The organism is Acetobacter sp. P5B1 (genome assembly GCF_018811985.1).
Lineage (GTDB): Bacteria > Pseudomonadota > Alphaproteobacteria > Acetobacterales > Acetobacteraceae > Acetobacter > Acetobacter cerevisiae.
Genome location: NZ_JACRVS010000007.1, coordinates 171,230 through 267,478 on the forward strand (window position 1 = coordinate 171,230; position 96,249 = coordinate 267,478).

Annotated in this window: 100 protein-coding genes, 1 tRNA gene, 1 other RNA gene and 2 pseudogenes (1 of these 104 running past the window's edge); 58 read left to right on the plus strand and 46 right to left on the minus strand. The window is 58.6% G+C overall.

The features are described from left to right. The 8 genes from KP703_RS06665 to KP703_RS06700 form a co-directional block, all read right to left on the minus strand. On the minus strand, positions 1-1,412 hold the 5' portion of the coding sequence (locus KP703_RS06665) for a DEAD/DEAH box helicase (protein WP_215754224.1). It extends 220 nt beyond the left edge of the window; the window shows 1,412 of its 1,632 coding nt (coding positions 1-1,412); it begins with the start codon at positions 1,410-1,412; the stop codon falls past the left edge of the window. 83 nt (positions 1,413-1,495) lie between these two features. Further along, positions 1,496-2,071: a DUF669 domain-containing protein gene (locus tag KP703_RS06670; protein WP_215754225.1), complete on the minus strand. Its 576-nt coding sequence runs from the start codon at positions 2,069-2,071 to the stop codon at positions 1,496-1,498. 21 nt (positions 2,072-2,092) lie between these two features. Further along, positions 2,093-2,854 carry an ATP-binding protein gene (locus KP703_RS06675; protein ID WP_215754226.1) on the minus strand — a complete coding sequence of 254 codons (762 nt, stop codon included), beginning with the start codon at positions 2,852-2,854 and terminating at the stop codon, positions 2,093-2,095. Beyond that, positions 2,851-3,423: a hypothetical protein gene (locus tag KP703_RS06680; protein ID WP_215754227.1), complete on the minus strand. Its 573-nt coding sequence runs from the start codon at positions 3,421-3,423 to the stop codon at positions 2,851-2,853. Before KP703_RS06680 ends, KP703_RS06675 begins: the two co-directional genes overlap by 4 nt. Further along, positions 3,413-3,907 carry a RusA family crossover junction endodeoxyribonuclease gene (locus KP703_RS06685; RefSeq protein ID WP_215754228.1) on the minus strand — a complete coding sequence of 165 codons (495 nt, stop codon included), beginning with the start codon at positions 3,905-3,907 and terminating at the stop codon, positions 3,413-3,415. Before KP703_RS06685 ends, KP703_RS06680 begins: the two co-directional genes overlap by 11 nt. Beyond that, positions 3,900-4,322 carry a hypothetical protein gene (locus KP703_RS06690; protein WP_215754229.1) on the minus strand — a complete coding sequence of 141 codons (423 nt, stop codon included), beginning with the start codon at positions 4,320-4,322 and terminating at the stop codon, positions 3,900-3,902. Before KP703_RS06690 ends, KP703_RS06685 begins: the two co-directional genes overlap by 8 nt. A 207-nt stretch (positions 4,323-4,529) precedes the next feature. Then, positions 4,530-4,832, minus strand: coding sequence for a hypothetical protein (locus KP703_RS06695; RefSeq protein WP_215754230.1), 303 nt, complete (start codon positions 4,830-4,832; stop codon positions 4,530-4,532). Next, positions 4,832-5,047, minus strand: a complete 216-nt coding sequence (locus KP703_RS06700) for a hypothetical protein (RefSeq protein WP_215754231.1) — start codon at positions 5,045-5,047, stop codon at positions 4,832-4,834. The genes KP703_RS06695 and KP703_RS06700 overlap by 1 nt, the downstream gene beginning before the upstream one ends. Before the next feature lie 85 nt (positions 5,048-5,132). On the opposite strand from KP703_RS06700, the gene KP703_RS06705 reads away from it, so the two are divergent. The 15 genes from KP703_RS06705 (at position 5,133) to xerC (ending at position 12,256) form a co-directional block, all read left to right on the plus strand. After that, complete coding sequence (locus KP703_RS06705) at positions 5,133-5,864, plus strand: S24 family peptidase (RefSeq protein WP_215754232.1); 732 nt, start codon at positions 5,133-5,135, stop codon at positions 5,862-5,864. A 110-nt stretch (positions 5,865-5,974) separates the two neighbouring features. Beyond that, entirely contained in the window at positions 5,975-6,208 is a 234-nt protein-coding gene (locus KP703_RS06710; RefSeq protein ID WP_215754233.1) for a hypothetical protein, read from the plus strand. A 164-nt stretch (positions 6,209-6,372) separates the two neighbouring features. Then, on the plus strand, positions 6,373-6,693 hold the full coding sequence (locus KP703_RS06715; protein WP_215754234.1) for a hypothetical protein: 321 nt from the start codon (positions 6,373-6,375) through the stop codon (positions 6,691-6,693). Beyond that, positions 6,693-6,881 carry a hypothetical protein gene (locus KP703_RS06720; RefSeq protein ID WP_215754235.1) on the plus strand — a complete coding sequence of 63 codons (189 nt, stop codon included), beginning with the start codon at positions 6,693-6,695 and terminating at the stop codon, positions 6,879-6,881. The genes KP703_RS06715 and KP703_RS06720 overlap by 1 nt, the downstream gene beginning before the upstream one ends. Beyond that, positions 6,878-7,573 (plus strand): lambda exonuclease family protein, encoded by a 696-nt coding sequence (locus KP703_RS06725; RefSeq protein WP_215754236.1) that lies wholly within the window; start codon positions 6,878-6,880, stop codon positions 7,571-7,573. The genes KP703_RS06720 and KP703_RS06725 overlap by 4 nt, the downstream gene beginning before the upstream one ends. Then, positions 7,573-8,205 carry a hypothetical protein gene (locus KP703_RS06730; protein ID WP_215754237.1) on the plus strand — a complete coding sequence of 211 codons (633 nt, stop codon included), beginning with the start codon at positions 7,573-7,575 and terminating at the stop codon, positions 8,203-8,205. Before KP703_RS06725 ends, KP703_RS06730 begins: the two co-directional genes overlap by 1 nt. Further along, the gene (locus KP703_RS06735) at positions 8,202-8,582 is read left to right on the plus strand and encodes a hypothetical protein (RefSeq protein ID WP_215754238.1); all 381 of its coding nucleotides are present in this window, start codon (positions 8,202-8,204) and stop codon (positions 8,580-8,582) included. Before KP703_RS06730 ends, KP703_RS06735 begins: the two co-directional genes overlap by 4 nt. Next, the gene (locus KP703_RS06740) at positions 8,579-8,833 is read left to right on the plus strand and encodes a hypothetical protein (protein WP_215754239.1); all 255 of its coding nucleotides are present in this window, start codon (positions 8,579-8,581) and stop codon (positions 8,831-8,833) included. Before KP703_RS06735 ends, KP703_RS06740 begins: the two co-directional genes overlap by 4 nt. Further along, positions 8,830-9,318, plus strand: a complete 489-nt coding sequence (locus tag KP703_RS06745; RefSeq protein ID WP_215754240.1) for a hypothetical protein — start codon at positions 8,830-8,832, stop codon at positions 9,316-9,318. The genes KP703_RS06740 and KP703_RS06745 overlap by 4 nt, the downstream gene beginning before the upstream one ends. After that, positions 9,315-9,782: a hypothetical protein gene (locus tag KP703_RS06750; RefSeq protein ID WP_215754241.1), complete on the plus strand. Its 468-nt coding sequence runs from the start codon at positions 9,315-9,317 to the stop codon at positions 9,780-9,782. The genes KP703_RS06745 and KP703_RS06750 overlap by 4 nt, the downstream gene beginning before the upstream one ends. Further along, positions 9,782-9,994 carry a hypothetical protein gene (locus KP703_RS06755; protein WP_215754242.1) on the plus strand — a complete coding sequence of 71 codons (213 nt, stop codon included), beginning with the start codon at positions 9,782-9,784 and terminating at the stop codon, positions 9,992-9,994. Before KP703_RS06750 ends, KP703_RS06755 begins: the two co-directional genes overlap by 1 nt. After that, positions 9,991-10,350, plus strand: a complete 360-nt coding sequence (locus KP703_RS06760; protein WP_215754243.1) for a hypothetical protein — start codon at positions 9,991-9,993, stop codon at positions 10,348-10,350. The genes KP703_RS06755 and KP703_RS06760 overlap by 4 nt, the downstream gene beginning before the upstream one ends. Further along, on the plus strand, positions 10,347-10,529 hold the full coding sequence (locus KP703_RS06765; RefSeq protein ID WP_215754244.1) for a hypothetical protein: 183 nt from the start codon (positions 10,347-10,349) through the stop codon (positions 10,527-10,529). The genes KP703_RS06760 and KP703_RS06765 overlap by 4 nt, the downstream gene beginning before the upstream one ends. A gap of 2 nt (positions 10,530-10,531) precedes the next feature. Continuing rightward, complete coding sequence (locus tag KP703_RS15590; RefSeq protein ID WP_252353886.1) at positions 10,532-10,951, plus strand: DUF3310 domain-containing protein; 420 nt, start codon at positions 10,532-10,534, stop codon at positions 10,949-10,951. 186 nt (positions 10,952-11,137) lie between these two features. Next, positions 11,138-12,256: a tyrosine recombinase XerC gene (gene xerC, locus KP703_RS06775; RefSeq protein WP_215754245.1), complete on the plus strand. Its 1,119-nt coding sequence runs from the start codon at positions 11,138-11,140 to the stop codon at positions 12,254-12,256. Positions 12,257-12,374: 118 nt separating this feature from the next. Here the strand turns inward: xerC and KP703_RS06780 are convergent. Further along, positions 12,375-12,449: transfer RNA gene (locus tag KP703_RS06780), tRNA-Val, on the minus strand. 66 nt (positions 12,450-12,515) lie between these two features. On the opposite strand from KP703_RS06780, the gene KP703_RS06785 reads away from it, so the two are divergent. After that, on the plus strand, positions 12,516-13,439 hold the full coding sequence (locus KP703_RS06785; RefSeq protein WP_215754246.1) for an N-formylglutamate amidohydrolase: 924 nt from the start codon (positions 12,516-12,518) through the stop codon (positions 13,437-13,439). Between the two features lie 27 nt (positions 13,440-13,466). Here KP703_RS06785 and KP703_RS06790 read toward each other — a convergent pair whose 3' ends face one another. Continuing rightward, complete coding sequence (locus tag KP703_RS06790; RefSeq protein ID WP_215754247.1) at positions 13,467-14,348, minus strand: glycosyltransferase family 2 protein; 882 nt, start codon at positions 14,346-14,348, stop codon at positions 13,467-13,469. A gap of 111 nt (positions 14,349-14,459) precedes the next feature. Between KP703_RS06790 and KP703_RS15595 the strand changes: the two genes are divergently transcribed. Continuing rightward, positions 14,460-14,846, plus strand: coding sequence for a DUF333 domain-containing protein (locus tag KP703_RS15595; RefSeq protein WP_252353887.1), 387 nt, complete (start codon positions 14,460-14,462; stop codon positions 14,844-14,846). A 138-nt stretch (positions 14,847-14,984) separates the two neighbouring features. Then, a complete protein-coding gene (htpG, locus tag KP703_RS06800) occupies positions 14,985-16,880 on the plus strand; it encodes a molecular chaperone HtpG (protein ID WP_215754248.1) in 1,896 nt (631 codons plus the stop codon). Positions 16,881-16,962: 82 nt separating this feature from the next. On the opposite strand, the gene mazG is transcribed toward htpG, so the two are convergent. Further along, on the minus strand, positions 16,963-17,862 hold the full coding sequence (mazG, locus tag KP703_RS06805; RefSeq protein WP_215754249.1) for a nucleoside triphosphate pyrophosphohydrolase: 900 nt from the start codon (positions 17,860-17,862) through the stop codon (positions 16,963-16,965). Between the two features lie 242 nt (positions 17,863-18,104). On the opposite strand from mazG, the gene argC reads away from it, so the two are divergent. Both argC and KP703_RS06815 read left to right on the plus strand, forming a co-directional pair. After that, positions 18,105-19,025 (plus strand): N-acetyl-gamma-glutamyl-phosphate reductase, encoded by a 921-nt coding sequence (gene argC / locus KP703_RS06810; RefSeq protein WP_215754250.1) that lies wholly within the window; start codon positions 18,105-18,107, stop codon positions 19,023-19,025. A 39-nt stretch (positions 19,026-19,064) separates the two neighbouring features. Further along, positions 19,065-19,796, plus strand: a complete 732-nt coding sequence (locus tag KP703_RS06815; protein ID WP_215754251.1) for an SDR family NAD(P)-dependent oxidoreductase — start codon at positions 19,065-19,067, stop codon at positions 19,794-19,796. 114 nt (positions 19,797-19,910) lie between these two features. On the opposite strand, the gene KP703_RS06820 is transcribed toward KP703_RS06815, so the two are convergent. Then, on the minus strand, positions 19,911-20,903 hold the full coding sequence (locus KP703_RS06820; protein WP_215754252.1) for an MDR family oxidoreductase: 993 nt from the start codon (positions 20,901-20,903) through the stop codon (positions 19,911-19,913). Positions 20,904-21,105: 202 nt separating this feature from the next. Between KP703_RS06820 and KP703_RS06825 the strand changes: the two genes are divergently transcribed. The 5 genes from KP703_RS06825 (at position 21,106) to fdhD (ending at position 25,941) form a co-directional block, all read left to right on the plus strand. Continuing rightward, positions 21,106-22,422 (plus strand): hemolysin family protein, encoded by a 1,317-nt coding sequence (locus KP703_RS06825; protein WP_062142055.1) that lies wholly within the window; start codon positions 21,106-21,108, stop codon positions 22,420-22,422. Between the two features lie 84 nt (positions 22,423-22,506). Continuing rightward, positions 22,507-23,835, plus strand: coding sequence for a histidine-type phosphatase (locus KP703_RS06830; protein ID WP_215754253.1), 1,329 nt, complete (start codon positions 22,507-22,509; stop codon positions 23,833-23,835). A 137-nt stretch (positions 23,836-23,972) separates the two neighbouring features. Next, positions 23,973-24,389: a glycine zipper family protein gene (locus KP703_RS06835; RefSeq protein WP_215754254.1), complete on the plus strand. Its 417-nt coding sequence runs from the start codon at positions 23,973-23,975 to the stop codon at positions 24,387-24,389. Between the two features lie 144 nt (positions 24,390-24,533). Further along, a complete protein-coding gene (locus KP703_RS06840; protein ID WP_215754255.1) occupies positions 24,534-25,157 on the plus strand; it encodes a molybdenum cofactor guanylyltransferase in 624 nt (207 codons plus the stop codon). Continuing rightward, the gene (gene fdhD, locus KP703_RS06845; protein WP_252353888.1) at positions 25,150-25,941 is read left to right on the plus strand and encodes a formate dehydrogenase accessory sulfurtransferase FdhD; all 792 of its coding nucleotides are present in this window, start codon (positions 25,150-25,152) and stop codon (positions 25,939-25,941) included. The genes KP703_RS06840 and fdhD overlap by 8 nt, the downstream gene beginning before the upstream one ends. A 168-nt stretch (positions 25,942-26,109) precedes the next feature. Here fdhD and KP703_RS06850 read toward each other — a convergent pair whose 3' ends face one another. The 4 genes from KP703_RS06850 to phoB all read right to left on the minus strand — a co-directional run bounded on the left by KP703_RS06850 (position 26,110) and on the right by phoB (position 31,162). Further along, positions 26,110-27,831 (minus strand): OprO/OprP family phosphate-selective porin, encoded by a 1,722-nt coding sequence (locus KP703_RS06850; protein WP_062142052.1) that lies wholly within the window; start codon positions 27,829-27,831, stop codon positions 26,110-26,112. A gap of 196 nt (positions 27,832-28,027) precedes the next feature. Then, on the minus strand, positions 28,028-29,050 hold the full coding sequence (gene pstS, locus KP703_RS06855) for a phosphate ABC transporter substrate-binding protein PstS (protein WP_156474661.1): 1,023 nt from the start codon (positions 29,048-29,050) through the stop codon (positions 28,028-28,030). A gap of 105 nt (positions 29,051-29,155) precedes the next feature. Next, positions 29,156-30,442 carry a cell wall metabolism sensor histidine kinase WalK gene (locus KP703_RS06860; protein WP_215754256.1) on the minus strand — a complete coding sequence of 429 codons (1,287 nt, stop codon included), beginning with the start codon at positions 30,440-30,442 and terminating at the stop codon, positions 29,156-29,158. A gap of 27 nt (positions 30,443-30,469) precedes the next feature. After that, entirely contained in the window at positions 30,470-31,162 is a 693-nt protein-coding gene (gene phoB, locus KP703_RS06865) for a phosphate regulon transcriptional regulator PhoB (RefSeq protein WP_062142072.1), read from the minus strand. Positions 31,163-31,372: 210 nt separating this feature from the next. Here phoB and KP703_RS06870 point away from each other — a divergent pair, with 210 nt between their 5' ends. Continuing rightward, a complete protein-coding gene (locus KP703_RS06870) occupies positions 31,373-31,645 on the plus strand; it encodes a hypothetical protein (RefSeq protein ID WP_215754257.1) in 273 nt (90 codons plus the stop codon). A 219-nt stretch (positions 31,646-31,864) separates the two neighbouring features. On the opposite strand, the gene KP703_RS06875 is transcribed toward KP703_RS06870, so the two are convergent. The 6 genes from KP703_RS06875 to trpB form a co-directional block, all read right to left on the minus strand. Then, the gene (locus KP703_RS06875) at positions 31,865-33,154 is read right to left on the minus strand and encodes an adenylosuccinate synthase (protein ID WP_215754258.1); all 1,290 of its coding nucleotides are present in this window, start codon (positions 33,152-33,154) and stop codon (positions 31,865-31,867) included. A 72-nt stretch (positions 33,155-33,226) separates the two neighbouring features. After that, a complete protein-coding gene (locus tag KP703_RS06880; RefSeq protein ID WP_215754259.1) occupies positions 33,227-34,432 on the minus strand; it encodes an ATP phosphoribosyltransferase regulatory subunit in 1,206 nt (401 codons plus the stop codon). 30 nt (positions 34,433-34,462) lie between these two features. Next, positions 34,463-35,947: an ATP-binding protein gene (locus KP703_RS06885; RefSeq protein ID WP_052403863.1), complete on the minus strand. Its 1,485-nt coding sequence runs from the start codon at positions 35,945-35,947 to the stop codon at positions 34,463-34,465. After that, entirely contained in the window at positions 35,944-37,329 is a 1,386-nt protein-coding gene (locus KP703_RS06890; protein WP_215754260.1) for a TIGR03862 family flavoprotein, read from the minus strand. Before KP703_RS06890 ends, KP703_RS06885 begins: the two co-directional genes overlap by 4 nt. A 34-nt stretch (positions 37,330-37,363) precedes the next feature. Next, complete coding sequence (gene trpA / locus KP703_RS06895; RefSeq protein WP_215754261.1) at positions 37,364-38,197, minus strand: tryptophan synthase subunit alpha; 834 nt, start codon at positions 38,195-38,197, stop codon at positions 37,364-37,366. Further along, a complete protein-coding gene (trpB, locus tag KP703_RS06900) occupies positions 38,194-39,438 on the minus strand; it encodes a tryptophan synthase subunit beta (RefSeq protein ID WP_215754262.1) in 1,245 nt (414 codons plus the stop codon). Before trpB ends, trpA begins: the two co-directional genes overlap by 4 nt. A gap of 261 nt (positions 39,439-39,699) precedes the next feature. Here trpB and KP703_RS06905 point away from each other — a divergent pair, with 261 nt between their 5' ends. The 3 genes from KP703_RS06905 to rho all read left to right on the plus strand — a co-directional run bounded on the left by KP703_RS06905 (position 39,700) and on the right by rho (position 42,947). Then, positions 39,700-40,872 carry a magnesium transporter CorA family protein gene (locus tag KP703_RS06905; protein WP_062142043.1) on the plus strand — a complete coding sequence of 391 codons (1,173 nt, stop codon included), beginning with the start codon at positions 39,700-39,702 and terminating at the stop codon, positions 40,870-40,872. Next, positions 40,869-41,429: a hypothetical protein gene (locus KP703_RS06910; RefSeq protein WP_215754263.1), complete on the plus strand. Its 561-nt coding sequence runs from the start codon at positions 40,869-40,871 to the stop codon at positions 41,427-41,429. The genes KP703_RS06905 and KP703_RS06910 overlap by 4 nt, the downstream gene beginning before the upstream one ends. 222 nt (positions 41,430-41,651) lie before the next feature. Further along, positions 41,652-42,947, plus strand: coding sequence for a transcription termination factor Rho (rho, locus tag KP703_RS06915; protein ID WP_043551267.1), 1,296 nt, complete (start codon positions 41,652-41,654; stop codon positions 42,945-42,947). Between the two features lie 47 nt (positions 42,948-42,994). On the opposite strand, the gene KP703_RS06920 is transcribed toward rho, so the two are convergent. Beyond that, positions 42,995-43,291 carry a sulfurtransferase TusA family protein gene (locus KP703_RS06920; RefSeq protein ID WP_373687448.1) on the minus strand — a complete coding sequence of 99 codons (297 nt, stop codon included), beginning with the start codon at positions 43,289-43,291 and terminating at the stop codon, positions 42,995-42,997. A 216-nt stretch (positions 43,292-43,507) separates the two neighbouring features. Here KP703_RS06920 and KP703_RS06925 point away from each other — a divergent pair, with 216 nt between their 5' ends. From KP703_RS06925 to KP703_RS06940, 4 genes are all read left to right on the plus strand, one after another. Beyond that, the gene (locus KP703_RS06925) at positions 43,508-43,930 is read left to right on the plus strand and encodes a transcriptional repressor (RefSeq protein ID WP_252353895.1); all 423 of its coding nucleotides are present in this window, start codon (positions 43,508-43,510) and stop codon (positions 43,928-43,930) included. Next, positions 43,927-44,775 carry a GNAT family N-acetyltransferase gene (locus KP703_RS06930; protein WP_062142041.1) on the plus strand — a complete coding sequence of 283 codons (849 nt, stop codon included), beginning with the start codon at positions 43,927-43,929 and terminating at the stop codon, positions 44,773-44,775. The genes KP703_RS06925 and KP703_RS06930 overlap by 4 nt, the downstream gene beginning before the upstream one ends. Before the next feature lie 144 nt (positions 44,776-44,919). Beyond that, complete coding sequence (gene lnt / locus KP703_RS06935; protein WP_215754306.1) at positions 44,920-46,476, plus strand: apolipoprotein N-acyltransferase; 1,557 nt, start codon at positions 44,920-44,922, stop codon at positions 46,474-46,476. A gap of 374 nt (positions 46,477-46,850) precedes the next feature. Continuing rightward, positions 46,851-47,303 (plus strand): helix-turn-helix domain-containing protein, encoded by a 453-nt coding sequence (locus tag KP703_RS06940; protein ID WP_215754264.1) that lies wholly within the window; start codon positions 46,851-46,853, stop codon positions 47,301-47,303. Between the two features lie 56 nt (positions 47,304-47,359). Here the strand turns inward: KP703_RS06940 and KP703_RS06945 are convergent, their stop codons facing one another. Then, positions 47,360-48,142 carry a DUF2076 domain-containing protein gene (locus KP703_RS06945; RefSeq protein ID WP_062248102.1) on the minus strand — a complete coding sequence of 261 codons (783 nt, stop codon included), beginning with the start codon at positions 48,140-48,142 and terminating at the stop codon, positions 47,360-47,362. Positions 48,143-48,372: 230 nt separating this feature from the next. Between KP703_RS06945 and KP703_RS06950 the strand changes: the two genes are divergently transcribed. Together KP703_RS06950 and glyS are read left to right on the plus strand one after the other, a co-directional pair. Further along, the gene (locus KP703_RS06950) at positions 48,373-49,257 is read left to right on the plus strand and encodes a glycine--tRNA ligase subunit alpha (RefSeq protein ID WP_215754307.1); all 885 of its coding nucleotides are present in this window, start codon (positions 48,373-48,375) and stop codon (positions 49,255-49,257) included. 4 nt (positions 49,258-49,261) lie between these two features. Next, positions 49,262-51,322 (plus strand): glycine--tRNA ligase subunit beta, encoded by a 2,061-nt coding sequence (gene glyS, locus KP703_RS06955; RefSeq protein WP_215754265.1) that lies wholly within the window; start codon positions 49,262-49,264, stop codon positions 51,320-51,322. A gap of 166 nt (positions 51,323-51,488) precedes the next feature. Here the strand turns inward: glyS and KP703_RS06960 are convergent, their stop codons facing one another. The 10 genes from KP703_RS06960 to KP703_RS07005 form a co-directional block, all read right to left on the minus strand. After that, entirely contained in the window at positions 51,489-51,821 is a 333-nt protein-coding gene (locus tag KP703_RS06960; protein WP_062271623.1) for a tRNA-binding protein, read from the minus strand. Positions 51,822-51,968: 147 nt separating this feature from the next. Beyond that, positions 51,969-52,136 (minus strand): DUF1328 domain-containing protein, encoded by a 168-nt coding sequence (locus tag KP703_RS06965; protein WP_082779372.1) that lies wholly within the window; start codon positions 52,134-52,136, stop codon positions 51,969-51,971. Between the two features lie 188 nt (positions 52,137-52,324). Then, complete coding sequence (locus KP703_RS06970; protein ID WP_215754266.1) at positions 52,325-53,089, minus strand: hypothetical protein; 765 nt, start codon at positions 53,087-53,089, stop codon at positions 52,325-52,327. Between the two features lie 117 nt (positions 53,090-53,206). Next, on the minus strand, positions 53,207-54,784 hold the full coding sequence (gene purH, locus KP703_RS06975) for a bifunctional phosphoribosylaminoimidazolecarboxamide formyltransferase/IMP cyclohydrolase (RefSeq protein WP_215754267.1): 1,578 nt from the start codon (positions 54,782-54,784) through the stop codon (positions 53,207-53,209). A 93-nt stretch (positions 54,785-54,877) separates the two neighbouring features. Further along, positions 54,878-55,591 (minus strand): tRNA (guanosine(46)-N(7))-methyltransferase TrmB, encoded by a 714-nt coding sequence (locus KP703_RS06980; RefSeq protein ID WP_215754268.1) that lies wholly within the window; start codon positions 55,589-55,591, stop codon positions 54,878-54,880. A 14-nt stretch (positions 55,592-55,605) separates the two neighbouring features. Further along, positions 55,606-56,793, minus strand: coding sequence for a methionine adenosyltransferase (gene metK / locus KP703_RS06985; RefSeq protein WP_215754269.1), 1,188 nt, complete (start codon positions 56,791-56,793; stop codon positions 55,606-55,608). A gap of 288 nt (positions 56,794-57,081) precedes the next feature. Continuing rightward, entirely contained in the window at positions 57,082-57,876 is a 795-nt protein-coding gene (dapB, locus tag KP703_RS06990) for a 4-hydroxy-tetrahydrodipicolinate reductase (protein ID WP_215754270.1), read from the minus strand. A 6-nt stretch (positions 57,877-57,882) separates the two neighbouring features. Continuing rightward, positions 57,883-59,031, minus strand: coding sequence for a molecular chaperone DnaJ (dnaJ, locus tag KP703_RS06995; protein WP_215754271.1), 1,149 nt, complete (start codon positions 59,029-59,031; stop codon positions 57,883-57,885). Positions 59,032-59,184: 153 nt separating this feature from the next. Continuing rightward, entirely contained in the window at positions 59,185-61,098 is a 1,914-nt protein-coding gene (gene dnaK / locus KP703_RS07000) for a molecular chaperone DnaK (protein ID WP_061492219.1), read from the minus strand. Positions 61,099-61,299: 201 nt separating this feature from the next. Then, positions 61,300-61,899, minus strand: coding sequence for a nucleotide exchange factor GrpE (locus KP703_RS07005; protein ID WP_215754272.1), 600 nt, complete (start codon positions 61,897-61,899; stop codon positions 61,300-61,302). Positions 61,900-62,097: 198 nt separating this feature from the next. Here KP703_RS07005 and KP703_RS07010 point away from each other — a divergent pair, with 198 nt between their 5' ends. Beyond that, complete coding sequence (locus tag KP703_RS07010; protein WP_043551284.1) at positions 62,098-62,811, plus strand: response regulator transcription factor; 714 nt, start codon at positions 62,098-62,100, stop codon at positions 62,809-62,811. Positions 62,812-62,820: 9 nt separating this feature from the next. Next, entirely contained in the window at positions 62,821-64,599 is a 1,779-nt protein-coding gene (locus KP703_RS07015; RefSeq protein WP_373687449.1) for an ATP-binding protein, read from the plus strand. Positions 64,600-64,601: 2 nt separating this feature from the next. Here the strand turns inward: KP703_RS07015 and KP703_RS07020 are convergent, their stop codons facing one another. Continuing rightward, positions 64,602-64,973, minus strand: coding sequence for a Rid family hydrolase (locus tag KP703_RS07020; RefSeq protein ID WP_215754274.1), 372 nt, complete (start codon positions 64,971-64,973; stop codon positions 64,602-64,604). Positions 64,974-65,219: 246 nt separating this feature from the next. On the opposite strand from KP703_RS07020, the gene rapZ reads away from it, so the two are divergent. Both rapZ and KP703_RS07030 read left to right on the plus strand, forming a co-directional pair. After that, positions 65,220-66,203, plus strand: a complete 984-nt coding sequence (gene rapZ, locus KP703_RS07025; protein WP_062273492.1) for an RNase adapter RapZ — start codon at positions 65,220-65,222, stop codon at positions 66,201-66,203. Positions 66,204-66,360: 157 nt separating this feature from the next. Then, positions 66,361-67,668 (plus strand): mechanosensitive ion channel domain-containing protein, encoded by a 1,308-nt coding sequence (locus KP703_RS07030; RefSeq protein WP_215754275.1) that lies wholly within the window; start codon positions 66,361-66,363, stop codon positions 67,666-67,668. A gap of 24 nt (positions 67,669-67,692) precedes the next feature. On the opposite strand, the gene KP703_RS07035 is transcribed toward KP703_RS07030, so the two are convergent. Continuing rightward, positions 67,693-68,733: a sulfate ABC transporter substrate-binding protein gene (locus tag KP703_RS07035; protein ID WP_062142410.1), complete on the minus strand. Its 1,041-nt coding sequence runs from the start codon at positions 68,731-68,733 to the stop codon at positions 67,693-67,695. A 633-nt stretch (positions 68,734-69,366) separates the two neighbouring features. Here KP703_RS07035 and KP703_RS07040 point away from each other — a divergent pair. Beyond that, positions 69,367-70,887, plus strand: coding sequence for an alginate export family protein (locus tag KP703_RS07040; protein WP_215754308.1), 1,521 nt, complete (start codon positions 69,367-69,369; stop codon positions 70,885-70,887). Positions 70,888-70,896: 9 nt separating this feature from the next. Here KP703_RS07040 and KP703_RS07045 read toward each other — a convergent pair whose 3' ends face one another. Beyond that, complete coding sequence (locus tag KP703_RS07045) at positions 70,897-71,502, minus strand: YqgE/AlgH family protein (protein ID WP_062248535.1); 606 nt, start codon at positions 71,500-71,502, stop codon at positions 70,897-70,899. Between the two features lie 153 nt (positions 71,503-71,655). On the opposite strand from KP703_RS07045, the gene KP703_RS07050 reads away from it, so the two are divergent. After that, on the plus strand, positions 71,656-72,552 hold the full coding sequence (locus KP703_RS07050) for a polyphosphate kinase 2 family protein (protein ID WP_215754276.1): 897 nt from the start codon (positions 71,656-71,658) through the stop codon (positions 72,550-72,552). An 18-nt stretch (positions 72,553-72,570) separates the two neighbouring features. Beyond that, positions 72,571-73,068, plus strand: coding sequence for a DUF3465 domain-containing protein (locus KP703_RS07055; RefSeq protein WP_082779734.1), 498 nt, complete (start codon positions 72,571-72,573; stop codon positions 73,066-73,068). Positions 73,069-73,156: 88 nt separating this feature from the next. On the opposite strand, the gene clpA is transcribed toward KP703_RS07055, so the two are convergent. Continuing rightward, positions 73,157-75,502, minus strand: coding sequence for an ATP-dependent Clp protease ATP-binding subunit ClpA (gene clpA / locus KP703_RS07060; protein ID WP_215754277.1), 2,346 nt, complete (start codon positions 75,500-75,502; stop codon positions 73,157-73,159). A gap of 152 nt (positions 75,503-75,654) precedes the next feature. Then, positions 75,655-76,035 carry an ATP-dependent Clp protease adapter ClpS gene (clpS, locus tag KP703_RS07065; protein ID WP_043551295.1) on the minus strand — a complete coding sequence of 127 codons (381 nt, stop codon included), beginning with the start codon at positions 76,033-76,035 and terminating at the stop codon, positions 75,655-75,657. A 377-nt stretch (positions 76,036-76,412) separates the two neighbouring features. Here clpS and KP703_RS07070 point away from each other — a divergent pair, with 377 nt between their 5' ends. The 4 genes from KP703_RS07070 to KP703_RS07085 all read left to right on the plus strand — a co-directional run bounded on the left by KP703_RS07070 (position 76,413) and on the right by KP703_RS07085 (position 81,742). After that, positions 76,413-77,492, plus strand: coding sequence for a D-alanyl-D-alanine carboxypeptidase family protein (locus KP703_RS07070; protein ID WP_082779554.1), 1,080 nt, complete (start codon positions 76,413-76,415; stop codon positions 77,490-77,492). 113 nt (positions 77,493-77,605) lie between these two features. Next, complete coding sequence (map, locus tag KP703_RS07075) at positions 77,606-78,406, plus strand: type I methionyl aminopeptidase (RefSeq protein ID WP_061502163.1); 801 nt, start codon at positions 77,606-77,608, stop codon at positions 78,404-78,406. Between the two features lie 5 nt (positions 78,407-78,411). Further along, positions 78,412-80,223 carry a gamma-glutamyltransferase gene (gene ggt / locus KP703_RS07080; protein ID WP_215754278.1) on the plus strand — a complete coding sequence of 604 codons (1,812 nt, stop codon included), beginning with the start codon at positions 78,412-78,414 and terminating at the stop codon, positions 80,221-80,223. A 64-nt stretch (positions 80,224-80,287) separates the two neighbouring features. Further along, positions 80,288-81,742 carry an MFS transporter gene (locus KP703_RS07085; RefSeq protein ID WP_215754279.1) on the plus strand — a complete coding sequence of 485 codons (1,455 nt, stop codon included), beginning with the start codon at positions 80,288-80,290 and terminating at the stop codon, positions 81,740-81,742. Between the two features lie 16 nt (positions 81,743-81,758). Here the strand turns inward: KP703_RS07085 and KP703_RS07090 are convergent, their stop codons facing one another. Beyond that, positions 81,759-82,808 (minus strand): lysine-2,3-aminomutase-like protein, encoded by a 1,050-nt coding sequence (locus KP703_RS07090; RefSeq protein WP_215754280.1) that lies wholly within the window; start codon positions 82,806-82,808, stop codon positions 81,759-81,761. A 20-nt stretch (positions 82,809-82,828) separates the two neighbouring features. On the opposite strand from KP703_RS07090, the gene epmA reads away from it, so the two are divergent. From epmA to KP703_RS07105, 3 genes are all read left to right on the plus strand, one after another. After that, a complete protein-coding gene (gene epmA, locus KP703_RS07095; RefSeq protein WP_215754281.1) occupies positions 82,829-83,866 on the plus strand; it encodes an EF-P lysine aminoacylase EpmA in 1,038 nt (345 codons plus the stop codon). 96 nt (positions 83,867-83,962) lie between these two features. Beyond that, positions 83,963-84,289, plus strand: coding sequence for a hypothetical protein (locus tag KP703_RS07100; protein ID WP_062273602.1), 327 nt, complete (start codon positions 83,963-83,965; stop codon positions 84,287-84,289). A 49-nt stretch (positions 84,290-84,338) separates the two neighbouring features. After that, complete coding sequence (locus KP703_RS07105) at positions 84,339-85,265, plus strand: fasciclin domain-containing protein (RefSeq protein WP_215754282.1); 927 nt, start codon at positions 84,339-84,341, stop codon at positions 85,263-85,265. Between the two features lie 63 nt (positions 85,266-85,328). On the opposite strand, the gene KP703_RS07110 is transcribed toward KP703_RS07105, so the two are convergent. From KP703_RS07110 to KP703_RS07125, 4 genes are all read right to left on the minus strand, one after another. Further along, a complete protein-coding gene (locus KP703_RS07110) occupies positions 85,329-85,772 on the minus strand; it encodes a DUF2501 domain-containing protein (RefSeq protein WP_062247707.1) in 444 nt (147 codons plus the stop codon). Between the two features lie 121 nt (positions 85,773-85,893). After that, on the minus strand, positions 85,894-86,496 hold the full coding sequence (locus KP703_RS07115) for a thiamine phosphate synthase (protein ID WP_215754283.1): 603 nt from the start codon (positions 86,494-86,496) through the stop codon (positions 85,894-85,896). A gap of 35 nt (positions 86,497-86,531) precedes the next feature. After that, positions 86,532-87,446, minus strand: a complete 915-nt coding sequence (locus tag KP703_RS07120; protein WP_215754284.1) for a class I fructose-bisphosphate aldolase — start codon at positions 87,444-87,446, stop codon at positions 86,532-86,534. Positions 87,447-87,498: 52 nt separating this feature from the next. Further along, positions 87,499-87,969, minus strand: coding sequence for a hypothetical protein (locus tag KP703_RS07125; RefSeq protein ID WP_215754285.1), 471 nt, complete (start codon positions 87,967-87,969; stop codon positions 87,499-87,501). An 87-nt stretch (positions 87,970-88,056) separates the two neighbouring features. Between KP703_RS07125 and KP703_RS07130 the strand changes: the two genes are divergently transcribed. The 5 genes and pseudogenes from KP703_RS07130 (at position 88,057) to KP703_RS07150 (ending at position 90,215) form a co-directional block, all read left to right on the plus strand. After that, a complete protein-coding gene (locus tag KP703_RS07130) occupies positions 88,057-88,296 on the plus strand; it encodes a hypothetical protein (RefSeq protein WP_156470048.1) in 240 nt (79 codons plus the stop codon). Positions 88,297-88,298: 2 nt separating this feature from the next. Continuing rightward, a pseudogene (locus KP703_RS15600) lies at positions 88,299-88,490 on the plus strand (cell division protein ZapA); the annotation flags it as partial. Between the two features lie 156 nt (positions 88,491-88,646). After that, a non-coding RNA gene (ssrS, locus tag KP703_RS07140) (6S RNA) lies at positions 88,647-88,801 on the plus strand. After that, complete coding sequence (locus KP703_RS07145; RefSeq protein ID WP_215754286.1) at positions 88,788-89,375, plus strand: 5-formyltetrahydrofolate cyclo-ligase; 588 nt, start codon at positions 88,788-88,790, stop codon at positions 89,373-89,375. Before ssrS ends, KP703_RS07145 begins: the two co-directional genes overlap by 14 nt. 24 nt (positions 89,376-89,399) lie before the next feature. Beyond that, positions 89,400-90,215: a TIGR00282 family metallophosphoesterase gene (locus KP703_RS07150; protein WP_215754287.1), complete on the plus strand. Its 816-nt coding sequence runs from the start codon at positions 89,400-89,402 to the stop codon at positions 90,213-90,215. 63 nt (positions 90,216-90,278) lie between these two features. Here the strand turns inward: KP703_RS07150 and KP703_RS07155 are convergent, their stop codons facing one another. Further along, positions 90,279-91,151 carry a TIGR01459 family HAD-type hydrolase gene (locus KP703_RS07155; protein WP_215754288.1) on the minus strand — a complete coding sequence of 291 codons (873 nt, stop codon included), beginning with the start codon at positions 91,149-91,151 and terminating at the stop codon, positions 90,279-90,281. Between the two features lies 1 nt (position 91,152). Further along, positions 91,153-92,226 carry a quinone-dependent dihydroorotate dehydrogenase gene (locus tag KP703_RS07160; RefSeq protein ID WP_062144205.1) on the minus strand — a complete coding sequence of 358 codons (1,074 nt, stop codon included), beginning with the start codon at positions 92,224-92,226 and terminating at the stop codon, positions 91,153-91,155. A gap of 170 nt (positions 92,227-92,396) precedes the next feature. On the opposite strand from KP703_RS07160, the gene KP703_RS07165 reads away from it, so the two are divergent. The 4 genes and pseudogenes from KP703_RS07165 to KP703_RS07180 all read left to right on the plus strand — a co-directional run. Then, positions 92,397-93,038, plus strand: coding sequence for a hypothetical protein (locus KP703_RS07165; protein WP_062144181.1), 642 nt, complete (start codon positions 92,397-92,399; stop codon positions 93,036-93,038). Between the two features lie 211 nt (positions 93,039-93,249). Next, positions 93,250-94,335 carry a DNA polymerase IV gene (gene dinB, locus KP703_RS07170; RefSeq protein ID WP_215754289.1) on the plus strand — a complete coding sequence of 362 codons (1,086 nt, stop codon included), beginning with the start codon at positions 93,250-93,252 and terminating at the stop codon, positions 94,333-94,335. 258 nt (positions 94,336-94,593) lie between these two features. Continuing rightward, positions 94,594-96,069: an amino acid permease gene (locus KP703_RS07175; protein WP_215754290.1), complete on the plus strand. Its 1,476-nt coding sequence runs from the start codon at positions 94,594-94,596 to the stop codon at positions 96,067-96,069. 16 nt (positions 96,070-96,085) lie between these two features. Then, positions 96,086-96,249 (plus strand): annotated as a pseudogene (locus KP703_RS07180) (IS5/IS1182 family transposase); the annotation flags it as partial.

Genomic DNA, 96,249 nt, shown 5'->3' on the forward strand with positions numbered 1-96,249 from the left:
ACCCATTTTTTAAAGACGGACACGCCGCAGATATAATCGACTCTCAGGCTGTCAGGTTTGCCGTCCTTTCCGGGGTGGCGCTTGTAGCGCACGTCAGTCACGCGCACGCGCTCAGGGGCAATCTGCGTGGATAGGGCAGGCAGATCAGACGCCCGCAACCCTTCGGCCTCCTTTTCAGGGGGTAGAAACACATACCCACATGTGGGGCAGTCCATCACATGGATGGGCAGACTGGTTTCGCATTCAGGGCATGCCTTCTTCGGCGCCACCCCTTCCCCTTTGCGTCGAGGAGGCTCGATCAGGTCAATCGGACCGTGCTGCTGGAGCCACCCGGCATAGTCTACCAGCAGGCAGTCTGTCTTTCCGGTATCGGGCGACAGTCGCATGCCCCGTCCCACCATCTGGATGACAAGGGACGATGACATGGTAGGCCGAAGACCCACCACCATATCCACCGGCGGCACGTCAATGCCGGTGGTAAGAGTGCCTACACTGACGGCGGACCGTATGCGCCCGTCCCGCATCGCACTCAGGATGCGTTCGCGCTCATGGGAGTCCGTGTCTGCCGTGACAATCGCGCATGTGATGCCCCGCGCCTGCACGGCGGCCTGGATGTGTCCCGCGCTCTCTACAGACGGGGCGAAAATCATCCACGTGCGCCGATCCCGGCCTCGTTGGATGAGGTCATCAACTGCCTGCTCGGTTAGGTCATCTACGGCTTGGGTCAACTGCCCGATATTGTAGTCACCTGCCGTTTTCCGCACGCCCGTTACATCCACGCGCAATCCGGTCGGACGCGACACGACCGGACACAGAAACCCGCGCCGGATCAGATCGATCATGGCTATCCGGTAGCTGATCCCATGGAATAGCCGGTCATCACCATCAATCAGAGAGCCAGTATCCAACCGCCATGGGGTGCCTGTCAGGCCGATCATGCGATGATCAGCATTGACAATGCGGGTGTCGGTCAGGAACCGGCCCCACATGCTTTTTTCTTTTCTGCCAATCGTATGAGCCTCATCCACCAGAATGAGATGTACACGGCCAATCTTGTAGGCCAGCTTGTAAACGCTCTGAATGGTGCAAAACAGGATCTGAGCATTAATCTGCTTGAGGCCGAGTGCTGCCGAATAGATGCCAGCCGGCGCAGATGGCCAGAGTGCCAACAGCTTGTCATGGTTCTGGCGGACCAGCTCAGAACTGTTCGTCACCATCAGGATGCGCGTATCCGGGTAGTCCTCGCAGGCCTGTCGCATGATCTCGGCCATGATAATAGATTTCCCGGCCCCGACAGGTGCTTCAATGACAGGCGCTCCTGCATTGTAATTGAGCCATTCCCATGTTTCGGACACGGCCTCGTCCTGATAGTCACGCAGGCGCAACTTGCCATCCGTTGCATGTACTGCCACGGTTGCCTCCTTCTCTGATTTCCATTGGAGAGGGTTGGCCGGGAGCGGAAGTTTCCTAGGCCTCTACGCTCCCGGCGGCTGCCTTAGAACGGAATTTCGTCTTTAAGGACTTCTTCACTGGTCCGATTGTCAGCAGGTTTTCGGTCACGCATCCACCGACCACCGCCTTCAGCAGGAGGTTGAGCAGCAGGGCAGGTTGCTGCAGGACGGCTTGCCGGTGCTGTAACTGCTGCGGCGGCAGACCGTGCAACCTGACGTGGTGCTGTCGTGCCCTTAGCCGGGTCCATATAGTATTTCACCGTATTGCGCGGGCCATACTGCCCATCGCCAGGCTGAACACCGACATTCACGCGCACCCGGCACATCAACAGATCATCTGTGTCCTGAATAACCTTGGCATTTGTCTGCCCGATCTTCTTCAGACTAGCCTGTGCGATTTCAGAGGCTTTCTGACTGGCGCATTGGATGTTCAGATTATCGAAAACAGAGCGGTTGTTATCCAGCTTGATCGTCAACGCGATCATATAGCCGCCTGAGCGCGTTTCCTTCAACTCAGCCTTGGTGATATCGCCCAGATATTCGCCGGGCGGCAGCAGTTCAAATTCCGGAGCGTCCGGGGCCTGATCCTGATTGAAGATTCCTGAAAGATTGCCAGCCATGTTCGTTAATCCTGATCTTGATTATGCGTTGTAGAAGGGGATGTGTTGCGCGACGGTCTGCCACATGTCCTGTGGCGCACCGGGAAGTTCTATCTTGTAGGGCATGGCATAGCGGTTCTTCGCCAGTGCTGCCGGGCGTTCCTCGGAATAGAGAACACGCGCACCGTTCCCCATACCTTTGGTGATCTTGCGTCCAAAGCCCTCTTTGGCTTCGTTCGTCACGACCTTCCACGCCATGAACAGTACGGCATCTGCCGCTTCCTGCAATTTGGGAGAGGCCAGCTTATGCAAAGCAGGCTGGTACCGGTCATACCCGTCTGTGGTCGGGTCATCAAAATGCTTGACCTCAGCATGGGCCAGCATGATGACGGCAATCCTACGCCCCCGGATGGTGTTAATCAGATTGATAACCTGATGCCAGGCGTTCAGCGCCTCAACATAGCCCTTACCGAACCCCGGCTGCTCAATGCTGCCCCAATTGTTCTGACGGCAGGTATAATCCCACACAAGACGTTCGGCCCAATCCAGACTATCAAGAATGACCGTCTGGAATTCGTGTTCTTCAAACGCGAGGTCTGCCAGCGCATCCATCATCATTTCGAAGGTTGTGCAAAGCGGAAACCGGGCCACGCCTATTTCATCAGCTCCGTCCTCAGTCGGAACCAGCACCGCATTAGGTGCGCCAGCAGCCAGAGACGTTTTGCCAATACCATGTGTGCCATACACGATGATGCGCGGAGCCTTGTGGACAACGCCTGTCTGGATCTTGGAGAGCATGCTCATGCTGCAAACTCCACAGACCATTTCGGAGAGCCTGCTTTTTCCGTGCGTGCCGGTTCAAAAATTTCCTTCACGCGCTTCGGCCACACCGCGAATTTGCGTTCCGGTACCTTGATGGTGGTTTCCACGTAATCGCTTACGTCCTCACCTTCACGCTTAAGCTGCGCAACAATGGCAGCCAGCTTTTTCTGGTCCCACGTCACTTTTTTATCCACATCACAGATGGCTTCATACTCACCATCCCGGACGCGGACGCGACCTGTTTCCTTGGTCCGCTCACCTTCAACAGTATCGGCATAGCGCAGTTCAAATGCACGGTTTACACGTCCAACCAGCAATTCTGTTTCAACCTTCCGGTTTTTTAGATCATCCTGAAGAAGGCGCAGAATGTCTGGAGACAATGCCCTCAGGGCACTCTCAGGCATATTTTGTAAATCACTCAGATGGATACGATTGCTGCCCATCGGTGTTCTCCATTCCCGGTCTGGGCTACCGGGCAAAGCCTTGATGCACGTCGCATCACCAGAGCCAGTGCTGCGCACTGGTTCCAGAAAAGCGGCGTCAGATTTCACGGGTCGTCAGAACTGTCTGAGGAATTTCGGCGTACAACCGCACTACCCGCAGGTCGCAGACCTGTGCGTCGTCCTTCCAGACAATCCCGTTCAGCGCATCGAGGAAGGCCTTGCTGACATTATCTACATCAGGGCGTCCGGTGGCCCGCAAGCTGCCGGAAAGAGCGGCTTCACGCTTCTTCTTTGCCCAACTGGCCGGCACTGCCACATAGATTTCCATCTGCACAGCCAGCGCCCCTTCAAGGCACGGGCTTCCAACTTGAGAGACGGCGCAATGCCGTATCCAGGCTTCTGCATTTTCCGTTTTCTTGTCGGTATAGGTCCGGCCATTGCCGAAGCGCGGGCGGCCTTTTCCGACCGCCTTGCCCGGTACGCAGATGGTCAGTATCCGCGGATGATCCTGATCCATCCCCGGCACTGGTCCGCGCGACGGATGCTGAACTGGGCCAGCCAGATCCACGCCATTTCCACAAATATCAAGCATGTGAGCATTCCCTGTTTTCCATTTTGGCTTTCAGAATTGCCAGTTGGTGGTCCATTTTTCTGACCTGTTGACTCTGCCAGTCCTCGTGCCAGGCGCGCAGTTGATCTGCCTCCCATGCAAGGACGGTCTTGTATTCGCCGTACCAAATGCGTTTGCACTTCCCGACGGGGATCCCTAGGCGACGGGCAGCACGATCGATCTGCCGGCCAACCGTATCGCCCGCCTCAAACGGAGAGGCTGCGTCACGAATGATTGCCTGCATCTCCAAAGCGACTGTTTCCGCGCCAGACATTCTATTTTCTTTCCTCATGCTCAATTTTTCCGCCACGGCGGAAAGCCCCTCTGCCATTGTCAGTGCAGGGGATGGAGGAACCTGATTTGTTCGTTGATGATCTTGAAAAACTGATTGTGTCACTGACTGTTCTGAGAGCGCGGCTGCTACCGCGCATCTCATACCCACGCGCAGAGGCCATGAGTGCGGCAACACGCATGCCTCTAATGAGCGTCTTGTACGAGGACCCGTCCCCGGCCATCATCACGCCCGTGCTTGTGGAAGCTGCGGCGTTACTGGCCAGAGAAGCGAAGTCATGCCTGCGCCCAGCTATTATTAACGGATAGGAATTCATGCGAAATTCCGCCACCGCTCCAAGCCCTTCCACATGGCATTGATGGCTATGGTATTCATATGCGGAAGAGGCTCTGAGGATCGGCCAGTAATAATATGTGGCGCAGGATTTTCTGCGGCCTGAGATACAGGAAAAGCTAGTTTTCGGGCTGGCGACATCCAATTAGAAAGGCTGGATACTTTAACATTAAGGTATTTTGCCATTTGTTCTTTGGTTGCGCCCTGTTTTAGCATAGATGCAATAAGTCTGATGCTTTCTTGTTGAGTGCGCTTACGGGGAGTCGTGGATTTTCCGCTCATTACCGCGCCTCCTGTGTGGCGGGCGCCATTTTCGGGCTGGATAAAAACGCAAACACTCGGTCACGTGTGCGCTTGCGCAGTTCACGGCCTTTGCGCAGACCGTGAACAAGCCCGGGATCATTGATGGCGCTCTTACCGAACGACGTCGGTGAAATGCCTTCGCGGGCAATAAACGCCTCCACGGCAGGCAGGATTGGATCTGCTTCTCTAACCATGAATAGGAAACTAGTAGGATGTTTCCTACATTGCAATAGGAAACTTACTATTGGAAATATCCTATTTTATGGACGATGATAGGGCATGATTGTATTAAACAAAGCCAGAGTCGCTCTGATCGAGCTGATGAATAGGAATCCGGACTGCACACTCAAAAGTCTCTCGGAGGCTATTGGGAAGAACGGCACTTATTTGCAGCAATATATAAAACGAGGCTCTCCGCAGTCTTTGCAGGAAGATGTGAGGAGAAGTCTGGGTCAGGCGTTAGGCGTGCCCGCTGATGTGTTTCGTGACGATGAAGACCCGCGGCGTGTGGAATTACTTCCCGCTGATATGAAGCAGGATACATCATCCTCGTGGACCAACCCCAACCATGAAGATGGACGCCTTGTTATCCCTGAATTTGATGTTCAGGCCGGAGCTGGCCCGGGCGCGTTGCTCGACCATATCGCGACAGAAAACGGCAATATCCCGGTAGATCAATGGCAGATACCGGCTCGCTTCCTTGAGGCGTTTACAGACAATACGCAGTGCCTGGCTATTATCCAGGTACGCGGCGATAGCATGGAGCCAGACTATCATTCTGGAGAGCGTGTCTTAATAGACCTGTCGCATAAGATCCCTTCTCCTCCCGGCATCTACGTAGTGTGGGACGGCCTTGGGATAGTCATGAAGCGCTTAGAGGTTGTGTTCGGGTCTTCTGATCCTGTGCGGGTCAAAATATCATCTATAAATCCTGCATATGACTCTTACGAAAGGCCTCTTGAAGATCTTTCAATAAGCGGCCGAGTGGTCGCAAAATGGATGTGGAAATAGGAATTTCCTACTTCGGTAGGATTTTTCCTTTCTAAATGTATTTTTCCTATTGCATGATAGGAAGAATCCTATCATAGTCAACCCATCACAACGCAACAGGCGGATGGGCAATGACACAGACGGTTGAGCGGAATGCTCCCTCTCTCAACAAAACACTCCAAACCAACGCAGGCTACATCGCTGGTCTGATCGTCGAGAACCCCTTTGTGCAGGCGTTTCTGGGGCTGCTGGTCTATGGCGGCATCGCGTTTGTGCTGATGTTTACTGATGCCGGCCAGCGCATCACGGGCGACCTGCTCGATCTGCTGCTGGGGGTTTGTCAGCTGGTTGGGGAGTTGGTGTGATGGATAGCGACAGCAAGCTCATGATCGCTAGCGCCGTCCTGACATTAGCCAATGCGGTGATGCTTATTCTCATGATTTTTTCCTGACACCCCCGCGTCACCCGGTTTGCGGACCGGGCTTCGTGGCCGTGTTGGCGGCAGATGATTTCCTTAGGGAGAATTGAAATGTCTCAGTCTATGGGTGGATACCCGGACAATATGCGTGGCGGTATTGGGAGCCCCTACCCCGCTGCTCGTAAATACCAAAGCATGTCCAGCAATATGCTGGCGGCAGAAACAGCGAACCTCAAGAAAATTGCGGCCATTATCCGCAAGGCGAGTGAGGATATTGCACCTCTGGTTGGTCAACTTCATTACGCAACGATTGCGATTGAGGGCCGCACGGGCATGACCGCGTTAGATGCAGCAATTGAATTGCCCGCCATTGCCGATGAGATCGAACGTGATGACGTGGATCATGCTGAAAAAGCTGCGGAGTACGTGTGATGCTCAGCAACAGCGAACGCAATGAACTGACAAGCATGGTCAAGGCTGCACAAGCTTGTCTCGCGAATGACCGGCTTACGCCAGCTGAGGCACATGCTTTCCGTGAACACGGCGAAACGCTTGTGGAACTGGAACGCATGCGGCGGTTCCCGGCCTATGCGCCTGCTTTGATTGGATGCGGGGTATGACCCTAAAAATCTACTCCGACCTTGATCAAGGAACGGATGAATGGTTCGCCGCCCGCTGCGGTATCCTGACCGCCAGCACCGTTGGCAACCTGCTGACGCCGACATGCGCGGGTATTGCAAAAAGCAAAGCGTCTGATCGCCTCGTGAACGAAATCGCCGCCCAGCGCATCAACAAGATTTGTGACCCGAACGTGCAGGCATATGCATTCCAGCGTGGGCACGAAGATGAAATGGAGGCCAAGATCCTCTACGCACAAAAGGTCGCGCCCGTATCAGAGATTGGCTTCATGGCCGATGACCGCTGGGGATTTACGCTGGGATATTCACCGGATGGTCTGGTTGGGGAGGACGGTCTGATCGAGTGCAAATCGCGCCTGTCTGGCTTCCAGATGGACACGATCTGCTCTCAGGCGGTCCCGATTGAATACATGCCGCAGATCCAGACCGGACTGCTGGTGTCTGGCCGCAAATGGCTCGATTTCATCAGCTTCCCGGCTATGGGCGGCGGCAAGATGCTCGTCAAGCGTACATACCCTGATGCCGCGATGCAGGATCTCATTATCCGCGCCGCAACTGATTTTGAGAAAAAAGTCCGGCAGCGCATTGAAGAATACAAAGAAGCCGAGAAAAACCCAGACTTGCGCCTGATTGAGACAGTCCGGCGCGCAGATCCAGAGGAGATCATGCTGTAATGGTTGATCTGTCAAAGACCATCATCGCCAAGTCCGACCAGCTAAATGCTGACGATCTTCTTGGCGGCCCGATCACGGTAACGATTGAGGACGTCAAGCAGGGCAACGCTGACCAGCCAATCGCGGTGTTTTACAAAGGGTGCAATGGCAAGCCTTGGTATCCGTGCAAGTCCATGCGCCGCGTTCTGGTAGCTGTATGGGGGAATGATGGCAAAGGATATGCGGGCAAGTCCTGTACACTCCACCGCGACCCGGAAGTAAAATTCGGCGGCATTAAAGTGGGTGGAATCCGCATCACTCACATGACCGGACTGGATAAGGATATGGCACTCGGCTTGCAGGTCACACGGGGCAGCAAAAAACTTTATACCGTTCGACCCTTGCGGCTGGAGCAGGCGCGTAAAGAAGAGAAAGCCCAGCAAGCGCCTGATGATTTACAGGGCCGCTCTGAGCGCGCGATGCAGGCCATCAATGCTGCGACTGACGTTTCCGCACTCCAAAAGATCACTGGCTCCAACAATTACCGCCTGCTGCTGTCTCAGCTTGAGAAGCACGACGCCGCGCGGATGGAGCTTGTCAAACAGGCCGCCACCGAACGGGCTGCTGAGTTGAATGAAGGGGAATTCGCATGACCCAAAAAACCAAACTAGAAATCATCGGCGAATACCGCAAAGACCATCCGGGTCCGTTTTGCACGCGGGATGGGCGGCCCGTTGATCTTAAAGTGAAAGACGGAAGGGGTTTGTATCCTCTGGCGGGATATATTGGGGATTACGAGAGTTTAGATGGATGGACAAAAACTGGGAATATTGAAGACTCTCAAAAAGAGGAAAACGCTCTTGATCTCATGTGTGCCAGAGAAGCCCCTGTGCAGAGAGAGTTTTGGGTGAATGAATACCACGGCGGGAATCGTGTAGTTTATGACAGCCCAGAGAAGGCGCAGGAATTTCAGGTTTGCCTTAAGCGCACCATCCACATGATCGAAGTCCTGCCGGGAGAAGGCGCATGAGCGCACAGACAGCAGAGTGCCGTTGGTGTGGAATGCGCTTACAAGGCAAGCCCTACTTTATGGGCGGGAATGCTTATCATCCACGCACTGGTGAACGTGCAAAAATCAATCATTACGGCGGATTTGTTTGTTCTAAAGCTTGCGACCGTCGCTCTAGTCTTGATTTGGAACGCTCTATGCCTGGGCATGGGGCTAATCAGCAAAAACTTAGTTGCTATGCAGAAGCTGCTTTGAAAAGGAATTGGGCATGACCGCCAAACCCACAGCCGTATTCGTTCGGTTGCCGCTGAGTGAAGATGATTGCGGATTGCTTATTGATGCTTCCTCATTCGGCGCGCCTGATGACAGCCATGACAAAGCCCTCATCGCCATCGGCACGCCTGTTGCGGGTGGGGAGTTGGAGGTGGTTGGGATGCGCACGCGAGATATTAGGTCTATATTTACGTCAATTTGGCATTACTCCGGGGATATTGAGAGTTCCGGAAATTATGAGACTGAATTGCTCGTCCGCCAATCCGATGCCCAAGCCGCCCTTGCCGCTGCGCATGTGGATATTGCTCGGAAAGATGATGAGATTGATCGGTTGTGGGCAGCTTTGGAAAACATCGAAGTATCCATCGACGCGCTTCCTGACGACATGGAGGACTATTCCAAAATGAATGCTCGTGAAATGCGAAGGCAGGCTCTTGAGGTTGTTAAGGACGAGGTGAAAACCCTGAAAGGCCAGGAAGCATGAGCGAGGGACTGAAAAACTGCATAAATATGCGCCCAGAAAATCCGCAACCTAGGAGACGCGCCATGAGGACGAGAGAGGAGCAGATTGAATCAGCTTGCCAGCAGATCGAACAGGCTTGTCGTTTAAGTAATGTTTATAATTGGCTATCAGGGCAAATCCTCGAAGCAGAACGCCGTGCAGAACAGAGCGTGCGGGCGGAGATTGAAGCCAGCTTGAAAGATCCAACCACCGTGCACGTAAATATGCTGCGGGGATCAATCGCTACTCCGGGATGGGAACAGTTTTTGCATCTATTTCCGAAAGAGCGGGCGGAGATTGGGCGCGATAGCGAGCGGTTGGGTTGGTTGGCGGCGCAAATTCTCCGTGTACGGAAGCACGCTCCTTATCAGCCAATCATTATTAACGGTACCTATGATCCCGGTGAATTACGGGATGCCATCGACGCAGAGCGGGAGAAGAAGTGATGAGCAAACATCTGCATATCGCCATTGCACGCTGCCCAAAATGCCCCGCCTGCCAACAAGAATATGTTGATGACTGGCATCACTCAATCCGCAGAACCGTAGGCTTTGTTGCGGAAGGTTCAGACAAATGTGCGAACTGTGGAAAATTCTATGCTTTTGATGTCTATCCCGGCGGAGAAGTCCATTCGACAATGTGGAGGAAAAGCGCATGACTGACCCGAGGATTGAGGCGGCTGCAAAAGAACTGAAGCGCCTGTTTTCTGAGAGTGATGCTGCCACGGAAAGCATGTGGGTCGCCTGCGCTGAGACCGTCCTCGCAGCAGCAGACGCGGCGGCTTGGAGGCCGATCTCTGAATATGATGGCCTGAAACCTGTCTTGGTTCTGCAGGGCAAAAGTCGGCTTGTGGCGCGGCCCGTCAGAGACCTGGCCTTATCAGAGGACGTCGTCTGGGTGACGGAAGAGGGGAAAACGAATGAAGAAAGCGGGGCCTATCTCGTCTTCCTCGATCCCCCTCCCACCCACTGGCAACCTCTACCCAACCCGCCGGGTGAGGAGGCTGGAGCATGATCTGCGGACGCTACGAAATCACGCTGCCACTTACCATCAGAGATGCAATGGCGCTTCTGACCCGAATTGATGAGGCTCCAGATATCGCTGAGGCAACAGTTCAGCTTAACGAAAATATCAGCCGGGTTGGGACTCTTATTGAATGCCACCCCGAGCCCGAAGACAGCGAGGGTTACTGACCATGAACACAATAGCCCCCAATCACTATAAAACTGAAAGCGGTCTGCAAGTCTGGGACGTGACACGGTACATGTCCGGAAACATGGCGCAGGCATTTCAGTATGTTTACCGGGCCGGTCGCAAGGGCAACGAGGTCGAGGATCTGCGCAAGGCTGTGGCGTTTTTGGAGGATTGGTATTCTCACCAAGACGTTCCGGCCATGGGCAATCTCTCGCCGGGCGACATGCTGGAGAAGGAAGGGCCATTGCGCACCCTTCTGTTTGCTTCAGAGCCATGGAAGCGCGTGATCCTGAATCAGATCTGGCACATGGATTTTATGGGCGATGCAGTCGATGGACTTGAGGCGCGCGTACATGGATATCACGGCGCAATGCTGCATTTGCAACATCGTATTGCTGAGTTGGGAGGGGTTGATGGGTGAGACGCTGCCTGACCTGATGACGCTGCCGGATGTGTTGGAGAGGTTACGGGGTGTGATTGGCCGCACTCGCCTGCTGGAGCATTTGCGCGCGCACCCGACGCATAATGGAGGGCCAACCCACCGTAAATGGGGGAAGAAATTTGTCTTCTCCTCACATGATTACATACGCCTTATCGAGAGTATGGAATGTCCCTCAAGCTCGTCACATTCGCCCACGCCAAAAACATCTTTATCAGGGGTACGGTCGGGGGTAAGCGGATACTGGAAAGCACGGGCACAGCAAACCGGAAATTCGCGGAAGAATACAGGCGCAAAAGAGAAGCGGAGCTTTGGCAAGAGCAGCTCTATGGAATCCGCTCTGTCATAACGTTTGCCGATGCGGCAACCGCATACATCAAGGATGCCCCGCGCTCCCCGGCAACTTCCCGTTACGTGGATAGGCTGGTTGAGCATTTTGGAGACACAAGGCTCACCAGCATCAATAATGCGTCTCTGCGCGCGGCCTATGCCTCCATTCTCAGGGATGGAGAGCGCGCCTCGCCCGCAACCAAAAAGAGGTCAGTCAGAACGCCCCTGCAAGCCATCTTGGAATTTGGTGCGGTGCAGGGATGGTGCGACCGGCCTGCCTTTTCCGCTCTTTCCGTGGGGCAGTCCGTTACAAGATTTCTCCTGCCAGAGCAGGCGACCGATTTAGTTGCCTGCGCAGCCCCTCACCTGCGGCCCCTGTTTGTTTTTTTGCTCGGAACAGGTTGCCGCCTATCGGAAGCCCTCGATCTGGAATGGGCGGATGTGAACTTATACGCGGCTCGGGCAGTTGTCTGGCAGAAACAAGGGCGACAGCGACACCTCGATTTAAGTCCTGGCGTCATGAAGTGGCTGCAAACAATCGAGCCAAAAGAAGGTCACGTATTCCGGCCCATGATAAAGACGCGCGGGACTACACTCATCGGAGAAAGATACCACGACGCCGGTAGGCAGTATGGCGGGCAGATTAAGAACGGGTGGGCTGGGGCGTGCCGCCGGGCCGGACTGCCGGGCCGGGTGCATGAGTGGGTGCCCACTGGCTCCACCAAAACCAAACAGCGGTTCATCCCGGAGTTTACACCCCATGACCTACGCCACACATGGGCCTCGTGGCACTATTGCGTTCACAAAGATCTTCTACGGCTAAAAGCAGACGGTGATTGGAGCAACATCAACACCGTGACGGTGTATGCAAAGCTGATGCCGCCGGTGTATCGAGAGGAGATTATTAAATGGTGGGGCGTTGGTCCGGGCACCCTCCCAGAAGGGAAAAATCAGTAACCAATTCCTAACCACCAACCGCGCAAACAAGCAGACAATGGCGGTTGATCGTGTACCGTTTTTAAAACGAGACACAAACAAAGATTGGCTATTTTCTGAGGGAATCACCGGTCAAAGATGGTGGGCGCAACAGGGATTGAACCTGTGACCCCTACCATGTCAAGGTAGTGCTCTACCGCTGAGCTATGCGCCCATCTTTGACCGTGGGCCGCGTTCTATCGCGCTTGCGTTCAAAGTGCAAGCCCTCAATGATGGTCAGATGAAAAATATTACGCATAGCCTGATTCACCGGGGTCTGGCCCGTGTTTTGCCGGGCATGCCAGCCAGCGTTCCAGAGGGAGCAGACCGCGTGCAGGCCCCCTCTCCTGTGCTGGTATCCGGCCAGCCTGCAACGCCCGTGGTGCTGGCCTCCCCGCATTCCGGGCGCTTTTACCCGGAAGCCTTTGTGCAGGTGAGCCGCCAGTCACTGGCCATTCTGCGCAGTGGGGAAGACAGCTATGTGGAAGAACTGGCCACCGATGCGCACACCCTGGGGCCAATGCTTGTCCACGCGACCTTCCCGCGCGTTTTCTGTGACGTAAATCGGGCAGCGTGGGATCTGGACCCGCGCATGTTCAACACACCGATTCCAGCTTTTGTGCGCGCCACGCATCGCGGGCTTGCCGGACTGGGGTCTGTGCCACGCATTGTTGCGGATAACCGGCAGATTTATCGGACACGCATGCCCTTTATGGAAGCCGCACTCCGAATCCGGGATTACTGGATGCCGTATCACGCTGCTCTGGCGACCGCCCTCCGCCAAACACACGCGCAGCACGGAACGGCCCTGCTACTGGACCTGCATTCCATGCCAGACGCGCCGGAGGCCGGAAATCCGGATTTTGTTCTGGGTGACGTCCACGGTGCCAGCTGCGCTTCCGCTCTGGCCGACAAAGCGGAAGAGATCCTGCAGGATCTGGGTTTTAAAACATCCCGCAACACGCCCTATGCTGGCGGTTACATCACGCAGCATTATGGCCGCCCGCGTGAAGGGCTCCATGCCCTGCAGATCGAAATGCGTCGCAGCCTGTATATGGATGAAAAAACACGCGAGAAAAACCGTGATTTTTCCATTCTCAAACACGCCATTTCTCAGCTTACAGAGGGCATGATTACCACCCTGCGCACACTGGAGAGCCCGTAACCCCTACCCTTTCCAGAAAGACGTTTTTTAAAACGCTTTCAGAAAACGATCCGGGATTCTGTGCAGATTGCTTTCCCCTCCAGATTCCACAAGACTGGCCAGATCAAGATCCGCCAGAGAGATTTCTGAGCGTGTTGCCTGAAATTTTCTCAGGAAATTGACCATGCTCCGGTCCGGCACCCGATGAGAAACACCGTGATTCAAACTGCGGGCACGGGCACTCCATTGCAAATTACGGGTCACACCAAGGCGCTGGAGAAGGTGAGTCTGATCAGCATATTTCAGGTGGAACATCCATAAGGCCGTGTCCAGCGTGGCGGGTTCTTCGCACTCATGGAACCCCGCCGTCCACGTGAGCGGCACAGAGGCAAGCAATGTCTTACACGACCAGCTCCGCACCGCACCGTAAGGCCGCTGAGCCAGTACCGGCTTGTCCCATTGCACAGGAGGCAGGTCCGGCGCGTAGTCGATCACATCCACCCCCACGCAGCGGATAGCTGTATGCTGAGCGTGCGCAACATAGGCGCGCAGCGACGGATAGCGCGCAGGGTCAGCAACCAGAAACTCATCACAATCCGTGAAAAGAACGTAGTGATACGATTCAAGCAGTTTCTTCTGGAACGCTTCAATCTGCGCACAGCGGTCAACTTCGTCCAGTTCATCCCGACGGATCGGAACAATCTGACATCCGGGCAGGTCAGGCAGGCTGTCACTCCCGTGGTCCAGCACAAAAAGATTCCCGGCTCCGGCCTGCCTGCGATAATAATTCGCCCACACAGGCAACATGCGATGTTCATTATAGACCATCGTAAACACTGCCAGGGGTTGCCGGGTATCACGCGGCTTAAGGCCGAACAGCCGCCGGAAGAGGCGTTCCCCGGTGGCCCGTAATCGTGTCCATCCCGTCATCAGCCTGTCCTTCCCTTCTGGGTTTGGCGGGCAATGTATCATATTGCCTCACTTGTAGCTTTGCCCAATGATAGCTTGATCCAACACTCTCTTGCAGGAGACGACAGGCTTATGCGCGGACCATTTTTCACAGCTCACATGCCTTTTCATGAGAAAACCGCTGGCGTGGCAGCACTGGGCCTTGCTCTGCTGGGTCTGGCCGCATGTCAGCCTGCCCCGACCGGCACGGCGCGTCCCCACGGCCTTACCCCGCAAAACAGCACGCCAGCAGGCACCACAGAAACCCCTTCTGCGACCTCCCCACAGCGGAGCAAGCTGATTGGCATGGCCAACCCGGCCTCCGTCCATTGCGTGGATGCGGGTGGCAAGCTGGAAATCCGCACCGGGTCTTCCGGCAGCCAGTATGGCGTCTGTCACATGCCGGACGGCAGCAGTTGTGAGGAATGGTCCTTCTTCCGCACAGGGCAGTGCAAGGCTGAAACGCTGCAAAACCGATAACGTTCTGCTCCGGGAGATATTGAAAAATTCTCCCGTTCATCTCATTTCTTAAGGGATGCAGGAGGTGGCGGCATTTGGCCTGAGGGCAAACGCTGCTGCGCTCATGATGCAATGTCACGCATGAATGCGGGGAAAGAGATGACTGAATCAGCCACGGGCACCACGCCCACACAGGGCAGCGAAACACGGGAATTCAGCGCAGAAGTCGGGCGGCTGCTCGATCTTGTTGTGCATTCGCTCTACTCCGAGCGGGAAATTTTTCTGCGCGAGCTGGTGGCCAACGCAGCCGACGCCACGGACCGCCGTCGCTTTGAGGCGCTGACCGATGGCGCACGCGCCCTGCCGGAAGATGCCAAAATCCGCATCAACCCGGAAAAAGATGCCCGTCTGCTGACCATCAGCGACGATGGCGCGGGCATGAGCAAGGAAGAACTGGTCTCCAATCTGGGCACCATTGCCAAATCCGGCACCCGTGCCTTTGGCCAGAAGCTTGAAGATGCAAAACCGGAAGACCGCCCGAACCTGATCGGCCAGTTTGGCGTGGGCTTTTATGCCGCGTTCATGGTGGCGGATAAGGTTGATGTCGTCTCCCGTCGCGCAGGCTCGGATGACGCATGGCGCTGGACGTCTGACGGCAAAGGCTCCTACACGCTGGAACCCGCCACGCGTGAAAAAGCCGGGACGGACATCACGCTGCACATCAAGGAAGACGCAGACGAGTTCCTTGATAGCTGGCGTCTGGAAGCCATTATCCGCAAATGGTCCGACCATATTGCCTGGCCCGTCACCATCATCAAAGATGGCAAGGAAGAAGCCGCTAACGAGGGCACAGCCCTATGGCGCAAGCCGCGCAGCGAAATTACCGAAGATCAGCTGAACGAGTTTTATCGTCACCTCACCCACAATTTTGATACGCCGTGGGACACGCTGCACTGGCGCGCAGAAGGCACGATTGAATTCTCTGCCCTGCTGTTCATTCCCGGCAGCCGTCCGTTTGAGTTTGCCGAGCAGACGCGGGAAAGCCGGGTGCGCCTGCATGTCCGCCGCATGTTCATCACGGATGAAGCTGATATTCTGCCGACATGGCTGCGCTTTGTGCAGGGTGTTGTGGATACGGAAGATCTGCCGCTCAACGTCTCGCGTGAAATGCTTCAGGCTACTCCGGTTCTGGCCCGTATCCGCAAGGCCGTGACCGGCAAGGTAATGGGTGAACTGAAAACCCGTGCCAAGGATGAAGGAGCCTACGCAACCTTCTGGGAAAACTTCGGCCCCGTGCTGAAGGAAGGCATGTGGGATGATCCGGCACACCGCACGGAAGTGGCGGCACTCAGCCGGTTCCGCTCCAGCGCTGTAGACGGCCTGACGTCTCTGGACGCTTACATCAGCCGCATGAAGCCCGAACAGGACGCCATTTACTACCTGACGGGCGACAACGCAGAAACACTGGCAGCTTCCCCGCAGATTGAGGGCTTCAAGGCTCGTGGTGTGGAAGTGCTGCTACTGTCTGACGCGGTGGATTCCTTCTGGCCGGAACGTCTGGGCACGTATGAAGGCAAAGCACTGCGCAATGTCGCTCAGGGCCAGACGGACCTTGAAAAATTCGGTGCTCCGGCAGAAAGCGATGCTGAAAAAGCCGATATGGACACGCTGGTGCCCGCGCTGAAAACCGCACTGGGTGACACAGTCTCCGATATCCGCGCCACAGACCGTCTGGTCAACAGCGCCATGGTACTGACCGCGCCGGAAGGTGGCCCGGATCTGCAACTGCAGAAACTGATGCAGCGGAGCGGTCAGAGCCTGCCGTCTGTGACACCGGTGCTGGAACTCAACCCGGCCCATCCGATTGTCCACCATCTGGCGGCCCTCGTGAAAGCAGGGAAGCCGGTCGATGCGCTGGCTCACATTCTGCTGGACGTCGCCAGCATCCAGAATGGTGAAGCACCCAAGGATGTTAACGCCTTTTCCCGCAGGCTGATGGACTATCTGGCTGGCGGTGTTGAAACCGACAGCACGGCAGAACCTGCCAAAGACTGATCAGATTTTCTGACTTAGTCGATCAGGAAACCGGTTCCTTCAACAGAGGGGGCCGGTTTTTTGTGTTTTTTAGGGACTGCGGTTAGCCATCACGCTTTTTCACGCGGTTCCAGACCTCATCCAGATATGCAACGGGCTCATCCTGCATGGAGCGGCCCTCTTCCGCCAGACAGGCCTCGACCGCCTGAAAACGCCGCGTGAACTTGTCACACGCCTGCCGCAGACAGGCTTCCGGGTCCAGATCCAGCCGCCGGGCCAGACTGGCGAGCGAGAAAAACACGTCTCCCAGTTCATCCTGCATTTTGGCACGGTCATTTGCCTGCATTTCCACGGCAAATTCTTCCATTTCCTCATGCACTTTGGCCACAACGCCCTGCACATCCGGCCAGTCGAACCCTACACGGGCCGCACGAGACGCAATTTTTGAGGCCCGAAGCAGCGCCGGCAAGGCAGGCGGAATACCAGCCAGCGCACTGGACTTCTGGCCCGGTGCGCTCAGCTTCTGCCGCTCTTTCTCTTTCAACTGCTCCCACTGCCCCGGCATAGCGGCGGAGGTCGTCTGCCCGGAAGGGGGTGCAACATCCTCCGCCTGTGTGCCCAGCACCTCCGGCCCGAACGTGACATGCGGATGGCGGCGGATCATTTTTTCCGTAATCAGGCGAGCGACGGTTGCAAAATCGAAATGCCCTTCCTCTTCCGCCAGACGGGCCTGATACACAACCTGCAACAGCAAATCGCCCAGTTCATCGGGGAAGGCCTGCCAGTCCTGCTTCTGGATGGCGTCCAGAACCTCATAGGCTTCTTCAATGGCGTAAGGCGCAATGGTCTCGTGCGTCTGCTCCCTGTCCCACGGGCAGCCATGCTCGGGGTCACGCAGGCGGGCCATCAGCGCCACAAGGCGCGTCAGTTCACGGGCTGCATCCGTCTGGTTGCCCGTTTCGGGCTGTGTGGGTGCCGAAGAGGCTGTATTTTTTGCAACCATAAGATCCCGTGTTCCCTTTCAATCCTTTGTGTTTTCCATCCGTCGGGCCACAGAGCTATGCTCTGTGCAGCTTCCCCGCATGTCAGCCCTGCACCAGCACGGTGTTTTTCACGCATCCCCCTTCCGCCACAAGGGACTTACCCCGTATATGCGGAAGCAGAGAGACCGAACAGCCCACGCACACAGAACCGGGTGCCGGGCGAAGACAGGGAGCCTCCCGTTATCGGGTGGAGTATGAAGGCATGACACAGCAGCCCGTTATTTTCATCGATGGGGAAGCCGGAACCACCGGTCTGGGTATTCGGGACCGCCTGTCTGCCCTGCCCGTGCGTATTCATTCGGTTGACCCGGCCCGCCGCAAGGACCCGGCGGCCCGTAAGGACGCTATGGCAGAGGCGGATCTGGTTGTGCTGTGCCTGCCGGATGATGCCGCGCGCGAGGCTGTCACCATAGCGGAAACGCTCGGCCAGAACGCCCCGCGCATTCTGGATGCCAGCACGGCGTTCCGCACAGCACCCGGCTGGGTCTATGGTTTTCCGGAACTCTCTCCGGCCCAGAGCGAGGCCATTCAGGGTGCGCCCCGCGTTTCAAACCCCGGCTGCTACCCCACAGGGGCCATTGCCCTGCTGCGTCCGCTGATTGATGCGGGTATTATGGAGCCGCATTATCCTGTCTGTATCAATGCTGTCAGCGGGTATTCCGGCGGGGGCCGCGCCATGATTGAAGCCCATACGCGCGATGGCGGTCCGGCCTTTGAACTGTATGGGCTTGGGCTTGAGCATAAGCATGTGCCGGAAATCCACCTGCATGCCGGCCTGACACGCCGCCCGGTTTTTGTGCCCTCCGTCGGGCACTTCGCACAGGGTATGATTGTCTCCATCCCGCTGCATCTGGATGATCTGAATGGCGGCGTGACGGGGGATGACCTGCATACCGCACTGGCTGGCCGCTATGCCGGGCAGGACCATGTGCATGTGCTGTCTGCAGAACCCAAACTAGCTGCGGAAGCGCTGGCTGGCCGTGACACCATGGAACTGCGCGTGCATGACAACCCGCATTCCCGACAGGCTGTGCTGACAGCACGGCTGGATAACCTCGGCAAAGGCGCATCCGGGGCCGCCTTGCAGAATATTGCCCTGATGCTCGGGCTGCCACAGGCCTGAGTCTTTCCTTATCGTTTTTTCAAACAGGATTTTCTGAGCATGACACAACGCGTAGCACTGGTAACTGGCGGCAGCCGCGGCATTGGTGCCGCCATTGCGGAAACACTGGCCAAAGACGGCTTTGATATTGCTCTGACTTACGCCCGCAACGCAGACGCAGCAGAAGCCGCTGCCGCCAAAGTGCGGGCACTGGGCCGCAAAGCCCTGAGCATTCAGGCTGATGGCACGACGGTTGAAGGCAATCAGGCTGGCATTGCCGCAACGGTTAAAGAATTTGGTCGCATTGATACACTGGTCTGCAACGCTGGCACCTATCCCTACGGGCCCATTAGCGAAATGAGCGTTGCCCAGATTGAACATGTGCTGAACCTGAATGTGCGCGCCGTGATGGTGGAAACCATGGAAGCCGTAAAGCACATGAAGGAAGGCGGCCGCCTGATTTTCATCGGCTCCGCATTTGGTGCCCGTGCGCCTTTCCCCGGCATTTCACTCTATGCCGCCACCAAGGCTGCTCTGCGTGGTTTTGCACAAGGGGTTGCCCGGGACCTCGGCCCCAAAGGCATTACCGTCAATGTGGTGGAACCCGGCCCCATTGATACAGACATGAACCCCGCTACCGGGGATGTTGCCAAACTGATCAGCAGCTATGTGGCAACGGGCAAATACGGCACGGTGCACGACATTGCCAACATGGTGTCCTTCCTCGCCAGCCCGAAGGCCGGTTACATCACCGGTGCCGCGCTGCCTGTGGATGGTGGTCTGGAAGCCTGATTTCCTAATCTGACACCACTTTAGAAAACCGGAAAAACATCGCTTTTTCCGGTTTTTTTAGACTCTTTCGTCAGTTCGTCGCGGGCGTTAACTGACGCGACGCCTCAGGCGGCATTACCGGGAGCCTGCCAGCCGGACCAGAATACGGCCCCGGATTTCTCCATCCAGAAGATCAGAGGCTGCCTTTTTGACATCGGAAAGCGAAATTTCCGTAATAATACCATTCAGTTTTTCCGGCTCAATTAACTGCGCAAGTTGCTGCCATGCCGCAAGGCGCTCCTCTTTCGGGCAATGGACGCTATCAATCCCGACCAGCGTGACGCCCCGCAGAATGAACGGCGCAACGGTTGCCGGGAAGTCCATCCCCGCGGCAAGACCGCAGGCCGTCACCACCCCATGATACTGCATGGATGCACACAGGGCCGCCAGCACGGCACCCCCGGCAACATCCACAGCACCGGCCCATTGCGCTTTTTCCAGAGGACGGGTCAGGCGCAGTAAAGCCTGTCGCGGCAGAATGTCCGTGGCCCCCAGTTCCCGCAAAGCGGGCTCTTCTTCCGGGTGGCCGGTAATCGCCGTCACCTGATAGCCGAGGCGGCTCAGCAGCATCAGCGCAACACTTCCCACGCCGCCGGAAGCACCCGTCACGACTATCGGCCCGCTTTTTGGTGTCACACCCTCACGGATCAGAGCACGCACGCACAGCATGGCGGTATACCCTGCCGTCCCCAACGCCATGGCCTGACGCGCACTGAACGCAGACGGCAGAGGGATCAGCCAGTCACCCGGCACACGCGCCCGCTCAGCCAGACCGCCCCAATGGCTTTCCCCCGCGCCCCAGCCATTCAGCACCACATGCTGGCCAACAAACAGACCGGGGTGAGAAGATGCTTCAATCGTTCCGGCAAAATCAATACCCGGCACCATCGGGTAGGAGCGGACAATCGGCCCCTTGCCGGTTATCGCCAGCGCATCCTTGTAATTCAGGCTGGACCACTCGACCCGTACCGTCACATCGCCTTCCGGCAGCTGGTCTTCCGCCAGAGAATGCTCGTGGACAACCTGGTCTCCATCGGCATTTTTTTCGATCAGCAAAGCTCGGAACATGGCCAGTCTCCTTCACACCTCTCAACGCCCCTCTTGCGCCGGAGATCATCCCACTACGCCATTTTTGAGAAATCGCTGTTCACAAAGCCGCGGGCAGGTTCGGGCTGCTCGGCCAAGTTTGGGAAAATAAATTAGGATTTTAAAAAGGCAGCAGATATAACCTTGTCCAATAAGCTATTTCTTATTGAACTCCGAGCGTGTCTTGATTCTTTTCCTTACCGGTTTTCTCGCCCTCTTTCTGCTGATTGCTGTCAGCATCCTGATTTCTCTCTCCGAGATTTCCTTTGCCGCCGCCCGTGATGTGCGGCTGCGTTCCCGGGCAGAAGCGGGTGATAAACGCGCACAGGCCTTTCTGGCCCTGCGGCGCAATAGCGGTCAGGTTATTACTGTTCTCCAGATCTGCCTGAACGGGGTGGGGATTCTGGGCGGTATTGTCAGCTCGGAAATGCTCTCCCCTCCCTGCGGTGACCTGCTGCGCTACTGGGGTCTGCCCGACGGACTGGCGGAAAAGACCGGCTCGGCCATCAGCTTCATCATGGTCACGGGCCTGTTCGTGCTGTTTGCCGACCTGCTGCCCAAACGGGTGGCCATGAACGCGCCGGATAAAGTCGCGCTCTCCATTGGCTGGTTCCCCAAACTGGCCCTGCGGGTGCTGTATCCGTTTGTGTGGATTTTCTCCAAGGTGTCTGATGCCGTGCTGCGCGCCATGAAAATCCCGGCAGCCTCCGCCGTGGAACCGGTGACGCCGGAAGACCTGCGCGCCATTCTGGCCGCCGGCACCGCCTCTGGCGTGCTGCTGGAGCAGGAACACCAGATGATCCAGAACGTGCTGGGTCTGCAGGACCGCTCGGTCACCTCCGCCATGACCCCGCGTGATGAGATTGTCTATCTGGACGTGCAGGACAACGCGGAAAACAACCACGAGAAGGTCCGGGCCAAACCCTATTCCCGTTACCCGTTGTGTGATGGCGGGCTGGACAAGGTCATTGGCTCCATCCGTGCAGAAGACGTTCTGGCCTCGGTTGTGGACCCTGCCAGTATCCCGGAAGGCCCTGCTCTGCGCGGCAACCCGATTTTCCGCATGCGGCGGGATGTGCTCTCCGTGCCGGAAACGCTCAACCTGTGGGACACGCTGGCACAGTTTGATACCCACGGCGTGGGCTTTGCCCTGATTGTGAATGAATACGGGCTGGTCGTCGGGCTGATTACCTTCAAGGACATCATGGGTGCGCTCATGGACGGTCTGGCCAACCCATTTGAAGAACAGGCCATTGTCCGGCGTGATGAAAATTCCTGGCTGATCGACGGCGCGGCCCCAATTGGCGACGTGATGCGTGAACTACACATCATCGAACTGCCCGACAGCGCTCAGTTTGACACCATTGGCGGCTTTGTCATGCACCGCCTGCGCCGCATGGCCCGCAAGGCCGACCGCGTGGATGCCGGGGGCTTCCGGTTTGAAGTGGTGGACGTGGAAGGCTTCCGCATCAACCAGCTGCTGGTTACCCGCCTGACCTGACCTATCCCGCAGGCTTGTGCCCCCGCAAGAGCCGGGGCCATGCCTGCATTCTCCCGAAGCAGACCGCCTGTGTTATGCAGACGCATGTTTCGTATCCGCTTTCTCCCCTGTCTGTTTTTCTCCAGCTGCTTTGCGGGTCTCGCCGCACCTTTAGGTGTTCGTGCTGAGACGGCCCGACCAGTTTCGGCCCCGGCTCCCTCCGGCGCTGTTCTGGAAAAAGTCCTGCTGATCTCCCGGCATGGTATTCGCAGCCCGACCAAACCACTCGCCGCGCTGGAAAAAAAGACTGGCCGCGCATGGTCTGGCTGGCCCGTGCCTCCGGGAGAACTGACGGACCATGGCCGGGCTAATCTGGCCCTCATGGGGCAGTTTCTCCAAAGCTGGTATGCGCCCCTTCTCCCGCAGACTTCCGCCCCCTGCGCCTCAGCCAAAGCCGTTTTTGTCTGGGCTGATTCTGCGGATACCCGCACGCGCCAAAGTGGTGACATTCTGAGCCACGCCTTAACGCAGGGCTGCACCAGCACAGCGCATAGTCTACCTGCTGGCCAGCATGATCCGTTGTTCAATGCGCTGGCCGCCGGACAGGCTCATCTTGACCCACAGCGCGTCATGCCGCCCCTCACCCGCGCGTTCCAACAGGACATCCCCCCGGACAGCCCCGAGGCGCAGGCGGCTTCTGCCTTGCAGGCCGTGTTTGGGCCCAACGGATGCCAAAAGCGGAAAGGACCATGCTTTTCTGCTCCCACTGTCCTTTCCTGGAAGAAAGGCCTGCCTCATGCGACAGGCGGCCTTAACCTGAGCGCCTCCACGGCGGAAAACCTCCTACTGGAATACGAGCAAGGCCTGCCTTCCACGGTTTTTGCCAGCTCACAGATAGCGACGGACAACGATGCCGCCAGAACCCGCCAGCTTCTGGCCGCTGTGCTGCCCGCCCATGCCCTGCAAAGTGACAGGCTAAGACGCCTTCCGGCACTGGCCGTGCCTCGCGGGCATATTCTTGCTGAAACGCTCCTTACCGCTCTGGCAGAGCAACCCGTTTCACTCCCTGACAGCTCTGCGCTTCCGGCGTCGGCGCGGCTGATCCTGTTTGCCGGACATGACACAACGCTGGACATGCTGGCCACGCTCTTCGGGCTGGACTGGTCCTTCCCTGACCAGCCTGACCGCACCGCACCAGATACCACGCTGGCCTTTGAACTCTGGCGGTTACCGGATGGGCAAAAAGACGTGCGTTTCCGTGTGTTCCACCAGTCTCTGGAGCAGTTACGGCAGGCGCAGCCCATGAGCAGTCAGACCGGGCAAGGCGCGCCCCTGCTGCTCCACAGCCGGTTTTGCCCGAACACCGCGCAGGCGGCCTGCACGCTGGATGACCTGACCCTTAGTGTGAATAAGCTCAAAGAACAGGATTTATGATTTCTTAAAGAAGAAGCCATAAAAGCTGCCGAAGGCCTGCGCCATGCGGCCTGTTAATTAAAAGATTTTCGTCCGTTCCAAAAAATGCCAGAATTGGGCGCTTAACACGTGTCCAATTTCTAACAAGAGTGTTTGTCATGAGCTTCAAAAAAGCGTCTCTCATCCTTCTCCCGGCGCTTCTGCTGGCAGCCTGCGCAGAAACACCGATGGGCCCGACCGCCATGGTTCTTCCCGGCCCCGGCAAGGACTACGCCACCTTCCAGCAGGAACAGAATTTCTGCCGGTCTCAGGCCACTGCCGCTGTGCAGGGGCAGGCGGGCAGCCAGAACCGTAAGGCTCTTTATGGCGGTCTGGCTGCAACCGCTCTGGGCGCTGGTCTGGGTGCTGCGGCTGGCGGTGGTGCAGGGGCTGGCATTGGTGCCGGGGCTGGTGCTCTGGGTGGCGCGCTGGGTGGGGGTGCCTATTCCAACAGCCAGAACGGCGGCATTCAGACCCAGTACAACAATGCCTATGTTCAGTGCATGGTCGCTTACAAGAACGTCCTGCCCCGCTAAAAACGGCAGACGTTCGCTTTACGCTGTGCATTCAGGTGGCTCGCTTCGGCGGGCCACTTTTTTATGAAAAACCCACATTTTCCCGTGCGCCCCGCAGTGCAAAAACTCTTGCCACACCTGAGCCAGAGGTTGATGCTCCGCTGCATGAGCGCCTTTCCTTCTCCCCCCCGTATTGCCGCCCTTGTTCTGGCGGGCGGTACCGGCTCCCGCATGGGCGGGTGTGACAAACCCCTTCTTCCCCTGTCCAAAACACAGACAGTGCTGGATTACGTGCTGGCGGCACTCCGTCCCCATTGCGCTGCTCTTGCCCTCAGCGCCAATGGTGACGCCTCCCGCTTTGCGGCATGGAACCTGCCGGTTCTGCCCGATACGCAGGCGGACATGGGGCCTCTGGCTGGCATTCTGGAAGGTTTGCGCTGGGCGGAAAGCCAGAACTGCTCTGTTCTGATAACCGTGCCCGGCGATACCCCTTTTATCCCGGCGGACCTGCCACAACTCCTGCTCCCGGCTCCCGCTGTCGCGGTGTCGGACAATCGGCAGCATCATCTGGTCGCCAGCTGGCCCACTGCGTGCCGCCCTGCGTTGGAAGACTGGCTGAAGCAGCCCGACCATAAAGACAAACTGCGCATCCGCTGTTTTGCTGCGACCTTAGGCGTGCGGGATGTTGTCTTCCCTGCGCACACGCCCGACCTGTTTTTCAACATCAACACACCCGATGAGTATGTCTATGCCCGCAAACTGGTCCATGAAGGCCTGAGCCATGTCTGATTTTGTCATGACCCGCTGGCCTGTCGAGCGTTTTACGGAAGAGGGTACCGAAGCCACTACTCTGGCCATTGCTGAGGAAACCCCGATCGGCTTTGTTTATAACAGCGTGCCTTATGCTGTGATGATGGGAACACTTCAGGATCTTGAAGATTACGCCTACGGGTTTTCCATTACGGAACGCCTTGTATCCAACGCAGCCTCCATCCGCGCCGTGCGGACGGAGATTGGGGAAGATGGCGTCACGCTCTCACTTGATATTGCCGGAGAAGACTTTCGCCGCCTCCTTCAGTCCCGCCGCGCCATGACGGGCCGGACAGGCTGTGGCGTGTGTGGCAGTGAAGACCTGAAAAGCCTCCATACCGCCCTTCCCGCAGTGCCTGTCATGCCACCGGTGCCGCTATCCGCCATCCGGCAGGCCCTAAAGACTCTGGCCGACCATCAAACGCTGAATGCGCAGGTGCATATGGTGCATGGTGCGGCGTGGTGTGGGCCAGATGGTAGTATTCACATGATACGCGAAGATGTGGGCCGCCATAACGCGCTGGATAAATTGATTGGTGCCGGGCTTCGTCAAAATGTCTGCTTTGCAGAAGGATTTTGCCTGATTACCAGCCGATGCTCGTTCGAGATGGTGCAAAAAGCCATTCTGGCAGGCTTTTCCACACTGGTCGCCATTTCCGCCCCCACCACGCGCGCCTTGCGTCTGGCACAAGAAGCGGGCCTGACCATTGTGGCGCTGGCGCGGCGATCTTCTCAACATCTGTTTACAGGGGCTGTTGGCTAAAACGTCTTAATTAGACAGCCTATTTTAACCTGCTCCACTCCGGAACACAGCACCATGTAAAAACCCCTTTCAGGCAAACCTGGAAGGGGTTTTTTATTATCGAATCAAGAAAACCATCCCGAAAAGAGACCCGGTCAGGCTTCCCTCAGCACGGTATCAGACCTCAGCTTAGAAGCCTGCCTGAATACGGGCAGCAACGGAGTTACCCGTGCGACCGTAAATGTTGGTTGCCTGCTCGCTACGAGACACAATGAAGTGGCTGTAATCGAGCATGAGGCGGAAGTGACGGTTCGGATACCAGTTCAGCCCCCCCGTCCAGACCGTCTGCTGACCACCACGGATCACGTTCTTGGCGTTTGCATCGTTCAGGCGGCTATTGAGGTCGATCACACTGTAATGGCCGACAACTTCCAGCGCACCCCAATGGTTGCGAGCGGGATCAAATTCCTCAGCTTCCGGAACACCCGGCGCACCGAAGGCCCCTTCTTTTTCGTTATACAGACGCGGGTTGCCGAACAACGTATAGGCGGCAGACCCATACCAGCCCTGGAAGCCAGCAGACTTCAGGCCCGGCGCATCACGCTGAACACCAACGTGATAGTATTCGCCTTTCACAATCAGGCGCTTCCAGCGGACACCCAGTTCCGGACCAGCCGCCCAGACCTGTGCGGCGTTGCTAATCCCACCTGTTGCGGCAAGGTTGGCTTCCCCAATGTCGAACTCAGGACGTTGACCGAAAGAGGTGGAGCGAGAGCAGGACGTCGCTGACGTAGAGTTACACGCCAGACGGAATGCAGAAATACCGGATGCCCCCATGTGGACATCCCAGTCTTTTGTGGCAACCGGACGGCCTGCAACACGCAGCGTCGCACCTGTCTGGCTATCCATGGTGGTGCCGCTGCCGCCACCGTAATAGGTGCTGCTCATATCAGAGGCGTTACGGTGACCCCATTCCTGACCAGTGAAATACCCTGCAATCCACCAGCGTTTTTCATAATGAAGACCACCAACACTGAAGCGGGCATCACCTGCGGCGATGTTACGCACCATGTCGGTGATGCTCGGACGTTCGAGCGTGAAGAAGTCGTTCGAGCTTTCGGAATCTTCTTCCGTCACACGCGGCTGGAAGTAACCGACCGTCAGGATGGTGTTGTGCAGACCGGTGTAGTTCAGGTTGCCTTCATACAGGCCAACATACCCGTCGTTATGGTTGGCACCGAAGTCCGGCGTAACAGCAGCAACCCAGTTTTTATAGCGGAAGGTAAACGGAATACGCAGACGGCGCATGTTGGTGGTAAAGCTGTTGAACGCCCCACGCCCTTCACCCGCACGCGGCCCGGAATTGAAGAACCCACCGAAATCTTCATGAAAGGCCAGACCGATAGAGAGGCCGTAAGCCCCATCTTCAGACGCTACCGTAAAGCGGCCTTTCGGGAAACCGACGATCATGCCGCCGACATGCACGTTCTCATCACTCTTCGTGGCAGCACGGAAAGATTTCCAGGACATAACGTCGCCGCGGTCAGACGTCGGCGTGCCAGAGTTAGCCAGATGGATGCGGGTAGAGGATGCTGCCGGTTCGTTAAACTGCACGCTCGGATCAACCGGACCCGATGCGATCTCATGATGGCTGGTGGCGCGACCGCCATGAGCTGATGCGGTGCTCACCCGGTCCTGTCTGCGGGAAATATTTTCGGTCTTGGCCAGCCGACTTTTCAGCGTGGTGATCTGCCCCATCATCTCTTTGCGCATCTGCGCCATTTCAAGGCGGAGAGCCCGGATCTGTGCGTCGTCAGAAGATGATGCCATTGCAACAGGGGCCGCGCCACCCATCAGAAAAGACGCAAAAGCCAGAGATGAAATAACCGGTTTACAGCGCATCATTGCCATTCCAGAGGAGAGAAGATGAACGCTGAATATCCCGCCGAACGTCTTTTGTGCGTGATGGTTTCGTGATGCTTTCGTTACAGTTCTATGACAAAAAAGGCGGGCTGAATGATTCAGCCCGCCTCTTCTATAAAAAGCCTTTTTCAAGAAAAAATTCTCAAAAAGACTTCTGAAAAGTTTTTATATAATATCAGGATTCTTATTTTGCGCTCTTCCATGCAGACAGAATGCTGGTCTTCACAGACTGCGGCAGAGCCACATAGTCCAGCTTCTGCGCCGTGGCATCACCCTTTTCAAACGCCCAGCTGAAGAACGTGCGAACGGCTTCCCCACGCGCAGCATTTTTCGGGGCAACCGGGGTCAGCACGTATGTCGCAGAAACGATCGGCCATGCGCCCTTACCCTGCGTGTCCAGCAGATTGACCGCGAAGTGAGAGGCATGCTGCCAGTCGGCGGCTTCTGCGGCGTGCGCAAAGCTCGTCTGGTTTGCAGCAACATCTTCACCCGCACGGTTGTGCAGTTTGACAGTCGTCAGGTGGTTACGGCTGGCATAGGCATATTCAACGTAGCCAATAGCGCCTTCCGTGTTCTGCACGGTTGCTGCCACGCCATCGTTCCCACGAGCACCCAGACCACCGGGCCAGGAGATGGACGTGCTGGCCCCCAGAGAATCGTGCCAGGATGAGGAAGAACCAGCCAGATAGGAGGTAAATACGAATGTAGTGCCCGAACCGTCTGCACGATGCACCGGGGCCACCGGCATGTCCGGCAGGGTCACACCCGGGTTCAGGGCAGCGATTTTCGGGTCATTCCATTCCGTGATCTCACCGGAATAAATACCAGCCAGCACAGCACCGCTCAGGCGCAGCGTGTCAGCTTTCATACCCGGAATATTAATAACGGGCACAATGCCGCCCATCACGGTCGGAAACTGAAAAAGACCGGCAGATTCAATTTTTTTTGCATCCATCGGCGCATCGGATGCCCCGAAATCAACCGTTCCTGCCAGAACCTGATTCTGCCCGGCGCTGGAGCCAACGCTCTGATAGTTTACCGTAACACCTGCGGCGGTTTTWGCTGTCTCACCCCAGGCTTCGTAAATCGGGGCGGCAAAGCTGGAACCTGCGCCCGTGACGCTTTCAGCCCGGGAGACGCTCGGCAGTGCCGCGGTTAGGCACGTTGCAGCAAGCAGACACAGAGCAGGCCTGAAGGAAAGACGCATTTCGGTTTTATCCCTGGACATCATAAATAACGACGCAACTCGCCACGTCGGGGACAACCCTTAACGGGTTTACTGCCTTCGGGGGATGACATGTTGAAGACTGTTTTATGAAGATTTTATGACACCCGCAGAGGTAACACATGGTAGCCAGATTTTGCAGGTTGTGCCCTTCCCCACAGTACTTTCCACCACAAAACGCCCCCCATGCCGGGTGACGACATGCTGGACAATGGCCAGCCCCAGCCCGCTCCCCTGCACCGTGGCCGCCGTTTTGGGCACACGGTAGAAATGCTCTGTCAGCCGGGGCAGATGGCGCGCTGCAATCCCCGGCCCGTTGTCTGCCACGCTTAACACCACGCCCGGTACGGCAGGCCAGCGCGGGTCAGGCGGCGCAAGCGCGCAGGACACCGTTACCTGCAAGGCAGACGGAGCACCTGCTGCATCCGGCAGGGTGCCGTATTTGAAAGCATTTTCAATCAGATTAATCAGAACCTGCACAAGCTGACTGGTATCTGCCGCAACGCATAAGGCAGGATCAGACACTGGCTGGATCGTCAGTTTTGCCTTTTTCAGGCGGAACAGCGCCTGAGACTCGGCCTTCAGACGGACAAACAAATCCTTCAGCGCCACCGAGCCACGCGGGCGCTGATGTTCCACACGCTGCACACGGGACAGATAGAGCAGATCATCCAGCAAATGCTGCATCCGCTTGCCCTGTGCGGCCATGATGCCAAGAAACTCCTGCTGGGCTTCCGGGTCATCCGCCGCCGGGCCTTGCAGCGTTTCCACAAACCCCATCAGCGCGGCAAGCGGCGTGCGCAGTTCGTGGCTGGCATAGGCCACAAAGTCCGTATGCTGGCGCTCGGTATTGTCTGCTTCCGTTTCATCACACAGCGCGACAAAAACCAGCGCATGCTGCGAGCGATCCGACGAGACACTCCCGCCTCGCGCTCCTGCAAATAGCGAGGCAGGAAGAACATGCTGCTGAAAACGGGCCTGAATCACCCGGTGATGCGGAACATCCAGCACAATGCGGGCTGTTTCTGAACAAACAGCTGTGTCCAGACTTTTTTCAACCAGCCGGTCCAGCGCTGTCTGAAAAGCCGGATGGCGCTTGATACTCCCCAGATTGTCTTCAAAAATCCGATACGCTTCCGGCGAGGCGTAATGCAGCCGCCGTTCCTCATCCAGCACCATTGTAGCGGCAGGCAGACAGGCCATGACCTGTTCAACCCCTTCCGGCACAGCTGTTCTGGAAGAAGCGGGACTTTCTTCCTGATGGTAGCTCGGAATCTCTACTTTTTCGGGGCGCAGGCGGGCCGCCAGCAAGCTGGCTGTCAGCCCGCTGCCGACCAGTATGCCCGCAACAGCAACGAGTGCCTCATGCATCATCAGGCACTCCGTTGCGCCAGAACGGCCTCAGTCCTGTGGCATATCAAGCGCATATCCCCGGGCACGGACGGTTCTGATCAGGTCTTTCTCATCCCCTGCGTTCAGCGTTTGCCGCAGCCGTCTGATATGCACATCCACTGTGCGGAGTTCTACACAGGAGCTGCGCTCCCATGCCTGTTCCAGCAGTTCCTCGCGCGAGAAAACCTGACCGGGATGCGTCATCAGGAATTCCAGAAGCCGGTATTCCGTCGGCCCCAGCGGCAGAAGCCGCCCGTTGCGTTCCACCTTATGGGCCACACGGTCCAGCACGAGGGAGTCAAACTTCAGCACGTTGCCTGAGGGCGGCAGCCGACGCAGCATGGCCTTGACCCGCGCAAAGAGCGTTTCCATGCCGAAGGGCTTGATCAGATAATCATCCGCACCAATTTCCAGCCCCCGCACGCTATCAGTCTCCTGCCCGCGCGCGCTGAGCATAATGATGGGTATGGACTTGGTTTTTGGCTGTTCTCTTAACTGCCGGCAGACTTCCAGCCCGGAAATACCGGGGAGCATCCAGTCCAGCAGGACCAGATCAGGCGTACGGCGGCTAATCTGGTCAAGGGCCGTATGGCCATCTCCGGCCAGGCGCACATCGTAGCCCTGTTTTTCCAGATTATAGCAGATCAACCGGGAGAGTGCCGGGTCATCCTCAACAACGAGAACGCTTGCATTGTGTGTCATGAGCATCCCATAGCGGTTCGCGGCGCAGGATAAGCTGGAGGCCATAGAAAAAACAACCAGTGTCATAAAAGTTACACACTTTACGACCCTTGTTCGGGAAGCTCTTCTGGCTTGCAAAATCCTTCTATGCAAAGGGCAGAATTCTGGATTATGGAGCGCTCAGGAGCTGGACCGGCAATTGTGCCGGATGCACCTCCAGGAAACGCTCGCATGAGTATTTTTCGCACTCTTCTGCCGCAAACCTGCAGAAGCTTTCACCTGTCCCTGAGCACGCGCCTTCAGACCCTCCAGAGCCAGATCTCCCGCTCCTTCTCGGAACGCGGGCTGCTTGAACTGGGTATGCTGGAAGGCATCTGCACGACGCTGGAAAACAAGGCGCAGAAGGAGCGTATTCGTGCGCTTTATCCTGCCGCCAGTGTTTTTGGCGTGTTTGCCGAGGGCGACACGGCCACGGCCATGCAGCAGAATCCGCTGAGCCGCTAATCCCGCCGCTCAGCGCAGCAGCACAAAAAATCTCATCTGTGTTCCTCTTGGGATCGTGACCATTTTTGCCAGATGGTCACGCAGGAGGAGACATGTTTGTCGCGCAAGCATGCAGGCCAACCAACAGGCTACTGAATGAAGAAACAAAAAGACCCGCCTTATGGTCCTTTAAAAAGGCCCCAAGGCGGGTCTGAACAGCGTCCAAAGACGGATGTTTAATCAGTCTTCAAACGGGTCGCGCATCAGGATGGTGTCATCACGGTCCGGGCTGGTGGACAGCAGGGTGACGGGTGCGCCAACCAACTCTTCAATCCGCCGCACATATTTGATCGCCTGTGCCGGAAGATCCGCCCAGCGGCGTGCGCCGTGCGTGGTTTCTTTCCAGCCTTCCATGGTTTCAAAAATCGGCTTGATGCGCGCCTGTGCCGCTGGAGAGGACGGGAACCGGTCGGTCTTTTCGCCGTCCAGCTCATAGCCTACGCAGACGCAGATTTCATCCAGACCATCCAGCACGTCCAGCTTGGTGAGAGCCAGACCATTGACGCCACCCACACGCACAGCGTGACGCACCAGAATGGCATCAAACCAGCCACAGCGGCGCGGGCGACCGGTTACGGTGCCAAATTCATGCCCGCGTTCACCAATCTTGCGGCCAATATCGTCAAACAGTTCGGTCGGGAACGGTCCCTCACCCACGCGGGTGCAATAGGCTTTGGCAATGCCCAGCACGAACCCGGCAGCGTTCGGCCCCATGCCAGCACCCGTGCCAGCATTAGCGGCAACCGTGTTGGAGCTGGTGACGAACGGATACGTCCCGTGGTCCACATCCAGCATGACGGCCTGAGCGCCTTCAAACAGGATACGGCGGCCACCGCGACGGGCATCGTCCAGAATGTCCCATGTGGGGGCCATGAACGGCAGAACCTTGGGGGCAATGTCCGTCAGGAAGGCCATCAGGTCTTCCTTCTTGAACGTGTCTGCACCCAGACCGGCCAGCAGCGTGTTGTGGTGCAGCAGCAGCTCGTCCAGCTTCCAGTCCAGCGTTTCCTGCTCGGCCAGATCACACAGACGGATAGCGCGGCGGGCCACCTTGTCTTCATACGCCGGGCCAATGCCACGGCCTGTGGTACCAATTTTACGGTCGCCACGGGCAGCTTCACGCGCGCGGTCCAGCGCACCATGCACCGGCAGGATCAGGGGGGCGTTTTCTGCAATCTTCAGGGTGTCCGGGGTCACTTTCAGGCCCTGTTCCTGAATACGGCCAATTTCCGCCAGCAAAGCCTGCGGGTCGACCACCACGCCGTTGCCGATAATGCCCAGCTTGCCGCTCACCACGCCAGAGGGCAGCAGAGAAAGCTTGTAAACCTGATTGCCAACAACCAGCGTGTGCCCGGCATTGTGGCCGCCCTGAAAGCGCACAACAATGTCTGCCCGGCTGGCCAGCCAGTCTACAATTTTACCTTTGCCTTCATCGCCCCACTGGGCGCCGATCACCGTGACGTTGGACATAAACGGTCTGCTCCTGGAAAATCTGCCTGAAAACCCTGCCGAGAGGCCAACCCGCCCCTCTGCCGCACGTGGTCAGTCAAGCTTTGTGCACGTTGCACCAGAAAGAATGTGGCTGCACCCCAAACGCAGCGCCTCGGCCCGGTCATGCTCCGGGCCTGTGAGGTGGGGGGTGCCGGATGGCAGGGCGGCCAGCGTGGCATGCCCTTCGGCCCGCAGACGGGCCGCAACCTGTGCGTCCGCATCGGGGGCAAGATAAATGCGCTGGCGGGCCTGCGCTGGCGGAATGGTGCGGAACAGCACATCCGGCCGGAAGGTCAGGCCACAGGCTGGTTCATTATCACTGGAGAGATAACGGCCACCGCGCCCGAGTTCTTCCGCACGGCCCACGGCAAACACCGTCACGCACACGCCGGTATGATATTTCCAGCCCCGGAATTCGACCGGATCAACCGTCAACCGCAGGCCGGGGTTGGCTTTACGCAGGGCTGCAACTGTTGCAGCAAGGCGCTCACTAAAGGCGCGGGCCCGTGGCGGCAGGCTGATATGGGCGAGCTGCTCCAGCGCCTGTTCAGCAGGGCCAGCGGCGCGCAGCAGAGCAATCAGCGTGTCAGACAGCGCCCCACCCAGTTCCGCGACAGCCGCCGCATCCTTGCGGTCCAGCGCGCGCATCAGAACAGGGCGGACACTGGCGGAAATATTGGCTTCTTCCAGCAGAGCAGGAACCAGCGGCGGCATGGTAAGGTCAAACGAGACCTCCGGCACACCCAGCTGGGCCAGCGCTTCTGCCCCGACGGACATCACTTCCGCATCCGCCTGCGGGCTATCCGGGCCGATCAGCTCGATCCCGGCCTGCATGATCTGCCGGCCGCTTTCTTCCGCCGCCGCAGGCATCACCACCACGCAGGCCCCGGCATAGGACACGCGCAGGGGCCGCGCCGCAGCGCCCAGCCGAGTCGCCGCCATACGGGCAATCTGGGGGGTGATATCAGGCCGCAGGACCATCATCTTGCGGGTATCCGGGTCCATCACGCGGAAGCTCTGGTCTGCCAGAGTCGCGCCGGACCCTGCCAGCAATGTGTCTTCAAACTCCATGAGCGGCGGCCGCACACGGTCGTACCCGTGCGAGGCGAATACGCCCATAAGTGTCGCAACCCCTTCTGCCTCGGTCCGGGCATCGGGGGTCAGGAGGTCTACAAAGCCAGCCGGGAGCAAAGCCGGGCTAAAGGGCGGGTCATCCGTCATGCTTCGGCCTATAGCACTGCACGCCGCGCCCGTCATGCCCGCAAACCTGCACTTTTTTAACGGTTCTCACCCCTGCGGGACGCCGGGCAGCGTCTCCCACCCCGGCCCGATGACCGTAATGACCCTTCTGCCCATGCCATCGGCCCGGAGAACGATGATGTTCTGGTCTTCCAGCCATTCCACCAGTCGGCGGGCGCGGCCTTGCGAGACGGTGCCGTACACACGCGCAATTTCCGCGTCCGACGGGCACGGCAGGCGGCCAATGGCGGCCCGCGCCAGAAACAGGAAAACGGATTGCAGATCTTCCGGCAGGGCATTGGCCAGCCCCTCCGCCTGCTGCCAGTCCGGCGAGGCCGACATATCCTCACTTACGCCACTCCGCGCCGTAGCCAGAGCGCGATTAAAGGCCTTGAGGTCCAGCGCATTGCGCCCCAGCCCAGCGATACGGCAGCGCACCAGAAAATCCTGATACAGCACGGCGGAAGCCCGGAAGGAGGTTTCATCATCCGTCAGCATATCGCGCAGGATGGCGTTCATGCGGGCTTCACGCTCGGCCTGATCTTCCGGCGGTTCTTCCTGCTGCTGTTCTTCCTGCGAAGCAGCGGCCTGCGCCTCGCCGTGGGCGGCAAGCTGGGTCAGCAGATCAGGCTGCGGCGTAGCAGGCGCTTTTCTGGGGCGGGCCACAAAGTCTGAAACCGGTACCGGGGCCAGAATCAGATCGTGCACCGGGGCAGACGGCGGCTCGAACGGCGTCAGCACCGGCCCGGCAGAGCGGCTTTCTGTCTCCACCGTGCCAATCCGCACAGGCGTCGGCCTGCGGCACATGGCCGGGCCAAGAGCGACAAAGGTGCCGCGCGCCAGATCCCGAAAGGCTTCGGCCTGCCGGCGTTCCATGCCCAGCAGGTCCGCTGCGCGGGCCATGTCGATATCCAGAAAGGTCCGGCCCATCAGAAAGTTGGAGGCTTCCGCCGCCACGTTCTTGGCCAGTTTGGCCAGACGCTGCGTGGCAATAATGCCCGCCAGACCACGTTTACGGCCACGGCACATCAGGTTTGTCATGGCCCCTAGCGAAGCGCGACGCGCTTCATCCGAGACCTCACCCGCAGCAGCAGGTGCAAACAGCTGGGCCTCATCCACCACAACCAGCACGGGATACCAATATTCTCTCGGGGCCTCGAACATACCGCCCAGAAAGGCTGCGGCCCATTTCATCTGCTGGTCCGCATCCAGACCTTCCAGATTGAGCACTACAGAGGCGCGGTGCATGCGCATCCGCTCCCCGGCGGCATGAAGCGCCATGTCTGAACATTCCGCGCCATCAATTACCAGATGACCGAATTTTTCCGCCAGACTGACAAAGTCACCTTCCGGGTCGATAATCGCCTGCTGCACCATGCGAGCGGACTGCTCCAGCAGACGCCGCAGCAGGTGCGATTTCCCGGACCCGGAATTGCCCTGCACCAGAAGCCGGGTGGCCAGAAGTTCGGCAAGGTCCATGCGTGCCGGGCCACCCCCCGGCACATCACCCATCACGATCATGTTGCTGCTCATAGGGGCATCCGATACCGCTCCGGATGGGTGTCCCGCAACCATGCAAGCGCCCCTTCTGCCGCACCGCGTCCGGTTGCAAGGCATGCGTGCAGCAAATAGCCCCCGGTTGGGGCCTCCCAGTTCAGCATTTCTCCCGCCACAAAAACGCCGGGCAGCGCGCGCAGCATCAGCCTTTCGTCACAGGCGCTTTGCTCAACGCCACCGGCTGTAGAAATAGCGCGGGCCAGTGGCTCCGGCGCTGTCAGCCGCACCGGCAGCGCCTTTAATCGAGCCGCCAGAGCAGCGGTGGAGGTCGGCACAGGACCAGCCTCCCGCAGCAAGGCCACAGCAACAGGCGGCAGACGGAGGGCTTTACGCAGTTTGTTGGACAGGCTTTCACGCGGACGCACAGCAGCCAGCCGCTTTGTCAGGTCTTCTACAAAGAGATCGGGCCGCAGGTCACACAAAAGGTCCGCCGTGCCATGCTGAGCCAGGTGCTCCCGCAATGGCGCAGACAGAGCGTAAAGTGCGCCGCCTTCCAACCCGGAAGCCGTCACCACAAGTTCCCCTCGCACGGTGCGGCCCTCAAAAGTCAGAGCCACCGGCTTGAGCGGGGTTCCGGCAAACCGTTCCCTCACAGCCGCTGACCATGCCACCTGAAACCCGCAGTTGGCTGGGCGCAGAACTGAGACGGCAACGCCGCGCTGTTCCAGCAGAGCGGCCCAACCGCCATCACTCCCCAGACGCGGCCAGCTTGCCCCGCCGAGCGCCAGAATGACGGCATCGGGTTGAGAAAACAGTGGGACATCAGGTTGTTGTAGGGGACCAACCTGAGGCGATGTCCCCGACTTTTCCGTGCGGCCCAGAGTGGCAGACGTGGCCATGCCCTGCGGCGTCTGCGGCCCCGGCCCCGGCCCCGGCTCTGCCGTCCCGGACTGCGGCTGAACATTGGCATGAGGCTGCGAAAACGTCAGATGCCCCGCAGCATCCCAGCCCGTCCAACGAACACGGGTGTGCAGGGTGACGCCCTGCTCACGCAGCCGGGCCAGCCAGGCGCGCAGCAGGGGAGACGCCTTCATCGCGCGGGGGAAAATGCGGCCAGACGAGCCGACAAAGCTCTCCTGCCCCAGCCCGTCCATCCACTGCCGGATCTGCTCCGTAGTCCACGCCTGCAGAAAAGGCGCAAGCCAGGGCGCGGCCTCGGCATAACGGGGCAGAAATTTTTCCGGGGGTTCAGAATGGGTGATGTTCAGGCCGCCGCGCCCGGCCATCAGAAATTTGCGGCCAAGGCTGGGCATAGCCTCCACAACCTGCACAACGCAGCCTGCGGCAGAAAGAACCTCGGCGGCGGCCAGTCCAGCTGGACCGCCGCCGATAACAACAACACGAAACGGGTTGGTCATGCCTGTGGGACAGAACGCAGAGCAGGATGACGCATCATCCCGCGTTTTTCTCCCCGGCCCGCACAGCTGCGGCGAGGTCCTTAATCTGGTTCAGCACCCGCGGCAGGGTCTGGTCAGTCGCCTTGCCATCCGCATCCAGCGTGTCAGCCAGTGTGGAGAGCAGCGCGGAGGCCACCACGGCCCCATCTGCAATCCCTGCCGCCGTCGCGGCCTGTTCCGGCGTACGGATGCCAAAGCCAATGGCCACCGGCAGGTCCGTCGCGGCGCGGAGGCGCGGAAGGGCCTCCTTCAAAGCTTCGGCACTGGCGGTGCGCGTGCCGGTAATGCCGGTAATGCTCACGTAATAGACAAAGCCGGAGGCGTGCGAGAGCACATAACGCAGACGCTCGTCCGACGTCGTGGGGGCCACCAGACGGATGATATCCAGACCAGCATCCTGCGCGGGCTGTTCCAGAATATCGGCTTCTTCCGGCGGCAGATCGACCAGAATCAGACCGTCCACCCCGGCTTTGGCGGCATCTGTGCAGAAGCGGGCGTGGCCGTACGCTTCCACAGGGTTGAGATAGCCCATCAGAATAATGGGCGTTTCCTGATCCTGCTCACGGAAGGCGGCAATCATTTTCAGCACACCGGGCAGCGAGGCCCCGGCCTTCAGCCCACGGCGGGCGGCCAGCTGAATGACCGGGCCATCGGCGGAGGGATCAGAAAACGGCATACCGACTTCAATCAGATCCGCCCCGGCGGCGGGCATGGCCTTCAGCAACGCCAGAGAGGTTTCCAGATCAGGGTCGAACGCTTCCAGATACGGGATGAGTGCACCGCGACCCTGTGTGGCCAGTGTTTTGAAACGGGCGGCAATACGGCTCACAGCTTCACTCCCAGATGCTCGGCAACGGTGAAAATATCTTTGTCCCCCCGGCCAGAAATATTGACGACCAGCAGCGTCTCTTTCGGCAAGGTGGGGGCAATTTTGGCAGCGTAGGCAATGGCGTGCGCGGATTCCAGCGCGGGAATAATCCCCTCCGTGCGGGTGCAGAGCTGGAAGGCTTTCAGCGCTTCATCATCCGTGGCTCCCACATATTCCGCGCGGCCAATATCGCTCAGCCAGGAATGTTCTGGCCCCACGCCCGGATAGTCCAGACCGGCACTAATGGAATGCGCCTCGTCAATCTGGCCATCGGCATTCTGCAACAGATAGGTGCGGTTGCCATGCAGCACACCGGGGCGACCGCGTTCGATGGACGCTGCCGTCTTGCCGCTATCCAGACCATGACCAGCCGCTTCCACGCCAATCAGCCGCACAGAAGCATCATCCAGAAACGGATGGAAAATCCCCATGGCGTTGGAGCCGCCACCAATGGCCGCAACAATCACATCCGGCAGGCGGCCTTCCTGCGCCTGCATCTGCTCTTTGGTTTCCTCACCAATCACGCTCTGGAAATCACGCACCATGGCCGGATACGGATGCGGGCCAGCCACGGTGCCCACCAGAAAATAGGTATCCGCAATATTGGCAACCCAGTCGCGCATGGCTTCATTCATGGCGTCTTTCAGGGTGCCCGCCCCGGCAGTCACGGGCACAACCTCAGCGCCCAGCAGACGCATGCGGAAGACGTTGGGCTTCTGCCGCTCAACGTCTGTAGCGCCCATGTAAATTACGCATTGCATCCCGAACAGCGCACAGACCGTGGCCGTCGCCACACCATGCTGCCCGGCCCCGGTTTCGGCCACAATACGGGTACGCCCCATACGGCGGGCCAGCAGGATCTGCCCCATGACGTTATTGAGCTTATGGGAGCCGGTATGGTTCAGCTCTTCGCGCTTCATGTAAATTTTCGCACCGCCAAGCTCTTCCGTCATGCGGCGGGCAAACCAGAGCGGGCTGGGGCGACCAACATAATCACGCAGATAGAAGTCCAGCTCTTTCTGAAAAGCCGGGTCCGCCTTGGCGCCGTCATACGCCGCGTTCAGTTCCAGCAGCAACGGCATGAGGGTTTCCGCCACAAACCGGCCACCGTAACGGCCGCCAAAGTGGCCACGCTCATCCGGTCCGTGCCGAAGAGAATTGGGCTGTGCTGCTGTGCTGTGCTGTTCTGCCGGGTCCGCCATGGGTGGTTCTGCCGCTCCTGATTTTTGCGTGATGTGCCGGATCGCCCTGCCCTAAAAAGCAGGCATCCGGCTTACCAGAAGCCGAACGCACTTGCACAGAGGGCACAGAGTCTAAATTTCACCCGGTTGGGAGGGTGCAGCGAGGCTTTTCCGCTATTCAGGACTGTCACTTGTCACTGTCCGCCGGTCTGGTCATATTTCCTGCGCCCGTGTGTCAGCGGTTCGCAAGAGTGACAAAACGATACGCCCGAGGAGAATTTCATGTTTCTGGCCCACAAGCCCGGTGCCCCCGCACGGGCGATTGAGAGTGAGGCCGACGCCCACGGCGTAGCATGGATTGACCTGCTGAACCCTACTCAGGAAGAACAGGAACTCGCCGCCAAAATCTGCGGCCAGCCCCTCCCCACACTGGATGACCTGAACGAGATTGAAAGTTCCTCACGCATCAGCGTGCGCAATGGAGCAGCATTCCTCTCCACCCCCCTGCTCAAAAAAACAGGGCTGGAATTTGAGGCCTTCCCCGTTGGGTTTGTGCTCACGGCGGAACGGCTCGTTACCATTCGCTATCAGCCCTACCCCTCCTTTGAGAATGTGGCCCAGCTTGTCGCCGAGCACACTCTACCCCCTGCGCCAGCCACCACGCCCGCCCCCAGCATGGTGCTCACCCCAGAGCAGAGAGAAAGCGATGCGGCAGACGCCAGCGGACAGGCCCGGCCACTGGAGCCAGCCCCTATTGGCCCCGGCGAGGTGCTGGTGGCGCTGATTGAAACCATTGTGGACCGGCTGGCAGATATTCTGGAAAGTGTCGGCATGTTGCTGGACAAGCTTTCCAAGGACATTTTCAAACGGCGGCAGAACATGCCTAAGGTGCGCAGCGTCGCGGCATGGCAACGCGAATTGCTGGAGCGTGTTGGCAGTTCGGGCGATCTCTGCTCCCGCGTGCGGGACTCCCTGCTGGGGCTGGAACGCATCACTATCTTTCTGAGTGAAAGCAAAAAGGACGGTATGGCCCCGGCCTCTGGCCTGCCCATCACGTCCCGCCGTTTTGAGGCAGGTGTCACCACCATCCCAACCGAAAATGCGCCGTATGCGCTGTCCGGCGCGCTGCGGTCCCGCATGGCGACGGCCAACCGCGATTTATCCTCGCTGAGCGATTACGTCTCTCAGGCGGCCAGCAAGGTGGAATTTCTGCTGGATGCCACGTTAGGCTTTATCAGTATTGAACAGAATGGCGTGATGAAGGTGCTGACCGTTGTCAGCTTTATCGGCGTTGCTCCAACCCTGATTGCCGGGGTCTATGGCATGAACTTCAAGGATATTCCGGAACTTAACTGGTCCTTTGGCTATTGGTATTCACTGGGGCTTATGGCGGCCTCCGTCGGCTTGCCGCTGCTGTGGTTCTGGCGCAAAGGTTGGCTTGGAGGCATCAAATGACACATCGCACCCTGTTTTCCCGCCTGCGTGGTTTAGTGCCTGCGGGCGCAGCCTGCCTGCTCAGCCTTGCCGCCAGCCAGACGGGGCACGCTGCCGAGATCAAGACAAACCCTGCTATTACTCAGGCGGGCTATCAGGCGATGTTCAATCAGCTGAGCGCAGAACCGATGCGCTATGGCGGACTGTCTTCCATACACACCCGCCGTATTCTGGTCGGCCTGCATCAGACAGGTCCGGGCACCGTAGCGGGTGAAATGATGCGGCTGGATTCCGCCATGCGTCCTGTGGATGCCGGGCCGGTAAGCGGCACTCTTACGCCCGCCACCTCCGCGCAGCTGAGCCACTGCCACCTGAAAGTCACCTTGTCTGACCGGGATATCCTGCTGGATGGCCCCTGCTCCGCCACGCTGCTCTCCGGTGCGCTGACCTCCCACCCCAGACCGAGCCAGCTCTGGTCTCAGGTGACAAACTTCATCTCGTCCGACACCTCGGTCTCGCAATACTGGCTCAGCCGGGACACATGGCAGGCGGCCATCACACCTGCGCCAGCGCCCTAAGCGCCTGTAAAGTCTGGTTGACGAACCAGACTTGCGGATTTATTCTCCGCCCCCAGAACTGGCTGACTTCACCTGTCCAGTGCTTTCCCTCATGTCAGGATCATCCTGCTATCCGGGCCGCCGTGGCGCACCTCTGCTGTGACACGCCGTGTTTCCGGGCTTTGCGCAAGACTGATCCGGACCTCCCCATTTCTGAACTACTGCCAGTCAGGGCATTCCTAAATGCATCTTGCGGAACTCAAGGCCAAATCTCCGGCCGATCTTCTGGCCTGTGCCGAAGACCTGAATATTGAAAACGCATCATCCCTGCGCAAGCAGGACATGATGTTCGCCATTCTGAAGGCGCTGGCCGATAACGACCAGGCGATCTACGGTGATGGCACACTCGAGATCCTGCATGACGGGTTCGGTTACCTCCGCTCTCCCGAATCAAACTACCTCCCCGGTCCGGATGATATTTATATCTCCCCCGCTCAGGTGCGCCGCTTTGCTCTGCGCACGGGTGATACGGTTGAAGGGCAGATCCGCGCCCCGCGGGATGGCGAACGCTATTTCTCGCTGCTGAAAATCAACAGCATCAATTTTGAAGCGCCTGAAGCCGTCCGGCACCGCATCAATTTTGATAACCTTACCCCGCTCTACCCTGAGCGCCGCCTGCAGATGGAAGTGGAAAGCGCTGCCCCGCCGGTGAGCGAAACCAAGGGCAAGAAGGGCAAAAGCACGCAGGATTTCACACCCCGCGTGATTGATCTGGTCGCCCCCATCGGTATGGGCCAGCGTGCACTGATTGTCGCACCGCCGCGCACCGGTAAGACGGTCATGCTCCAGAGCATTGCCTCCTCCATTTCCGCCAACCACCCGGAATGCTTCCTCATCGTGCTGCTCATTGACGAGCGCCCGGAAGAAGTGACCGACATGGCCCGCTCCGTGCGGGGTGAAGTGATTTCCTCCACCTTTGATGAACCGGCCCACCGCCACGTGCAGGTGACGGAAATGGTGCTGGAAAAAGCCAAGCGTCTGGTGGAACACAAGCGCGATGTGGTCATCCTGCTGGACTCCATCACCCGTCTGGCCCGCGCCTACAACACCGTTGTGCCGTCATCCGGCAAGGTGCTGACCGGTGGTGTGGACGCCAACGCGCTGCAGCGGCCCAAGCGCTTCTTCGGTGCGGCCCGTAACATTGAAGAAGGTGGCTCTCTGACCATTATCGCCACGGCGCTGATTGATACCGGCAGCCGCATGGATGAAGTGATCTTTGAAGAGTTCAAGGGTACGGGTAACTCCGAGCTGATCCTTGACCGTAAACTGGCTGACAAGCGCACCTTCCCCGCGATTGACATCACCAAGAGCGGCACGCGTAAGGAAGAAATGCTGGTGGACCGCGCCACCCTGTCCAAAATGTGGGTGCTGCGCCGTATTCTGGCCCCCATGGGCACGATGGATGCCATGGACTTCCTGCTGGACAAGCTCAAATACAGCAAATCCAACAACGACTTCTTCGAGGCCATGAACAACTAAGTCTCAGGCCCGGGGACCGTTATCAGACCCCGCATTGGCGGCTGCGTTCAGCCTGCCGGTGCGGGGTCTTTTTTCAGGATCGTCAGCACCACGCTGCCATCCTCTTCCGCCTGCTCGGACAGCACGGTATGGCCCAACGCCAGCACGGAGCGGCGGACATTTTTATGGGGTTCCTCGCCCTTCAGCCGCACAGCAAGCAGGCCACCCTGTGCCAGGCCATCCAGCGCCAGACGGGTGCGCACAAACGTCATCGGGCATTTTTCATGCGTGATATCCAGCATGAGCGTCTCAGGATGAGACGAATCCGCAGGCAGGATCTCTGACGGCTCTCTCGTGTTTTTCATGACGCATTCTCCTCAGGGCCACAGCACTGGTGGCAGAAACCATTTGAAATCAGAGCTTAAAAAACCTGTGCGTGTGTGTAAAATTGGACAACCTCTCCCCTTTTCGGCTACCTGATGTTTCATGAATGCAGGTGGTAACAAGCAGGATTTGCGCCCTTGAAATCACAGTCGACAGAATCGCGGATTGCGCAGCTGTGCATCGAACATGGCCTGAAGATGACAGGGCAGCGCCGTGTCATTGCACGCGTTCTGTCGGACGCTGATGACCATCCCGATGTAGAAGAACTCTACCGCCGAGCCTCAGCGCTGGATTCCCGTATTTCCGTGGCCACGGTGTATCGCACCGTTCGGCTTCTGGAAGAAAAGGGGATTCTGGAACGCCGTGACTTTGGTGGCGGACGCGCCCGCTATGAAGCCACCGAACATGGCCGCCATCATTACCATCTGATTGATGTGGATAATGGCAAGGTGATTGAGTTTGAAGACCCGGAGCATGAAGAGCTGATGCGGCGCGTTGCAGAACGGCTGGGGTTTGACTTTGTGTCCATGCGTCTTGAACTGTTTGGCAAAAAGCGCCCGCAGACCCCGCAGGCAGGCAAAACGGCGCAGGCCGCAAAACGCAAAGGAGCAGCCTCATGAGCGCGGATCAACTGCCGGCAGGCTCTCTCTCCACTCTGGATCTGGAACGCAAGGGCTTTCCTGAACTGCGGGGCGGCAACCTGAGTGTGCGCATTGCCACCACCGATGATGAACGCGATGCCGCCCAGGCCCTGCGTTACCGCGTATTCTATGAGGAAATGGGCGCGCACCCGGACGCAGAAACCCTGCGCCTGAAGCGCGATATTGATGAGTTTGATGCCGTAGCCGACCACCTGCTGGTGATTGACCACGCCATTGCCTCCGATGCGCGCGGCGTGGTGGGCACCTACCGCCTCGTGCAGGGTGATGCCGCTGCAAAAATTGGCCGTTTCTACTCCGCCAGCGAATACGATATTTCCCCTCTGACGGAATTTCCGGGGCGTTTGCTGGAAGTCGGCCGCTCCTGCGTGGACAAGAACTATCGGGGCCGGGCCGCCATGCAGCTGTTGTGGCGCGGCATTGCGTCCTACATTTTCCTGCATCGCATTGACGTCCTGTTCGGCTGCGCCAGCCTGCCGGGCACCAACCCGGATGCCATTGCGAACGAGCTGACCTATCTCTATCACAACCATCTGGCCCCCCCGGCCCTGCGAGTGAAGGCCCTGCCGGAACGGCGCGTGGACATGCTGCGGGTGGACCCACATTCCATCGACTTCCGCAAAAGTCTGGCGCGCCTGCCGCCGCTCATCAAAGGCTATCTGCGCCTTGGCGGTTATGTGGGTGATGGCGCAGTGATTGATCCCCAGTTCAACACGACAGACGTTGCGGTGCTGGTGAAAAGTGAACTGCTGGCAGACAAATATTATCGCCACTATGAACGCCGCCTGCGCGATGCGCTCGACTGAGCGGCACTGTCAGGCTGACCCGGCGTTTCCCGCACCGTGCTGAGCCGTCTGGCGTTCTGGCGCAGGCCTCCATCACCTGCGTGTGACGAAGCACGGGCAGAGCGCCGAAAAAACCGGGCAGCAGGATGGCGTCAGGCTCGCCTGATGCTGGGTATGGGTGTGCTCTCAGCACTTGCCCTGCCACCTGTTCATTTTCTACCCATTCTGCTCATCACCTTTCCCGCTCTTGGCCGGGTGCTGAATCGGGCTCCGAGTTGGAAAAATGCTGCCTGGGCCGGTGCGCTGTTCGGGTTTGGCTTCTATGCCGCCAACCTGTATTGGCTGGTTAATGCTGTGATGATCCGGGCAGAAGAGTTCTGGTGGTTTGTGCCATTCCCCTCTCTGGGCTGCGCGCTGATTCTGGCCCCAATGGTCGCTGCTCCGGCGGCGCTATGCCGGCTAGCCCCGGCTGGCCCCCGTCGCATTCTGGCCTTCGCGGCCAGCTGGACCCTGTTTGATATGGGGCGCGTCTTCCTGTTCAGCGGGTTTACGTGGAATCCGCTCGGCAGCAGTCTGGCAATCCCCGGCGTGGTGGGCGATGTGCTGATTCAGCCCGCCGCGTGGATTGGCGTGGATGGCCTGACCTTTTTTGTGGTTCTGGGCGCATTGTTTGGCGGCGAAGCGTTGCAGGATGCCTTCCGGGCTCGCGCCGATCGCCCCTGCCAGCTTTTCCCACGCCACGCCGACCGTATCCGGGTCGCAGCGAGCGCAGTCCTTGTCATCAGCATCAGCGTGACAGCCAGTATGGTGCGGCTCAAAACAGTGCATCCGACGGGAGAGCAAGGCCCGATTGCTGTGCTGGTACAGGGCAATGTGCCTGAGACGGAAAAAGTCGGTCATCTTAACCCGCGCGATATTTTCATGCGCTACCTGCATCTGACGGCAGATGGCATACTTCAAGCCCGCGACCAGCGCCCCCATCCTGCTTTCCCGGACACCATTACCCGTCCGATCGTCTTTTTGTGGCCGGAAACCTCCTTCCCCGGTTCCATGTTGTTGCAGGACAGCCCGCGCGCCCGCCAGATTATTATGGAATGGGCACCGGGCGCGGATGCCGGATTAATTGGCGCTCTGCGCGTGGATGAAAATGGCCGTTACCGGAACTCAGTTCTGGCACTCGCGCCGAACGGCGATATTGCTGCCGTTTATGACAAAGCCCGACTGGTACCATTTGGCGAATACCAGCCCCCCTTCATCCCACTGCAAATTGTCCCCCAAGGTGGCATGGCGGCCGGTCCGGGCGCTCAGACCTGGCATCTGCCGGGCATTCCGCCTGTGGGACCGCTGGTCTGTTATGAGGTAATTTTCTCAGGCCTGACGGTAGACGAACATGACCGCCCCCGCTGGCTGGCCAATGTAACAAATGATGGCTGGTTTGGAGACAGCGCAGGTCCTCGCCAGCATCTTTCATCCGTCAGGCTGCGCGCTGTGGAAGAAGGGCTTCCCATCGCCCGCGCCGCCAATACCGGTATTTCCATTGCCTATGATGGTTTTGGGCATGAACTCACGCGCCTTGGCTGGGGAAAAACCGGCACCCTGGTTGTGCCCCTTCCTGCGGCGCTGCCTGCGCCCCTGTTCGCCCAGTATGGGCGCAGCCTTCCTGCCCTCCTGAGCCTCGCTGTTTTTCTGCTTGCAGTGGTTCGTCCAGGACGGAAGCGATGAATATAATTGAGATAAAATAAATATTTCTTTGCCGTTAAGATAATTTTTAGACAAAATTTCTTTTGCAGTATGCCTTAATCAGCTAATTAGGCGCGGAAACCCTTTTAATAACAATAAATTAATGATTGATATTTTCAAACATATAGGTAGTTATTACTGTTCTAATATTTTGTATTATTCAGTATGGGCAAGATATTTTTCAAACCTGACAATAGTCATGTGAGCAGCCCTGCAAACTTTAATAAATGGTTTATAAACAGTTACCATCTGGTTTATAAATTACTCTCCTTTCTTCGGTGAGAAATTGCGTGACAGAAACAACCTCTCCTTTCCCTGCCCCAAAGGCCTCTATCCCCCGGGCAGGTTTGGTTGACATGCATGTCGGGCGTCGTATCCGCCTGCGACGCACGCTGTTGGGAATGTCTCAGGAAAAACTGGGGGAGGCTCTCGGCATTACGTTCCAGCAGGTGCAGAAATATGAACGTGGTGCCAATCGTGTCGGGGCATCGCGTCTTTACGATCTGGCCTCCGCGCTGGACGTGCCGATCAGCTTTTTCTTTGATGATATGCCTGCGTCTGGTCAGACCTCGGGTCCTCAGCCCCCACCCACTTTCCACGGCGGCCTGTCACAAAACCGGAAGCCTTTTGAAACCCCGTTTCAGACCGGGACTGCGTCTGTTTTTTCGGATCAGGAAGCCTCTCTGTTTTCCCGCAAGGAAACCATTGAACTGATCCGCGCCTATTACCGCATCCCCGACGCCGTCGTCCGTAAACGCGTGCTGGAACTGGTGCGCTCCATGGCGCCTGCAACCGAGCCAACGTCCTAAATAAAAAAAAGGGCGACCGAAGCCGCCCCCTTTTTGGTCTTTTTGTTGGGTTTGCCTCAGAAATCCTGATCGCCGCCCCAATCACCACCGCCCGCGTCGCCACCAGCATCACCGCCCCAGTCATTGCTTCCGGCATCAAAGCCCTGATCAGCAGACGTTCCGGCTCCGGCAAACGGGTCTGCGCCCGCACCATCCCCATAATTGTTGTTGATAACGGTCTCGCTCGGCTGACCTGCGCCCCATCCGCCATCAGCCCCGGCACCATGATGGCCACTGAACAGATCTGTCAGCGCGTTGGCTGCCAGCATGCCCCCGGCAACACCCGTCGCGGTTGAAAGAGCGGACCCCAGAAAGCCCGAGCCACTGCGGAACATGCCCGGCTGCGCCCCATAAGGCAGCGGCTGCGGCTGGTACTGCGGCGGCATGGCAGCAGGGCGACCGCCCCAGCCCGGAGGTGCAGACTGTTGCGGCTGAGCCTGCGGCCCACGCTGACCGCCGCCAAACAGGCCGCCCAGAAAACCACCGCCGCCAGCCGGTTTCTGCTGGGCCTGAGACTGAGCCTGCTGCAACGCCTGCTGAGCTTGCTGCAACTGGAACTGAAGCTGCTGAATACGGTTCTGCGCTTCAACCAGCGCCATTTCCTGCACCACAGCCATCTGCGTAATACGATAGCGGGCTTCCGGATATTGCTGAAATTCCTGCGCCAGGAATTTATCCGCATCCGGGTCTATCGGCGGCAGATTGGGCTTCGTGCTGGGCACGCTTCCAAAACCGGACTGGGACGCACCGCCCACTCTGGCTACAAATTTCGCAATGAGGTCGCGTTCCTCGTTGGTCATCGTCTCTTTTCCCTGCCTGCGGCATGTGCTGCCAGCCTGATGCACTGGTTTGCATAAGATAGCACTAGTCTGGCTAAGATGTGGCGAGGCGGCAAGAGCGTTGCAAGAGGAGAGCTGCAGGGAGTTGCATGCCTTCTCTTCCTGAATGCGCAGCGCCCCTGTATGGTGTGCCCCGCCGTGCGCGCTCTGCGCACACCCTGATTGTCATACTGCGGAGTTTCACCCTGACCATGGACCCGGCGTCTCCCCGCCCTACCGAGCGGCCTCTTTCTTTTCAGGACCTGATCCTGACCCTTCACCAGTTCTGGTCAAAGCAGGGGTGCGCCATTCTCCAGCCCTATGACCAGGAAATTGGCGCGGGCACGCTTTCCCCCCACACCACCCTTCGGGCTCTGGGCAGCACACCGTGGAAGGCTGCCTATGTGCAGCCTTGCCGCCGCCCATCCGATGGTCGCTACGGGGAAAACCCCAATCGGCTCCAGCATTATTACCAGTATCAGGTGCTGCTGAAGCCCACGCCGGAAGAAAGCCAGAAACTCCTGCTGGACAGCTACCGCGCCATCGGGATTGACCCGGACCGGCACGACATCCGCTTTGTGGAAGATGACTGGGAAAACCCGACCATCGGCGCATGGGGGCTAGGCTGGGAAGTGTGGTGTGACGGGATGGAAGTCACCCAGTTTACCTACTTCCAGCAGGTAGGCGGTATTCCGGTGGTACTGCCTTCCACGGAACTGACCTACGGGCTGGAACGTCTGGCCATGTATGTGCAGGGCGTCGAGAACGTCTATGACCTCGATTACAACGGGACCGGCCTGTCCTACGGCGATGTCTTCCTGCGTGCCGAGCAGGACTATTCCCGCCATAACTTTGAGCTGGCGGATACGGAACTGCTGTTCCGCCATTTTGCCGATGCAGAAAAAGAAAGTGCGGCCCTGGCGGAAGCCGGTGTAGCGCAGCCGGCCTATGACCAGTGCCTGAAGGCCAGCCATCTGTTCAACCTGCTGGATGCGCGCGGCGTGATCAGCGTGAGCGAGCGCGCCGCCTATATTGGCCGTGTGCGGACACTGGCAAAACTGTGCTGTGAGACCTGGCTGGCTGGCGAGGACAAATAAGATCATGCCCGAACTGCTGATAGAACTTTTTTCAGAAGAAATTCCCGCCCGCATGCAGCAACAGGCGGGGGAGCATCTGCTGCGCCTGCTGTCTGAAGCATTGGCCCCGCTGAACCCGAAAGACGCTGTGGCCTATACCGGCCCGCGCCGTATTGCGGCCTCCTGCACGCTGGACGCCAACGTGCCCGGCCGCACAGTGTCTGAACGCGGACCGCGTGAAAGTGCGCCGGAAAAGGCCCTGCAAGGCTTCACCCGCAAACACGGGGTGACGCAGGATGTCCTGACCCTGCAAAACGGCTTCTGGGTGCTGGAGCGGGAAGAACCCGCCATCAGCGCCAAAGAGCATATTGCTGCCATCATGCCGGATCTGCTGCGCCGCTTCCCATGGCCGAAATCCATGCGCTGGGGCCAGGGCAGCGCCTTTACATGGGTGCGCCCACTGCGTCGCATTCTGTGCATTCTGGATGGTGAGACTGTGCCGTTCTCTCTCGCGCAGGGTGACGATAACGGCCACAACCTCCAGTCTGGCAACCAGACGGAAGGCCATCGCTTCCTCTCCCCCGGTGCTGTGACTGTCAGCAGCGCTGCGGAATGGCAGGACACACTCAAGGCCCGCCATGTGCAGGTGCATGCAGCAGACCGTCGGGAAACCATCGTTACAGGCCTGACGGCCCTTGCCTCATCAGAAGGTCTGGCCCTTGTGCCGGATTCCGGGCTGGTGGATGAAGTCGCCGGTCTGGTGGAATGGCCAGTGCCGTTCCTTGGCCGGATTGATGAGAAATACATGGATCTGCCTGCCGAGGTGATGCAGGTCTCCATGCGCGTCAACCAGCGCTATTTTGCCCTGCGCAATGGTGATGGGTCCGCCGCCCCGCGCTTTGCCTTTGTGGCCAATATTGTCCCCGCAGATGACGGCACGCTGATTGTGACCGGCAATGAGCGCGTGCTGCATGCCCGTTTTGCGGATGCGCGCCACTTCTGGGATCTGGACCGCAAGCAGACCCTCGCCTCTCGCCTGAGCGCGCTGGACGCCATCACCTTCCACGCCAAACTTGGCAGTCAGGGTGACCGCACGCGCCGTATGGTGCGTCTGGCCGGGCTGATTGCCCCGATGGTTGGAGCCTCCAAAGCGGACTGTGAACGCGCCGCCGAACTCAGCAAAACGGACCTGACCACCGGCATGGTCGGGGAATTCCCGGAACTGCAGGGTGTGATGGGTGGCTACTACGCGCAGCATGACGGCGAAACACCTGCTGTCTGTCAGGCCATTAGCGAGCAGTATATGCCGCGCGGCCCCGGCGATACGGTGCCGACTGCTCCGGTTTCTGTCGTGCTGGGTCTGGCAGACCGGTTTGACATGCTGGCCGCGTTCTTTGCCGCGGGTGAAAAACCGTCCGGCTCGGGCGACCCCTTCGGTCTGCGCCGTGCAGCTCTGGGCATTATCCGCCTGATCCGTGAAAACGGTCTGCGTCTGGATCTGGTCAAGCTGTTCCTGCTGGCTGCGGAAGCACTGCCGGAATCCCTGCGCGATGCGCCGGATCTGGCTCTGCTGCCGCAGTTTATGGCTGAGCGCTTGCGTGTTCAGCTCCGCTCGGAAGGCGCACGGTATGACTGCCTTGCCGCTATTTCCACCGGCAATACCGATACGGACATCACCCGCCTTCTGGCCCGCGCACAGGCGCTGGAAACCATGCTGGAAACGGAAGACGGCAAGAACCTGCTGGCCGCCACCCGTCGCGCTGCCAATATCCTGCGGATTGAAGACCGCAAGGATGGTCCGCATGAAGGCGCGCCGGACCCGGCCCTGTTTGCCCAGCCGGAAGAACAGGCACTGGCCGCCACGCTGGACCGGGTTGAACCGGCTGTGGAAAAGGCGTTTGCAGAAGAACGCTTTACCGACGCCATGCGGGAAGCAGCCAGCCTCCGCGCACCGCTCGACAAATTCTTTGAAGACGTCACCGTTAACGCGCCGGACGCTCCGCTGCGCCTCAACCGCCTGCGGTTGCTCTCACGTCTGGTGCGGATGATGCGTCTGATTGCGGATTTCAGCCAGATTGAAGGCTAAGCGACCTTCCTTTTGAAGGAACGCTGAACAGAGAAAGAGAGACGTGACGGTTTGCCGCGTCTCTCTTTTTTTATGAGCTATCGGGACTTTTTCTCTCCCTAGCTTCATGCACCATCGAGATTTTATCGCTCGAATGGCTGCGCCCAGGAAACTTTTTAGCGCAGCCTCAACTCAGCCGGGTGCCATTGGGCACAGGCCTTTCCAGACCCGCCAGCACGACGCCCTCTTCCGTTTCAAACCCTGACAGCAGGAACTGGGAACGAAACGGGCCGATCTGCTTTTCCGGAAAATTGATAATCCCGATAATTTGCCGTCCGATAAGCATTTCGGGCGTGTAGAGGCGTGTCACCTGTGCGCTGGTTTTACGCTCCCCATAGGGCCCAAAATCTACCCAGATTTTATAGGCAGGCTTCCGCGCTTCCGGAAACGGCTCTGCACGGAGGATCGTCCCCGCCACAATCATCACCTTTTCAAAATCTGACCAGCCAATCTGTTCCATAAGGTCCTCTTTTGCGCCTGAACGCCTGAGCTTTTTTAACGGTCCCATTAAAGGCAGGCCCATAAAAAAAGCGTGTAGCCTGAAGAGACCACACGCTTTCCTATTTTTAATCAGCCTCGAAGGCCCTTGGGGACAAACCCCTCATCACTATGTGGGTGTGCGACCAAAGAAGAAGCTGACCACCAGCAGCACCACAAAAATAAACAGCAGAATTTTAGCAACACCAGCAAAGCTGGAGGCGGCGCCACCAAACCCGAACAGGGAGGCAATCAACGCCAATATCAGAAAGGTCAGAACCCACCGTAAAATAGCCATCTCGTCTCTCCTTAAGAACTCCGCAGTTGCTCCGGAAGAGCACTCCGGCTTTGCGCTTCCCCCAATCCAACGCAGGGATGCTCAAAAAGTTCTCTCGGTTCAGAAACGAGACGAAGCAGACATAAACCTGATGCTATCCGACAACCCGGAGCACAGCATCAGGCTTGAGGCGCATTCAAACGGACCTGTTAGTGGCCTTCAGACCCCGGAATAATATCATACCCGGCACTGCCCGGAGCAGGACCCGGCGGGGGCGCATTCCCTACCGCAACCCCAACCATCTGGTTGGAAGCCGGACCGATTTCCCGTGCGTCGATGGCCACACCCAGTTCCCCGCTGCTACCCGTGCCCACGGCATAAAGCGTCTGACCCGGTTTGAGCCATGCAGCCAGACGCGTGGCCTCACGCGGGGGGAGATAAATCACGGAATGATCTTTCAGCACCGCGCCGTTCAGCTGGCCATCCAGATCATAGAGTGGCATCCAGACCTCGCCATGCAGCACCAGATCGGGGCCTGCAATCATCTCGGTAGACTGGCGAGGCATGGCAATAAAGGTGTCCTGCATGCCCCGGCCACGCGGGCTGGTGAGGCCAAAAGCGCGGATAATAGGCAACGTGCGGCCCTTCAGGCCACGGATATCGACGGTATCACCGGGTTTGATCAGACCGGCCAGCGTATGACCCTGATCCGGAGAGATGAACACCTGCGTGCCATCATGCAGAATGAACCCGACCACACTCCCGTGGGAGGACGGCAGAAACTGCGACACCTGCCCACTAAAATGCGGCAGGCCTGAGAGGTCATAAACCCCGTCAGCTTCTTTTTCCGTCGCCGTCTGGTGAGAAGCGAAGTTTGCCGCATTCTGCTGCCCGGCGGGTGCCTTATGGGCAGGAGCCGCAACGGCTACAGAAGAAGCCAGAAGGAAAGCTGGAAGGGAGAACAGATGGCGCATGGATCAACCGACTAGAGAAGTCTGGCCTGAGGCTTTACGGACCTCAGGCCAGAATAAGGAAGACTGTGCGCCATTGTTCGTCAGGAACGCGCGTCCGGCAAGAGCCGGAAAAGCGTGTCAGTGGCGGAAATGACGCATACCAGTAAAGACCATGGCAATACCCGCAGCATCCGCCGCAGCAATCACCTCATCATCCCGGATGGAACCACCCGGCTGAATCACAGCGGTCGCCCCTGCGGCCACAATGGTTTCCAGCCCGTCTGCAAACGGGAAGAACGCGTCAGACGCGGCCACAGAACCCTGCGTGAGCGGTGCATCCAGCCCGGCAGCCTTGGCGGCTTCCCCGCTTTTGCTGGCGGCGATACGTGCGGAATCAACCCGGCTCATCTGGCCGGCGCCAATCCCCACCGTGGCATCGTTTTTAGCATAGACAATGGCGTTGGACTTCACGTGCTTGGCCACACGGAAGGCAAAGATCAGGTCTTCCATTTCCTGCGCGGACGGAGCGCGTTTGGTCACCACACGCAGGGACTCGGGTTTGATCTGCCCGTTATCACGCGTCTGCGCCAGAAAACCACCGGCCACAGACCGCACAACCACACCAGAGGCTGCGGCATCCGGCAGACCGCCCGTCAGCAACAGGCGCAGGTTTTTCTTGCGGGCCAGAATGGTTTTGGCCTCTTCATCCGCATCCGGAGCGACGATGACTTCGGTGAAAATACCAGCGATTTTGGTCGCCGTTTCCGCGTCCAGCGTGCGATTAAGGGCCACAATACCACCAAAGGCCGACACAGGGTCACAGCGCAGCGCATTGTCCCAGCAGGCAGACAGCGTGTCACCCACAGCTACACCGCACGGGTTGGCGTGTTTGACAATGACCACAGCCGGACGGTCAAACTCGGCCACAGCTTCAAACGCCGCATCGGTATCGTTGATATTGTTGTAGGACAAAGCCTTGCCCTGCACCTGAACAGCCGTCGCGACACCGGGGCGGGTGCTGCCATCTTTGTAGAAAGCAGCCTGCTGATGCGGATTTTCACCATAACGCAACACTTCCGCCCGCTGGCCAGCCAGCACAAAGCGTTCCGGCAGCGTGTCCTGCGCCTGTGCGGCAAACCATGCTGCAATGGCGGCATCATAAGCGGCGGTACGGGCATAAGCGGCGCCTGCATAGGCACGGCGCTGTTCAAGCGTGCTGCCACCCTGCCCCAAAGCCTCAATCAGCCCGGCATACTGCGCGGTGTCAGTCAGCACCACCACGTGACCGTGGTTCTTGGCTGCGGCGCGAATCAGCGCGGGGCCGCCAATATCGATATTTTCAATGCAGTCTTCAGCGCCAGCGCCGGAGGCAACCGTTTTTTCAAACGGGTAGAGATTGACCGCGACCAGATCGATCGGAGCAATCTTGTGCTCTTCCATCTGAGCGACATGAGCTGGCAGATCGCGCCGCCCAAGAATACCGCCGTGGATCTGCGGCACGAGCGTTTTCACGCGGCCATCCAGAATTTCCGGGAACCCGGTGTGATCAGACACCTCGGTGACGGGAAGACCAGCTTCACGCAGAGCGCGGGCAGAGCCACCTGTGGAAAGGATTTCCGCACCGTGCGCAACCAGCGCGCGACCGAGGTCAAGAAGCCCCGTTTTGTCGGAAACAGAAATTAACGCGCGGCGCACGGGTTGCGTCGTCTGGCTCATGGTCGGACCTTTCGCACGGCTAAACCTGATTTCAAAGCGGCTCATTAGCTAACAAGCCGCCCAAGAGCAACCTTATGCGCCCCGGAAAAGGTCTTAACGGCGCGTAAAGGTCCAGTAGAGCGGCTGACGACCTGCTGCGATGGCTTTCGCTTCGTAACGGGTGGGGAACCAGCCTTCCGGCCGCTCAGAAACGGGCGGCGGGGCTTCAAAAAACGGTTGTGCCGCCATGACTTCTTCAACCCATGCCTGATAGGTCGGATCATCACTCGCTACGCGCCACACAGCACCGGGCTTGAGCACACGGGCCACAAGGCTTACATTTTCCGGATGCATGAAGCGCCGCTTGGCATGACGGGCCTTGGGCCATGGGTCCGGAAACATCAGGAACAGCCGATCCACGGAGGCATCCGGCAGCGCACGCAACAGCACGCGGGCATCATCATCCCACAGACGCAGCATGTCTGGGATGGTGGACGTTGCCTCCTCTCCAACCGGCACAAAGCGGGTCAGCAGGGAGCACAGGCCGTTATCAAAAACTTCAGAGGCAATATAGCCAACATCGGGGTGGGCATTATGCTGCCCGACCACATGTTCCCCGCCACCAAATCCGACTTCAAACCAGATTTGCTGAGGCGGACGGCCAAAGGCTGTGGCCGGGTCCGCTGCGCGATCCAGCGGAAAGCGCAGGCGGGGCAGCGCCTCATCTAGAAGACGTTGCTGACGGGGACGCAGCGAATGGCCGCGCGGTCGCCCATAAAGTCGTTCGGGCGACGGCTTAACGTCCGGTGCGCGTACTTCCTCCGTCATCGCGTCGTCAGACCTTAGCGGTTGAAGGCGCCACGCAGGGCATCCACCAGATCGGTGCGCTCCCACGTAAAGTCATCACGCGCATCATCCGGCGTACGGCCGAAGTGACCATAAGCAGATGTCTGGGCGTAAATCGGGCGGTTCAGACGCAGGTGCTTACGGATACCACGCGGGGAGAGATCCATGACCTCACGCAGCACGGAACCCAGACGGGCTTCGTCCACATCCTTGCCGGTGCCATCCAGATCCACATACACGGACAGCGGATGAGACACGCCAATGGCGTAAGAAACCTGAAGCGTGCAACGCTCTGCCAGACCAGCAGCCACAACATTCTTGGCCAGATAGCGGCAGGCATAGGCTGCGGAGCGGTCAACCTTTGTGGGGTCCTTACCGGAGAATGCACCGCCGCCATGAGGCGCTGCACCACCGTAGGTGTCCACAATGATCTTACGACCCGTCAGACCGCAGTCACCATCCGGACCGCCGATGACGAAGATACCGGTCGGGTTGACGTAGAACTCGTCTTCCGGCGGCATCCAGCCTTCTGGCAGCACGTTGCGCACAATATCACCCAGTTCTTCACGCAGCTTCTGCTGGCTTACGCCTTCATCATGCTGGGTGGAGATCACCACGGACGTGGCGCCAACGGGGCGACCTTTGGAATAGCGCAGTGTGACCTGGCTTTTGGCATCCGGCTGCAGGCCGGCTGCACGCGGGTCACCCGCACGGCGCAGATCACGAATTTCGTGCAGAATGCGGTGTGCATAATAAATGGTGGCCGGCATCAGAGTGTCGGTCTCGGTGGACGCATGGCCGAACATGATGCCCTGGTCGCCAGCGCCTTCATCTTTCTCGCCAGCGCTGTCCACGCCCACTGCAATATCAGCAGACTGAGCGTGCAGGTAGTTCGCCGCGTCCGCTGTACGCCAGGAGAACCCTTCCTGATCGTAACCAATGTCCTTCACCGCATCGCGCGCTGCCTGAATCAGGCTGTCGGATGTGATGGAAGAAGGGCCGCGAACCTCGCCAGCCAGGATGATCCGGTTTGTGGTCACCATGGTTTCACAGGCCACGCGGGCTTCCGGGTCCGCTGCAAGATAAGCATCCAGAACAGTATCGCTGATCCGGTCCGCAACCTTGTCGGGATGACCTTCGGAAACAGATTCCGAAGTGAACAGGAAATCGCCGTCTTTACGCATGATGGTGCCGTCTGCCCCACGCACTAGTGAATTAGGAATTGTGACCGCCACCTTTAAGAAAAGGCGACGGGATCGTGTGGCGGAATAGTGGCCAATGGTCAAGTGTATTGCGGCTATGCAGCCATCAGGACCATATTCCTGCTGGCTTGCAGCGGGCATTTTTCCAGTATCTGCCAGCCCTTATTCTGCGGCGCAGACCGCAGAATTCAGCCCTTTAGAAGCGGATAAAAGAAAATATCACGATAGGAAATGTGAATAAAGTCAGGTCTTAAAAAAAGTGCAATGCCTTTAGCAAGGCGGCAGACCGAGCACCTCTTCCATCCCATAATATCCAGCCGGACGGTCCTGCACCCAGAGAGCTGCCCGCACCGCACCGGTGGCAAACACCCGCCGATCAAACGCCCGATGGGTCAGGGTAATCTGCTCATCCGCAGAGGTAAACAGAACCTCATGCTCTCCCACAATCTGCCCGCCGCGAAGCGCTGCAAACCCAATGGCGCCCGGCTTGCGCGGGCCGGTATGGCCGTCACGCCCGCTCTCCTTCACATCGGTCAGCGCCACGCCACGGCCTTTTGCCACGGCCTCACCAATGGCCAGCGCGGTGCCGGACGGCGCATCGACTTTCTGCCGGTGATGCATTTCCACAATCTCGGCATCATAAGACTCGGCAGGGAGCGCCTGCCCCATCATCTGCGCCAGACGACGCACCAGCGTGACGCCAGCAGAGAAATTGGCTGCATGCACAACCCCGATGGTCTCCGCTGCCTTCAGGACAGCCGCCTGTTGCGCCTCGGAAAGCCCGGTCGTGCCCAGCACCCACGCCGTATCGTGGTCCGCCAGAGCCTGCGCATGCGGGATAGCGGTGTCTGCATGGGTGAAGTCAATCACCACATCACTCACTGCTGCCAAACCGGCCATGTCCGTAAACAGAGCAAGCCCGCCCGGCAGGCCGGTCGCTTTCGCTTTATCGCGCACAGTGCCGCCTGCCAGCACAGCACCCGCAGCCTGTACCTCTTCCACCAGCAAACGACCTACGCGCCCGGTAATGCCAGCAATGCCGATACGCAGCCCTTGATCTGTCATGCCGGATCAGCCCTTATTTTCGAAAAAATCCCGAACGCGTGCAAAGAAGCCCGTATGTTCGGGGCTACCCTTCACGTTCTCACCGGCTTCTTTTTCAAACTCTTCCAGCAGCTCTTTCTGGCGTTTGTTCAGATGCTGCGGCGTTTCCACCGTCACCTGAATATACATATCGCCACGCGCGCTGGAGCGCAGAACGGAGAAGCCTTTGCCGCGCAGGCGGAAATGCGCGCCGGTCTGCGTGCCTGCCGGGATTTTCACCTTAGCGCGGTTGCCATCAATCACCGGCACTTCAATTTCTGTGCCCAGAGCAGCCTGCCCCATACGGAGCGGCACGCGGCAATAAACGTTGGCACCGTCACGCTGGAAAATCCCATGTTCTGAAACAGAAACATGCACATACAGATCACCCGCAGGCACACCCTGCCCACCAGACTCGCCCTCACCCGTAATGCGGATACGCGTGCCGTCTTCCACACCGGCAGGGATCTGCACAGCAAGGGTCCGTTCTTTTTCGACCGTCCCTTCCCCATGGCAGACCTTACAGGGGTCTTTCACAACGCGTCCGGCCCCGTGGCAGGTCGGGCAAGGCCGTTCCACCATAAAGAAGCCCTGCTGCGCCCGCACCTTGCCCGCGCCATGGCAGCTCGGGCAGGTTTCCACACCCGCTTCCCCGGCGTTGGACCCGGTGCCATGGCAGGACTCACACGCCACGCGTGTGATGATTTTTACGTCTTTTTTCACGCCGGAGAAGGCTTCTTCCAGCGTGATTTCAACATGAGTCTGGATGTCATTACCCGTACGGGCACGACCACCGCCACGGCGGCCACCCATCATGTCGCCAAACATCTGCTCGAAGATGTCGCCCAGACCACCACCGCCACCAAAGCCGTTGAAGTCAAAGCCGCCGGGGCCACCGCCACCGCCGTTTTCAAAGGCTGCATGACCAAAACGGTCATAAGCTGCGCGCTTCTGCTCATCTTTCAGGACGTCATACGCCTGATTGATTTCCTTGAACTTTGCTTCGGCAGCTTCATCCCCGGGGTTGCGGTCGGGGTGATATTTCATGGCCAGTTTACGATAAGCCTTCTTGAGTTCATCGGATGAAACCGTCCGGCTAACTTCAAGAATTTCGTAATAATCAATCTTGGTGGCCATGGAAGTCCTCTTGCAGGAAACTGCCTTTTACAAAAGCGCAGCAGATGTCTGAAAATGACAAACGGCGTCCGCCTTCCAGGAAGCGCGGACGCCGGAGAAAAAAGCCGTTACCACCCTGCATTAAGCAAGGTGGCAGCGGGTTAAAGCGTCCGATCAGGACTTTTTGTCGTTCACGTCTTCAAAGTCCGCATCGACGATTTTTTCGTCGTTCGGCTTGGCACCAGCAGCACCGGCTTCACCTTCCGGAGCGCCTTCACCAGCCTGACCAGCCTTATAGACGGCTTCGCCCACCTTCATGGCAGCCTGCGTCAGACGGTCGCTAGCCGTCTTGATGGCTTCGGCATCGGTGCCTTCCAGGGCGGTTTTGACAGCGGCAATCGCGCTTTCAGCTTCCGTCTTGTCAGCAGCCGGAACCTTGTCGCCAGCTTCAGTCAGAGACTTTTCAACCTGATGCACGAGGCTTTCTGCGTTATTCCGCACTTCAACCTGTTCGCGCTTGGCTTTATCGGCTTCAGCATTCGCTTCAGCGTCTTTCACCATCTTGTCGATGTCGCTGTCGGACAGACCACCAGAGGCCTGGATCTTGATCTGCTGTTCCTTACCGGTCGCCTTATCCTTAGCGGACACGGACACAATGCCGTTGGCGTCGATATCGAACGTCACTTCAATCTGCGGCACACCACGCGGAGCCGGGGCAATACCCGTCAGGTCGAAGTTCCCCAGCAGCTTGTTATCAGCTGCCATTTCACGTTCGCCCTGATAGACCTTAATGGTCACAGCGTTCTGGTTGTCTTCCGCCGTGGAGAAGGTCTGGCTCTTCTTGGTCGGGATCGTCGTGTTCCGGTCGATCAGACGGGTGAAGACACCACCCAGCGTTTCGATACCCAGAGACAGCGGCGTTACGTCCAGAAGCAGAACGTCTTTCACGTCACCCTTCAGAACGGCACCCTGAATAGCAGCACCAATGGCGACCACTTCATCCGGGTTCACGTTACGGGCCGGGTCTTTACCGAAGAACTGCTTAACAGCTTCGATCACCTTCGGCATACGGGTCATACCACCAACGAGGATAACTTCATCCACTTCGGAAGCAGACACGCCAGCGTCTTTCAGAGCGGCCTTACAGGGTTCCAGCGTGCGCTGGATCAGGTCATCAACAAGGCTTTCCAGCTTAGCGCGGGTCAGCTTCAGCACCAGATGCTTCGGACCGGAAGCGTCTGCGGTGATGAACGGCAGGTTGATTTCCGTTTCCTTGGAGGAAGACAGCTCGATCTTCGCTTTTTCAGCAGCTTCCTTCAGGCGCTGCAGAGCCAGCTTATCAGACCGCAGGTCGATGCCCTGCTCACGTTTGAACTCGTCAGCCAAGTAGCCGATGATGCGGTTATCGAAGTCTTCACCACCAAGGAACGTATCACCGTTCGTGGATTTCACTTCGATCACGCCGTCAGAAATTTCCAGAACGGAAACGTCGAACGTGCCGCCACCAAGGTCATACACAGCCACCGTGCCGCCGCTTTTCTTTTCCATGCCATAGGCAAGGGCAGCAGCCGTCGGTTCGTTGATGATACGCAGGACTTCAAGACCAGCGATACGACCGGCGTCTTTGGTAGCCTGACGCTGGGCATCGTTAAAGTAAGCCGGAACCGTAATAACGGCCTGCGTCACTTTTTCCCCGAGGTAAGCCTCAGCGGTTTCTTTCATCTTGCCGAGCACGAAAGCGGAAATCTGGGAGGGGGCATATCCTTTGCCGCGCGCCTCGACCCACGCATCGCCGTTGTCACCTTTGACAATGGCGTAGGGGACCATTTCCTTGTCTTTCTGCACGGTCGGATCATCATACCGGCGACCGATCAGACGCTTGACCGCGTAGAGTGTGTTCGTCGGGTTGGTAACAGCCTGACGTTTAGCCGCCTGCCCGACCAGCATTTCACCGCCTTCGGTGAAAGCGACCATGGACGGGGTGGTGCGAGCGCCTTCGCTGTTTTCAATAACGCGGTTTTCATTGCCTTCACGCACTGCAACGCAGGAGTTGGTCGTGCCGAGGTCAATACCAATAACTTTACTCATGTCTGCTCCTTTAAGCGACCCGGTCTGGCCCGAAGCACCGGACGGGGTCCTATCTCTTCCGGCCTGCTTTCACGCTGAAAACCGGCCATGAATGTTAAGTCTGATGTATGGTGCCCCAAAACCTCTTTCAAGGTCCAGACACCGGGCGGGAAACAATTTTTTCCATCTCCTGCCCGGTATGCGGGGCACTCTCGGCCGGATTTATTCTCCGGCCTTAGCCACCACCACCATAGCCGGCTTCAGCAGGCGGCCATGCAGCGTCCATGTCGGGGTCCAGGCCTGCATGACCGTTCCCGGTGCATGCTCAGCGCTAGGCTGTTCCGCCATAGCCTGATGCAGGTTGGCGTCAAACGCCTTGCCGGACGGGTCATCACACTTGATGCCATGCCGTTCCAGAATGGAGATAAAGGACCGTTCGGTGCTTTCAATCCCCTCACGCATTTTGGTGATGACCGTATCTTCACCTTCCTGCGCAGGCGGCAGGCTGGACAGCGCGCGACGCATGTTTTCAGCCGCTTCCACCACATCCCGTGCAAATTTCTGCACAGCATACTGGCGGGCATCGTCCACATCGCGCTTGGCGCGGGCGCGCAGGTTCTGGTTTTCAGCCTCAGAACGCAGCCACTTTTCCTTCATCTCGGCAGCTTCCTGCTCGAGCTCGGCAATACGCTGCTCGACGGGAGACTGCTCGGTTGCCTGTTCTGCCCCGGCTTCGGCGGCGTCCTGAGGCGGGGCGACGTGGTCGGACGCAGCCGGTGCGGCCTGCGTCTCAACCTGTGTGGGATCTGTATCTTGGGTCATGCTTCAAGAAGTAAGCAACGTGATGGGACGCGACAAGACCCGCAACGCCTGCCATGCTGATTTTGCAACCAATTTTACAAGCGCGCCGCAACGTGCTCAAAAATTGGACAAACTGGAAACCGTTGCCCATAGCGCACGGGCGAGGATGCGCGTATGCTGACTGGCTTGCGCTGACCGCGAGGAAGGAAAACGCATACCATGGCAGACCGCACCAAGCAGACGATTGCTCTGGTTGATGACGACCGTAATATCCTGACGTCGGTCCAGATGACTCTGGAGGCGGAGGGCTTTCACGTCCGCACCTATACCGATGGCGAATCGGCCTTACAGGGCCTGACAGCCTACCCGGTTGATCTGGCCGTGCTGGACATCAAGATGCCCCGCATGGACGGCATGGAACTGTTGCAGCGCCTGCGGGCCCGCTCCCATCTGCCGGTGATCTTCCTCTCCTCGAAAGATGAGGAAGTGGACCAGCTGATGGGCCTCCGCCTTGGCGCGGATGACTATATTACCAAGCCCTTCTCCCAACGCCTGCTGCTGGAACGCATCCGCGCCCTGCTGCGCCGGAACGAGGCCAGCCGTGCGGAAGCCAGCGGCGCACCTGCTGGGGGCGCTCTGGTGCGCGGCGCGCTTTCTCTGGATGAGTTGCGCCATAAATGTACGTGGAACGGGGAAGATGTACCGCTGACGGTCACGGAATTCCTGCTGGTCAAGACGCTCGCCATGCGTCCCGGCCTCGTCAAATCACGCGATCAGCTAATTGATGCCGCCTATGGTGACACCGTGTATGTGGATGACCGCACCATCGACAGCCACATCAAACGGGTACGGAAAAAATTCCGGCAGGTGGATGACAATTTCAATCAGATTGAAACGCTGTACGGCATTGGCTACCGCTATAAAGAAGACTGAGACCGGTGCATGACCAGCCGGAAACGCATGTCTGTCTCTTCCACTCTGTCCTCCGGGCTGCGGCGCATCCGCATTCCTGGTCAGGCGCCCCGCAAAGGCGGAGTGGAAGCCACAGCCGCCTATGAGGCCTCCCGCACCCGGCTGATCTCCCCGCTCATGCGGCGCATCATGCTGGTCAATGTGCTGCCGCTGGTGCTGCTGGCTATCACCATGCTGTTCCTCAACCAGTTTCGGAACAGTCTGCTAGCAACGGAAGTCACCGGCCTGCGGGAACAGGCCCGCATTTATGCCGGCGCGCTGGGGCAGATTGCCGTGCGCAGCAATCATACCCACGGTGCCGGACCGGATGGTTTCACCCTTGAATCCGCTCTGGCCCGCCCCCTGCTGCTCCGGCTGACCGAACCCAGCCCGAACGCCCACGCCCGCCTGTTTGGCCCGGATGGCCAGTTACTGGCTGATAATCTTGCCGACCAGCTAACAGCCCCCCAGCGCGCCACCCCCCCTGCCCGTTCCGATGAACATCAGCCGCCGCCTTTTCATCGCCTGCACCCACCGCCGGGTTTGTATGAACGGCTTCTGACCTGGCTCTGGAGCAGCCACAGTTCCAGCATTGTTACGCTGGACACCAATGAGGCGGACATTCCGGCAGACCCGGCCCGCCCCACGGATGCCAACGGCACATTCTCCCGCCCTCCGCCGGAAGCACCACCCTATATCCGACGCACGGCGAATAATCGGCTGATTATCACGGTCGCTGAACCGGTGATTCATGAAGGCCGGACGGTTGGCATCATTCAGCTCACCCGCGCTGCCTCTCAGGTGGACCGGGCGCTGTTTGCCATCCGCTCTTCCATTCTCTCGTTGTTCCTGATGGTGCTGGTCATTACCGTTCTGCTCTCATGGTATCTGTCGCTCACCATCGCCCGCCCGCTGCTGCGGCTGGCGGCGTCGGCACAGATCATGCGCGAGTCTTCAGGCCGCACCGGCACCGTGCCGGCCCGCCTGCTGGCACGACGGGATGAGATTGGGGATCTGGCCCGTGCGCTTCAGGCCAGCGCGCAGGCGTTGTGGAAGCGGATGGACGCCATTGAGCGTTTTGCAGCGGATGTCAGCCACGAGATCAAAAACCCGCTCTCCTCCATCCGCTCGGCCATTGAGACCCTGCTGCGGATTGAAGACCTCAACCAGAAACGTCGTCTGCTGACCATTATCAATGATGACGTGCTGCGTCTGGACCGCCTGATTACCGATATTTCCGACGCCAGCCGACTGGATGCCGAAATGTCCCGCGCGCAGACGGAGGCCATCTCAGTTGTGCCGCTCCTGTCTGTTCTGGCAGAAATCCATCAGGCCACTCGCAAGGAGGGTGAGCCGATTATTCTGACGCACAGTGAAGGCGATTCACCAGAGCATCCGCTCAGGGTCCTGGCGGTGGAAGATCGTCTGGTGCAGGTGCTACGCAATCTGATTGGGAACGCTATTTCCTTCTCTCCACCCAATGGCCGCATTCTGCTGGAGGCCGTGCCGGTGGGAAATATGGTGGCGCTGTCCGTCTCGGATGAAGGGCCGGGTATCCCTCAGGCCAAGCTCGATTCCATTTTTGACCGTTTTTATTCTGAACGTCCGAAGGAAGAGCATTTTGGCCAGCATTCCGGTCTGGGCCTGTCTATCAGCCGCCAGATTGTGGATGCCCTGCATGGCACAATTTCTGTGGAAAACCGGCATGATGCACAAGGCCACATTGCCGGTGCACGCTTTACAGTCCGCCTGCCCCGCGTGATGGCCTGAACTCAGACCAGACCCGGTTCAACGCCCAGTTCAAACTCGATCTTGACGTGGGGATTGGCAAATTTCTTCACCCACATCAGCGTCACAGATGGGGAAATGGCGGAAAAAACATGCCGCAAGGTGGGGAAACAGGACGGAAAATCCCGCGTATCTGAGACCAGATAGGTCACCCGCGTCACATCCTGCATGGAATAGCCATAATCGGCCAGTAAAGTCGCTCCAGCATCCAGAGCAGTGCGACATTGCCCCGCAATGCTCTCGCCTTCCGGATGCGGCGCACAAAGACCGGAGATTTTGAGCCCCCCGGAAATGCGCTCTACTCTGGCGTGCGACCCAGAGAGGTGATGTGCACTGTTTTGAACGGTGTTCCCCATGGCCTCACAGCATACTGCGGCGCCCCGACGGACGGCAAATTTCTCTTTCGTAACAAACAAATAACTTAAAATCTGGTATAGTCCAGCCGTTTTGCTCTGCAACACCTGCCAGCATCCATGCGCTGTTGTGTGTTGCGCAGTCAGGACTGACCGGAGCATAATACGGCCTCGGAAGTCAGGGAAAGGCTTTATTCACGCCGCTGACGGGTCCGAAGGCGTCACGACACTGAAGGGGAAACAGCTGTAATGCGCACGGTGGATGATACCCTTGTCCCACGCCGCATCCTGCTGGTCTCTGGCCTGTCTGGTGCCGGAAAGTCCTCCATTCTCCGCATTCTGGAAGACCTTGATCACGAGGTGATCGACAACCCTCCGCTTGGTATGCTGGACGATATTGTCGCCCGCGCCGAACGCCCCGTTGCTATTGGTGTGGATTCCCGCACCCGTGGGTTTGATGCCTCCGCCGTTCTGGAAGCGCTTGCCCGCCTGCGTATGAACCCCAATCTGCGGGTGGAACTGATTTACGCCACGGCGGAAGAAAGCGTTCTGCTCCGCCGTTACACCGCCACCCGCCGCCGCCATCCGCTAGCCCTGCATGGCAGCATTAAAGAAGGCATCGAGGAAGAAACCGCCCTGACCGCCCCGCTGCGTGCGGCGGCTGATCTGGTGATTGATACCTCCGACATGCCCCCGCCTGAACTGCGCCAGTTTGTGGAAAGCCGCTTCAGCCCGTGGGAAGGCGCTGCGGGTGAAGGGCTGACGGTGGCCCTGATGTCCTTCGCCTACCCGGCCGGCCTGCCGCGTGAGGCGGATATTGTGCTTGATGCGCGCTTTTTAAGAAATCCGCATTACGACCCGGCTCTGGCCCCCAAAACCGGGCTGGATGCGGATGTGGCTGCCTACGTGGCCGAAGACAGCGATTATCTGCCGTTCCTCAACCAGATTCACGGCCTGCTTCAGCTCGTCCTGCCGCGTTTTGTGCAGGAAGGCAAAAAATATGCTACCATTGCTATTGGCTGTTCAGGCGGTCGCCATCGGTCAGTGACACTGGTGGAAGCTCTGGCCAAACGGCTTTCCGCGCCAGATGGCATGGGAAATTACCAGGGGTCCGGCCAGTGGCCCATCATGATCATGCACCGGGAACTTGCCCGGCTTGGTCTGGGTTCATGGCGGTGGGCACGCAAACCCGCTGACGCCTCCAACACGGAACCGGCCTCTCCGGTTTCCTGATCCGCCCCGGCGCACCGTGCGCCAGCCTTTGGGGCCGCGTCCCGCAGCATCGGGCACGCACAGCTAAACTCATCCGACCGTCATGCGTTTTATCCGTGAGGGAAAGCGCAATCTGATGCTGTCCCTTGTCTTATTTGAGGATAATTTTTCTCTTTTCATGTCTATTTCAGAAACGGCCCTGACGCATGATCCGCTTGCCAGAACGGTTCAGAACCAGTTGACCCCTGCGGTCACCTTTTTCCGAAGCTGGTTGAGCTGGCTGCCTGCGTCCCTCGTCTCCCTGCTGGTGCTCTTTCTTGTCGGGCTTGTAGCGGCCATGCTGAGCAGGCTGGTGACAGACCGTATTCTGATGCGCATTCCCGGTGCGCGGCGGGGCGCGTTTGTCCGCTCCCTCACCAAATCTCTCCGGCGGCCTGTGCGGCTTACTGTCGTTATCATGGCCATGGGGCTGGCTCTTCCGGCGTGCGGTCTGCATGGCGACCTGCTGGACAGTGTGACTCACCTGCTGCTCATGACTTTTGTGGCGGTGATGGGATACGGCACCATCGTAACGGTCCGGCTGGTCTCCGATGCCTATCTGTCCCGCTTTGCGGAAGCGGATCAGGATGATGATATTCTGGCCCGTAAACACGCCACACAGGTCCGGCTGCTGCGGCGAGCGGCAGAAATTCTGATCGGCATGCTGACCGTCAGCGCCGAACTGATTACCTTTGAGCCTGTGCGGGAATATGGGCTGAGCCTGTTTGCCTCGGCGGGGGCAGCCTCTCTGATTGTCGGTCTGGCGGCCCGCCCCATTCTGGCCAACCTGTTTGCGGGTGTGCAGATTGCCATGACACAGCCCATCCGGATGGGGGATCTCATCGCCTTTCAGGGCGACTGGACCTGGGTGGAGGAAATTACGTCCACCTATGTTGTTCTGCGGTCCTGGGACTGGCGTCGGCGCATTGTGCCCATCGCCTTCTTTCTGGATACACCGTTTGAAAACTGGACCTACAATTCTGCGGAACTGATTGGTGCGGTCTATCTCTATGTGGATTACCGCACCCCCATGGACCGCCTGCGCACCAAACTTGAAGAGATTGTCCGCGCCTGCCCCCAATGGACTGGCAAAGACTTCAGCGCACAGGTCGCGGATTGTAACGACCAGACCATGATGATCCGCGTCACAGCCAGCGCCCGCACAGCCATCCGCAGCTGGGATCTGCGCTGTGAAATTCGGGAAAAAATCATTCAGTGGATGTGTGAGGAATGCCCGGAAGCCCTGCCCCGCAATCGGTTTGCGCTGGCTCCGGTCGGTCTGGGGGAACAGCAGCCGCCCATTCCGTTCTCCCCCACGTCCCCGCCGGGCGCCATGCCCTATGGCCCGTTTAACGCGCCCCCGGCATGGGCCTCCGCAACCGCGCCAGCGGGGAGAGCCATGCCGGACATGACCCCTCCGCCGCCGTCTGCTTTCAGGCCTTTATAACCCCCGCAGAGAACGGGCTTAGTGTTAGCCCTGTGAAATCTGGTCGAACACGCCGCCTTCACTAAAATGCTTTTTCTGGACGGCAGCCCAGCCACCCAGACTGGCGATATCGAATGTTTCAACCTTGGGGAAACGCACCGTATTTTCCGCAGCAACGGCGGCATCAACCGGGCGGAAATAATGCTTCGCACCAATCCGCTGCCCTTCGGGTGAGAACAGAAAGTTCACGTAAGCCTGTGCCTGAGCCTGCGTGCCATGTTTGGCAACATTGCTGTCCACCACAGCCACCGGCGGTTCTGCCAGAATGGTGAGTTTGGGCACCACGAGGTCAAACTGATCCGGCCCGATATCCTTTGTGGCCAGCAGGGCTTCATCCTCCCATGCCAGCAGCACATCGCCCAGACCGCGTTGCACAAAGCTGTTTGTCGCCCCGCGCGCGCCAGTATCCAGCACGGGCACGTGGCTGAACAAGGCTTTCAGATACGCCCGCGCCGTCTCTTCCGACCCGCCCGGCTGCTTCAGCGCCCAGCCCCATGCGGCCAGATAATTCCACCGTGCGCCACCAGAGGTTTTCGGGTTGGGAGTCACGACTTTCACGTCATCCCGCACCAGATCGCTCCAGTCCTGAATTTTCCTGGGATTTCCCTTGCGCACCAGAAACACAATCGTGCTGGTATAGGGTGTGGCGTTATGCGGCAGGCGTGTCTGCCAGTCGGCCGCCAGCAAGCCATGCTGCGCCAGAATATCAATATCGTAAGCCAGCCCTAACGTGACGACATCCGCCGGAGCGCCTTCCAGCACAGACCGCGCCTGGGCACCGGACCCGCCATTGGAGGTGCGGACAAACACAGACTCACCCGGATGGGCCTTGGCCCAGAAGGCTGCAAACGCACGGTTGATCTCGGTATACAGCTCTCGTGTCGGGTCGTAGGAGACATTCAGCAGTTGCGCACTTGCTGCGGAGGAAGAGGAAGCCCACAGCCCTCCCCCGGCAACAAGCCCGCCCACCAGAGACGTCGCACCCAGAAAAGAGCGCCGGGATAGAAGGGGGGATTTATGGGTCATGTCAGTCTCTCCGCACTACCAGAGGCCCCGCCTGACCGAAACAGGCACACACGGCACGGCCCCTTCAGATTCCTAATTCACGATATCATGCGCGCTAATTTTCCAGACAGCAATATACATTTTATTTCGTTTTTTAAATTTGCCTTTTTCACTTTATAGCCCAGCAAACTCCTGCCACGAAAAATTGAAGAATTTCTTTTTTTCAAAAGAGACACACGCATCAGCCTCTCTCAATTCGGCTAAAAATTTAATACGATATTTTATCGTTTTCTATATTGCGATTTCGATCGTGTTATGTTTAATTCACAAAATACGAATTAGTTTAGTGTTTATGACCCCCTCATAATCCCGGCTTTCCGCTCTTCTTTGGAAAATCTCATGGTTCGCCTCAGCTCTCACGCTTCGTTCGCCGGGAAACCGGGCTTGCCTCGCGCCCTCCTGCTAGCCTCTGCTGTAGCGTCTTCCGCTCTTTCGCTGTCCTGTGCCATGGCGCAGCCGGCAACAGATTCTGCTTCTCCTGCCACATCACACGCAACCCCGCAGAAAAGCGTGAGCAAGCCTGCCTCTGTCTATCTGCCGCATGACCGTGAGCGGATTGTGGTCACGCCCTCTGCCAGCCAGCTGCCTCCGCCCATGCCGCCTGTGGTGCTGTATCCCCATGCCAACCCCGTCGGCCAGCCGGTCCGTACAACAGGGGTGCAGGGGCGTGTCTCCGGGCATCAATATGACTGGGGCGTGTTCAACCGTGGCAATGGTGAAGCTGCGGGTTTTGGCCCGGTGGGCCAATATGGTGTCGCCCCCTGGGCGGAGGACTGGAGCCGCCTGCGGGACAAATCCAAACGGAAAGATCCGTTTGATCTGATCAAATATATTGCCCTGAATGAAAGTGGCTCAATATGGCTCAGCTTTTCAGGTGAAACACGCCTGAGAAACTGGTTTGAAAGCCGCCCAAACCTCGGCACGCAGCACAACAATGATTCCGGGCGTTTTGCCGTGCGTAACCTGTATGGTGCGGATCTGCATCTGGGGTCTCACGTCCGGCTGTTCGGTCAGCTTGTCAATGCTGATGCCGCAGGCTGGAACGGGTACGGCTACGGCACAACCTATCGCAAACGGCTTGATGCCCAGCAGGCTTTTATTGAAACCAAATGGTCCATGCTGGGGGCCAAAAGTGGCTTTATGTTCGGGCGGCAGCAGTTTCTGGATGCGCCCTCCTACATGCTGTACAACCGGGAAACGCCCAACGTACCGCTCTCATGGAACGGCTTTCGGGCTTACATGGTCTGGCCCCGCATCCGCATTGATGGCTGGGATTTTGTGCAGACCAATGACAGCCAGAACAAGATGTTCCACGATACGGAAAACTATAATACCCGCCTGTATGGTTTCAACATGACCTGGGCCCCGCCCGATGGCCGCTTTATGGGCGACAGATACAATTCCTTTCTGGATGTATTTTATGTTGGCTACAAACTCTCCGGCTCGTCCGGGGCTATTGCCACCGCCACTGGCAGCCAGAACGGGTCCAATACCCGCAACAATTTTGGTGTGCGCTGGCATGGGATTGCCGGCCCGTTTGAATTTTCTCTTGGCGGCATCTGGCAGGGCGGCGTCTTCAAACACGCCAAAACCAATCAGTCCCGAAATGTGAGTGCCTATGCGCTGAATACACTGGTGGGCTACCGTATTCCGAATGATCGCTTTCATACGTTCGCAGGATTACAAACGGATGTGTATTCCGGCGGCAATGCCCGCAAAACGTCCGGGGCGATTGGCACCTACATCTCGCCCTTTAACCCGCAGACCAACTATCTGGACACCACGACGTATATGACAGGTTCAAACCTGATCAGCGTGGCCCCTCTGATCCGGGCAACATTCCTGAAATCTCTGAGTTTTCAGGTTAAATATCCGCTGTTCTGGCGCTACAGCCCGAATGACCCTGTTTACAAATCTTCCGGGTCTTACAGCTTCCCTTATCAGTTCAAGGGTAAGTTTGTGGGGATGGCCCCACAGGCGTCTCTTGCCTGGCAGATCAACACCCATCTGTCCTGGACGCAGTATGTCTCGCGCTTCATGACGTCCAACGCACTGAACCGCGCAGGCGGCTCAAGCGGCACCTATTACCAGTCCAACTTCGTTTTTCGCTTTTAAGCCAAAGCCTCAGGCGTGACCGGCGCGTCCGGTCAGCCGAATGGGGTCGATATTGATTGAGGCCAAAGCCTGCCGCCATTTGGCAGCATGGTCATGCCCAAATACAATCTCCCGGCTGGCCGGGGCCAGCAGCCAGGCATCATGCTGGAAAATTTCCTCTTCCAGTTGCCCGGCCTCCCAGCTTGCATGCCCCATGGCCAGCAAGGCATCCCGCGGGCCACCGCCCTCGGCAATCTCCCTCAGCACATCCAGACTGGCCGTGAGCGTGGCTGCGCCCGTGACCGGCATACTGCCCTCCCCTTTCCAGTCGGAAGAATGCAGGACAAAGCCACGCGTCTCCTCCAGCGGGCCACCGGCACACAGGCCAAGCCGGCGCAATGGGGGGGCCGGGGGAATTTCCAACTGTTCAAGCAGGTCTTCAAAACCCGGTTTGGGCAGGCGACGATTAATGACAAGCCCCATTGCGCCCTCACCCGAGGCATGCGCGCAAAGATATATGACACTTCTGTCAAAAGGAGTTACGCTGAGGGCTGGCGTTGCCACCAGAAGCAGGCCGGTTAACGTCCCGCCGGGGCGGACTGAGCGTTCAAGAAGGGAAACATGCGGAAAAGCCATACGGTGCATATGTGGTGCCCGTGTTTTTTTAGCAACCTTTTCAGCGTGGGTCTGCCTGATTTCAGGCCCTGACATTTGGCCTTTGTGGCCCGTCTTATCACCCCCTGCCCTCACACCTGCTGTGGGCAGGAAAGAGAATGAAGAAGCCTATTTATGAATAAACTCGCCAAATTCCTGCGCGCTCTGGACAGCTACCACGTCACCGATGGAGACAAATTCGATCTCAGCAAATTCAACCCGGACGATGATGGTAATCTCGGACTGACCAAGGAAGACGGCGCCAAGCTGCTAAAGGACGTAAAGGCGCAACTGCAGGACTTACAGGACCTGCTCTATGCCAACCAGACCAGTTCCATGCTGATCATCCTGCAGGGTATGGATGCTGCCGGGAAAGACGGCACCATCAAGCATGTCATGTCCGGCGTGAACCCGCAGGGCGTCAGTGTCACCTCTTTTAAGCAGCCGGGTCCGGCAGAACTCCAGCATGGGTTTTTGTGGCGCATTCACGCCGCAGCACCGCAGGTTGGCCGCATCGCAATTTTCAACCGCAGCCAGTATGAAGATGTGCTGGTCACCCGGGTGCACCCGGAAATTCTGGACCACGAGCATCTCCCCGGCCCCATCAACACGCCGGAATTCTGGAAAGGCCGTTACAGCGACATCCGGCATCTGGAACACTATCTGAACCGGCAGGGGACGGTTGTTCTGAAATTCTTCCTGCACATTTCCAGAGAAGAACAGCGCAAACGCCTTCTGGAACGGCTGGAAGTGCCGGAAAAACGCTGGAAATTCTCCCCCTCCGACATGCATGAGCGGGAATACTGGGACGACTATACCAAAGCCTATCAGGACGCCATTGCCGAGACCGCGCGCCCGCATGCACCGTGGATTGTGGTGCCCTCCAACCATAAATGGTATGCCCGGCTTGTGGTGATTGGGGCAATTATCCGCGCCCTGAAGGGGTTGAATCAGACAGCCCCGAAGCCTGATCCGGAAGTCTCCAAATCTCTGGATGACTATCGCGCCCGCCTGATGGCTGAGAAAAAATAAAAGGTCCTGTTGTTTATGATGGCATATTCCCGCCTGCTTCCTGCCGCGGCGCTCCTCCTTGCAGGCCTGACAAGCCTGACCTCTCCGGCAGAGGCCCGCAGCCGACATGCCGAAAGGGCTGAGGTCGCCCAGACGGTCTCCCCCACCTGCGACAATCAGGATTTTCTGTCCAAACAGCTCGCTTTTGAAAATGGTGGGGCCAAAGCAGACGTTCCTGTGCATATCTGCGGCAAGGTGCTGGCCCTGAGCCCCAAAGCGCAGCACACTCGTAGTGGCTGGCATGGCTATTTCTACCTTGCCGTCACGCCTACGGTCTCTATTCGCATTGTCTCCGGACTGGATGAAATGCAGGCCCCGGCCTGGCCGTGGGTGAATAAAGGGGATCAGGTGGAAGTCGTTGGCCGCTACTATTACGATTCCATCCGCCGTCAGGGCGTGGACTGGACGCATCACGGCACCGGCCGATCCTGGCATGTCCCGGGCTACGTGACTGTTAACGGCACGCGGTACGAATAAAGACGGAACATCGGTTAATCTGCGTAAAAAAACGGCCCGCCTGAACACTCAGACGGGCCGTTTCCTTTTGTCCTACTCAGACGCCAGATTAGTCGGCGGCTTCTTCTTCGCGTTCATTGCCGCGCTCATCTTCTTTTGCACTGCCAGACGTTTTGGTCGGCAGGATATCGAACACGAGCGCGTCGTTCTTCAGGCCAATCTTCACAGCACCACCTTTGGTCAGCTTGCCAAACAGCAGTTCTTCAGCCAGCGGCTTCTTGATGAACTCCTGAATGACACGCCCCAGCGGACGCGCACCGTAAAGCCGGTCATACCCACGCTCTGCGAGCCACTCCTTGGCTGCGGAAGAAAGTTCGATAGTCACGTTACGGTCTGCAAGCTGAGCTTCCAGCTGAAGCACAAACTTCTCAACCACGCAGCCCACCGTTTCCGGCGTGAGGTTGGCAAACGGGATAATGGCATCCAGACGGTTGCGGAATTCCGGGGTGAACAGACGTTTGATCGCCTCCTCATCTTCCCCTTCCCGCGCATCCCGACCAAAGCCGATTGCTTCCTTGCTGAGGTCAGAGGCCCCGGCATTGGTCGTCATAATCAGGATGACATTCCGGAAGTCGACCGTCTTGCCGTTATGATCCGTCAGCCGCCCGTGATCCATCACCTGCAACAGCACGTTATAGAGGTCCGGGTGCGCTTTCTCGATTTCATCAAGCAGCAGGACCGCGTGCGGATGCTGGTCAATGGCGTCGGTCAGCAGGCCACCCTGATCAAACCCGACATAACCCGGAGGCGCACCCAGCAGACGCGAGATGGAGTGCCGCTCCATATATTCGGACATGTCAAAGCGGATCAGCTCAATCCCCAGCGTGGTGGACAACTGACGCGCCACCTCGGTTTTCCCCACACCCGTGGGGCCGGAGAAGAGATAATTACCAATCGGCTTTTCAGGGTCACGCAGCCCTGCACGGGAAAGCTTGATCGCCGCAGAGAGCGTATCAATGGCCTGATCCTGCCCGAACACCATCCCCTTAAGGTCGCGCTCCAGAGAGCGCAGCACTTCCTTGTCATCCGCCGAGATGCTCTTGGGCGGAATACGCGCAATGCGGGCAATGATGTCTTCCACGTCCTTCAGGTTGACGGTCTTCCGCCGCCGCCCTTCCGGCTGAAGCATGCGAGACGCACCGACCTCATCAATCACGTCAATTGCCTTATCCGGCAGCTTGCGGTCATGAATATATTTGGCCGACAGTTCCACAGCCCCACGAATGGCATCATCCGTGTAACGCACCTTATGGTGTTTTTCGTAGCTGCTCTTCAGGCCGCGCAGAATTTTGACGGCATCATCCACACTCGGTTCCGGCACATCAATCTTCTGGAACCGGCGCACCAGGGCGCGGTCCTTTTCAAAGTGCTGGCGGAACTCTTTATAGGTCGTGGAGCCAATGCAGCGCAGCGTACCCGCAGCCAGTGCGGGTTTGAGCAGGTTGGACGCATCCATCGCCCCGCCAGACGTCGCGCCGGCCCCAATGACGGTGTGAATTTCGTCAATAAACAGGATGCCGTGCGGGTCCTGATCAAGCTCCGTCACAACGGCTTTCAGGCGTTCTTCAAAATCCCCACGGTAGCGGGTGCCAGCCAGCAGCGCCCCCATATCCAGTGAATAGATGGTCGCCTTCAGCAGCACTTCCGGCACGTTGCCTTCCACAATGCGGCGGGCGAGTCCTTCCGCAATGGCGGTTTTACCCACACCCGGATCACCCACATAAAGCGGGTTGTTCTTGGTGCGGCGGCACAGGATCTGGATCGTGCGTTCAACTTCCTCATCGCGCCCAATCAGCGGATCAACCTTACCGGCTTCCGCCTTGGCGTTGAGGTTGACGCAATAGGTGGACAGCGCATCCTGATTTTTCTGGGTACGCGCTTCTCCACGCTCAGACTCCTCACCCTTTTCAGGGCCGGAGTTGCTGCCAGTGCCGGTTACAGGGCGACGCGTTGAACGGTCCGGTGCCTTGGCAATGCCATGAGAGAGGAAATTGACGGCATCCAGCCGCGTCATGTCCTGCAACTGCAGGAAATAGACAGCATGACTTTCACGCTCGGCAAACAGAGCGACGAGCACATTGGCCCCGGTCACTTCATCCCGCCCGGTGGACTGCACGTGAATAGCCGCACGCTGGATCACGCGCTGGAACGCAGCTGTGGGTTTGGGTTCGGTCGGGCGGTCTGAGGCCAGCCCGGCCAGATCTTTATCAAGAAAACCTGTCAGATCGGTGCGCAGGCGTTCAAGATCAACACCACACGCCCGGAACACCGTTACGGCGTCCGCATCATCAACCAGGGCAAGCAGCAGGTGCTCCAGCGTGGCATATTCATGATGCCGCTCGCCGGCCAGAATAAGTGCCCGATGTAGCGTCTGCTCAAGATTGCGTGACAACATGACGAGACGCTCCTTTCCCCAGATACCCGGAATAGCATGACTTAACCGCCACCCTGTCCGGAACCTTCACATCATATTTGGCTGCTTTGCGAGGAATTGCGAGTCACAACTGCACAAAAAATGGAGCGAGTGGTTTTTCTGTTGCTCCGCACTCAGTCCTTTTCAAGCGTGCATTGCAGCGGATGCTGGTTCTGGCGGGCCAGATCCATCACCTGCGTGACCTTGGTTTCGGCCACCTCATAGGTAAAGACGCCGCACACACCCACGCCGCGTTTGTGCACGCTGAGCATGATGGTTGTGGCTTCATCCCGAGTCTTCTGAAAGAACCGCTCAAGCACATGCACGACAAATTCCATCGGCGTGTAATCATCATTGAGCATCAGAACCTTATACATGGCGGGTTTGCGCGTTTTGGGACGCGCCCGCACCACCACGCCAACGTCGTTCTGATCATCACCCGAATCGGCCCCTCCGGCATCACGGCGTGACGGCCCGTTGCCCGCATGCAGGACTGAAAAATGACGCGATACCATCGGGCTAGAACTCCGGGTCCGGTTTCTGACAGAAAAAATCATGAGGCATCATATTGGTATTCACCTGAGGGATGGAAGAGGCTTAGGGCCTGAGAAACGTTCCAAAATCAAGACAATACTGGGGAAAATGCCTTATTTGTGCCACATGCGCGGCTGACATTTTGCTCAGAACATCACCGCGCCAGAGACCGGGATCCCCAGATTTCTTATAGACGCGGTCTTACTATCTGAATTACCACACTTAAATATCCTGAAGAAAACCCAGGTAGGATCGCGCAGTGCCAGATATTCACGCAGCAGGAGACGGAACAGGCCGCCGCAAACAGGCTGGAACCCCACGTAAACGCCGCTCCAGCCTGCGCAAATGGGCTGGTCTGATGGCAGGTGTTGCGCTGGGCAGCTTTGTGACGCAGCGCGCCGCTCACGCACAGTATGCCGGGCAGATCAGTTCCATTGTCATGGACGCCAGAACGGGCGCTGTCCTTTCTCAGGAAGACCCGGACCTGCGCCGCTATCCTGCCAGCCTGACAAAACTGATGACGCTGTATATGGCGTTCTCAGCCCTGCGCGCCGGCACGATCACGCTGGATCAGACAGTCCCTGTCTCCATTCATGCCTCTACCATGGAACCCTCAAAGCTCGGTCTGGTTCCCGGCTCTCACCTGACGGTCGAGCAGGCCATGCTGGCTCTGGTGACCAAATCCGCCAATGATGCCGCCTGCGCTCTGGGTGAATTTCTGGGTGGCGGCAGTGAGCCGCAGTTTGCCGCGATGATGACGCAGCAGGCCCGCGCACTGGGGATGAGCAACACCACCTTCCGCAACGCCTCCGGCCTGCCGGACCCAGACCAGCTGACCACTGCGCGTGATCTGGCTGTTCTGGCCCGCCATATCGTGACGGACTTCCCGGAAGATTATCATTACTTCTCTGTCGCGGCCTTCCGCTTCCACGGGCGGATGATCCCCAACCACAACCCGATGCTGAAAGCCTATGTCGGCGCAGACGGCATGAAGACCGGATACACGCAGGAAGCAGGTCGTAACCTCGTGACCTCCGCCCTCCGCAATGATGTGCGACTGGTGGGCGTGGTAATGGGTGCCTCTTCCAACACGCAGCGCACACTGGCCATGGCGGATCAGCTTGACCGTGGGTTTGACGCCGAGGGTGTGGCTCCTGTTGCCCGTCCGCTGGTTCTGGCCCGCAACACTGTTCCCTCCCACCGCACACGCGGTGGCCGTGTGATCATGCTGGCCGCAGCCTCCTCACGCCATGCACCTATGGAAGTGGCGGAAGCCCCGGCAGCCCGCCACACCACCGTGCGTCATGGCCGCCGTTATGTGCTGGCCACGCCGGTTGCCAACGGGCACCATATCCGCCTGATCGGGGCGAAGGTACGCCCTGCCACCGCCACAACACATCGGGCGCATGCTGGCCATACCTCACGTAATCATACCTGATTTTTTCTTTAATAACCCGCTTCCTTCCCGGAAGCGGGTTGCCTTTACCGCGCCCTGACTCCATTTTGCACCTCTCTTTAAAACGAGAGTTGTATAAATAAGGGAGTCTCAGTATGGCGGGCAGAAACGGTATTGTTCTGCATAACGAACAGGATTTTGTGGGCCTGCGCGCCGCGGGCCGCCTTGCGGCCGCCACGCTGGACATGATCACCCCTTACGTCAAACCGGGCGTCACCACCGGGGAACTTGACCGCATTATTCATGAATACACGCTGGATCACGGCGCTATTCCTGCCCCGCTAAACTATCGCGGCTTCCCCAAATCCTGCTGCATTTCCATCAATCATGTAGTCTGCCACGGCATTCCGGGTGACAAAGCCCTGCAGGAAGGCGACATCGTCAATATTGACGTCACCTCCATTGTCGATGGGTGGTACGGTGATAACAGCCGGATGTACACCGTCGGCAAGGTACCGCTGAAGGCCTCCAAGCTGATCAAAACCACCTATGACTGCCTGATGCGCGGCATTGAAGTGGTGCGCCCCGGTGCAACGCTGGGCGATATCGGCCACGCCATTCAGACGCTGGCTGAAAAAAACCGGTATTCCATTGTGGAAGATTTCTGCGGACACGGCATTGGCCGCACCTTCCATGCAGAACCCACGGTGCTGCATTACGGCAGACCGGGCGAAGGCATGAAGCTGAAAGCCGGCATGGTCTTTACCATTGAGCCGATGCTCAATATCGGCAAAGCTGATGTGAAAATTCTGGATGATGGCTGGACGGCTGTCACGCGGGACCGGTCTTTGTCTGCTCAGTTTGAGCACATGCTGGGCGTGACGGAGACCGGCTACGAGATCTTCACCCTCTCTCCCGCTGGCTACACCTGCCCGCCCTACCCGACTGAAAGCTGAGCCTCATGCCTGTTCTGCCTGACCGCCCCCTGTCTGCCCTGCGTTCTGCCGCACTGGTTCTGCTGGCCTGCGGTGCAGGCAGTCTGCCTACTGTATCTTTCGCAGCGGCCCCACAGGTCACCGATGCACCAGACCCGCTGGCCTACGGCACCAGTCAGCCGGAAGGCCTGCCGCCACTCGCCCCCACACCGGGGCAGCATGGCATGGCGGTCTCCGCCCAGAAGCTCGCCTCTCAGGTTGGGGCGCGTATTCTTGCGCAGGGTGGGAACGCGGCGGATGCCGCAGTCGCCATGGGCTACGCTCTGGCTGTTGTCTATCCGGCAGCGGGCAATATCGGCGGCGGTGGCTTCATGCTGCTGCGGGAACCGGGCAAACAGGCAGTGTTTATCGACTTCCGGGAAAAAGCCCCCACAGCCGCCCGCGCCGATATGTATCTGGACGCCAAAGGCAATGTGATCCCGGATCTGTCCGTTACCGGCTGGAAAGCCGTTGCCGTGCCCGGCACCGTGGCCGGGCTGGATAGCGTTCACCAAAGGTGGGGACACCTCTCCCGCAAAGCCGTCATGGCACCAGCCATTGCTCTGGCGCGGGATGGTTTTGTTCTGGAAGAAGGCGATGTTGCCCTTCTGAACACCTCAACCGACGCCTTCCGGGCGGATCCGTTTGCCCGCTCCATTTTCCTGCGCCCCGATGGCTCGCCCCTGCAGGTTGGGGACCGTCTGGTGCAGAAAGACCTTGCCCGCTCTTTAGAGCAGGTGGAACAGCATGGGCCGGATGCCTTCTACAAAGGCCCGATCATGCAGGCCATTGTGGCGGAATCCAAAAAGAATGGCGGCCTGCTTCAGGCCTCGGATTTTGCCCATTATGCGCCGCGTGAACTGACCCCACTGCGCTGCCAGTATCGTGGTTTTCAGGTGGAAACCGCACCGCCTCCCAGCGGTGGCGGCATCGCGCTGTGCGAAATTCTGGATATTCTCTCCGGCTATGACATGCACGCACTGGGCCTGCATACCGCCCCCGCGCTGCACTATGAAATTGAAGCCATGCGCCACGCCTATTCCGACCGGCGTGACCTTGGCGACCCGGCCTTTGTGAAAAACCCGGAACAACACCTGCTGGACCCGGCCTACGCGGCGGAGGTGCGCTCCCATATCCCGACAGACGTTGCTGTCCCCTCCAGCACGCTGCAAGCGGGTGACAGCACGCCAGAGAAGCACGAAACCACCCAGTTCTCCGTGATTGATAAGAACGGATTTGCCATTTCCACCACTTACACGCTGAACGGCTGGTTTGGCGCGAAGGTGATGGGCGGCAACACCGGCATCTTCATGAATGATGAAATGGATGACTTCTCCGCCAAACCCGGTTCCGCCAACATGTTTGGCATTGTTGGCAGCGCAGCCAACGCCATTGCACCGGGCAAGACGCCTCTTTCTTCCATGTCCCCCACCATTCTCTCTCGGAATGGCAAGCCGGTAATGGTCATTGGCAGCCCCGGCGGCTCCCGCATTCCTACCATTGTCCTCTCTGTTGTGATGGGCGTGGTAGATTACGGGCTGGATATCCAGCAGGCCATTGATCTGCCACGCCTGCACCAGCAGTGGCTGCCGGAAGCGGTGGAAGTGGAAAGTGGAGCGGTCTCCCCAGACGTTGAAAAAACACTGGAACATGAAGGCTACCAGTTCTCACCCCATGCGCCGTGGGGCATGCCGGAAGGCATTCTGGTCGGCGGTCCGCGTCTGGGGGAAAAGGGGACTGCCCGCTATTACGGCGGGTATGACCGCCGTCACCCCGGCGGCGGCGCAGTCGGCGAATAACCATCGGGGGGGAACGGCGTCCTTTCATAGCGCGTTTGTCTGAAAAATCAGCTACGCAGAGCCTATGCCCCGGACAGCCTCTTCCCTCCCGTCATCTTCCCCGTCCTCCACGTCTGACGTCGTTCAGCGGTACTCGCCTCTTCTGGCCCTCATCATGGCCATGGCGACGTTCATGCAGAATCTGGACGGGGCCATTATCAATACCTCCCTGCCGCAGATGGCGCGCTCCTTCGGGGTTAAGACGCTGGATCTGTCGCTTGGGGTAACGGCCTATATGCTGGCCTCAGCCGCCGTAGCCCCTCTGGCCGCATGGCTGGCGACCAAAATTGGTGAAAAGCGCATCATGTGGATGGCCATGCTGCTGTTCACGCTCTCTTCCTTACTGTGCGGGGTGGCGCATGGGCTGACAGAATTTGTTTGCGCCCGCATCGGGCAAGGCCTCGCCGGGGCCGTGATGATGCCCATCGGCACCGCCATTATGCTGCGCTACACGCCCAAGCAGGATCTGATGCGGGCGCAGTCCGTCACCGTCTGGCCGGCCCTGACAGCCCCCATCATCGGCCCGGTTCTGGGCGGTTATATTACCCAGACCGTCGGCTGGCGCTGGAACTTCTGGCTGAACCTGCCTGTGGGCCTGCTGGCGGTAATTGCCGTGCTGCGCGTTGTGCCCTCCGCCCCGCGGGAAGAAGCTCCTCCGCTGGACATTCGCGGGCTTGTGCTGTGCGCCAGCAGCCTGACCTGCCTGCTTGCTGGCCTGCAACGCTCTGCCGAGACCGGCTCTGCCCGCCTAATGGCTCTGGCCCTCATTCTGGTGGGCGGCGTGACGGGCGTTCTGGCCATCCGGCATTTGCGCCAGCATCCCACGCCCATCCTTTCGCTGGATGTGCTGAAGCATGACAGCCTGCGCTATGCCTCATTTTATCCGGGGCTGATCTTCCGTGGCGTGTTTTCCTCGGCGCCGTTCCTGCTGCCGCTGTTCTTCCAGCTTGGTTTTGGCTTTTCGCCTGCGCGGGCAGGCACCTGGCTTCTGGCCTATTTCTGCGCCAATCTGGGCATCAAGCCGTTTACCTCCGCCATTCTTCGCTGGGGCGGCTTTCGGAATATCCTGTTCTTTAACGGGTTTCTGGTCTCGCTCTCGCTGGCCCTGTTCGTGTTTCTCACACCCCAGACGCCGGATATCCTGCTGATGCTGGCGCTGGCCTTTGCGGGCATGACGCGCTCCATGCAGCTCACCAGCCTCTCCACTGTCGCCTTTGCCGATATTTCCACGGCTGAGCGCAGCAAAGCCACCAGCATGATGTCCATACTGGGCCAGACCGGCTCAACCGCCGGCGTGGCCTTCACCGCTTTCTGCCTGACCCTGCTGGAGTCTTTCTACGGGCACCCGACGGTGGGCCTGCCGGAAATTCACATCGCGTTTCTGATTACTGCCGTCATCGTCCTGATCGGCACGCTTGGCTTTGCCCGTATGCCCAAAGAGCTGGGGCATGAGGTGACCGGGGGCCGTCGGTCCCGCTAATCCCCGGCTCGAAGCCCTAAAGCCGTTGCAGCGTATGCGGTCGGCCTTCCGGGTCCCGCACCTGCAACGCGCCATCCACGTAATCCGGCCCAAGCGGCACCTTGCCGTAGCCACCGGGAATATCCAGCACATACGTAGGCCAGGCGAGGCCCGTAACGCGCCCTCGGAGTCCTGCCAGCAGCCGCTGGCCTTCCGCCACCGGCACATGGAAGCGCGCCGTGCCGGGAGCCGGGTCGAGCTGATGCAGGTAATAAGGCCGCATCCGCACTTCCACCATGCTGCGGAACAGATCTTCCAGAGCCTGTTCGCTATCATTCACGCCACGCAGCAGCACGGACTGGCCCAGCAACGGCACACCCCGGCGCACAAGGCGCTTCAGGCAGCCCCGCGCGGCCTCTGACATTTCCCGCGCATGGTTGATGTGGACCGCCATCCACAGCGCTTTATCGGTTTCCAGCACGTCCAGCAGCGCATCCGTCACCCGCTCGGGTGCAGCAACCGGCACCCGTGTATGCAGGCGAATGGTGGTGACATGCGGCATGGCAGAAAGGGCTGTAATAATCTGCCCCAGCCGACGCGGAGACAGCATTAACGGGTCGCCGCCCGTCAGAATGACTTCCCGAATAGCGGGATGGGACCGCAGCCAGTCCAGCGCCTTTTCCAGCGCGGCATCATCCAGCACGCCGCCATCCGGCCCGACATGCTCGCGCCGGAAACAGAAGCGGCAATAAAGTGGACACACCAGCAAAGGCTTGAGCAGGGCGCGGTCCGCGTAGCGATGCACAATGCCCGGCACGGGAGACAGCGCCTCATCCCCAATCGGGTCCGAGCGTTCCTCCGACGTGATCAGCAGTTCCTCTGGCGAGGGGATCACCTGCACGCCAATCGGGTCATCCGGCTGTTCAATCAGGTCCAGAAACGCGGGAGGAATGGCGGTGGCATAGTCCTGCGCCACGGCAGCCAGCGCATCCTTTTGCTCAGGCGGGACCAGACCCGCGGCAATCAGATCCTCTGGGGTACGCAAAAGCCTGCGGGCGGACGGAGGGGGCTTGACCGGATGAGACATGTCACGGCTCTACTCTCACCATGTCCTCTCCTGCAATCCCACAGACCCATTCCGCACACGCTGACCCGGACCATATTCGGGACCGCCTGCCCTTTCTGCGCCGTCGCGGATTGATGACGCGTGGCATCCGCGCCTTTCTGGAAGCACGCGGCCATATAGAAGTGGAAACGCCCTATGCCGTGCCCGCACCGGGGGAAGAGGTGCATCTGCACCCTTTCCACACCGTGCGGGAAACACCACAGGGGGAGCAGGACAATCTGTTCCTGCACACAAGCCCTGAATTTGCGATGAAGCGGATTGTCGCCGCCACGGGCCTGCCTGTGTTTCAGTTTGCGCGAGTCTGGCGCAATGGCGAACAAAGTGCCCTGCACGCCCCGGAATTTACCATGCTGGAATGGTATCACCCCGGTATCGGACTGGACGGGCTGATGGATGAAACCGAAGCGCTGATTCGGGCGGTACTGCCACCCCGGCTGGAGCATACCGGCCCCGGTCTGGACCAGACGCTGGACATCCAGTTCCCTTTTGAGCGGCTGACCATGGAAGAAGCCTTCCGCCGTCACGCCGGGGTAGATCTGCTGCCCACAGAAGGCGACGCCGCAGCACTGGCACAAGCCGCAGGCTGCACCCTCCGCGCCGTGGAAAACTGGGAAGATCTGTTTTTCCGGCTGCTGCTGGAACGGGTGGAACCCGCCATAGGCCGCACGCGACCAACCTTTTTGACCCACTGGCCCGCCAGTCAGGCTGCCCTTGCCCGGCGTGACCCCACAGACCCGCGCGTCGCTCTGCGGTTTGAGCTGTATGCCGCTGGAGTAGAACTGGCCAATGCGTTTGAGGAGCTGACAGATGCCAAAGAACAGCGCCGCCGCTTTCAGGCTGACCGTACAGCCCGCAAAGCGCTCTACCCAACCCGGCCCGACTGGCCGATGGATGAAAGCCTGCTGGATGCCCTGCCCCATATGCCCCCCTGCTCCGGGATTGCGCTGGGGTTTGACAGGCTCGTCATGTTAAGCTGTGGGGCGCGGCGCATACAGGATGTCTTGTGGCTGAGCCGTTAGTCTGCAAGATTTAGCGTCTGTGTTTGTTACCCCGCCCCCGGTACTCTGCGCGCATGGTGCCGGGGTGGCATGTTTCACCCTGTCTGGATCCTCGTCATGACGCATAGAAAACTTCTTCTTCTGGTGAGCATGCTCTCTCTGGCTGCCTGCCAGGTTCCCACTGCCAAAGAACGCCGCCAACTGGATTCCATGATTGGCAAACAGGCTGTTGACGTGGTGCGGACCTACGGGGTTCCCACCCGCGAGTTTGTTTCCGGCAACCATACGTTCCTCTCCTACATCAACCAGCAGACTGACTATTCCATGATGCCCATGAGCGGCTGGGGTGGCACAGGCACAGCCTATACCTACACCTGCCAGACCAATTTTGAGCTGGTAAACGGAGTTGTCTCCGCCTGGACAATGCGGGGAGACGGATGCTGACCATGCCCGGCGCAGTCTGCCACACGACTCCACTTGGACTTTTCAGGGCATGATTTTTTGGGAGACGCCCATGTGGCATCGCTGCGCACAGGCACGCACACCGTTAAAACCGACTCTTCTGGCTCCAGCCTTTCTTGCTCTGACGGCTCTGGCCGGGTGCCAGAGTCAGGCGCGGCAGGACCCTTACGTTACGCCGACCTCCACCTGTTCCTACATGCTCCCCACCGTCTCCGGTGCGCGGACCTATGCCCCGGGCAAGACAGCGGCTGAAAATCAGAAGGGTATTCCGGACAGCGCCCTTGCGTATGCGGACCCGGAAAGCCCGGCCTTTTGTGACCGCCCGCTTTCCGACACGCTCCCCACCGCCATTGAGATGGCCGATTATGTGCATGGCCTGAACACCACCGGGCTGTTCCGCACCCTGCAGCAAAGCGGGCCCTATACCGTGTTCGGCATCCCGAACACGGTGCTGGAGACTTATCAGACTCCGGCTGGCAGCAAGCTGACCGCACCGGAAAACGCCACCCTTCTGCGCGATATTCTGGCCTATTCCATTGTGAAGGGGGAATGGTCGGTCGATCAGCTGCGCGTTGCCGCTCAGGCCTCTCCCACCCACTCTGTTGGCCTGCCAACGCTGAGTGGCCGCATTCTGTCTGCATGGGTTGATCAGCCAACCGGCCAGATTATTCTGGGCAATGGCGCAGGCATGACGTCCCGCCTGTGGGTTACGGGCATCCCGCAGTCCAACGGCAGGCTGTATTTCACGCAGTCCCTGCTCCTGCCCCCTGCGAACGATCCGCCTGTGACCATCGCCAAACGCGCCACACAGGCAGTACGGGCAGACACCCCCAAAGGCATCCCGGCCCCCGTTGCGGTCACCCCGGCTGTGCCTCAGCCCATCCCCGGCCATCGGGCCACGGGAGGAGCAAATACACTGGCTACCCCGCCGCTCCTCCAGAACAGCACAACACGCTAAGCACAAAAAAAGCCTGCCAGTTTTTCAACCGGCAGGCTTTTTTAAAGGCGCAAACTCAGCTGATTACAGCAGAGACTGCGTCTTGCTCAGAACCATGTTGCACAGCTTGGTCTTCAGCTGACCTTTGAGGTTGGCCAGAGAGAACATCTGGTTATCACCCGTCTGCAGCAGACCCTGCTGACCAGCGCTATAGCCGCTGGAAGAGGTCACACCCTGCTGCTGCGTCAGGTTGTTCAGAAGAGAACTGGCAGAGCTTGCATTCGCGCCGGAAAGCACGTTGTTCTGCACGCAGTAGCCCAGAACACCGGTCAGGTTGCTGGTGCTGGCGGAAGACAGGCTGGGAAGCATGTTGCCCACCATGCCCGTAGCACTGCTTTTAGCGCTGCTGGTGGCGGCGGAAAGAGCGTTCTGCCCAATGCTGCCAAAGCTCTGCGCCTGTGCGGCAGAAGCTGCACCTGTCAGGCCAGCGACGGCAACCAGCGCCAGAAGAGTTTTCTTGTTCATCATGGGACTACCCTTTTCGAAACGTCCTCAGCCTGTATGCGGCCATAAAGGCCGGTCTTCAAGCCGAAGATCAGGGTGCAGACATGGCAGAAGGACATGGCTGAACTATGGCCAGCCGCCGCTCTCAGCCGGAAAAGGCCCAGAGAGACGGATTTTCCCAAAATGCAGGCCCGGGCAGGATGAAGTCCGCACCCACCTGCACAAAAGGTGCAACCTGAGAGGGGTCTTCAACCTCCACTACAGCGGGCAGTTCCATCACCAGACACCACCAGCGCACCAGGTCTGTCAGGCTTTCCGGGGCTTCCCCCTCCGCCGGCACTACCGGAATAGCGGTAGAAAAGCTGATATAATCGGCCCCGGCCTCACCAGCCCGCATTGCGGCGTCCCGGCTTCCGCCAACGGCAACACCCAGCTGCAAATCATCCCCGATCTGCTTGCGCACATCCTTGACGGAGGCCTCGGCAAAGCCGGTGGACAGATGCACGCCATCACACCCGGTGCGGGCAGCAAGGGCCGGTCTGTCTTCCAGCATCAGGGCAATGTCCTGCGCGTGGACAACAGACTGAACGGTCTGAATGTGTTTGATCAGCTCCGCATCTGGCGCATCGGCCAGCCGGAGCAGAACGGCAGCGGGGGTATGCTGCTGCATCCCCCGTGCCAGATCTGGCAGAAAAGCCTCGACATCCCGCAGAACGGGGGTTGCGAGATAGACATCATATGCCGTCATCCCGGCTCCCTGTCCTGTCGTCACGTCTAACTGTTTCAGCTTTTGAAGATGGTGATGATCTGGTTGAGCAGATCCAGAGCTTCCGCCTTCGGACGCTGGAAGACGTTACGACCGATGATGGAACCGAAGCCACCGCCTTCCTGAATGCCTTTGATGGTCGTCAGCAGGTTGTCCGTCCCGGCTTTTTCACCACCGGAGAAGATCACGATGCGGCGGCCGGCAAAGGTGGACTGCACCACGTGGCGGATACGGGCCGGCAGCGTGGAGATATCAATGTTGTTCTGCTCATAAACAGGCTTGTTGGCAGGCAGAGCAACCAGATCGGTCGGCGGCTTCACTTTGATGATGTGCGCGCCACACAGAGCGGCCATATGCGCGGCATAAGCACACACGTCCACAGCGGTTTCAGCCGGCTTGTCCAGCAGCGGGCCACGCGGGTAGCTCCACAGGATAACAGCCAGACCGGCAGCTTTGGCTTCCGCAGCCAGCTCACGGAATTCTTCCATCTGGTCGAAGCAGTATTCAGAGCCCGGATAGATGGTAAAGCCAATGCCTGCGCAGCCCAGACGCAGCGCATCAGCCACGGTGCCGGTCACGGCCTGATCTTTTTCCGTGGCGAGGCTGTTGGAGCTGTTGCATTTGAGGATCAGCGGGATTTCAGCCGCATATTTCGCTGCACCACATTCCAGCATGCCCAGCGGTGCGGCATAGCCGCTCAGGCCAGCTTCAATCGCCAGTTCAAAATGATAGTGCGGGTCATACGCTGCGGGGTTAGCCGCAAAGGAACGGGCCGGGCCATGTTCAAAGCCCTGATCCACCGGCAGGATGACCAGCTTACCCGTGCCACCAAGTTTACCTGCATTCAGGAAACGGGCGAGATTTGTTTTTGTACCGGGATTATCGCTCTCGTAATGATCAAGAATAGCCTTAACCTGGGGGGTAAGCGTCATTGGGAAATCCTTCCTCTTGGCTTTCATCCGGGCCTATATTTCCCGGAACCATTCACTGGCAATAACTGCGCATGAAATACGCGGCAAGATGCGTTTTTGCAGATAGCGGACCCGTAAGGTCAAATGATGGCGGACGGACTGAAAAAAGGTGCCCGCCACATGTTTGATACAGAACGCGAACCGCGGCCATGCGTTCAGAATCGGTCTGTAAAATGACATTTTTCTGACCAAGCGTGCATGCCATGACCGCATGCCCCACGCTGCGGCCGCAATCCAGAGCATGAAAATACTGGCAGCCGCTTTCCTGTTCCAGCTGGCGGATGAGCGCCTGCCACCACGACACGCCCATAAACCCTGCCGCACCGGCGGCAGAAAGGAACCCGAAGGGGGCCCTGGAAGTTTGCTGCGTAAGCACCCCTGCATTCTGCGCGGCATGGCACACTGCCATACCGGTGGCGTAATCATGAAGTGTAAAGAAGCCGTAGGGCAGAAAAGAAGGCGATAAAATTGGATTGTTTTCCATGACCATGCTTGACGCCGCCGCGTTTGCGGGTGATTCCTTTTGAGAGAAGGGTAGACAAGAATGCAAGATCAGGGTCCCGGACCATCTTTGACAGAATTACACGACCCTGCCGCCTCCGGGCCGGCAGAAACACCCTCACCTGCAGAAATTGATCCGATTGACCGGCTGAACCGCGCCTTGCAGCGTATCTCCTTCGCTCTTGATAAAAGCCGTCAGGCAGAACAGCGCAAGAGCGTGGATACGCAGGAACTCGTCGCCAATGTTGATGTGCTGATCAGCCGCGTGCGCGACGCTCTGGCCCACGCGGACCGACCGGAAGATAAATAACCATGGCGCTTGTTTCAATTCGCATTAATGGCCACAGCTATTCCGTCGGGTGTGAAAACGGCGAGGAACGGCATGTTCAGGCCATGGCCCAGCAGGTTGAACGCCGCGTGCAGCGCGTGCGGGACCTCGGCTTTACCGGGGAAAGCCGCGTGCTGGTGCTGGCCGCCCTGTTCATGGCGGATGAAATTCAGGACCTCTCCAGCCAGCATGTGCCAGAGAGCACAACGCAGGCTGTGGAAGAGGCAGAACGCCTGCGCACAGAACAAATGCTGATGAACAGTCGCCTGACTGACATGGCAGAACATGCGGAAGCTATTGCAGCCAGCCTTGAGGACGCCTACATAGAAGAGGCGGAGCTGCCCGGTGCGTCAGGCGAGTCATTCCCTGGGCCGATAAGCACTTCCTAGGGAGCTGGCTCTGTTGTGGCCCTGGTCACATTATCCGGCGCCCACCTGTACAAGCAGGTCCTGGAGGTTGAAAGACCAACGGCCATGGCGGCTTCGCACTCTTCTTCTTTAGTTTCAGACCCACCGGCTATTGCCGAAGCCAAGCAGGCACAGCGCACACGCTGCCTCGCTGTTCTGAAAGACCGCCCGGCCGGGGTGGACACAACCCTTGCGGCACGTCTGGCGGAAACATTGCTGGCCACACAGTGCATACACATTGCCTGTGTCTGGCCCCTGCCGCACGAGATTGACCTCCGCCCCCTTTGCCATCAGCTCAGCACCGCCGGACGCCACGTGTTGCTGCCGGATACGCCCCCACGCGGGCAACCGCTGACTTTCCGGCTCTGGACCCCCCACACCCCTATGCTGCGCGGGCGCTTTGGCACCCAGGTGCCCGACGGCCCGACTCTGACGCCCGACCTTGTGCTGGTCCCCCTGCTGGGGTTTGACCGCACCGGCAATCGGTTGGGATATGGGGGCGGTTATTATGACCGCACACTGGCATCCCTGCCCGATGTGCGCAGCATTGGCTACGCACTGGCTGCGCAGGAAGTGGACCAGCTTCCCACAGGCCCGTATGACCAACCCCTCTCCCGTCTGGTAACAGAACGGGAGACTCTGCATTTTGACTGACTGCAAACGAGGAAAGACGACGGCGTGAGAATTCTTTTTCTGGGTGATATTGTTGGCCGGTGTGGCCGTGAGGCCGTTCTGTCCCGCCTGCCAACATTACGGAAAACGCTCGCGCTGGATCTGGTGGTGGTGAACGCGGAAAATGCCAGCCACGGGTTTGGGCTCTCCCCCGCCATTGCGACGGACCTGTTTGAAGGTGGCGTGGATGTCATCACGCTGGGGAACCATAGCTGGGACCGGCGGGACATGATTGGCCATATTGGCTCCGCCCCGCGCATTATCCGCCCCATCAATTTCCCGCCCGGCACACCGGGGAACGGCAGCGTACAGGTTGAACTGGCAGATGGCCGCAAGGCACTCGTGGTCAACGCCATGGGCCGTCTGTTCATGGACCCGCTGGATGATCCCTTCCGCTGCATGAATGAACTACTGACGCGCCACCGTCTCGGGGTCACTACGCAGGCCATCGTGGTCGACATCCATGCGGAAGCCACCAGTGAAAAATGGGCCTTTGGCAATGTGCTGGATGGCCGCGTCTCTCTGGTGGTGGGCACGCACACCCATACCCCCACGGCAGACCACCGGATTCTGCCTGCCGGAACCGCCTTCCAGACCGATGCTGGCATGTGCGGGGATTATGACAGCGTGATCGGCATGACCAAGGAACCTGCCATGGCCCGCTTTATCCGCAAGATGCCGGGCGAGCGCCTGCAACCGGCGGAAGGTGACGCCACCATGTGCGGCATCATGGTGGAAACAGACGACGCCACAGGTCTCGCCCGCCGTATCGCCCCCATTCGGCAAGGTGGCCATCTGGCCCAGACTCTGCCTGATTTTTAAGCACTTTTACTCAGGCTGTCTGGCGAGAAAACCCCGCCAGACGCTTTAAACGCCCTCTAAGCGTTACCAGACCAGACGCGGCAAAGAGGCAACCGGACGCAGGCCCGCGGCTTCAGCTTCTTCGGCGGCAAGCTCTGTATTGTCGCCAATCATCTCCTGATGAATGCCGCCCAGAATCCACGCGCCAGCAATCCCGGCAACGGCGGCCCCGCGCATATCGGTGGCCAGGGCGTCACCAATCGCCAGAATGCGGTCCTGCGGCACATTCAGCATGGAAAAGACAGGGGCATAAATGTCCTTGTATGGTTTACCAACCCACCGCACATTGCCGCCTTCCTGCTCATAAAATGATGCCAGAACACCCGCGCAGATCATCCGGCGGCCACCTTTGACCACAACCATGTCCGGGTTAGCGCACAGCATGGGCAGACCGCGTTCCAGCCCGGCCCGCAGTTCGGGCAGATACGGGTCTACCGAGTCCGCCCCGCGTTCCGCATCCGGCCCGGTATTGAGGATAAACTGCGCGTCTGCCGGGTCCGTCACCCGGTCCAGATCCAGCCCGTCATACAGACCCAGATCATGCGTGCCGCCCACATGCAGGACCCGCCGCCCCAGACGGGCAAACCACGGATCATCCCGTTCCCGCAGCAGGCGACGCACTTCTTCCCCACTGGTCATCACACCATCATGCAGGTCCCGGCTGATGCCAAACCCTTCAAGCTGGCGGCAGACGACCTCTGCCGGACGCGGTGCGTTGGAAAGCATGACCACGCGCTTGCCTGCCGCCCGCAGGGCTTCCAGACAGGCCACGGCACCAGGATAAGGCTGCACGCCATCATGCACCGTGCCCCACAGGTCAATAATATAGCCGTCATACTGGTCTGCTACGGCAGACAGGCCCGTCAGAGTTTGCATCTCAGCCTGTGTTTTCGTCATCTTACAGGTCCGCTCCCCGGATATCGGCCAGCGTTTCCACGCCATCTGCCCGCATGCGATCCAGCATTTCCTGCTTCAGGCGAGCGATAATGGCGGGCCCTTCATAAGAAAACGCCGCATAGAACTGCACGAGGTCCGCGCCCAGACGAATGCGGTCCAGCACATCCGCGCCCGACTCAATGCCGCCGCAGGAAATCAGTGCCATCCGGCCAGCAGAAGCCTCTGCCACCAGACGCAGCATTTCCGTCGCCCGCGTGCGCAGCGGACGACCAGACAGACCACCGCTTTCCGTTTTGTTCGGGCTAAGCAGCGTGGCCGGTCGCGCCAGCGTCGTGTTGGTGACAATCAGCCCCTGCGCGCCGCCCGCAATGGCGGCTTCCACAATCGGGCCAACCGCATCATTTTCCAGATCCGGCGCCAGCTTGACCAGCAAGGGCGGCCGTTCCGGATGGCGCTCGGCAATGGCGTCCAGAATGCTGCGCAGACGTGCCGAATCCTGCAGGCCGCGCAGGCCCGGCGTGTTGGGGGAGGACACGTTCAGCACAATATAATTCACATACGGCTTAACCCGCGCCACCAGTGCAGGATAATCGCGCTCCGGGTCCGCACCCGTCTTGTTAATGCCGAGGTTTGCGCCAATCGGCACCCCTGCCCCGGCACCGCGCCCGGACGGCAGTGGACGATGCAGACGAGCCAGCCGGACAGCAAACCGATCAATCCCCTGATTGTTAAAGCCCATGCGGTTAATAACAGCGTGGTCTTCCGTCAGCCGGAACAGGCGCGGTTTGGGGTTGCCAGCCTGCGGACGCGGCGTGACCGTCCCCGCCTCCACAAACCCGAACCCCAGTTTGGCCAGCGGACGAATCACACGGGCATTTTTATCAAACCCGGCGGCAATCCCCAGCGGGTTTGAAAAGCGCATCCCCATGGTGCGCGTGGCCAGTGCCGGGTCATCCTTCGGGCGATTGACCGGCACGGACACACCCATTTGCAGGGCATCCAGCGCCAGTTCATGCGCGGTTTCAGGGTCCATCTTACGAAGGAGCGGAAGGGAGAGAGATGCAAGCAGAGACATGCTTCTGTACTGCCCCAAGCCGCCAGACAAGAAAAGGGAAAAAACCCCACGCTGTTTGCAGCGGGAGGCAGCCCCCTGCATTTTTATCTTGCAAATGAGAATTGTTCTCATTTAAATCAAAACACCACCGCAAAAGAGGACCGAAGGGCTGCCCCCTTCAGGATGATGCCATGACACGCTCACCGGTTTACCTGACAGACCTTGCCTGCAGCGAACGGCTGACTATCTGGACCATTCGCCGCCTGGCCGGCACTGCCTCCTGCTGCTCGCATGCCCGCAACACCACGTCCACCAGCCTGTTTCTGCCGTGCTTCCGGCAGGATTTTCTGGCCGTGGCGCATGCGTTTCATGAAACACTGGCCCAGATGGCCGCGCTGGAACTGCCCTCGCTGGATATCCGCTCCGGCAGCGCACTGGCCATTACCCCCACGGAATACAGCCTGCTACTGGCCACGGAAGCCGCGCAGAACGAGCAGGACACTACTGTCCACGCCCTCCTCAAACCGCTGATGTCCTTCCCCAACCTGCTGGGACGCCTGACCAATGCCATCACCACACTGGGGGCCTGTCTGGCCGGAGCCGGATACTGGTTGTCTCACCACACGGGCTGGCCCGGTCCGGTTTCAGCCTCCGCTGGCCCGGCGCAACCTGATGGCAAACCTGTTGCCTCAGCGCGTAAACTTCCCACAACGGCCGCTGTCCTGTCCCTGACCCGCTGGCACGATTTTGATATTAGCTCCGCCCCCGTCAGCTGGCCGCAGGCACTTCGACGCACCTCCGCCGCCCCAGACGCCATCGCTCTGCCGCACTAAACCGTGCCCGGACAGAGCCGGCCACCCGGCTGACCGGGGCACAAACCGATTGAAACACAGCCTTGAGGGGGAACACCTGCCTTTACGGTGCTCCCCCAAAACCGCTTTATCCCGCTCCGTGTCGGGCGCAGCGTTTTCCTGTGGGTCGGGTCGCGCTTTTTTCACACACCGGTTGCCCTGCTGCACATCAGATCATGCTATTCTGTATGGAATGACTGAGCCTGTACGCCGGATTATTCACATCGACATGGACGCCTTTTATGCGTCCGTCGAACAGCGGGACGCGCCAGAACTGCGCCGACGACCGGTGGCGGTCGGGCGTAGTCAGGAACGTGGCGTGGTAGCGGCCGCCAGTTATGAAGCCCGAAAATTTGGGGTGCGTTCCGCCATGCCATCCCTCGTGGCACAACGGAAATGCCCGGAACTGATTTTCGTGCCGCCGCGCTTTGAGGTCTATCGTGCGGTTTCTGCCCAGATTCATGCGGTTTTTGCCCGCTATACGCCGCTTATTCAGCCACTCTCGCTGGACGAAGCCTATCTGGATGTCACAGACCCGCTTCTGCCGCGTCCCTCTGCCACCGCCATTGCGCAGGAAATTCGGGCCGCCATCCATGCAGAAACCGGTCTGACCGCATCAGCTGGCGTGTCTTACAACAAATTTCTGGCCAAACTCGCCTCAGACTATCGCAAACCCAATGGTCAGTTTGTCATCCCGCCCGGTGCGGGAGAGACTTTTGTGGCCGACCTGCCCGTCAGCAGTTTTCACGGAATCGGTCCGGCTACTGCTGCCCGCATGAACGCTTTGGGCATTTACACCGGTGCCGATCTGCGAACACAGAGTCTGGACATCCTCACCCGCCATTTTGGCAAAGCGGCGACGTTTTATTACGGCATTGCCCGCGGGGAAGACCCACGCCCCGTGGAACCGCACCGCCCTCGCAAATCCATTGGGAAAGAAACAACCTATGAGCGGGATCTGCGCCGGGAGGAAGAACTCTACCCTGCACTCACCACTCTGGCGCAAAGCGTCTGGCACGCCTGCACAAAGCGGCATGCCTCCGGGCGCACCGTGACGCTAAAGCTCCGCTACGTAAACTTTCAGCAACTTACCCGCAGCCATTCCTTTACAGACCCGGTTCCTTCCGCGATCGCACTGGAAGAGACAGGCCATTTCCTTCTGCGCCCGCTCCTGCCGCTCCCCCGGCCCGTGCGCCTGCTTGGCATAACGGTCTCATCCCTCACATCCACGGACGAACCGCCGGCTACTGAACAGCTTTCTCTTCTATCTCAATTTTAAGTGCATATTTGAGAATAACGGAAATATAACTCTTTTTTATTTATTATATTTCAACCTATTTTTTTAAAAATACCGCAATGACGGAAAATAGTCTTACATGAGAATTTCCTGAAAACTGCTCAAGAGACGTGTCATTCTTCCTATCCAGTCTGGAATAATTTGCCCCTTAAGCATCCGAAACGGACCGCTCCCTCATTTTGCGTCTTCTTTCAGAAGAGCCTAAGAAACAAGTCATTCCGCACCTGCAAGGATGCCACAATGTCGCCTAACACTCTCTCCCAACCCGACGCACCAAAACCCTCTTCCCTAACGCCCGAAGGCTATCATCGCGGACTTGGTCGGCGACAAATCCAGATGATCTCCATTGGGGGAGCCATCGGGACCGGACTGTTTCTTGGTGCTGGCTCACGCTTGCAGCAGGTTGGTCCCTCGCTGGCCCTGGTCTATCTGGTGTGCGGTATCTTCGCCTTCCTGATGCTGCGCGCTCTTGGCGAACTGGTCATGTACCGCCCCACCAGCGGCAGCTTTGTCTCCTACGCACAGGAATTTCTAGGCCCGCAGGCATCGTATGTGGCGGGTGCCATGGCGTTCTTCAACTGGGCCATGACCGGCATTCTCGATATCACCGCTGTAGCCCTCTACATGCATTTTTGGGGAACATTTGCCGCTGTACCCCAATGGGTTTTTGCCCTGATCGCCCTCATTCTCATTGCTGGCATGAACATGATTGGCGTGCGCTGGTTTGGGGAGATGGAATTCTGGTTTTCCCTGATCAAAGTCGTCGCACTCAGTCTGTTTCTGATAATTGGTGTTGCGATCCTCGGGCTCCGCACGCCCGTTGGCGGGGAGACCACCGGGCTGCATCTCATCACACAAAATGGAGGCTTGTTCCCACATGGTGTGTTGCCAGCGCTTGTGCTCGTGCAAGGCGTCGTGTTTGCCTATGCCGCCATTGAGCTGATCGGCACGGCCGCCGGTGAGTGCGAAGATGTGCCGCACATTCTCCCCAAAGCCATTAATGCCGTCATCTGGCGGATTGGCCTGTTTTATGTGGGCACCGTCACTTTGCTGGTCCTGCTGCTGCCATGGCAGGCCTACCAGACAGGCGTCAGCCCGTTTGTCACGTTTTTCACACGGCTGGGCGTGCCAGGCATTGATACCGTCATGAATATTGTGGTGCTGACAGCCGCCCTTTCCAGCCTGAACTCCGGCCTGTATTCTACAGGACGTGTTCTGCGGGCACTGGCGCTAGACGGCTCCGCCCCAAAATTTCTGACCTATATGAACTCCCGCTCCGTACCCTCTGCCGCCATTCTCCTGACGGTATCCATTTATCTGGTGGGCGTGGTGCTGAACTATTTTCTACCCACCCAGATTTTTGAAATTGTGCTGAATCTGGCATCACTGGGCGTTCTGAGCACGTGGAGTTTCATCGTTCTCTGCCAGATGCGCCTCCGCAAAGCGATCAACCGGGGCGAGATACCTGCCACCTCTTTTCCCATGCCATGGTCGCCCATCAGTTCGTGGCTTACACTGGCCTTTTTTGCCAGTGTTATCGTCCTTATGGCGTTTGATTACCCCAACGGCACATGGACCATCTGCTGTATTCCGGTTCTGGTTATTTTTCTGACCATCGGCTGGAAAGTCTTCCGTCACACACCAGAACCAGATGGAGGGTTCGAAAAACCCCTTGGCTCTGAGTTGTTCTGTGTGATTCCATTTTTTTGGCGTTGATTGGGGATGGAGGAAGATGAAGCAATCTGGTTTCTTTGATGTTGAAGAGCGTCTTGCTCGGCTGAGCGGGCTTGGCGATCAACTGGAGGCCTTTTCCCGGACTGTGGATTTTGAGGTGTTCCGCCCTGATCTGGAGCTGGCTCTGGCCTATTCAGACGGAAGTAAAGGCGGACGTCCGCC

Coding starts and splice junctions, on each gene's coding strand:
- KP703_RS07160 (WP_062144205.1), bottom strand. CDS start 92,226: ATGTCTCTGCTTGCATCTCTCTCCCTTCCGCTCCTTCGTAAGATGGAC.
- KP703_RS07120 (WP_215754284.1), bottom strand. CDS start 87,446: ATGACGCTTACCCCCCAGGTTAAGGCTATTCTTGATCATTACGAGAGC.
- KP703_RS06700 (WP_215754231.1), bottom strand. CDS start 5,047: ATGGTTAGAGAAGCAGATCCAATCCTGCCTGCCGTGGAGGCGTTTATT.
- clpS (WP_043551295.1), bottom strand. CDS start 76,035: ATGGTATCGCGTCATTTTTCAGTCCTGCATGCGGGCAACGGGCCGTCA.
- trpB (WP_215754262.1), bottom strand. CDS start 39,438: ATGGCGGACCCGGCAGAACAGCACAGCACAGCAGCACAGCCCAATTCT.
- KP703_RS07165 (WP_062144181.1), top strand. CDS start 92,397: ATGACACGCTCACCGGTTTACCTGACAGACCTTGCCTGCAGCGAACGG.
- KP703_RS06850 (WP_062142052.1), bottom strand. CDS start 27,831: ATGGCAATGATGCGCTGTAAACCGGTTATTTCATCTCTGGCTTTTGCG.
- KP703_RS06710 (WP_215754233.1), top strand. CDS start 5,975: ATGACACAGACGGTTGAGCGGAATGCTCCCTCTCTCAACAAAACACTC.
- ggt (WP_215754278.1), top strand. CDS start 78,412: ATGCCTGTTCTGCCTGACCGCCCCCTGTCTGCCCTGCGTTCTGCCGCA.
- KP703_RS06755 (WP_215754242.1), top strand. CDS start 9,782: ATGAGCAAACATCTGCATATCGCCATTGCACGCTGCCCAAAATGCCCC.
- KP703_RS06970 (WP_215754266.1), bottom strand. CDS start 53,089: ATGCGCCATCTGTTCTCCCTTCCAGCTTTCCTTCTGGCTTCTTCTGTA.
- KP703_RS06815 (WP_215754251.1), top strand. CDS start 19,065: ATGACACAACGCGTAGCACTGGTAACTGGCGGCAGCCGCGGCATTGGT.
- KP703_RS06750 (WP_215754241.1), top strand. CDS start 9,315: ATGAGCGAGGGACTGAAAAACTGCATAAATATGCGCCCAGAAAATCCG.
- epmA (WP_215754281.1), top strand. CDS start 82,829: ATGTCCTCTCCTGCAATCCCACAGACCCATTCCGCACACGCTGACCCG.
- KP703_RS06940 (WP_215754264.1), top strand. CDS start 46,851: ATGCATGTCGGGCGTCGTATCCGCCTGCGACGCACGCTGTTGGGAATG.
- map (WP_061502163.1), top strand. CDS start 77,606: ATGGCGGGCAGAAACGGTATTGTTCTGCATAACGAACAGGATTTTGTG.
- KP703_RS06870 (WP_215754257.1), top strand. CDS start 31,373: ATGAGTATTTTTCGCACTCTTCTGCCGCAAACCTGCAGAAGCTTTCAC.
- dnaK (WP_061492219.1), bottom strand. CDS start 61,098: ATGAGTAAAGTTATTGGTATTGACCTCGGCACGACCAACTCCTGCGTT.
- KP703_RS06720 (WP_215754235.1), top strand. CDS start 6,693: ATGCTCAGCAACAGCGAACGCAATGAACTGACAAGCATGGTCAAGGCT.
- KP703_RS07035 (WP_062142410.1), bottom strand. CDS start 68,733: ATGACCCATAAATCCCCCCTTCTATCCCGGCGCTCTTTTCTGGGTGCG.
- KP703_RS06960 (WP_062271623.1), bottom strand. CDS start 51,821: ATGGAACAGATTGGCTGGTCAGATTTTGAAAAGGTGATGATTGTGGCG.
- KP703_RS06735 (WP_215754238.1), top strand. CDS start 8,202: ATGACCCAAAAAACCAAACTAGAAATCATCGGCGAATACCGCAAAGAC.
- KP703_RS07005 (WP_215754272.1), bottom strand. CDS start 61,899: ATGACCCAAGATACAGATCCCACACAGGTTGAGACGCAGGCCGCACCG.
- KP703_RS06945 (WP_062248102.1), bottom strand. CDS start 48,142: ATGACCAACGAGGAACGCGACCTCATTGCGAAATTTGTAGCCAGAGTG.
- KP703_RS07125 (WP_215754285.1), bottom strand. CDS start 87,969: ATGGAAAACAATCCAATTTTATCGCCTTCTTTTCTGCCCTACGGCTTC.
- KP703_RS06685 (WP_215754228.1), bottom strand. CDS start 3,907: ATGCTTGATATTTGTGGAAATGGCGTGGATCTGGCTGGCCCAGTTCAG.
- KP703_RS07045 (WP_062248535.1), bottom strand. CDS start 71,502: ATGGCTTTTCCGCATGTTTCCCTTCTTGAACGCTCAGTCCGCCCCGGC.
- KP703_RS06890 (WP_215754260.1), bottom strand. CDS start 37,329: ATGACCAACCCGTTTCGTGTTGTTGTTATCGGCGGCGGTCCAGCTGGA.
- KP703_RS06745 (WP_215754240.1), top strand. CDS start 8,830: ATGACCGCCAAACCCACAGCCGTATTCGTTCGGTTGCCGCTGAGTGAA.
- KP703_RS07070 (WP_082779554.1), top strand. CDS start 76,413: ATGGCAGGTGTTGCGCTGGGCAGCTTTGTGACGCAGCGCGCCGCTCAC.
- KP703_RS07020 (WP_215754274.1), bottom strand. CDS start 64,973: ATGGGGAACACCGTTCAAAACAGTGCACATCACCTCTCTGGGTCGCAC.
- KP703_RS06820 (WP_215754252.1), bottom strand. CDS start 20,903: ATGTTCCGAGCTTTGCTGATCGAAAAAAATGCCGATGGAGACCAGGTT.
- KP703_RS07085 (WP_215754279.1), top strand. CDS start 80,288: ATGCCCCGGACAGCCTCTTCCCTCCCGTCATCTTCCCCGTCCTCCACG.
- KP703_RS06765 (WP_215754244.1), top strand. CDS start 10,347: ATGATCTGCGGACGCTACGAAATCACGCTGCCACTTACCATCAGAGAT.
- KP703_RS06880 (WP_215754259.1), bottom strand. CDS start 34,432: ATGACGGGCGCGGCGTGCAGTGCTATAGGCCGAAGCATGACGGATGAC.
- xerC (WP_215754245.1), top strand. CDS start 11,138: ATGTCCCTCAAGCTCGTCACATTCGCCCACGCCAAAAACATCTTTATC.
- glyS (WP_215754265.1), top strand. CDS start 49,262: ATGCCCGAACTGCTGATAGAACTTTTTTCAGAAGAAATTCCCGCCCGC.
- lnt (WP_215754306.1), top strand. CDS start 44,920: ATGCTGGGTATGGGTGTGCTCTCAGCACTTGCCCTGCCACCTGTTCAT.
- KP703_RS06920 (WP_373687448.1), bottom strand. CDS start 43,291: ATGAAAAACACGAGAGAGCCGTCAGAGATCCTGCCTGCGGATTCGTCT.
- KP703_RS07050 (WP_215754276.1), top strand. CDS start 71,656: ATGAATAAACTCGCCAAATTCCTGCGCGCTCTGGACAGCTACCACGTC.
- KP703_RS07115 (WP_215754283.1), bottom strand. CDS start 86,496: ATGACGGCATATGATGTCTATCTCGCAACCCCCGTTCTGCGGGATGTC.
- KP703_RS07030 (WP_215754275.1), top strand. CDS start 66,361: ATGTCTATTTCAGAAACGGCCCTGACGCATGATCCGCTTGCCAGAACG.
- KP703_RS07145 (WP_215754286.1), top strand. CDS start 88,788: ATGGCGGCTTCGCACTCTTCTTCTTTAGTTTCAGACCCACCGGCTATT.
- KP703_RS06670 (WP_215754225.1), bottom strand. CDS start 2,071: ATGGCTGGCAATCTTTCAGGAATCTTCAATCAGGATCAGGCCCCGGAC.
- KP703_RS06715 (WP_215754234.1), top strand. CDS start 6,373: ATGTCTCAGTCTATGGGTGGATACCCGGACAATATGCGTGGCGGTATT.
- KP703_RS06785 (WP_215754246.1), top strand. CDS start 12,516: ATGAAAAATATTACGCATAGCCTGATTCACCGGGGTCTGGCCCGTGTT.
- KP703_RS06725 (WP_215754236.1), top strand. CDS start 6,878: ATGACCCTAAAAATCTACTCCGACCTTGATCAAGGAACGGATGAATGG.
- KP703_RS06980 (WP_215754268.1), bottom strand. CDS start 55,591: ATGACGGAGGAAGTACGCGCACCGGACGTTAAGCCGTCGCCCGAACGA.
- KP703_RS06950 (WP_215754307.1), top strand. CDS start 48,373: ATGGACCCGGCGTCTCCCCGCCCTACCGAGCGGCCTCTTTCTTTTCAG.
- KP703_RS06925 (WP_252353895.1), top strand. CDS start 43,508: ATGACAGGGCAGCGCCGTGTCATTGCACGCGTTCTGTCGGACGCTGAT.
- KP703_RS15590 (WP_252353886.1), top strand. CDS start 10,532: ATGAACACAATAGCCCCCAATCACTATAAAACTGAAAGCGGTCTGCAA.
- mazG (WP_215754249.1), bottom strand. CDS start 17,862: ATGGTTGCAAAAAATACAGCCTCTTCGGCACCCACACAGCCCGAAACG.
- KP703_RS07040 (WP_215754308.1), top strand. CDS start 69,367: ATGCCGCCTGTGGTGCTGTATCCCCATGCCAACCCCGTCGGCCAGCCG.
- dinB (WP_215754289.1), top strand. CDS start 93,250: ATGACTGAGCCTGTACGCCGGATTATTCACATCGACATGGACGCCTTT.
- dapB (WP_215754270.1), bottom strand. CDS start 57,876: ATGACAGATCAAGGGCTGCGTATCGGCATTGCTGGCATTACCGGGCGC.
- argC (WP_215754250.1), top strand. CDS start 18,105: ATGACACAGCAGCCCGTTATTTTCATCGATGGGGAAGCCGGAACCACC.
- rapZ (WP_062273492.1), top strand. CDS start 65,220: ATGCGCACGGTGGATGATACCCTTGTCCCACGCCGCATCCTGCTGGTC.
- KP703_RS07055 (WP_082779734.1), top strand. CDS start 72,571: ATGGCATATTCCCGCCTGCTTCCTGCCGCGGCGCTCCTCCTTGCAGGC.
- KP703_RS07155 (WP_215754288.1), bottom strand. CDS start 91,151: ATGACGAAAACACAGGCTGAGATGCAAACTCTGACGGGCCTGTCTGCC.
- KP703_RS07105 (WP_215754282.1), top strand. CDS start 84,339: ATGATTTTTTGGGAGACGCCCATGTGGCATCGCTGCGCACAGGCACGC.
- KP703_RS07110 (WP_062247707.1), bottom strand. CDS start 85,772: ATGATGAACAAGAAAACTCTTCTGGCGCTGGTTGCCGTCGCTGGCCTG.
- htpG (WP_215754248.1), top strand. CDS start 14,985: ATGACTGAATCAGCCACGGGCACCACGCCCACACAGGGCAGCGAAACA.
- KP703_RS06965 (WP_082779372.1), bottom strand. CDS start 52,136: ATGGCTATTTTACGGTGGGTTCTGACCTTTCTGATATTGGCGTTGATT.
- KP703_RS07010 (WP_043551284.1), top strand. CDS start 62,098: ATGGCAGACCGCACCAAGCAGACGATTGCTCTGGTTGATGACGACCGT.
- purH (WP_215754267.1), bottom strand. CDS start 54,784: ATGAGCCAGACGACGCAACCCGTGCGCCGCGCGTTAATTTCTGTTTCC.
- KP703_RS06740 (WP_215754239.1), top strand. CDS start 8,579: ATGAGCGCACAGACAGCAGAGTGCCGTTGGTGTGGAATGCGCTTACAA.
- KP703_RS06695 (WP_215754230.1), bottom strand. CDS start 4,832: ATGAGCGGAAAATCCACGACTCCCCGTAAGCGCACTCAACAAGAAAGC.
- rho (WP_043551267.1), top strand. CDS start 41,652: ATGCATCTTGCGGAACTCAAGGCCAAATCTCCGGCCGATCTTCTGGCC.
- KP703_RS07175 (WP_215754290.1), top strand. CDS start 94,594: ATGTCGCCTAACACTCTCTCCCAACCCGACGCACCAAAACCCTCTTCC.
- KP703_RS06675 (WP_215754226.1), bottom strand. CDS start 2,854: ATGAGCATGCTCTCCAAGATCCAGACAGGCGTTGTCCACAAGGCTCCG.
- KP703_RS06905 (WP_062142043.1), top strand. CDS start 39,700: ATGTTTCTGGCCCACAAGCCCGGTGCCCCCGCACGGGCGATTGAGAGT.
- KP703_RS15595 (WP_252353887.1), top strand. CDS start 14,460: ATGCGCGGACCATTTTTCACAGCTCACATGCCTTTTCATGAGAAAACC.
- KP703_RS06860 (WP_215754256.1), bottom strand. CDS start 30,442: ATGATGCATGAGGCACTCGTTGCTGTTGCGGGCATACTGGTCGGCAGC.
- dnaJ (WP_215754271.1), bottom strand. CDS start 59,031: ATGGCCACCAAGATTGATTATTACGAAATTCTTGAAGTTAGCCGGACG.
- KP703_RS06885 (WP_052403863.1), bottom strand. CDS start 35,947: ATGAGCAGCAACATGATCGTGATGGGTGATGTGCCGGGGGGTGGCCCG.
- KP703_RS06930 (WP_062142041.1), top strand. CDS start 43,927: ATGAGCGCGGATCAACTGCCGGCAGGCTCTCTCTCCACTCTGGATCTG.
- clpA (WP_215754277.1), bottom strand. CDS start 75,502: ATGTTGTCACGCAATCTTGAGCAGACGCTACATCGGGCACTTATTCTG.
- KP703_RS07015 (WP_373687449.1), top strand. CDS start 62,821: ATGACCAGCCGGAAACGCATGTCTGTCTCTTCCACTCTGTCCTCCGGG.
- KP703_RS06760 (WP_215754243.1), top strand. CDS start 9,991: ATGACTGACCCGAGGATTGAGGCGGCTGCAAAAGAACTGAAGCGCCTG.
- KP703_RS06840 (WP_215754255.1), top strand. CDS start 24,534: ATGAGCGCCTTTCCTTCTCCCCCCCGTATTGCCGCCCTTGTTCTGGCG.
- KP703_RS06910 (WP_215754263.1), top strand. CDS start 40,869: ATGACACATCGCACCCTGTTTTCCCGCCTGCGTGGTTTAGTGCCTGCG.
- KP703_RS06790 (WP_215754247.1), bottom strand. CDS start 14,348: ATGACGGGATGGACACGATTACGGGCCACCGGGGAACGCCTCTTCCGG.
- KP703_RS06730 (WP_215754237.1), top strand. CDS start 7,573: ATGGTTGATCTGTCAAAGACCATCATCGCCAAGTCCGACCAGCTAAAT.
- KP703_RS06835 (WP_215754254.1), top strand. CDS start 23,973: ATGAGCTTCAAAAAAGCGTCTCTCATCCTTCTCCCGGCGCTTCTGCTG.
- phoB (WP_062142072.1), bottom strand. CDS start 31,162: ATGACACACAATGCAAGCGTTCTCGTTGTTGAGGATGACCCGGCACTC.
- fdhD (WP_252353888.1), top strand. CDS start 25,150: ATGTCTGATTTTGTCATGACCCGCTGGCCTGTCGAGCGTTTTACGGAA.
- metK (WP_215754269.1), bottom strand. CDS start 56,793: ATGCGTAAAGACGGCGATTTCCTGTTCACTTCGGAATCTGTTTCCGAA.
- KP703_RS07090 (WP_215754280.1), bottom strand. CDS start 82,808: ATGTCTCATCCGGTCAAGCCCCCTCCGTCCGCCCGCAGGCTTTTGCGT.
- KP703_RS06830 (WP_215754253.1), top strand. CDS start 22,507: ATGTTTCGTATCCGCTTTCTCCCCTGTCTGTTTTTCTCCAGCTGCTTT.
- KP703_RS06705 (WP_215754232.1), top strand. CDS start 5,133: ATGATTGTATTAAACAAAGCCAGAGTCGCTCTGATCGAGCTGATGAAT.
- KP703_RS06875 (WP_215754258.1), bottom strand. CDS start 33,154: ATGTCCAACGTCACGGTGATCGGCGCCCAGTGGGGCGATGAAGGCAAA.
- KP703_RS07100 (WP_062273602.1), top strand. CDS start 83,963: ATGACGCATAGAAAACTTCTTCTTCTGGTGAGCATGCTCTCTCTGGCT.